This is a genomic window from Lachnoclostridium sp. An118 (genome assembly GCF_002160985.1).
GTDB lineage: Bacteria > Bacillota > Clostridia > Lachnospirales > Lachnospiraceae > Claveliimonas > Claveliimonas stercoravium.
In genome coordinates this window covers 1-115343 of the sequence record NZ_NFLQ01000004.1, presented here as the reverse complement: position 1 = coordinate 115343, position 115343 = coordinate 1, and the positions used below count along the sequence as shown (strand labels likewise).

At 45.6% G+C, this 115343-nt stretch carries 123 protein-coding genes, 7 tRNA genes, 1 rRNA gene and 3 pseudogenes (1 of these 134 running past the window's edge); 52 read left to right on the top strand and 82 right to left on the bottom strand.

Translation table 11 applies throughout. The features are described from left to right. The 7 genes from B5E62_RS05030 to B5E62_RS05000 form a co-directional block, all read left to right on the top strand. Positions 1–493 carry the 3' portion of a VaFE repeat-containing surface-anchored protein gene (locus B5E62_RS05030; RefSeq protein WP_143468804.1) on the top strand. It extends 3524 nt beyond the left edge of the window, so the window shows 493 of its 4017 coding nt (coding positions 3525–4017); its start codon lies off the left edge, out of view; the stop codon is at positions 491–493. A gap of 71 nt (positions 494–564) precedes the next feature. Then, a complete protein-coding gene (locus tag B5E62_RS05025) occupies positions 565–927 on the top strand; it encodes a hypothetical protein (protein WP_087173538.1) in 363 nt (120 codons plus the stop codon). Between the two features lie 62 nt (positions 928–989). Then, the gene (locus B5E62_RS05020) at positions 990–1268 is read left to right on the top strand and encodes a hypothetical protein (RefSeq protein ID WP_087173537.1); all 279 of its coding nucleotides are present in this window, start codon (positions 990–992) and stop codon (positions 1266–1268) included. 163 nt (positions 1269–1431) lie between these two features. Next, positions 1432–1839, top strand: coding sequence for a DUF3268 family zinc-finger domain-containing protein (locus B5E62_RS05015; protein WP_087173536.1), 408 nt, complete (start codon positions 1432–1434; stop codon positions 1837–1839). Between the two features lie 15 nt (positions 1840–1854). After that, the gene (locus tag B5E62_RS05010; RefSeq protein WP_087173535.1) at positions 1855–2436 is read left to right on the top strand and encodes a sigma-70 family RNA polymerase sigma factor; all 582 of its coding nucleotides are present in this window, start codon (positions 1855–1857) and stop codon (positions 2434–2436) included. Between the two features lie 23 nt (positions 2437–2459). Then, a complete protein-coding gene (locus tag B5E62_RS05005; RefSeq protein WP_087173534.1) occupies positions 2460–3143 on the top strand; it encodes a hypothetical protein in 684 nt (227 codons plus the stop codon). Between the two features lie 19 nt (positions 3144–3162). After that, positions 3163–3600 (top strand): hypothetical protein, encoded by a 438-nt coding sequence (locus B5E62_RS05000; RefSeq protein WP_087173533.1) that lies wholly within the window; start codon positions 3163–3165, stop codon positions 3598–3600. A 77-nt stretch (positions 3601–3677) separates the two neighbouring features. On the opposite strand, the gene B5E62_RS04995 is transcribed toward B5E62_RS05000, so the two are convergent. The 4 genes from B5E62_RS04995 to B5E62_RS17630 form a co-directional block, all read right to left on the bottom strand. Next, on the bottom strand, positions 3678–4496 hold the full coding sequence (locus B5E62_RS04995) for a hypothetical protein (RefSeq protein WP_087173532.1): 819 nt from the start codon (positions 4494–4496) through the stop codon (positions 3678–3680). An 89-nt stretch (positions 4497–4585) separates the two neighbouring features. Beyond that, positions 4586–5002, bottom strand: coding sequence for a winged helix-turn-helix domain-containing protein (locus tag B5E62_RS04990; protein ID WP_087173531.1), 417 nt, complete (start codon positions 5000–5002; stop codon positions 4586–4588). A gap of 37 nt (positions 5003–5039) precedes the next feature. Next, positions 5040–6572 (bottom strand): ABC-F family ATP-binding cassette domain-containing protein, encoded by a 1533-nt coding sequence (locus tag B5E62_RS04985; RefSeq protein ID WP_087173530.1) that lies wholly within the window; start codon positions 6570–6572, stop codon positions 5040–5042. Positions 6573–7034: 462 nt separating this feature from the next. Next, a complete protein-coding gene (locus tag B5E62_RS17630; protein ID WP_242957716.1) occupies positions 7035–7148 on the bottom strand; it encodes a winged helix-turn-helix domain-containing protein in 114 nt (37 codons plus the stop codon). Between B5E62_RS17630 and B5E62_RS17225 the strand changes: the two genes are divergently transcribed. The 3 genes from B5E62_RS17225 to B5E62_RS04965 all read left to right on the top strand — a co-directional run bounded on the left by B5E62_RS17225 (position 7126) and on the right by B5E62_RS04965 (position 8300). Next, positions 7126–7377 carry an antirestriction protein ArdA gene (locus B5E62_RS17225; RefSeq protein ID WP_334293344.1) on the top strand — a complete coding sequence of 84 codons (252 nt, stop codon included), beginning with the start codon at positions 7126–7128 and terminating at the stop codon, positions 7375–7377. The two genes, B5E62_RS17630 and B5E62_RS17225, sit on opposite strands and share 23 nt — an antisense overlap. 167 nt (positions 7378–7544) lie before the next feature. After that, entirely contained in the window at positions 7545–7952 is a 408-nt protein-coding gene (locus B5E62_RS04970; protein WP_087173527.1) for a helix-turn-helix domain-containing protein, read from the top strand. A gap of 15 nt (positions 7953–7967) precedes the next feature. Continuing rightward, positions 7968–8300 (top strand): hypothetical protein, encoded by a 333-nt coding sequence (locus B5E62_RS04965; RefSeq protein WP_087173526.1) that lies wholly within the window; start codon positions 7968–7970, stop codon positions 8298–8300. 69 nt (positions 8301–8369) lie between these two features. Here B5E62_RS04965 and B5E62_RS04960 read toward each other — a convergent pair whose 3' ends face one another. From B5E62_RS04960 to B5E62_RS04820, 29 genes and pseudogenes are all read right to left on the bottom strand, one after another. Beyond that, positions 8370–8984 carry a winged helix-turn-helix domain-containing protein gene (locus B5E62_RS04960; protein ID WP_242957715.1) on the bottom strand — a complete coding sequence of 205 codons (615 nt, stop codon included), beginning with the start codon at positions 8982–8984 and terminating at the stop codon, positions 8370–8372. 179 nt (positions 8985–9163) lie between these two features. Next, entirely contained in the window at positions 9164–9427 is a 264-nt protein-coding gene (locus tag B5E62_RS04955; RefSeq protein WP_087173525.1) for a hypothetical protein, read from the bottom strand. A gap of 243 nt (positions 9428–9670) precedes the next feature. Beyond that, the gene (locus B5E62_RS04950) at positions 9671–12163 is read right to left on the bottom strand and encodes an ABC transporter permease (protein ID WP_087173524.1); all 2493 of its coding nucleotides are present in this window, start codon (positions 12161–12163) and stop codon (positions 9671–9673) included. Then, the gene (locus B5E62_RS04945) at positions 12160–12834 is read right to left on the bottom strand and encodes an ABC transporter ATP-binding protein (protein WP_087173523.1); all 675 of its coding nucleotides are present in this window, start codon (positions 12832–12834) and stop codon (positions 12160–12162) included. Before B5E62_RS04945 ends, B5E62_RS04950 begins: the two co-directional genes overlap by 4 nt. Positions 12835–12895: 61 nt before the next feature. Next, entirely contained in the window at positions 12896–14029 is a 1134-nt protein-coding gene (locus B5E62_RS04940; protein WP_242957714.1) for a HAMP domain-containing sensor histidine kinase, read from the bottom strand. After that, positions 14017–14688, bottom strand: a complete 672-nt coding sequence (locus tag B5E62_RS04935; RefSeq protein ID WP_087173522.1) for a response regulator transcription factor — start codon at positions 14686–14688, stop codon at positions 14017–14019. Before B5E62_RS04935 ends, B5E62_RS04940 begins: the two co-directional genes overlap by 13 nt. Positions 14689–15232: 544 nt before the next feature. Next, positions 15233–16006, bottom strand: a complete 774-nt coding sequence (locus tag B5E62_RS04930) for a response regulator (RefSeq protein WP_087173521.1) — start codon at positions 16004–16006, stop codon at positions 15233–15235. 321 nt (positions 16007–16327) lie between these two features. Beyond that, entirely contained in the window at positions 16328–18295 is a 1968-nt protein-coding gene (locus B5E62_RS04925; RefSeq protein ID WP_087173520.1) for an ABC transporter permease, read from the bottom strand. After that, positions 18282–19049, bottom strand: coding sequence for an ABC transporter ATP-binding protein (locus B5E62_RS04920; protein WP_087173519.1), 768 nt, complete (start codon positions 19047–19049; stop codon positions 18282–18284). The genes B5E62_RS04925 and B5E62_RS04920 overlap by 14 nt, the downstream gene beginning before the upstream one ends. A 101-nt stretch (positions 19050–19150) precedes the next feature. Continuing rightward, positions 19151–20164 (bottom strand): sensor histidine kinase, encoded by a 1014-nt coding sequence (locus tag B5E62_RS04915; RefSeq protein ID WP_087173518.1) that lies wholly within the window; start codon positions 20162–20164, stop codon positions 19151–19153. Then, complete coding sequence (locus B5E62_RS04910; RefSeq protein WP_087173517.1) at positions 20161–20829, bottom strand: response regulator transcription factor; 669 nt, start codon at positions 20827–20829, stop codon at positions 20161–20163. Before B5E62_RS04910 ends, B5E62_RS04915 begins: the two co-directional genes overlap by 4 nt. 120 nt (positions 20830–20949) lie before the next feature. Then, positions 20950–23364, bottom strand: coding sequence for an ABC transporter permease (locus tag B5E62_RS04905; protein WP_087173516.1), 2415 nt, complete (start codon positions 23362–23364; stop codon positions 20950–20952). Positions 23365–23412: 48 nt separating this feature from the next. Next, a complete protein-coding gene (locus B5E62_RS04900; protein WP_087173515.1) occupies positions 23413–25821 on the bottom strand; it encodes an ABC transporter permease in 2409 nt (802 codons plus the stop codon). A gap of 13 nt (positions 25822–25834) precedes the next feature. Beyond that, on the bottom strand, positions 25835–26500 hold the full coding sequence (locus B5E62_RS04895) for an ABC transporter ATP-binding protein (protein ID WP_087173514.1): 666 nt from the start codon (positions 26498–26500) through the stop codon (positions 25835–25837). Between the two features lie 127 nt (positions 26501–26627). After that, entirely contained in the window at positions 26628–27659 is a 1032-nt protein-coding gene (locus B5E62_RS04890; RefSeq protein WP_087173513.1) for a sensor histidine kinase, read from the bottom strand. Continuing rightward, positions 27656–28345 (bottom strand): response regulator transcription factor, encoded by a 690-nt coding sequence (locus tag B5E62_RS04885; protein ID WP_087173512.1) that lies wholly within the window; start codon positions 28343–28345, stop codon positions 27656–27658. The genes B5E62_RS04890 and B5E62_RS04885 overlap by 4 nt, the downstream gene beginning before the upstream one ends. 151 nt (positions 28346–28496) lie before the next feature. Beyond that, positions 28497–28683 (bottom strand): annotated as a pseudogene (locus B5E62_RS04880) (cysteine-rich KTR domain-containing protein). Positions 28684–29020: 337 nt separating this feature from the next. Then, a complete protein-coding gene (locus tag B5E62_RS04875) occupies positions 29021–29950 on the bottom strand; it encodes a glycosyltransferase family A protein (RefSeq protein ID WP_087173511.1) in 930 nt (309 codons plus the stop codon). A 251-nt stretch (positions 29951–30201) separates the two neighbouring features. Next, positions 30202–31575, bottom strand: a complete 1374-nt coding sequence (locus tag B5E62_RS04870; RefSeq protein WP_087173510.1) for an MATE family efflux transporter — start codon at positions 31573–31575, stop codon at positions 30202–30204. Between the two features lie 37 nt (positions 31576–31612). Further along, complete coding sequence (locus tag B5E62_RS04865; RefSeq protein ID WP_087173509.1) at positions 31613–32248, bottom strand: YdeI/OmpD-associated family protein; 636 nt, start codon at positions 32246–32248, stop codon at positions 31613–31615. 134 nt (positions 32249–32382) lie between these two features. After that, complete coding sequence (locus tag B5E62_RS04860) at positions 32383–33297, bottom strand: helix-turn-helix transcriptional regulator (RefSeq protein ID WP_162610257.1); 915 nt, start codon at positions 33295–33297, stop codon at positions 32383–32385. Positions 33298–33514: 217 nt separating this feature from the next. Beyond that, complete coding sequence (locus B5E62_RS04855) at positions 33515–33928, bottom strand: winged helix-turn-helix domain-containing protein (protein WP_087173507.1); 414 nt, start codon at positions 33926–33928, stop codon at positions 33515–33517. Positions 33929–33980: 52 nt separating this feature from the next. Continuing rightward, a complete protein-coding gene (locus B5E62_RS04850; protein WP_087173506.1) occupies positions 33981–35711 on the bottom strand; it encodes an ABC transporter ATP-binding protein in 1731 nt (576 codons plus the stop codon). Then, a complete protein-coding gene (locus B5E62_RS04845) occupies positions 35708–37462 on the bottom strand; it encodes an ABC transporter ATP-binding protein (protein WP_087173505.1) in 1755 nt (584 codons plus the stop codon). Before B5E62_RS04845 ends, B5E62_RS04850 begins: the two co-directional genes overlap by 4 nt. A 1-nt stretch (position 37463) precedes the next feature. Continuing rightward, entirely contained in the window at positions 37464–38834 is a 1371-nt protein-coding gene (locus B5E62_RS04840; RefSeq protein ID WP_087173659.1) for an MATE family efflux transporter, read from the bottom strand. Positions 38835–38940: 106 nt separating this feature from the next. Continuing rightward, positions 38941–39882, bottom strand: a complete 942-nt coding sequence (locus B5E62_RS04835; protein WP_087173504.1) for a helix-turn-helix domain-containing protein — start codon at positions 39880–39882, stop codon at positions 38941–38943. A 34-nt stretch (positions 39883–39916) separates the two neighbouring features. Then, positions 39917–41380: an ABC transporter ATP-binding protein gene (locus tag B5E62_RS04830; RefSeq protein WP_087173503.1), complete on the bottom strand. Its 1464-nt coding sequence runs from the start codon at positions 41378–41380 to the stop codon at positions 39917–39919. Then, complete coding sequence (locus tag B5E62_RS04825; RefSeq protein ID WP_087173502.1) at positions 41377–42111, bottom strand: energy-coupling factor transporter transmembrane component T; 735 nt, start codon at positions 42109–42111, stop codon at positions 41377–41379. The genes B5E62_RS04830 and B5E62_RS04825 overlap by 4 nt, the downstream gene beginning before the upstream one ends. Next, entirely contained in the window at positions 42112–42702 is a 591-nt protein-coding gene (locus B5E62_RS04820) for an MptD family putative ECF transporter S component (protein ID WP_087173658.1), read from the bottom strand. 605 nt (positions 42703–43307) lie between these two features. Here B5E62_RS04820 and B5E62_RS04815 point away from each other — a divergent pair. The 7 genes from B5E62_RS04815 (at position 43308) to B5E62_RS04780 (ending at position 51734) form a co-directional block, all read left to right on the top strand. Continuing rightward, a complete protein-coding gene (locus tag B5E62_RS04815; RefSeq protein ID WP_087173501.1) occupies positions 43308–44057 on the top strand; it encodes an ABC transporter ATP-binding protein in 750 nt (249 codons plus the stop codon). Between the two features lie 14 nt (positions 44058–44071). Then, positions 44072–46045 (top strand): ABC transporter permease, encoded by a 1974-nt coding sequence (locus tag B5E62_RS04810; protein WP_087173500.1) that lies wholly within the window; start codon positions 44072–44074, stop codon positions 46043–46045. 117 nt (positions 46046–46162) lie between these two features. Continuing rightward, the gene (locus tag B5E62_RS04805; protein ID WP_162610256.1) at positions 46163–47725 is read left to right on the top strand and encodes a sensor histidine kinase; all 1563 of its coding nucleotides are present in this window, start codon (positions 46163–46165) and stop codon (positions 47723–47725) included. Next, complete coding sequence (locus tag B5E62_RS04800; protein WP_330398000.1) at positions 47703–48305, top strand: response regulator transcription factor; 603 nt, start codon at positions 47703–47705, stop codon at positions 48303–48305. Before B5E62_RS04805 ends, B5E62_RS04800 begins: the two co-directional genes overlap by 23 nt. A gap of 393 nt (positions 48306–48698) precedes the next feature. After that, the gene (locus B5E62_RS04790) at positions 48699–49463 is read left to right on the top strand and encodes a single-stranded DNA-binding protein (RefSeq protein WP_087173497.1); all 765 of its coding nucleotides are present in this window, start codon (positions 48699–48701) and stop codon (positions 49461–49463) included. A 171-nt stretch (positions 49464–49634) separates the two neighbouring features. Beyond that, entirely contained in the window at positions 49635–50390 is a 756-nt protein-coding gene (locus B5E62_RS04785; protein ID WP_242957713.1) for a hypothetical protein, read from the top strand. A 15-nt stretch (positions 50391–50405) separates the two neighbouring features. Continuing rightward, the gene (locus B5E62_RS04780; protein WP_242957712.1) at positions 50406–51734 is read left to right on the top strand and encodes an AAA family ATPase; all 1329 of its coding nucleotides are present in this window, start codon (positions 50406–50408) and stop codon (positions 51732–51734) included. A gap of 43 nt (positions 51735–51777) precedes the next feature. Here B5E62_RS04780 and B5E62_RS04775 read toward each other — a convergent pair whose 3' ends face one another. Then, positions 51778–52026 carry a helix-turn-helix domain-containing protein gene (locus tag B5E62_RS04775; RefSeq protein ID WP_087173495.1) on the bottom strand — a complete coding sequence of 83 codons (249 nt, stop codon included), beginning with the start codon at positions 52024–52026 and terminating at the stop codon, positions 51778–51780. A 138-nt stretch (positions 52027–52164) separates the two neighbouring features. On the opposite strand from B5E62_RS04775, the gene B5E62_RS04770 reads away from it, so the two are divergent. The 14 genes from B5E62_RS04770 (at position 52165) to B5E62_RS04705 (ending at position 62722) form a co-directional block, all read left to right on the top strand. Further along, a complete protein-coding gene (locus B5E62_RS04770) occupies positions 52165–52434 on the top strand; it encodes a hypothetical protein (protein ID WP_087173494.1) in 270 nt (89 codons plus the stop codon). A gap of 703 nt (positions 52435–53137) precedes the next feature. Continuing rightward, positions 53138–54973: a group II intron reverse transcriptase/maturase gene (gene ltrA, locus B5E62_RS04765; protein WP_442911349.1), complete on the top strand. Its 1836-nt coding sequence runs from the start codon at positions 53138–53140 to the stop codon at positions 54971–54973. Between the two features lie 94 nt (positions 54974–55067). Then, positions 55068–55601 carry a hypothetical protein gene (locus B5E62_RS04760; RefSeq protein WP_330397999.1) on the top strand — a complete coding sequence of 178 codons (534 nt, stop codon included), beginning with the start codon at positions 55068–55070 and terminating at the stop codon, positions 55599–55601. Between the two features lie 19 nt (positions 55602–55620). Continuing rightward, a complete protein-coding gene (locus B5E62_RS04755) occupies positions 55621–55872 on the top strand; it encodes a helix-turn-helix transcriptional regulator (RefSeq protein ID WP_087173491.1) in 252 nt (83 codons plus the stop codon). Between the two features lie 34 nt (positions 55873–55906). Further along, complete coding sequence (locus tag B5E62_RS04750) at positions 55907–57994, top strand: nitric oxide reductase activation protein NorD (RefSeq protein ID WP_087173657.1); 2088 nt, start codon at positions 55907–55909, stop codon at positions 57992–57994. A gap of 32 nt (positions 57995–58026) precedes the next feature. Beyond that, positions 58027–58719: a hypothetical protein gene (locus B5E62_RS04745; protein ID WP_087173490.1), complete on the top strand. Its 693-nt coding sequence runs from the start codon at positions 58027–58029 to the stop codon at positions 58717–58719. 88 nt (positions 58720–58807) lie between these two features. Next, complete coding sequence (locus B5E62_RS04740) at positions 58808–59332, top strand: AbrB/MazE/SpoVT family DNA-binding domain-containing protein (RefSeq protein ID WP_162610255.1); 525 nt, start codon at positions 58808–58810, stop codon at positions 59330–59332. 17 nt (positions 59333–59349) lie between these two features. Then, positions 59350–59892, top strand: coding sequence for an RNA polymerase sigma factor (locus tag B5E62_RS04735; protein WP_162610254.1), 543 nt, complete (start codon positions 59350–59352; stop codon positions 59890–59892). A gap of 19 nt (positions 59893–59911) precedes the next feature. After that, complete coding sequence (locus B5E62_RS04730; RefSeq protein WP_242957710.1) at positions 59912–60181, top strand: hypothetical protein; 270 nt, start codon at positions 59912–59914, stop codon at positions 60179–60181. Continuing rightward, positions 60178–60747 (top strand): hypothetical protein, encoded by a 570-nt coding sequence (locus tag B5E62_RS04725; protein ID WP_087173487.1) that lies wholly within the window; start codon positions 60178–60180, stop codon positions 60745–60747. The genes B5E62_RS04730 and B5E62_RS04725 overlap by 4 nt, the downstream gene beginning before the upstream one ends. Then, a complete protein-coding gene (locus B5E62_RS04720) occupies positions 60744–61298 on the top strand; it encodes a hypothetical protein (protein WP_087173486.1) in 555 nt (184 codons plus the stop codon). Before B5E62_RS04725 ends, B5E62_RS04720 begins: the two co-directional genes overlap by 4 nt. Further along, complete coding sequence (locus B5E62_RS04715; RefSeq protein ID WP_087173485.1) at positions 61298–61876, top strand: hypothetical protein; 579 nt, start codon at positions 61298–61300, stop codon at positions 61874–61876. The genes B5E62_RS04720 and B5E62_RS04715 overlap by 1 nt, the downstream gene beginning before the upstream one ends. Before the next feature lie 18 nt (positions 61877–61894). Then, positions 61895–62122: a hypothetical protein gene (locus B5E62_RS04710; protein WP_087173484.1), complete on the top strand. Its 228-nt coding sequence runs from the start codon at positions 61895–61897 to the stop codon at positions 62120–62122. A gap of 66 nt (positions 62123–62188) precedes the next feature. Then, positions 62189–62722, top strand: a complete 534-nt coding sequence (locus tag B5E62_RS04705) for a Fic family protein (RefSeq protein WP_330397998.1) — start codon at positions 62189–62191, stop codon at positions 62720–62722. Positions 62723–62849: 127 nt separating this feature from the next. On the opposite strand, the gene B5E62_RS04700 is transcribed toward B5E62_RS04705, so the two are convergent. From B5E62_RS04700 to B5E62_RS04685, 4 genes are all read right to left on the bottom strand, one after another. Further along, positions 62850–63377: a histidine phosphatase family protein gene (locus tag B5E62_RS04700; protein ID WP_087173483.1), complete on the bottom strand. Its 528-nt coding sequence runs from the start codon at positions 63375–63377 to the stop codon at positions 62850–62852. An 86-nt stretch (positions 63378–63463) separates the two neighbouring features. Then, complete coding sequence (locus tag B5E62_RS04695) at positions 63464–64045, bottom strand: SOS response-associated peptidase (RefSeq protein ID WP_087173482.1); 582 nt, start codon at positions 64043–64045, stop codon at positions 63464–63466. A 25-nt stretch (positions 64046–64070) separates the two neighbouring features. Next, a complete protein-coding gene (locus B5E62_RS04690; protein ID WP_087173481.1) occupies positions 64071–64388 on the bottom strand; it encodes a hypothetical protein in 318 nt (105 codons plus the stop codon). Positions 64389–64401: 13 nt separating this feature from the next. Further along, positions 64402–65715: a DNA polymerase Y family protein gene (locus tag B5E62_RS04685; RefSeq protein WP_206414297.1), complete on the bottom strand. Its 1314-nt coding sequence runs from the start codon at positions 65713–65715 to the stop codon at positions 64402–64404. A gap of 379 nt (positions 65716–66094) precedes the next feature. On the opposite strand from B5E62_RS04685, the gene ligA reads away from it, so the two are divergent. The 12 genes from ligA (at position 66095) to B5E62_RS16740 (ending at position 73994) form a co-directional block, all read left to right on the top strand. After that, positions 66095–68092: an NAD-dependent DNA ligase LigA gene (ligA, locus tag B5E62_RS04680; protein ID WP_164488599.1), complete on the top strand. Its 1998-nt coding sequence runs from the start codon at positions 66095–66097 to the stop codon at positions 68090–68092. Between the two features lie 8 nt (positions 68093–68100). Beyond that, complete coding sequence (locus B5E62_RS04675) at positions 68101–68529, top strand: hypothetical protein (protein WP_087173479.1); 429 nt, start codon at positions 68101–68103, stop codon at positions 68527–68529. Positions 68530–68662: 133 nt separating this feature from the next. Next, complete coding sequence (locus B5E62_RS04670) at positions 68663–69358, top strand: DUF2786 domain-containing protein (RefSeq protein ID WP_087173478.1); 696 nt, start codon at positions 68663–68665, stop codon at positions 69356–69358. Between the two features lie 41 nt (positions 69359–69399). Continuing rightward, a complete protein-coding gene (locus B5E62_RS04665; protein WP_330397997.1) occupies positions 69400–69636 on the top strand; it encodes a DUF4314 domain-containing protein in 237 nt (78 codons plus the stop codon). A gap of 119 nt (positions 69637–69755) precedes the next feature. Next, on the top strand, positions 69756–70445 hold the full coding sequence (locus tag B5E62_RS04660) for a DUF3990 domain-containing protein (RefSeq protein WP_206414296.1): 690 nt from the start codon (positions 69756–69758) through the stop codon (positions 70443–70445). A 2-nt stretch (positions 70446–70447) separates the two neighbouring features. Further along, positions 70448–70696 carry a hypothetical protein gene (locus B5E62_RS04655; protein WP_087173475.1) on the top strand — a complete coding sequence of 83 codons (249 nt, stop codon included), beginning with the start codon at positions 70448–70450 and terminating at the stop codon, positions 70694–70696. 79 nt (positions 70697–70775) lie between these two features. Then, a complete protein-coding gene (locus B5E62_RS04650) occupies positions 70776–71330 on the top strand; it encodes a hypothetical protein (RefSeq protein WP_087173474.1) in 555 nt (184 codons plus the stop codon). 13 nt (positions 71331–71343) lie between these two features. Further along, positions 71344–71823: an NADAR family protein gene (locus B5E62_RS04645; protein ID WP_087173473.1), complete on the top strand. Its 480-nt coding sequence runs from the start codon at positions 71344–71346 to the stop codon at positions 71821–71823. Between the two features lie 15 nt (positions 71824–71838). Next, on the top strand, positions 71839–72285 hold the full coding sequence (locus B5E62_RS04640) for an LPD11 domain-containing protein (RefSeq protein WP_087173472.1): 447 nt from the start codon (positions 71839–71841) through the stop codon (positions 72283–72285). 60 nt (positions 72286–72345) lie between these two features. After that, positions 72346–73071 carry a YodL domain-containing protein gene (locus B5E62_RS04635; RefSeq protein ID WP_087173471.1) on the top strand — a complete coding sequence of 242 codons (726 nt, stop codon included), beginning with the start codon at positions 72346–72348 and terminating at the stop codon, positions 73069–73071. A gap of 20 nt (positions 73072–73091) precedes the next feature. Then, on the top strand, positions 73092–73727 hold the full coding sequence (locus tag B5E62_RS04630) for a macro domain-containing protein (protein ID WP_162610253.1): 636 nt from the start codon (positions 73092–73094) through the stop codon (positions 73725–73727). A gap of 33 nt (positions 73728–73760) precedes the next feature. Continuing rightward, positions 73761–73994, top strand: a complete 234-nt coding sequence (locus B5E62_RS16740; RefSeq protein ID WP_143468803.1) for a hypothetical protein — start codon at positions 73761–73763, stop codon at positions 73992–73994. A 48-nt stretch (positions 73995–74042) separates the two neighbouring features. Here B5E62_RS16740 and B5E62_RS04625 read toward each other — a convergent pair whose 3' ends face one another. The 6 genes from B5E62_RS04625 to B5E62_RS04600 all read right to left on the bottom strand — a co-directional run bounded on the left by B5E62_RS04625 (position 74043) and on the right by B5E62_RS04600 (position 78146). Beyond that, positions 74043–74888 (bottom strand): nucleotidyl transferase AbiEii/AbiGii toxin family protein, encoded by an 846-nt coding sequence (locus tag B5E62_RS04625; RefSeq protein WP_087173469.1) that lies wholly within the window; start codon positions 74886–74888, stop codon positions 74043–74045. Further along, positions 74885–75478 carry a type IV toxin-antitoxin system AbiEi family antitoxin domain-containing protein gene (locus B5E62_RS04620; protein ID WP_087173468.1) on the bottom strand — a complete coding sequence of 198 codons (594 nt, stop codon included), beginning with the start codon at positions 75476–75478 and terminating at the stop codon, positions 74885–74887. The genes B5E62_RS04625 and B5E62_RS04620 overlap by 4 nt, the downstream gene beginning before the upstream one ends. Positions 75479–75571: 93 nt before the next feature. Continuing rightward, positions 75572–76408 carry a tyrosine-type recombinase/integrase gene (locus B5E62_RS04615; protein WP_087173467.1) on the bottom strand — a complete coding sequence of 279 codons (837 nt, stop codon included), beginning with the start codon at positions 76406–76408 and terminating at the stop codon, positions 75572–75574. Between the two features lie 307 nt (positions 76409–76715). Then, positions 76716–77021 carry a hypothetical protein gene (locus B5E62_RS04610; RefSeq protein ID WP_087173466.1) on the bottom strand — a complete coding sequence of 102 codons (306 nt, stop codon included), beginning with the start codon at positions 77019–77021 and terminating at the stop codon, positions 76716–76718. 19 nt (positions 77022–77040) lie between these two features. Beyond that, positions 77041–77271: a DUF5348 domain-containing protein gene (locus B5E62_RS04605; protein ID WP_087173465.1), complete on the bottom strand. Its 231-nt coding sequence runs from the start codon at positions 77269–77271 to the stop codon at positions 77041–77043. Between the two features lie 260 nt (positions 77272–77531). After that, the gene (locus tag B5E62_RS04600; protein WP_087173464.1) at positions 77532–78146 is read right to left on the bottom strand and encodes a methyltransferase family protein; all 615 of its coding nucleotides are present in this window, start codon (positions 78144–78146) and stop codon (positions 77532–77534) included. Between the two features lie 672 nt (positions 78147–78818). Here B5E62_RS04600 and B5E62_RS04595 point away from each other — a divergent pair. Further along, positions 78819–79664 (top strand): hypothetical protein, encoded by an 846-nt coding sequence (locus B5E62_RS04595; RefSeq protein WP_087173463.1) that lies wholly within the window; start codon positions 78819–78821, stop codon positions 79662–79664. Positions 79665–79745: 81 nt separating this feature from the next. Here the strand turns inward: B5E62_RS04595 and B5E62_RS04590 are convergent, their stop codons facing one another. From B5E62_RS04590 to B5E62_RS04530, 13 genes and pseudogenes are all read right to left on the bottom strand, one after another. Then, positions 79746–80075: a winged helix-turn-helix domain-containing protein gene (locus B5E62_RS04590; protein ID WP_162610252.1), complete on the bottom strand. Its 330-nt coding sequence runs from the start codon at positions 80073–80075 to the stop codon at positions 79746–79748. Positions 80076–80139: 64 nt separating this feature from the next. Further along, a complete protein-coding gene (locus B5E62_RS04585; RefSeq protein WP_087173461.1) occupies positions 80140–80535 on the bottom strand; it encodes a metal-dependent transcriptional regulator in 396 nt (131 codons plus the stop codon). A 113-nt stretch (positions 80536–80648) separates the two neighbouring features. Beyond that, positions 80649–82118 carry an ABC transporter ATP-binding protein gene (locus B5E62_RS04580; protein ID WP_087173460.1) on the bottom strand — a complete coding sequence of 490 codons (1470 nt, stop codon included), beginning with the start codon at positions 82116–82118 and terminating at the stop codon, positions 80649–80651. Positions 82119–82132: 14 nt separating this feature from the next. Next, positions 82133–82858 carry an energy-coupling factor transporter transmembrane component T gene (locus B5E62_RS04575; protein ID WP_087173459.1) on the bottom strand — a complete coding sequence of 242 codons (726 nt, stop codon included), beginning with the start codon at positions 82856–82858 and terminating at the stop codon, positions 82133–82135. After that, positions 82858–83442: an MptD family putative ECF transporter S component gene (locus B5E62_RS04570; RefSeq protein ID WP_087173458.1), complete on the bottom strand. Its 585-nt coding sequence runs from the start codon at positions 83440–83442 to the stop codon at positions 82858–82860. Before B5E62_RS04570 ends, B5E62_RS04575 begins: the two co-directional genes overlap by 1 nt. 52 nt (positions 83443–83494) lie before the next feature. Beyond that, a complete protein-coding gene (locus B5E62_RS04565; protein ID WP_087173457.1) occupies positions 83495–85237 on the bottom strand; it encodes an ABC transporter ATP-binding protein in 1743 nt (580 codons plus the stop codon). Beyond that, on the bottom strand, positions 85234–86988 hold the full coding sequence (locus B5E62_RS04560; RefSeq protein ID WP_087173456.1) for an ABC transporter ATP-binding protein: 1755 nt from the start codon (positions 86986–86988) through the stop codon (positions 85234–85236). The genes B5E62_RS04565 and B5E62_RS04560 overlap by 4 nt, the downstream gene beginning before the upstream one ends. A gap of 143 nt (positions 86989–87131) precedes the next feature. Further along, positions 87132–87752: a TetR/AcrR family transcriptional regulator gene (locus B5E62_RS04555; protein WP_087173455.1), complete on the bottom strand. Its 621-nt coding sequence runs from the start codon at positions 87750–87752 to the stop codon at positions 87132–87134. 158 nt (positions 87753–87910) lie between these two features. Then, positions 87911–88062: pseudogene (locus B5E62_RS17625) on the bottom strand (TnpV protein); the annotation flags it as partial. 137 nt (positions 88063–88199) lie between these two features. Continuing rightward, positions 88200–88541: a YxeA family protein gene (locus B5E62_RS04545; protein ID WP_087173454.1), complete on the bottom strand. Its 342-nt coding sequence runs from the start codon at positions 88539–88541 to the stop codon at positions 88200–88202. Between the two features lie 102 nt (positions 88542–88643). Next, positions 88644–89438, bottom strand: coding sequence for an ABC transporter permease (locus B5E62_RS04540; RefSeq protein WP_087173654.1), 795 nt, complete (start codon positions 89436–89438; stop codon positions 88644–88646). A 12-nt stretch (positions 89439–89450) separates the two neighbouring features. After that, positions 89451–90236 carry an ABC transporter permease gene (locus tag B5E62_RS04535; protein ID WP_087173453.1) on the bottom strand — a complete coding sequence of 262 codons (786 nt, stop codon included), beginning with the start codon at positions 90234–90236 and terminating at the stop codon, positions 89451–89453. Further along, positions 90229–91152 carry an ABC transporter ATP-binding protein gene (locus tag B5E62_RS04530; protein WP_087173452.1) on the bottom strand — a complete coding sequence of 308 codons (924 nt, stop codon included), beginning with the start codon at positions 91150–91152 and terminating at the stop codon, positions 90229–90231. Before B5E62_RS04530 ends, B5E62_RS04535 begins: the two co-directional genes overlap by 8 nt. 159 nt (positions 91153–91311) lie before the next feature. On the opposite strand from B5E62_RS04530, the gene B5E62_RS04525 reads away from it, so the two are divergent. Next, on the top strand, positions 91312–92007 hold the full coding sequence (locus tag B5E62_RS04525) for a response regulator transcription factor (RefSeq protein ID WP_087173451.1): 696 nt from the start codon (positions 91312–91314) through the stop codon (positions 92005–92007). Then, positions 92004–93368, top strand: coding sequence for a sensor histidine kinase (locus B5E62_RS04520; protein ID WP_087173450.1), 1365 nt, complete (start codon positions 92004–92006; stop codon positions 93366–93368). Before B5E62_RS04525 ends, B5E62_RS04520 begins: the two co-directional genes overlap by 4 nt. A 53-nt stretch (positions 93369–93421) precedes the next feature. On the opposite strand, the pseudogene B5E62_RS17215 reads toward B5E62_RS04520, so the two are convergent. From B5E62_RS17215 to B5E62_RS04480, 7 genes and pseudogenes are all read right to left on the bottom strand, one after another. Next, positions 93422–93592, bottom strand: a pseudogene (locus B5E62_RS17215) (cysteine-rich KTR domain-containing protein); the annotation flags it as partial. A 10-nt stretch (positions 93593–93602) separates the two neighbouring features. Beyond that, on the bottom strand, positions 93603–94346 hold the full coding sequence (locus B5E62_RS04510; RefSeq protein WP_087173449.1) for a CPBP family intramembrane glutamic endopeptidase: 744 nt from the start codon (positions 94344–94346) through the stop codon (positions 93603–93605). Beyond that, positions 94343–94915: a TetR/AcrR family transcriptional regulator gene (locus B5E62_RS04505; protein WP_087173448.1), complete on the bottom strand. Its 573-nt coding sequence runs from the start codon at positions 94913–94915 to the stop codon at positions 94343–94345. The genes B5E62_RS04510 and B5E62_RS04505 overlap by 4 nt, the downstream gene beginning before the upstream one ends. A 425-nt stretch (positions 94916–95340) precedes the next feature. After that, entirely contained in the window at positions 95341–95529 is a 189-nt protein-coding gene (locus B5E62_RS04500) for a helix-turn-helix domain-containing protein (protein ID WP_087173447.1), read from the bottom strand. A gap of 1 nt (position 95530) precedes the next feature. After that, entirely contained in the window at positions 95531–95971 is a 441-nt protein-coding gene (locus B5E62_RS04495) for a sigma factor-like helix-turn-helix DNA-binding protein (protein WP_087173446.1), read from the bottom strand. Between the two features lie 875 nt (positions 95972–96846). Next, positions 96847–97248 (bottom strand): hypothetical protein, encoded by a 402-nt coding sequence (locus B5E62_RS04485; protein WP_143468802.1) that lies wholly within the window; start codon positions 97246–97248, stop codon positions 96847–96849. 5 nt (positions 97249–97253) lie between these two features. Continuing rightward, positions 97254–98186: a ParM/StbA family protein gene (locus B5E62_RS04480; RefSeq protein WP_087173444.1), complete on the bottom strand. Its 933-nt coding sequence runs from the start codon at positions 98184–98186 to the stop codon at positions 97254–97256. Positions 98187–98353: 167 nt separating this feature from the next. Here B5E62_RS04480 and B5E62_RS04475 point away from each other — a divergent pair, with 167 nt between their 5' ends. Beyond that, entirely contained in the window at positions 98354–98539 is a 186-nt protein-coding gene (locus B5E62_RS04475) for a DUF4177 domain-containing protein (RefSeq protein WP_204876404.1), read from the top strand. Between the two features lie 37 nt (positions 98540–98576). After that, positions 98577–98894, top strand: a complete 318-nt coding sequence (locus tag B5E62_RS16735) for a hypothetical protein (RefSeq protein ID WP_143468801.1) — start codon at positions 98577–98579, stop codon at positions 98892–98894. A gap of 91 nt (positions 98895–98985) precedes the next feature. Here B5E62_RS16735 and B5E62_RS04470 read toward each other — a convergent pair whose 3' ends face one another. From B5E62_RS04470 to B5E62_RS04425, 10 genes are all read right to left on the bottom strand, one after another. Beyond that, positions 98986–99183 carry a hypothetical protein gene (locus tag B5E62_RS04470; RefSeq protein WP_087173443.1) on the bottom strand — a complete coding sequence of 66 codons (198 nt, stop codon included), beginning with the start codon at positions 99181–99183 and terminating at the stop codon, positions 98986–98988. 16 nt (positions 99184–99199) lie between these two features. Further along, positions 99200–100192: a phosphoadenosine phosphosulfate reductase family protein gene (locus B5E62_RS04465; protein WP_242957708.1), complete on the bottom strand. Its 993-nt coding sequence runs from the start codon at positions 100190–100192 to the stop codon at positions 99200–99202. Between the two features lie 93 nt (positions 100193–100285). Next, a complete protein-coding gene (locus B5E62_RS04460) occupies positions 100286–100714 on the bottom strand; it encodes a hypothetical protein (RefSeq protein ID WP_087173441.1) in 429 nt (142 codons plus the stop codon). 85 nt (positions 100715–100799) lie between these two features. Beyond that, positions 100800–101573 carry a class B sortase gene (gene srtB / locus B5E62_RS04455; RefSeq protein WP_087173440.1) on the bottom strand — a complete coding sequence of 258 codons (774 nt, stop codon included), beginning with the start codon at positions 101571–101573 and terminating at the stop codon, positions 100800–100802. Continuing rightward, positions 101570–102787, bottom strand: coding sequence for a CHC2 zinc finger domain-containing protein (locus B5E62_RS04450; RefSeq protein WP_087173439.1), 1218 nt, complete (start codon positions 102785–102787; stop codon positions 101570–101572). Before B5E62_RS04450 ends, srtB begins: the two co-directional genes overlap by 4 nt. Before the next feature lie 31 nt (positions 102788–102818). After that, positions 102819–103799, bottom strand: a complete 981-nt coding sequence (locus tag B5E62_RS04445; protein ID WP_087173652.1) for a hypothetical protein — start codon at positions 103797–103799, stop codon at positions 102819–102821. A gap of 84 nt (positions 103800–103883) precedes the next feature. Beyond that, positions 103884–106118 (bottom strand): SF1B family DNA helicase RecD2, encoded by a 2235-nt coding sequence (gene recD2, locus B5E62_RS04440; RefSeq protein ID WP_087173438.1) that lies wholly within the window; start codon positions 106116–106118, stop codon positions 103884–103886. Beyond that, positions 106081–106497: a DUF7768 domain-containing protein gene (locus tag B5E62_RS04435; protein WP_087173437.1), complete on the bottom strand. Its 417-nt coding sequence runs from the start codon at positions 106495–106497 to the stop codon at positions 106081–106083. The genes recD2 and B5E62_RS04435 overlap by 38 nt, the downstream gene beginning before the upstream one ends. Then, positions 106497–107528 (bottom strand): YqaJ viral recombinase family nuclease, encoded by a 1032-nt coding sequence (locus B5E62_RS04430; RefSeq protein ID WP_087173436.1) that lies wholly within the window; start codon positions 107526–107528, stop codon positions 106497–106499. Before B5E62_RS04430 ends, B5E62_RS04435 begins: the two co-directional genes overlap by 1 nt. A gap of 13 nt (positions 107529–107541) precedes the next feature. Then, positions 107542–108681 carry a transposase gene (locus B5E62_RS04425; protein ID WP_087173435.1) on the bottom strand — a complete coding sequence of 380 codons (1140 nt, stop codon included), beginning with the start codon at positions 108679–108681 and terminating at the stop codon, positions 107542–107544. 784 nt (positions 108682–109465) lie between these two features. On the opposite strand from B5E62_RS04425, the gene B5E62_RS04420 reads away from it, so the two are divergent. Continuing rightward, positions 109466–109636: a helix-turn-helix domain-containing protein gene (locus B5E62_RS04420; RefSeq protein ID WP_330397996.1), complete on the top strand. Its 171-nt coding sequence runs from the start codon at positions 109466–109468 to the stop codon at positions 109634–109636. Between the two features lie 96 nt (positions 109637–109732). Continuing rightward, on the top strand, positions 109733–111241 hold the full coding sequence (locus B5E62_RS04415) for a tyrosine-type recombinase/integrase (protein ID WP_087173433.1): 1509 nt from the start codon (positions 109733–109735) through the stop codon (positions 111239–111241). A gap of 42 nt (positions 111242–111283) precedes the next feature. Here the strand turns inward: B5E62_RS04415 and B5E62_RS04410 are convergent. The 6 genes from B5E62_RS04410 to B5E62_RS04385 all read right to left on the bottom strand — a co-directional run bounded on the left by B5E62_RS04410 (position 111284) and on the right by B5E62_RS04385 (position 112249). Then, a tRNA-Leu gene (locus tag B5E62_RS04410) sits at positions 111284–111369 on the bottom strand. A gap of 225 nt (positions 111370–111594) precedes the next feature. Continuing rightward, positions 111595–111667: transfer RNA gene (locus B5E62_RS04405), tRNA-Val, on the bottom strand. Between the two features lie 102 nt (positions 111668–111769). Then, positions 111770–111843 (bottom strand) — tRNA-Asp (locus B5E62_RS04400). 62 nt (positions 111844–111905) lie between these two features. Continuing rightward, positions 111906–111979: transfer RNA gene (locus B5E62_RS04395), tRNA-Ile, on the bottom strand. A gap of 26 nt (positions 111980–112005) precedes the next feature. Then, a tRNA-Thr gene (locus B5E62_RS04390) sits at positions 112006–112078 on the bottom strand. A gap of 99 nt (positions 112079–112177) precedes the next feature. Beyond that, positions 112178–112249 (bottom strand) — tRNA-Glu (locus tag B5E62_RS04385). Positions 112250–112519: 270 nt separating this feature from the next. On the opposite strand from B5E62_RS04385, the gene B5E62_RS04380 reads away from it, so the two are divergent. Together B5E62_RS04380 and B5E62_RS04375 are read left to right on the top strand one after the other, a co-directional pair. After that, on the top strand, positions 112520–113611 hold the full coding sequence (locus B5E62_RS04380) for a CdaR family transcriptional regulator (RefSeq protein WP_087173432.1): 1092 nt from the start codon (positions 112520–112522) through the stop codon (positions 113609–113611). 95 nt (positions 113612–113706) lie between these two features. After that, positions 113707–114834 carry a glycerate kinase family protein gene (locus tag B5E62_RS04375; protein WP_087173431.1) on the top strand — a complete coding sequence of 376 codons (1128 nt, stop codon included), beginning with the start codon at positions 113707–113709 and terminating at the stop codon, positions 114832–114834. Between the two features lie 88 nt (positions 114835–114922). Here B5E62_RS04375 and B5E62_RS04370 read toward each other — a convergent pair. Both B5E62_RS04370 and B5E62_RS04365 read right to left on the bottom strand, forming a co-directional pair. Next, positions 114923–114995: transfer RNA gene (locus tag B5E62_RS04370), tRNA-Asn, on the bottom strand. Between the two features lie 178 nt (positions 114996–115173). Continuing rightward, positions 115174–115343 (bottom strand): 23S ribosomal RNA (locus B5E62_RS04365); the annotation flags it as partial.

Below are 115343 nucleotides of genomic sequence, written 5' to 3'. Positions count from 1 at the left end.
GACCATCAAAGATACCGTTTCCTATGAAAACCTGATCCCCGGAGCATCCTATCTCGTAAAAGGCGTGCTGATGGATCAGGAGACCGGGGAGGAACTGCTGCTTGACGGCAATCCGGTCACAGCGGAAACCACCTTTACCCCGGAGGAGCGAAGCGGATCTGTGGATGTCCTCTTTACGCTGGATGGCAGCTCCCTTGCCGGGAAATCCCTGGTTGTTTTTGAAACCCTCTACTATGTGGCGGAGGACGGGACACCCCATGAGATCTGCTCTCACCGGGAGATCGACGATGAGGGTCAGACCGTACATCTAAGTGAAAATCCTCCGGAAGTGCCGGAAGAGCCGAAGGAGACCCCTTCCGTATCGAATCCGGTCAAGACCGGGGATGACGCCCCCATCCTTCTTTACCTCGGCATCGGGGCAGGCGCTCTTGTCCTTGCCGGAGCGCTGACTATCCTGTATCTGCGCAAGCGGAAACACCAGGACAACCAGTAACTGACAACTCTGTTTTTGACAGGCGGTTTCCCAGACCAGGGAGCCGCCTGCCTCTATGGAAGGTGACAGATATGGAACGAATCCACTGCATGGCAGATGCCAAACACATCCGGCGTTTCCTGGACTGCTGTGAAGGGAATTGGCATCAGTGCGTATATGTACGCTGCGCCTCCTGCCAGACTCCCGGATACTGCCGGCAATCCGACTTCTTATACCATCCGGATACGGAGGGGAAGCCCTGCGTCCTTTCCATGAAGGATGCCCGGCTGCTTTTCGCCCGACTGCCAGAGCCTACAGAGTGCGCCGGTGCGATGACGAAAGAACAGTTTTCCTCCCTGTACCGCCCTTTCCTAGAAAAAGAAAAGGTTCTTGACAGTCCCTGCCTGCCGGAAGCGCTGCTGCGTCTCCAGGAGGCGGCCTGTTATGACTGGTAAAGTTGCGTTTTACGGAGCTTCAACGTATAGAATTAATAAGAAAATGAAAGGAGGAACTTGTTATGAGTCACCTGATCACAGCTATTGTCTGGATTGACAAGGCATTTACCACCCTGATCTTTCTCCCGATCCTCTACATCCTGTACCGGAAGTTCCGTACTGCCAAGACCTGGACGCCCCGCGCCCTGCAGCTGTACCTGGTCTGCAAGGTGCTGGTGATCCTGTTCCTGGTGCGTATCTTCTGCGCCGGTTTCATCTTCACGCCAGTCAATTACGGAAGGTTTACGGACAGCGGTCTGTTTCCGCTGATCAAGGCCATCTTTTACTCTGACCTGCCGTAAAAATGGTGAAACATGCCATTTGGTCCGAATCTGGGACCAGTTTCGGCGTTCATCCTATGGGCATCTGTCACCTTTATCCTTACACTATAAGTAAGCAATACGTAGAAAACGATAAACGTATGTTGTACTTATACCATACGCATGAAATCGAGGTGAACAGACTATGAAACAGAAAAAATCTATCCGATGCCCCTACTGTGGCAGCACTGCTATCCTACGGGACGCTTCCTTCGTCTATGGCGACCGCTCCTATGGCGGCAAGGTTTATGTTTGCAGCGACTATCCCACATGTAATGCCTATGTGGGCGTCCACCCTGGCACACGGATTCCCAAAGGCACGCTGGCGGATCCGGCACTCCGGAAAAAGCGGATGCTGGCTCATCATGTGTTCGACCAGATCTGGCAGCGGGGAATTTTAAGCCGGGCAGATGCTTACCGCTGGATGGCGGACAAGTTCTGCCTCTCCGATGAGCAGGCACATATCGGACAATTTGGAAGTTATATGTGTGACCAGGTAATCCTGGAATCCCGGAAACTCCTGGCAAACTACTGCCTTCAGGCGGCAGGCTGAAAGGAGGGGAAAACGATGACCACACCTATGACACCCAATCAAAAACAGTTGGCAGAGGAACACATGGACCTGGTTCCAAGGATGGTAGCTGTGTTGACAAAAAGATTTCCACTGTGCAATGACCAGTGGCAGGAACTATGCCAGGTCGGATACCTCGCACTGTGCCGGGCAGCCGTATCCTGCAAGGAGGGCTATTCCTTTTCCCCGTATGCCCATGCTGCGATCTGCAATGCCATTTATGATTTCTGGCGGCGTGATATCCGGGAAAAAAAACACCTCTGCTCCCTGCTGGAAGATCAACCGGAACCATCAAGCGTGGAACCCGGCTGGTATTCGCCTGAAGAGCAGACACTTCCGGAGAGCTTCCTCCATTCCTTAAAGGCTACGGAGGCAGGCGCTTATCTGGAGACACTAAAAGCTACCCAGTGCAGCACCATCCAGAAAGGCATCGAAGCCATCTGCTACCAGCTTGAAGGCTATTCGAGCAAGGAATTGTCCACCCATTACCGGGTGCCTGCCAACCACATCCGGGCATGGCAGAGCAAGGCCCGCAGATTCTTAGCCCAGGACGCCACACTTTATGCCCTATTATCCTGAAATAATATGAGGAGGAACTTACTATGCTTACGCTCTATACTGCTGTCGGTATTTTGAAATTTGAACGAACAAACGGGAAGCCGGTTCCCTATATCATCAACAACCAGAAAGAATACGGGATGTCCAAAGATGAAATCCTCGTATGGAGCAGTCTGGCGTTCCAGATTCTCACTTACCCTGAATTGGAACAGTTTGTAGAAAAGACCTGTGCGGACTCTGGGCAGTGCATCTCCATGCCTCTATCCCACTATCTGAACCGGCTGCTCCTGCGGGGACTTTTAGTAAAAGGGATGGGAGTCAGCGCAGTGGATGCCCTGTACCGTCTCATTGGGACGCTGACCATCACCCCCATAGAAGACCGGTTCCTTCCACGTCTTGGAAGTGCATTGCTGCTCTACCTTCACAAAAAGGTACGTCTGAAAGACTTCCCTGAGCTTCTTCGCAAAGCAAAATGCACGCCTACTGAACAGAAAGTCCTTAAACTGGCAGGAAAGGCACCGCTGTCCACAGTAGAACTATTGCTTAGTATAGAGCGGGGCATCTTGATTCAGAAGGAAGAGGATATCCTGGATAAACTCTATACAGCGCCAGAGGATACCTGCAGCACTCTTACAGATACGGTACAGATCACACACACCCAGTATCCTATTCTGCAGGCAGTCAGCAGCCTGTATTTAAACCAGCAGATCCTGTTCCAAAAAATATAGATCCGAAAGGAGATCCCTTATGCCAAAACCGTTATTTACCCGGCTGGCTGCCATCTGCGCAGTCGGCCTTTTTTGTGTCCTGTTTGGATGCGTCTATGCCCTGACACAGAAAGATACCATCCTTCTCACCATGAGCCTTCTCCTGGGGGTATGCTGCATCATCCGCTTTCTGCTTTTGTACCATGCCATCCAAAAAGAAGCGTATCTCATCCTAGAGGGCGTCTGCCTGAAGCGGGAAAAATCTCCCCTCACCAGAAGCCAGAAGATCCTGATACGCACTGCGGAAGGGAAGGAATACCGCTTCCGGCTGGAGAAGCAGACCCGGCTTTTAGTTGGCCACTACTACCGGTTCTATTTTAAAAAGGAAGGCTATCTGGAGAATACAGCCGGGGACCTGCCGTCCACGCCAGCGCTGATCGGTTACGAAGAACTGACGGAAGTATCTGCAGAAGAATAAAAAATGTCCTGTACAACTGGAATCAATCAGGTGTACAGGACACTTTCTCGTCAGAAACGAAATCGTCTCTTATCTTTTCACAAGATGTATAAATTAATTGCTCGTATAATGTGTCTCAGAGGATCGGGTTCATCCTCAATCTTATCATCTAACTTTTTTTCAAAATTCTTGCAAAATTTTATGTGTGCCTCATAATAATCATCTGACAATTTTCCACCTTCTGTAATAACCAATATTAAATATTCCACAAAATCTCGAAAATGATCTGTAATCCCTAAAATCAAATTAAATAATGACTCCAGTTTAATACACGTATTTGGCACCACTTGTATATCAGTCGCTAACCCCTTTTGCCATTGTTTGTCATCTCCAACAGGAGCATTATAAAATTGATAATTTCCTTTTCTATCAAATGAATATCTTGCAAAATCAAAATGAGCATCTACACGTTTGAACTCTTCAACTAATTCTACCACTTCTGATAATGCCATTTTTTCTGTAGAATTCATATTTAATTCGCTTAATCTTTCTCGTAATGCATCTAAATAATCCTTAATATTATGATTTTGCTTCATTTTAGTCTCCGTATTAGTTATCAAACTTATCGCATAGATACTACTTTTCAGCCATAATTCCACTCCATGCCACACACTAAATAAAACAGGGAACACCATTGTATCTGCCATATTTTGAGGGTTATGGCTATATATAATAGAATATAAGGCTATGATGGCATTTGCCATGTATGCTTTCCCCATTTCAAAATTATCACTAATTCCTTGAAATGGATTTTCTTTATTATTACCTCCCATAGAATCATCGAAACGCCAGTTAAGAAAAGCATATCCATTTGGGTTGTTATAATCTATATCTTTCTCTCCATAAAATATCTGCATACGCAATATCTCCTCAAATTGTAATCCTTTGCTATTCATAATATCAAAAATACACCCTAATTACTATACTATTAGAAAATCCCAGGGGCTCACTCCCCTGGGACATCTACAAACTTGTATCCGACTCCCCACACGGTCTGGATATATTCTTTCTTTGTAACCTTTCTCAGCTTTTGGCGGATATTCCCGATGATACAGAACACCGCACTGCTTACATCCACCGGCTCTTCCTTCCAGACTGCCTGGTAGATCTGCTCTTTCGTGAAGACTCTCCCTGGCTGACTGGCAAGATAAACAAGTGTCTGAAATTCATAAGTCTCTGTAAGAGGAAGAGCGCTCCCCTCGTAAGAAACCTGATGTTGGATCGGATCAATACAAAGTCCGGAATAGTTAATCACTTCCTTCTTCTCTTTTACAGTTTGTATGGCATCAAATTCTGCCAGAAGCCGTTCTGTTACTTTTCCAGATGATTCCGTAATACGTAGGATGATTTCGATCTGCTCCATCGCTCTGCCACCTGCCAATTATTATCATATTTATGAATTAATTTCTTTCAACGTTAATTACTTTCTGAGTCCAGTCGCGGTAAAAATCTTCCTCATGTGATACAATTAATACAGTTCCAGCAAAATCCATAAGTGCTGTTTTCAATGCTTCCTTTGCTTGTACATCCAGATGATTTGTAGGTTCATCCAAAATTAGAAAATTACAAGGTGTTAAAGTCAGCAGGCACATTTTTACTTTTGCCTGTTCTCCTCCACTTAATGTTTCAACAGGCTGCATTGCGTGTTTGCTTGATATTCCACAACGTGCTAACTGTTTACGGACATCTTTGATTACCATATCGGGATGAGCATTGGAAACAATTTGTATTGGTGTCTTTTCTGGTTCATCCCATAATAAATCCTGTTCAAAATATCCAATCGTAACCTGATCGGAGAATTTAAACTCCCCTTGCATTAACGGGATTTTCCCGATTAAGGTTTTTAACAAGGTTGATTTTCCAATTCCATTGAATCCTGTAATAACAACTTTTTGCCCTCCCATAATACTAAATTCTATATCTGACAATACAGGATAATGATAGCCAACCGCCAAATGCTTCACAAGAAGATGTTCCGTATTCGTCAAGGGCAAAACAGGAAAATGGAAATAGGGGATAATCTCTTTTTGATCTATCGCCTCCAGTTTCTCCATACGATCGAGCTGCTTTTGCCGTCCCCTTGCCATTTTTGCTTTTCTTCCCGCTATATTCTTTCGTATAAATTCTTCTGTCTTTTTAATTTTCTTTTGCTGGGCCGCATATTGTCTTACATAATCTTCCCGAAGCAAGGTTTTCTTCCGCAAAAATTCAGAATATGTGCCATAGTATTTCGTAATCGCATTGTTGTCTATATCACAAATGCGGTTCGCTACCTTATCCAGAAAGCTAAAATCATGGGAAACAACTAAAAAAGCGTTTTCTAAATTAGATAGATATTCTGCCAGCCATGATATATGCTCTTTATCTAAAAAGTTAGTCGGCTCATCTAATAATAATACATCTGGTTTTTCAAGTAATAACTTTGCTAAAATCACCTTGGCTCGTTGGCCTCCACTCATTTCCGCAATGGATCGTTCAAGACCAATGGCAAGCAACCCTAATCCATTTGCGACACGTTCTATCGTAGTATCAATAGAATAAAAGTCATGTGTTTCAAGCTGCTCCTGATAACGAGCGGCAAGCTCCATGCTTCTTAAATCTCCCTCAGCAGCCTTTTCATATAACTGTATCGTCTGCGCCTCCATCTCAAACAACTTTGCAAACGCTGATTTCAAAAAATCTTTCATCGTCACTGTACGGTCGATTTCTGCGTATTGGTCTAAGTACCCAATCGTAATATCCGGCTGCCAGATAATCCGTCCATGATCAGGTATAATCTTTTCTGTACAGATTTTAATTAAAGTGCTTTTCCCTGTCCCGTTCTGTCCAACAATACCAATGTGTTCTCCTTTATTCAATGTAAAACTGGCATTTCTATAAAGCGTATTTTCTCCAAAAGAATGTGATAATCCTTCAACTTCTAATAAACTCATTTCTTTGATTCCTTTCTACATAAAAAAATAAAAAGGCAGAAAGTCATGATACAAATGGTATCCGCCTTCTGCCTTTAATATGGTAATCCAAAATAACAAAAGGCTACAGACAAAACATTGCCTATAGCCTTATACACATCATAGCTACACGGAAAGCCAATTTCTAAAAATGGATATAGTATTCCCTTGGCTTTCCGATGAAATCTAACTGCGTTATTTATACGCTATACTCTGTACAATGTTTCATCGGAATGGATTGTACAGAGTTGATTTTCTTTTTTCTCCGATCAGTCAAATGAAAATTCATGGTTTATCTCCTTCTCAAGAGGTGTCATCTCAGTTCCAAATAATACTATGAGGAACATTTTTTGTCAATCTCTAACTTTAACTATCTACAGACTTATGAATATTACTTTCCGACATTAGAGCAATCCATAAATCATATATGAAACCCCCAGGGGATCACTCCCCTGGGACATCCACAAATTTGTATCCAGCTCCCCACACCGTCTGGATGTATTCTTTCTTTGTAACCTTCCGCAGTTTCCTGCGGATGCTAGATATGATACAGAACACCGCAATAACGAGATTACCGCTACCATTGCAAAACTATATCGACTATGAAGCATATGGCAGGGACTTGTCCATAGAGAGACGTTCATTGAAACAAGCCGAGGGATATGCGAGATACCATATTAGAGCTGGCAGATCAGCGACAGGCAAGGTCGCTACTGACAGCTTTTTGTATTTTATGGGGCAGTCAGAAGCAGGCTGTCCTCTATCCAAAGAGATTTACAAGCGGTAAAAATTTCGTTGCTTACACGTTCAAGCAACGCTATAATGAACCTCGAAACGCCGTAATAATGGTATGTCAAAGAATTTTTACAAGAAAAAATCGCCTTTTAAAAAGTTTTTTGATAGACATTGTACTTTGAATATGGATAATAGGCACTGAAAGGAGCAATCGCAAATATGGAAATAGGAAAGAAATTAAAAGACGCTAGATTACATTCCGGTCTGACACAGGAAAAGGTAGCAGAAGAACTCAATGTGTCCCGTCAAACCATTTCAAATTGGGAGAATGAAAAATCTTATCCAGATATTATCAGCGTCATTGGATTAAGTAACTTATATTCCATAAGTCTGGACGATTTGCTGAAAGGAGATGAAAAAATGATGAAACATCTGGAAGAAAGTACAAATGTTGTAAAGAGTAATCAAAAATTGATAGGGGCAATCCTTATCAATATCGTACTTGTTGCAGTTGTGATAACTTTGAGTATGTTTATCCCAAACAATCGAATTTACCTTGTCGGTATTTTCTGCTTAATGGTTATCAGTGCGTCTGCGTTGCTGTATCAAATCATTCAAAAAATTTAAGGAGGACTATTGATTATGGAATGGCATACTATTGTATCTGTTATGTTTGGAGCTATCATAGTTGTGGGAGTTGTTTCCTTTCTATACCAACTTTATAGTCTTGTTGTAATTGACGCAAAGACAAGAGGGATAAAGCACCCCCGTTTCTGGGGATTGTTCACAACATTAGGAAACAACACTGGTAACGGACTGCTGGTATATCTGATTAGAAGAAGAAATTGCCCTGTTGTCAATATTACAGAAAAAGACAAGTTGGAAATTTCCAAAAAGAAAAAGGCAACAGGTATTGGGCTTTCCTTTATTTGTCTGGGAACGATTGGCATACTTATCTGCCAAATGGTGTTATAAAACAAGTAAAAAGCGATATTTTTTGTCAAATTATTATTCATATACATTTCTCGCAAATATCCCAGGGGATCACTCCCCTGGGATATCTACAAACTTGTATCCAGTTCCCCACACCGTCTGGATGTATTCTTTTGCTGTAACCTTCCGCAGCTTCCTACGGATGCTGGATATGATGCAACACACCGCATTATCCGTATCCGCTGGCTCTTGTTTCCAGACATTCTGATAAATCTGCTCTTTCGTGAACACTTTTCCCGGATCATAGGCAAGATAGGCCAACACCTGAAATTCATACGTTGTCATCTGCAGCAATTTCCCCTGATAGGAAATCTGATATTGAATCGGATCAATAGAAAGGCCAGAAAACTGAAGAATAATTCCTGCTTCGGACGCAGGCTGTCGAATATTAAATTCTGTTAATAGTTGTTCTGTTACTTTTCCAGACGAGGTTGTAGTCCGGAGAATAATCTCAACTTTATCCATTATACTACCACATTTCAATCTCTCGTAATACTTATCACTCTCTGCGACCTGCCGGGCGAAAGCCGAAGCAATATGCAGTTGGATTACAGGGTATAGTGCATATTCATGGCCGCTTGTCCCCGTTGCCGGGGACGGGCTTTTTCTTTTGCCGTCATCCGGCAGGTAGTCATATTTATTACTGCTCAAAGTCAGATTATCCAATCGCAAAGGGCAAAACCAGTATCCTGCGTACCAATTAGGAAAATGGTTGCGTATGTAGATACCTCAACCAATAACGGCTGTATAGTATTTGCTTCCGAAACGGTCAGATTATCAAAGAAATTATGCAAAATCAAATTGTGGGAACATGATAGCATAGCTTTCAGTAAAAGCAGCTTTTTCTATTCTACAAGTGACATTTGGCTGACAGGCAAATCTATTTTATCTTCTAAACCTACCGTTTCAATTAGACCCCGATGATCGTCGGGAGCAAGTTTAGAAGAAAGTTCTTTGGCCCATGTCGCCATGTGTTCATAAGGAGTTATCGTTCGGTGTAGTAGAGTTGTTTCTGATGATACGATAAATGTATCTTGTGGCATTGACATTTGTTTTAATATGTTTTTTGCTGTCATAGGACAGCAGACAATTCCTATAATGTTTCCCATATCATTCTCCTTTGATAGATGCAGTTGTTGTCGATGCAATGACTTTTTTTCCTACCGCAGTGCAGTTGAAGTGGACAAAATAATTTTTTACTTATCTTAAAGCTAAAATGTCACAGAATTGTCCCAGCGTCTGCTTTTTTCGACAGGAAACCAACTTAAATTGCTTCAATTTTGTAGCAATTCAAAGTAATCCTCATAAAGCAGTCAGGAGAAATAGGGAAAACAGAGTGGTTCCAAGTTCTTCTATTCCACCGTTTCAATCGAATCCACAATGCTCATCTTGGAAATCTTCCGTAAAGGAATCGCTGTTGCCAGCAGACAGGCTCCTATTGCCAAAAGCGCAGCTTCAAGCATAGGCAATATAGGGATTGCGACAAGCTGGAGGGTATCGCTGGTAGCTGCCTCAATGAAAATCGTACAAATATATCCTAAAACACTGCCGATCACAGAAGCAATGATCCCGTAATATGCGCCTTCCCAAAGGAAAGTTTTATAGAGGCTACCGGCGCTCATGCCAATCGCCCGTTGCATACCAATTTCCGTTACTCTGGTGTGGATATTTGTGTAAACGGTATTGATGATATTGAGAATACCAATCAGGCCGACAAAAAGGATCAGGCCCCATGCCAGCATTTGAATTTGAGCAAAACTCTCTTTTAACTGCTGGTCCGTTTCTTCATACGATAAGAAAGTTGTTCCCGGCGACTGCTTACAAAATTCCTCAACAAAGATGTCGAAGGTTTCCCGGTCTGCGCCCTCATTCAGCGTGGGCAATAACTCGGAATAGGTGTTTTTTCCTGTTAGCTGTTCGTAAATGCTGTCACTAACGATCACCTGAACGCCATTTGTAAAACCGTCGTTTCCGATACCAAGATAGCCTGCATAGCCATCCAGTGTTTCTATTACTTCTAAATCTGTACCTGCAACACGGATAGTCGTACCAGCTCCAATACTTGTAAATTCCAACACTTCATCGCCATAACTGATCGGAATTGGATTGCGTACTACACAGGCATTTCCCGATTTCAGTTGTTCCATCTGATCTTCGGACAATTTTGCACCCATGAAATGATCCCAATATTCATCATTAAGGCCGACAACCTGAAAAGTCTCGCCGGGATTTAATGAAAAGCCAATGTCAACGCCATCAGGCTGCCCCGCCTCATTCTGTTCGTACAGGGAGAATTGAATAGCGGCCACACTTTGAACAGCTTCGTTGTTTTGCAGCTCAATCAAAGCGTCCTCGGAAAATCCAACCGTTTCATTCGTAATCTGATAATCTCCCAGGTGATTTTCCTGGAGGGTGCTGGCTGCATTCAGGATCGTTGTAAACCCCTGCAAAGCGATAAATACGGTAATACTCATGATGAGGGACAAGACGGTGATTGCTGTCCGCCCTCTATTTCTTTTCAGATTCAGCCGCGCATAATAGGATTCAAAGCAATGGATTTTTTTAGCTTTCCGTTTTCTGCGGTGAATTTTCAGGTTCGTTCCAGACATTGCCGTGATCGGGGATACTTTTGCGGCAGACCGGGCGGCTGGCAATGCGGCAAACATTGCAAAGGCCAAAGTAACCGCACCGCTGATAACCAACGAAAGCCCCTTCAGAGAACTGTTTTCTGCAATCAACGCCTGAAGTTCCGAAGTATTTTGAACTAAAAAGAGTTCCGGGGAAACCAGCCCGGTCGCCGCTGCCAAAATCCCGCTGGCGCTGAAAGAACCAAGGAGCATACCAACAGGAATACCGACCACACATAGCAAAATGACTTCAATCACAACGATTTGATAAAGCTGGCCTTTTTCTCCGCCAATCGCCCGGAGCGTTCCGTAACCTTTTATCCGCTTGGATACAGAGATTTTCAAAATATTGTAGATCACAAGCCCCGCAGCCAGCAGGATCAGAAAGGCGACTAATACCCCTGCAGCGGCCATAAACGAAAAGCCAGTATCATTTGCGTCCTCGGAGTCCGCAGTATAGGAGATCCCCATTGCGTTTAGATACACAATATTGTAGCTGGTATCCAGTTCGTGGATTTGAAGCTGTTTTTCGATACTGTTTACAACAGATTGGAAATTCGCCTTGTCCGCGGTTCGTATATCCACATTATAGTAGATATGGGATTGCGGAAGGATTTGCTGGGCGGTTCCTTCACCGGCAACCCCTGTGACCGTACCGTTTGTATATCCCAGATAATTGCTTTCAAGGATGCCTGTTAAGACAAACTCTGCCGTGTACGAATAGCTGTCGGCAATATTATGGCGAAGTATTTTTTTTAGAGAAAGATGGATTGTATCGCCAATCTCGCCATCAAAACCTAAATATTGCAGGACATCTTCCGGCAGAGCAATTTCCATCGGTCCCTGTGGCAGTCTGCCCTCCTTTATTCTGGTGTTGGACGGGTAAATTTCAGCATTATCATCCAAATATTCCGTCAGCCCTAAAGTAAGGGAGGGCGAAAGCTCCAGACTGCCCAGATAAATAGAGGCTCCTACATAAGAGAGCCGTTCATCCTGCTGCATCGCATGGAGCTGATCGGCGTCCATTTGCAAAAATGTCGCATAGCGGCTCCCTCCAAGCGCGATTGCCTGTTGCTCCCGCATGGCCGTCAGGACACCGAGAGACTGCCCGACAACGGTTGTCATCATCGTGGACAGCATAACCGCAATGAGGATCAGAACAGAAGTTACTCTTTGTGCAAACAGTTCTTTGATTACCAATGCCCGATAGGATTTCATCTTACTGTCACCTCCGAGAGAATGCCGTCTACAATCTGGAACTGGCGGTCTGCCATCCGTGCAATGCGGATGTCATGGGTAATGACAACAAGCGCCTTCCCCATCTTTTTCCACACACCCTGAAGCAGTTCCATAACCTCGCCGCCGCTTTTGCTGTCCAAATTCCCGGTAGGTTCATCCGCAAAGATCACATCCGGCTTTGCAATCAAAGCGCGGGCAATCGCCACTCGCTGCTGCTGGCCGCCGGATAGTTCATGGGGCAGATGGTCCAGACGCCCTTGAATACCAAGCAGTTCGGTGAGCTGCTTTAAGTACGCCTCGTCCGGCTGCTGCTTATCCAGCAAAAGGGGCATGATAATATTCTCTTTTGCGGTCAGAACGGGAAGCAGGTTGAATTGCTGAAAAATAAACCCGATCCGCCTGCGGCGAAAGGCGGACAGCTCTTTGTCGCTGTAACTGTAAATGTCTTTTCCGTCATAGGTCAGGCTGCCGGATGTGGGTCTGTCCAAACCGGAAAGCAGGTGGAGCAGCGTGCTTTTGCCGCTGCCGGACGGTCCCATAATCGAGATAAAATCACTGGAAACGATGTCCAGATTCGCATGATCCAAAGCCACAACCCGGTTTTCGCCGCTGCCATAGACTTTAGATAAATCTTTTGCTTCAATATTCATAAAAACACTCTCCTTAACTTGTGGTGTAAGGAGAGTGTAGAATAGAAATCTCAAAAATCGCTCAAGGTTTGAAAGATAATTGAAAAACAGCGGTGGCCGTTGCTCCAACCGGGGTCTGATTTTCCAAAATCAAATTGCCCCCATGTTTTTCACATAAAAGCTGGCTGTTGTAAAGGCCCATCCCAAAATGTGAGGAATTGCTGCTTGCGGTTTCAAAAGGTTTTGGCCCATTCTCAATCAATGCAGGCGGGTATCCCGGCCCATCATCTGATATTTTCAAAAGCAGATGTCCGTTTTCTAAAACAACTTCAATAGACAGCTCGCTTTTTGCAAACCGGGCCGCATTCCCAATGAGGTTTTCTGCGACCGTGAGAAAAATGCCGTGATCTAAAACCACTTCTCCAGCCGATGGAATTGACAGGGAATATTTTTTCGTGCCGGCTAATAACCGTGCGGTTTCCTGTAATTCACTTTGTAAAACGGAGAGCGCAATCGCTTTTGGATGGACGGAAAGCTGCTCCAGCCTTTGAACACTGCTCATCGCCTCTACATATTGTTCGATCCGTAGCGTATAGCTTTCCAGCCGGTCTATGGTCTGTTCATCCTGAATGCCCTGCCGCATCAGTTTTACCGTCCCTTTCAAAACGGTGATTGGATTTCGTAGGTCGTGAGAAAATGCGGCATTGAGCCGTTTCCGTTCTTCCGCCTGCTGCCACAATTCCTGATTATTGCGCTTTAGCTGTACTCTCATTTTTTCAAAGGCAATACAAAGCTGGCCCATCTCATCCATACCATCTGGTGAAATCGTAAAGTCTAAATCCTGATTCATAATCCTTTCGGCACTTGCCTGTAATTTATGTATAGGTTTTTTGAGCTTACAGCGGTAAAATACCGTACTGGAAAGAATCATTGCCATGCTAGAATATAGAATCGTCAAAATGTATTGTATGCTTTCCACAATATTTGCGAGTTGTTGTTCCTCCGCAGTCGGAATAGGGGCAGGCGTGATAATTCTGTTGCCTGACTCATCATAGGTAATGTAAACGCCGGTGGGGGCGATACTTTCGCGTATATCGACACAAATTGAGATAGTCAGCCATGTCAAAAGAAACGCGGATAAAAGGCTGGTGGCAATTATAAACACAAAGGCTCTGTGAAGTCCCAAATTTTTGAATTTTGTTTTTAACCGTTCCACCGATACCCGCACCCCCAAACTGTTTCAATATAATTGTGTAATGTATGTGCCGCAAATTTAGCCCGTATTTTCCGAACATGCTCCATAATCGTATCGCTGTTTCCGTCTCCATCCAGTCCCCATACAAGTTCATAGATCCGTTCCCGGTCAAAGACCTGTCCGGCATTGAGGGAAAGAAGCTCGACGATTTCAAACTCCCTCCTGGACAATGGAATGCTCTGACTGTTGATTGCCGCTGTTCGGGCAGAGTAATCTAATGCCAATTCACCAAAAAAGCGAACTGTAGAATTACTTTGGCGGCGTTGCTCCCGCCGCAGGTGCGCAGCAACCCGCGCACCTAATTCATCCAGGTCAAAGGGTTTTACAATGTAATCATCTGCCCCGGCCTGAAAGCCAATGATTTTATCGCTGGACTCAATGCGGGCGGTCAAAAACAAAATGGGGCAAGTGATATAATCCCGTATTTTTTGGCATACAGTCAGCCCATCTACATCCGGCATATTGATGTCCAGCAAAATCAAATCAGGACCGTTAGCAGCCTTTTGGAGCGCTTCCTGGCCGTTATATGCAGTCAGAATTTCGTACTGTGCTTGAAAATAGCTCTTTATCATATCGACAATACCGCGTTCATCATCAACAATCAATATTTTTGATCTCATGGTTTATCACCTCTTTTCCATTATACCATATCACTTAATTCTCAAGAAATACTCAATATAATCACCCTTTCTAACAAATAGCTTACGAGAGACCGATTTAACTCTCAGGCTTTAACTCCTCGATGGTATATCGTCTTTTTTGCAATAAAAGCGGAAGCAATGTACAAAACAATTCCCAGAACTGCAATAATACAGCTGCAAAAAGAACTCTTATGATACTTGTGAACCAGCCACGATAGTGCCTGTCCACAAGCAGATGGAGACCGGTTGACGGTCAGACTTTTTTGGCAGAAAACTCCCTGGCGAATTATGTCGAAACGCTCTTTGCTTCATGGCGGCTCCCTCCATGGGCCGCCGATCCCTCCAGCGTCAGGGCATCATTCTCATAAGGGCATAGAGGACGGCGGCCTTGATTTTATCAAAGCCGCCGTAATGTAATCAGGCATGGGAAAATAGCTGCTGAACGACGGTATTTTTTCTTCGCCGTCGTCCAGCAGGTAGATACCAAATCCATAATAAAAATTTGTTTGTAAACAGTCACCGATTATTCAAGAAAGAATAGGATACGCCGTATTAACTCCGGAATATTAACTGGGGATATAAAATAATCATTCACTCCTTCGTATCTATATTGGTACTCGGTTTTAAGGTCGTCATCAGCGGTTACAATAAAGAATGGTAATAGGTTATCTGATTTCCTATCTGCAAAGTTGATAATGCCAGATAATTGTCGGATTGCAAAGAAAAGGTCAAGAGCTGTACCGTCGCTAAAATTTATGTCGGAAAGGATCAATTCTATTTCTGTATCTTCTGCAAGACGTTTTTCCGCATCGAAAAGGTTTGTAACTAACACAAGGTTAAAGCCTTTTTGTAGCATTGCTGCCCGGAATACTCCGGCATTGCCTTCATCTGCACAAACGTACAACAGCTTATGATACGTAGGCGGAATTATATCCGTAGTTGCCTTGTAAGCATATTCCACCAACTTATCTTGCAATAACATCCCTTTCATTTTATCCATGCAAAGCGTCGCACCTCGGCGCATGGCTTCCTGTTCGTAGTCGTCTTTGTCATGGCAGGACGCCAGTATAAAAGGTATCTCCTTATCTGCGGCCCGCACCTCGTCCAGAAAGTCCATGCCGGAACCGTCCGGCAGGTCGAGATCACAGCAGATCACCAGCGGCATTTCCTCTTGTATAGCAGCTCGCGCTTCTTTCAGCGTACAAGCCGTTTTCACCGAGTAGCCCCGGTGCTGTAAGTATTTTTGCAGACACCATGTATAGGTGTCGCTGTCATCGATCAGCAGTATCTTTTTCATGTGTCCTCACCCCCAATATTGATTTACCACAAGCATAAGCTACAAATGTTACACAAATCTCCGAGGTGCCTTTGATTTCGACAGAAAAACAGGCTGAATTGTTACAACGCTCGGACATTTAAAAAATTTCTTTGAGAAATGGTGGAAAAAGCAGGGCAGCACACTCCGCCCCGCTAAATCAATGCGTTTATCCCATCTCCCGCATTTGTTCAATCAGAGATTATTTATCTTAACGCTAAAAAGTCACAGAATTGTCCCAGCGCCTGCTTTTTCGACAGGAAACCAACTTGAATTGCTTCAATTTTGTAGCAATTCAAATTTTCATCGCATTTCAGGCCGAAGATTAACCCGTTTGAACAAAAACATCGTTGCGCAAAAATAGGTCAGGTATATAGCGCAGAACAGCAGGATCGTTACCACGCCATAGAACAACACAAGCCCTTCCTGCAAAATTGCTTCCCCGAAAATGAATTGTGTCCCCACAATCAGCAGGATGGTAAGGACGATTGGAAAAAACAGCGGGATTAGGAACACAGTGGACAGTTCCCTGTGAATCAAAGAAATCTGCCTGCGCCCCGACACCCCCAGCCGGTCAATCACCGCGTAATTCTTCCGGTTTTGGTCTATGGCGGAAAGCTGTTCAAAAGCCAGGACCGCACAGGAAAGAATGATAAAAATAATGCTCAGATACAGGCCGCAGAAAGAGATGGTGGTGAATCCGGTCAGAGAATTTGCAACACCCCATGCCTTTACTGTGACCCCCATCGTTACCCGGTCCGGCAGTTCCTGTCCGGGCTGAATGTCCGGCTGCCACTCGCCGCTGTTCAGAAATTGCTTCAGCTCATTTTTCAGCTCCGGGTATCCGCCATCCGCCAATTTCATTGCCAGACGGATTTTCTCCCCGGATAGCTGGAAAGCCACTTCGTCCGGCAGAACCAGGACATATCCCTTGGTTCCAGCCATTTGATACTGTTCCATCGGTTCAGTCCGGATCGGCGTTTCCGCAGGAGTCAAAGTCCGGCCGTTCAGTGTAATTTCCGGCTGCTGTTCCAGCCCCTGACGGATGCCGTCCATGTAGTTCCATGTATCACAGTGAACCAGGAACTCGTTACTGTTCATAGGAACAGGCGAAAGCCCCAGAATCTCCCGCAGGTGGTTGTAGTCGGACAAGGACAAGGCTTCAATCGCTTTATGGGGAACCGTATACAGGTAATAGGTTACGCTGTCCTCTACCTCGCAGTGTTCTGCTACAAAGGAGCGGACGGAATCCAAACTTCCCTTGGTTAAGGGCGCGTCAATGGCTACTCCGGCATCATAGGGGTAATACGCCTCCATGTTGGCCTTATAGCCCGCACCCATTGTCAATCCCACAAACATGGTCGCAAGGGAAACAGTCAGCAGGATTGCTACAACAGCCATTGTCCGCCCGGAAGACTGGATGCGCCTGCCGATCTGCCCCAGAAAAAACAGATTTTCTTCTCGGTACTTTCGGCGCGGATTCCGCTTTGCCAGTTGGTAAAGTAAAATCGGGATTTTCCGGTGCATCTCATAAACACCCGTAAGGATCAGCAGGCAGCCCCCGCCCCAATACAGTATTGCCTCATTCGTTTGAATGTGCAGTCCTTTTCCCAGCAGGATCACGCCCGCAACCATTGCGGCAAGGGAGAGCAGACAGGCCAGTACGCTCCGATGCAAAGGCCGGAACCCGGTTTCTTCATTCTTCCGGCTGTCGTAAAGCAGGTCAATCACTTTCCTGCGCCGGATGACCTTTGCCGCGCGCAGCATCCCAAATCCATACATCAGAATGAAAAAGAAAAGGGCCATTCCCCATGCGCGGAGGGAAAATAGGATCTGATAATGATGCGGCACCTCAAAAATATTCTGAACCACCTGATTCAGAAACCCGGACAGTCCGGTTCCCAGAAGGGAACCCAGCAGAAAGGCAGCTCCGCCAATGATGCCGTTTTCCACCAGGAACAGATTTCGGACGGTTTTCACTTCCATGCCCATCAGCTCATAGGCGGCGAACTCCTTCCTGCGCTGGCCCAGCATAAACCGGATGGCATAACCAACGACGAACGAGGACAGCAATGCAACCAGCACCGATAAAATCAAAATACCAGAGGTGAGTATGGACATATTCTCGGCCATGGCAAGAATGTCCGGGGAGAACCCCAACGCCAGGAAAGAATACATCAATGCTGCCGTTAAAGTGAGCGTTACAAAGTAGATGATATAATCCCGCAGGCTCCTGCGGATATTCCGATAAGCCAGTTTAAAGTACATCATTCACGCCCCCTCCCATCATGGTGAGGACATCTAAAATCTTGTTAAAGAAAGTCCTTCGGGAATCGCCGCCTTTGCGGATTTCCGTGAAGATCGCACCGTCCCGCAGAAAGAGGATACGGTTTGCATAGCTTGCGGAAAAGGCATCATGCGTTACCATCAAAATGGTTGCTCCCAGGGTTTCGTTGATACTCTGTATCGTGGACAGAAGCATTTGAGACGAATGGCTGTCCAGTGCGCCGGTGGGTTCGTCCGCCAAAATCAGCTTAGGATTGTTGATGATGGCTCTGGCGCAGGCGCACCGCTGCTTCTGGCCGCCGGACACCTGATAGGGGTATTTGTCCAGAATATCCGTGATGTTCAGCTTCCCGACCATTTCCCGTACCCGGTTGTCAATCTCGCCAGCGGGGACCTTATTGATGGTCAGCGCCAGGGCGATATTTTCGGAGATGGTCAGGGTGTCCAGCAAATTGAAATCCTGAAACACAAAGCCCAGGTTTTCCCGGCGGAACCGTGCGATCTGCTTTTCATTGATTTCGGTCACATCGGTTCCGTCCAGATAAATATGCCCCGCGCTGACGGTATCAATGGTGGAAATACAGTTGAGCAGGGTAGTCTTGCCGGAGCCGGACGCGCCCATGATCCCCACAAATTCCCCTTCCTCAACGGAAAAGCTGATGTCCTGAATGGCCTTTGTGATATTCCCACCATTTCCATAATATTTCTGGATATGTTCCAGCTTCAATACTTCTTTCATAACTATCACCTCTGCTCTCTATTGTAAAATAGTGCGGGCGTCGTTTGTATCAAGTTTTCTTACAAAGTTCTAACAAAAATGTAAGAAGTGCAGGACTGTTATCAGCCCTGCACTTCATGGATCAGACAGTTGATGTGAAACGCCAGGGAAATGGAAGTGCCTTGCTCTGACGATTCCACAGTAATGCCGATGTCCAGCTTGTCACAGAGCCGTTTGCACAGGTACAAGCCAATGCCTGTGGACTGCTGGACCATGCGCCCGTTCTGCCCAGTAAAGCCCTTTTCAAAGATGCGCGGCAGATCAGTGGATGAAATTCCAATCCCATTGTCCCCTACTACAAGAAGCACCCGATCCTGCTGTCTGCGGGTGGAAAAGCGGAGAACCGGCTGCCCGGAGCGATACTTGACTGCGTTGGCAATCAACTGGTTCAGAATGAACCGCACCCATTTTTCATCGGAATAAACTGTATCCTCCATTTCCTCTACTTCCAGCCGTACCCCGCTCTGAAGTAGCAGATATTTGTTATCCGCAATCGCCTGATGCACCACTTGGGACAAGGACATTTCCCGGACGGAATAATCCTTCTCGGTGTGTTCGCTGCGGGCATAGTAGAGCGCCTGTTCGGTAAAGCGGTTGGTCTTTTCCAGTTCCAGAAGCAATTCTTTTGTCCAGTCCGTCCGGTGATTTTCGCATAACAACTTCATGGCGGTAATGGGCGTCTTGATCTCATGAATCCACTGCTCAATGTACTCCTTGTATTCCAGGCGCTCCCGCCGGACCTCTCCAATTTGCTCCAGCATGGATTTTCCGGCCATTTTCAAAAGCTGGTAGTACACCTGATCCTCCGCCTGCTCTGGCAGCTCCATCACTTCGGAAATGAGATAGCGTTCCGAAAGCTGCCCCGCCATATCCAAAAGCTTCTGCATCTGCCGTTTCCGCGTCCAGTAGGTGAGAAACAGTCCCGCCAGCAGGACCAACGCCCACACCACCAAAATCAGCAGCACCGCCGAGAAGGAATTGCCGCACACCAGCAGGAACACGGTGATGGCCGCCATACAGACCAGGTTGGTCAGCAAAAATGGGATTCGGTTTTTCCAATATCGCCTGCTGTTCATATCGTGTACCCCTGCCGGTGCTTGGTTTTGATAAAATCGGTCAGGCCAATGCCCGCCAGCTTCTCCCGGATACGATTGATGTTGACACTCAGGGCATTATCGTCCACATAGAGCTGGTTATCCCACAAAAATTCCACCAAATCTCCACGGGCGCAGATTTTCCCCGCATTTTTGAACAGATAATATAGGATTTTCAGTTCATTCTTAGTCAGCTCCACGCTCTGCCCATGATAGTCCAGACTACTGGATTCCAAACGCAGCACCGCACCCCCGCAGGCCATTTGCTCGCTCTGCTTGACTGGATACGCCCGCCTGAGCAGGGAGGCAATTTTCGCCAGGAGAATTGCCGTGTTATAAGGTTTTGTAATGAAAGCATCGCCGCCCAGCATAATGCTGTTGAGTTCATCCATATCCGTATTGCAGCTTGTCACGAAGATAATCGGCACCTCAGAGAAGGTGCGGATCTGAGTACAGAGGGAAAAGCCGCTGGTTCCCGGCAGCTTGATGTCCAGCAAAATCAAGTGGGGCTGTTCGACTTTAATCTGGTCGATCACATCGGAAAGTTCCTCCGGTGCCACCGTTTCATACCCGTTACTTTGCAGAAGGGTGTTCAGTTCATTCCGTATCAACGGTTCATCTTCAACAATCAATATTTTCTGGTTCATTCTGTTCCTCCAAGTAAATGGTTTCCTTTAGCGTCGATTATAACATAAAACAAAAACAGCGTCTTTAAACTCCAATCAAAACAGCCGGGACAAGAATTTTCCTGTCCCGGCTGGCGGCTGTTATTCCACAAGCCGCATCTGTTCAATGAGGGAATGTTGCTCCTGTTTCCGGATGGTCCAGATGGAGAGCAGCAGCTCCAGGATCACCAGGACGCCGATATAGAGCAGCATCTGCCCAACGGGGAACTGATAAGTCAGTACCTGCCCCATCATCACTTCTCCCATCCAGCGGCAAATCCCAACTGCCACAGGGGTTCCTACCGCCAGAGCGATGCAGCTACTAAAAAGGACATAGAACATCCCTTCCGCTGTCAGCACCTGATAAAGCTGCCGTTTGGTCATGCCCACCGCGCGCATCATGCAGAGTTCCCGGCGGCGGGAAAGCTGGTTGGACAGGGTCATGTTGACCAGATTGACTACGCCAAAGAGGAAAATCATCCAGGACAGTCCCTGAAACCCGCCGAAAATCAGGTTCTGCTGGAAGGTCCAGAAGTCCAATCCCTCGGCATAAGTATAAAGTCCCATGCCGGAAGGAGCGTTGGCTGCAGCGGATTCCAAGGCCGCTGTCACGGAATCCTCCTTGCCTGGGTCTGCGGAGATCACCCATGTGTAATCGAAATTTTCCACGCCGGAAATCATTTCTCTGGCAAGCCCTTCCGTAATCATAACGGCAGCAGAATCCAGGGCGTATGCTCCGTTATCCGATCCGGTCTGGTCAAAGGTTCCTACCATTGTGACGGTCATGGTTTTTTCTTCTGTTTCCAGTTCAATTTCTTCCCCTAATTGAATAAAATTTTGGTCATCCGGATTGTTGGCAAAAAGATCCCCAACTAGGATTTCCCTGTCATTCTCCGGCATCCGCCCGGAGGTCAAATGCTGCTCCACAAAGTCCCAATCTCCTTCCAAAGACAGCCCCTCCTTGGTAATGATGTCGCACATTCCGCCGCCTTCGGTAGTTTCCGCTTTGAAGTTGCAGCCGCCCACCGCACGGCGCAGAGTCCGTACCTGCTCCACACCGTCGATGCTCAAAAGTTCCTGCCTGAAATCCTCGGTGAAGGGAGAATCCCTCATCTGTTCACAAGAATCGAGTTCCGTGTCATCCAGATAAAGCCGGAAGTGCCCATAGGGAAACTGAATATCCGTGTGCTGCTCCGGGGAATAGGAACTGAATATCGAAGCCGATACCACCAGAAGCAGCCCGCCAAAGGTCAGGGATACCAGCACACCGATGGCCCGTTTCCGGTCACGCCCCAGGTTCCGGGCCGCCATCGCCAGCGGGGTAAACCGGCGGGGCTTTCGGGATTTTCCTGCGGCTTTCGGGCAATCGGTCAGGCGCAAAGCCTCCATCGGAGAAGTGTTGGCGGCGATTTTTACGGGCTTTCTAACGGAAATACTCACCATGCCGTAGCTTACCAGCGCCGTTACCAACGCAACAGCCAGATCTGTCTCCAGAGAAAAGCCGCTGACAAACAGGTTGGTAGCCAGTAAGGTTCCTGTGGAAATTCCGACCAGAATCCCAATAGGGATACCTATCAGGGAAAGGAACCGGCTTTCCCGGCGTACTAACTGCTGAATCTGCCGCTTGGTAGCCCCCAGTGTCCGAAGCTGGCCGTAATTCTGGATTTTTTCCAGAATCGAAATGTGGAAAATGCTGCGGATCACCATACTGCCGCCCAGCATCACTACCAGAACCACCGCTGTCAGCTGGAGTATATTTTCCGGCTGAATTGTGCGGCTGACAGAGAAGTAGGTAGAGCTGTACGACACAGAACGCAGCCCCAGCCGATCCCGGATTTCTGTTCCCAGTCTTTTCAGATCGTCAGCATAGTAGCTGTCGGCTCCCTTGATATGGACATAGGCATTGTAGCCGCTGGGGTCATAGCCGGGCTGTTCCTCCAAAAAAGATTGGGACACCATCACGCTGTACGCCTCCACGCCTGTATCCGGTGTGGACAGGATGGCGCTGACGGTAAACGAATACTCTTTCCCCTTGAATGGAACGGTGATCTGGTCGCCCACACCGCTGCCGAGAAAGAATTTTTCCAGGTAAGCGGAACTGACTGCCGCTTCATCCACGGTTTGAGGATAGGTTCCCTCCTCAATCTGCACCTGCATCCGTCCAGCATAAAGGACATCCTCGTCCCCATAGGACATAGAAAGAAGTCCACCAGTGTCGTTGTTATTATCCGTGCCCAGAGAGTATTGCAGTCCAGCCCGTTCAATTTCCGGCTGCTGGCGCAGGCTATGCAGATTTTCCTCCGTGACTCCTGAATAAATAATTTCATAGGTATCCTCGGCCATTTTCCTCTGCATGGTCCCGGTGGAGAAGATGGACGTTCCCACAACAGACATCAGAAACGCCGCCAGAGCGATGGTGAGAATCAGCAGGATATTCCGCCGCTTTTCGCTGGACAGGCTGCGCTTCGCAAGTCGCTTTACGACTTTGGTTGTGTTATTCTCAAAAGGTAAAGCCAATGTTATTCATCTCCTTTTTCCCTCAAAGGGGACGGTTTCATTCTATCGCTATCTTACGGTGTCATTGGAAGGATAAGATAATCTCTTTCGTTGCTGATACAGCGCCAATGTTGTAATAAGAATCGTACAACCCAAAATGATTATGGCAAAAATAGCTGTTGTAGCAACAGGAAAATGATAGTTTAAGTAGCTCATTGTTTCCCTTTGCAGGAAATTACACAGGAACATACCGATTCCTCCGCCAGCAAGAATAGAAATAATTAAGCCAGATATTGAAATAACCAATCCTTCCTCCTGAACCATGGCAGAAAGTTGCTTGTAAGTCATCCCGACAGAACGAAATAAAGAAAATTCTTTTCGCCGAGCAATAATTCCAGTCAAAATAGTATTGGACAAGTTCAGAACCGCAAAACATCCCAATAGCGCAATCGCTGTCAGCAATACTGCCTGAAATCCGATTAGGAAATTTTTTGCTTCCGACACTGCTGCTGAAAGCGTATCTATCTGGACACCTGCGTTTCCTTGAAGAATTTGCCGTAGTTCCGTTTCTGCTTGAGTTTCCATTTCGTCTGATACTCGAATTTGATATTCATAAACGGTACTGCAATTTACAAGATTCTGCATAGTTTCAACAGGCAACAAGAGCATATCTGTTTTTTGCATATCCTGATCGGAAATTCGGCTGGAGTCCAAAATTCCCATAATCGTAAATGTGGCTTGCTGACTCGTGTTCCCATTAAATACTTTCAAAGAAAGAGTTTGACCAATTTGCGGTTCTGTATGGAATGTTTCCATAAAGTCATCCGGTCGCCCTACAATAATACCATTCTGTTTCACAAGTTCCTGATAACTAAAATGTTCCGAATCCATGGAAACGGATTGATAAAATGACAAATCACTTGCTTCAAATCCAACCATTGCCGCATCTGACTCCATTGCGCTTGATTCAACAGCAACGGGAAGATTATGAATTTCTCGAATTGTTTCCAAACCGGAAATAGTCATCAATTCGTCTTTTAAGGAATTTGTTAACGGGTTGTTGACCTGTACTTTTTCGAGAGGTTGATTTATCAATTCCTCATTGCTGATGCGGACAAGGAACTGCCCGTTTGGAAAGCCTTGCTGTGCCATATCTTCCGCACGGATTGATGATAATACAGAAGAACATCCAATCAGCAAAATTCCTGTCAATACCAGTGAAGCAACCGTTAGAATATTTTTCTTTCTGTGCCGCCTGATCTGTTTTACCGCCAACGAATGAGGGGAAACCCTATGAATTTTGCTGCTCGACCGGAAGTTTTTTATAACTGCGTCGTATTTCATCGCTTCAACAGGAGAAATAGATGCTGCAATCTTTGCGGGCTTCCGTACTGAAAAACGGACAGCTAAAAACGTTAATAGCAGAGCAAAAGGCCAAATCCACAGGATACAGAAAGGCCGAAAGCCGCTGGGAATTAAAATGTAGCCGATGAGTGTCCCTAAAACCACACCAATCGGCGCGGAGCCTATCCATAAATAGGATCCCTCTTTCAGAACCATAGACTTAATTTGTTTTGTAGTCATACCAATCGTTCGGAATTGGCCGAAACTGTGAATCTCATTCAGGATAGATACATGAAAAATAGAGTGTATCACAAGGATACTGGCTATCAGAATCACAGCAATAACTACGGCGGCAACCCCTATCATATAAAACGAAGGATTTCGGAGCGAAAGGTACGCCGAATTGACAAGAGGGGTTTTTTCAATTCCTGCGTCTTTTGTAATCTCAAGTGCTGCCTGCTCCATCTCTTTTGTGCCAAGATTGTCGGCTCCATTGATGCGGAACATAATTGTTGGCGTATGTGTTTCCCAACCTCCAGATGCAAGCCAATTTTGTTCTGAAACAATACCTGCATATAGTATTCGGTTTGTGCCGCTTGCAGTAGTTTGAAGGAAACCTGAAATCGTGTATTCTGTTGGAGAATCTTCGTTTTCCAGTGTAATCAAAACGGTATCTCCAATTCCTGCGTTCAAATTTAAGGCATCCAAATAATCTTTTTCAATCAGAATTTCATTTTCTTTTATGGGCAGATCTCCCTCAGTGATCGTGAGACCATTCAGAGAAAGTGTTGCTTGATCCGAATATGACAGATTGATTCGATTTTCCCCTTCTATCCCCACACCCATAGGGACGGTTATGCCTAAAGATTCTATACGTTCATCTTGTCTGATTCGTTCATACTCTGTTTGCCTGATGCCAGACAGCATTGCATGGTAAGAGCCTGTTAGAGAGTTAGAATCATTTTGATTTACTTCAATAATTCCAGCAGATATAAACAAGACAACCGTCATCAGCACCGCTGAAAGCAAGATAGCAAACTTCGACAAGTTTTTTTGCAAACGCTTTCGTTTCAAATGGGCGATTGCCAATTTTTTTGTGATAGCGCAGCTATCATTTTCAAATGGTAGTGTCATACTGTCTCCCTCCTTACGCCTTGATTTTTCCGTCCTCAATACGCACGATCCGGTCGGCAAGCTGGGCGATCTCGCTGTTGTGGGTAATCATTACAAGCGTCTGGTTGAACTCCCGGCTAGTACGCTGGAGCAGGCCCAGCACATCGGCGCTAGTCTTGCTGTCCAGGTTTCCGGTGGGTTCATCGGCCAGAACAATGGCTGGTTTTGACACCAGGGCACGGGCAATCGCCACGCGCTGCTGCTGGCCTCCTGAAAGGTTGTTGGGCATATTCTGGAGTTTGTCCTGAAGGCCCAGCATCTTCACAACTTCGTCCATGAATTTCTTGTCCACGGTGTCGCCATCCATTTCCACAGGCAGGACGATGTTCTCATACACATTCAGGATCGGCACCAGATTGTAATTCTGGAACACGAAGCCGATGTTGCGGCGGCGGAAGATGGTGAGCTGCTCATCGTTCATCTTCGCCAGCTCCTTATCCCGCACCACCACGCTGCCGGAAGTGGGGGTGTCCAGACCGCCCATCATGTGCAGCAGCGTAGATTTACCGGAGCCGGATGTACCGACCACTGCCACAAATTCGCCTTCCTCCACGGAAAAGGTCACGCCATCCAGGGCACGGGTAATGTTCGGCTCAGTGCCGTAATATTTTTTTAGATCAGTTGTCTGCAAGATACTCATAGGAATACCGCCTTTCTATATTTCGATATGAATACAGTCTAAAGTTGAATTGTTGCAGAAATGTCCTAAAATCCATATTGTGATATTTTTTTGAAAAAAGCGGCAGCCCGTACAGGCCGCCGCTTGATTATTCTCGTGGCAGGAATACCGAAAAGGTGGAACCCTTCCCAACCTCGGAAGTCACCAGAATGTAGCCGCCCTGCATGGTGATGATCTCACGGGCCAGATACAGGCCAATGCCGATCCCATCCACCTCATGCACCGCTTCTTCCCGGTAGAACCGTTTGAAAATGGCACCCTGTTCCTGCTCCGGGATACCCCGGCCTGTGTCGGCAACATCAATTTTCCAGTACATTTCCCAATCCTGAACGGACACATGGATGTTACCGCCAGCAGGCGTGTACTTCACCGCATTGTCAAGCAGATTAAACAGGGCCTCGGAAGTCCAGCGGCTGTCGTGGGAAATGGTTAATCCTTCCGGGCAATCCACAGTCAGTTCAATGCCTTTTTTCTCCATCGGGGCCAGAATCCCATTGATGGCATTCACCAGAGTTTCCTCTATGGAAGCATCTTTTTTCTCCAGCGTAATCACGCCGGCCTCCAACCGGGAAGTTTTCACCATTGCCTGGATCAGAAAGTCCAGCTTGTCAAGCTGGCTGCCGGTTGCCTCCAAAAACTCCTGCCGCTGTTCCTCTGAGATCGGACGGGTCAGCATGGTTTCATTGAGCATCTTCAGGTTGGCAATGGGCGTCTTGGTCTGGTGGGAAATGTCCGATAACAGAGATTGCAGATCGGCTTTTTCCTTTGCGACCGTGTTCCGGTCTTTCTGCATGATGTTGTAGAGCCGTTCCAGGCGGTGGCTGATCCGCGCCAGCAGCGTTTCCGCTTCATAGTCCATTTCTGGCCGTGCGGTGCTGTCCATCATGTCATCCAGCGTCCGGCATAGGCTGTCGGTGAACAGGGTCAGCTTCCGTTGAAAGTAGTGCAGGAAGATCCCGCCCCATACCAGAAACACAGCGGTCAGTAGCCCGCCGTACAAAACCACCCGCAGGTTTTTCGTAACCAGAAACAAGCCCAGCAGCATCAGGAAAGAGGTGGTCAGCAGGCCAACCGTAATGAGCCGCAGAAACTTTTTGACAGATAAATTTTCCAGCTTCATGCCTGCTCACCGCCGATCCACTGATAGCCCATGCCGTAGGCCGTCTTGATATACTTATGTTCGTCTGTTTCGATTTTCTTGCGGATACGGCTGATGATGGTGGTCAGGGTATGCTCGTCCACGAAATCTCCATCAATGTCCCACAGCTTCTCTAAAATCTGCCGCTTGGTCAGGATAATCCGGGGGTTTTTCACGAACAGAAACAGGGTGCGGTATTCCTTCGGAGTGAAGTCTAGCGGCTCCCCGCCAAGGGATGCCCGCTGCTCGGAAAAGTCGATTTTCAGAAATCCATCATCAAACAGATCGTGCCGGGGCGCGCGCAACTCCAGATTGGCAAAGACCGCCGCCACCTTTTTGCACAGCACCGTCACGGAAAAGGGCTTTGTCACATAGTCAGCGCCGCCTGCTTCATAACCTTTCAGCATATCGCTTTCCTTGTCATTGGCGGTGATAAAAATGATATAGGTATGCTGGCCGCGCCCCCGGATTTCTTCACAGAGGTCAAGACCGCTGCCATCCGGCAGATTGATGTCCAGAAGCGCAATATCAAACTCGATTGCTTTCAAATGGGAAACAGCATCCTTGTAATTATAGGCTGCTGTGACTTCATATCCATCAGACGCCAGGTTATATCCCAGAGTCCGGTTCAGGAGAATATCGTCCTCCACAATCAGTATCTTTCTCATATACTCACTCCCTCCATGTCATTATACTATCTTTTAGTATAATGGGAAATGTTGCAGAAATGTCCTAAAATAAAAAAGGGGCACGTTTTGTTCCGATATAAAGTATTTACTATTTTATCATATCTTACCGCAAGTGGGATTGCCTTGTGTGTTATCGGCTCTGCGTCTTAGCGTCTGGCTCTTTGATAACTGATATATTTAGTTTATAGGCATTGACTAAAGTTCTTGTTTACATTTAGGACAGTAAAGAGGATTTTTTTTAGTTCGGTATCCTCTCTGATTTTAAGTCGCGTTTTGTTACTACATATTGGGCATAATATCCATTGTTCTTCCTGCAGCTAATGCAGCTAATGCACCTCTGTCTGTATTCTTTATTGTCATACTTCCGCCTGTGTTTTCAGATTTCAATTTCATTGTGGTAGCCGGGGATGGACCGGTTGAATATGCCTCGCGTCTACGCAGTTAAGCCGCTGAAAGGCCGCCGCAACGAACTTCTGACAAACGGTTGACGGGGTGGCAATAGGATTTATCCAATCTCCGCCAAAACAGGCTTTGAAATGCGTAGGGAAACCCATAAGAAAACACCGGACACGGCGGCCTGCTGGCCATGTGTCCGGTGTTTTCTCATAGGCTGTCATTTAGGACGGCTCGAAGATATGTTGCTTATCGGAACATTTAATTGATGAATTGATGATTGGATACAATGCGAACAGCAGCAGCCATCCCTCCATCACCATATGATGGGCTTTTGATAAAATCTTTAGATGCTTGGCTTAAAATTTGTTTTTCTTTCAAGGTATGGCATATTTCATTTTCCCATCCATCCAGTCTGAACATGGATATGGTTTCAATTCCCAATATGGCATCTTCTATATGTGCCTGATAAGATTGATTATGTTTTCTTATTATAAAACGCATTAGTTCAAGCCGTTTTGACATACTCTTGACATTCGATGAAGCAGGCGCAGTGCGATAATCAATTAATGGTTCAGGGACAATCCCGATATGTGCATTCGGTATTGTTTCCAACATACTTAAAAAGAAATCCCAATCTTCAAAACCAGAACGCATAGATTCATCATATCCACCACTTTTTTCCCATACTTCACGCCGAAGAATATGCGTTGCTGGACAACAATTACGTGAAAGAAATTTGTTTACATTTCCTCCACTTGGACAAATTACGGAATCAAGCACACCGAAGGTATTCATCCATGATGAAGCCGCTACCATTGAAGCATTTTCGTGCAACAACTTACAAACTTGCTCAATATATGAGGGCTTAACTTTATCGTCTCCATCAAGTACAAGTACCAATGGTGTTTCTGACTTACGAATCCCAGTATTTCTCGCCGCTGATACACCGCTATTTGGCTGCTGTATCACAACAATCGGAATAGGAATAGTAGTGTCTGTCTTAATTGCATTCAATATGTCCAAAGAAGTTTTATCTGTCGAGCCATCGTCCACAATAATAATTTTTGATGGCAGTACAGTCTGTTCGCATAATGAACGGACTGCTTCGAGAATCATATCTCCTTGATTAAAACTTGTAATAACTGCTTCAACATCTTTAGCTATACAACACTCAGCTCTATTGTCCATTATACTGCTCTCCATTATTTTCCTTTTCTCTCGTCTATTATACTACGACTCTATAAACTTGAAAATAGATGAATTGTCAACTTGTTGGACGGCAACCTCCTGCTGCGCAAGGTGTTTCCGGGTGGCAAGTACACAAAGGGAGTAGCTGGCGGTAGCCAGCGCAGGGGGAAAGACTGCTGAACGACGGCTTTTTTTCTTTGCCGTCGTCCGGCAGCTTTTTAAGACTTTCTTCCAATATTAACTACTATCTGTCAATTATCTGTATTCCATACAGAGTGAAAAATTTTATACGCGACAGGAGAAAAGATTGCACAGCACAATCCCTCACCAACAGCAAAAGCCAGCCAAATAGCGTCTAAACCAAATGCTTTCCCTAAAATCCATGCTGCCGGAATTGCTAAAACAAGGACGCGGAAAGAGGTAATTAGCAGAGAGGGAATATATCTTCCAACACTCTGAAAGGCTACCATAATAATCGTATTTGCACCGATGAAGATAAAAGAAAACGATATGGAACGGAAAGCAATTTGGGCGATCTCTTCCATTTCTGTACTGGTTGCAAATAGTCCTACAATTTGATTGAAAAAAACATGAAATGCAAGCAGCCCTATCATCAATAACGCAGTTGACGCAATCAATAGGTATTTCAAGCACCTTAAAAATCGGTCTTTGTTCTTTGCTCCAAAGTTATAGGATAATACAGGCAATCCACCCAATGACATACCAGCGACGAGCAAAAATAGCAGTTGCTGCAATTTATAGCCTATTCCATACACGGCAATCGCTGTCGCACTATACATTGACAAAATGCCATTAAACAAAACGCCTGCAATAGATGTAAAAAATTCTTGTGAAAACACAGGCAGCCCTAATTGAATAATTTCCCCAATCGTTTTTCTATTTAGCTTGTTATGCCGTATGGATATTTCAACATTTTCTGTTTTGGTAAAAAGTATTCTTGTCAAATACAGCATGGCTAAGATTTGTCCGATTACAGTGGCAATCGCAGCGCCGGTCACTCCCAATTTGGGGAAAAATCCAATTCCGAATATAAACAACGGGTCAAGGACTATATTGGTAACTACTCCAATCATTTGAGAAATCAAAGGGTCTTTCATATTGCCGGTTCCCTGTATGATACGGCTGCAAGTTGCTTCAATCAGGACACCAAAAGAAAAGGTCATGATAATCCGCATATAGATTGTGCCGTAGCGAATGATATCCGTGTCGTTTGTAAACATAGAGAAATACAGCTTCGAGAAAAAAATACCGACGATCATAAAGAAAATCGCATTGATAATCGCTAAACAAAATCCATTTGTCGCCACGGAATTTGTCTGTTCTTTATCTCGTTCCCCTAAATGCTTTGAAACCAAAATGCTTGTTCCCATAGCGACGCACAAGGAAAAAGCAGTAATACACGTTTGAACGGGAAATACATAGGATAATGCAGAAAGGGCTTTCTCGCTATCTTCAATCCTGCTGATGTAAATGCTGTCCACAATATTGTATAATGCCTGGACAAGCATACCGAACATAGGCGGTACACACATCCCAACCAGCAACTTTGCTAAAGGGCCAGTACCTAACCGTTCTGTTTTACTTTGTGATATTTCTTGGCTCATTTTAACCTCCTTAATTGCGTAAAAGTATCTGTCAGTTTCAGACTTTTATAAAGGGTGGGCCGTTTTCCAATGGATTTGTGCCAATATCTTTATAATTAAGCAACCGTCCGTTATCATTCCATTCACCATACATTTTGTTTTCTCTTGTGCAGGTAAGGAATTTCTCTAAGCGGCGTTTGAAAATTTCAGGCTCCTTTCTTTTTAGACGACTCTGGATTGTATCTATCCGCACCCGCTGATAAAGAGATGGAAATGAAACAAAATTTTTATAAACAGCGGGGTCAGATTTTAATGCAAGCATAATCGTTGGATGAATTGTAAACTGGGAGACGTCCATATCTTCCGGCAGAAATTTTCGGCCCTCGTTAGTCATAAGGCCCAGATATTCAAGTCTGCGGACACGCTCCTTATTAAGTTCTGTCCAGTTTCCATTTTTCAGCCTGCGGGACAGGCGTTGGATCAATGTACCATCCGGCGTTTTTTTCCTTGTGCTGTCAATCCAGCCAAAACATAATGCTTCCTCTACAACATCCAAATACAGCAGGGTGTTTGCCTTTTCCCGCATACTCACAACTACCCAACAGCATTTTTCGGATAGCCCGTTAGATACAAACCATTGGCGCAGCTCTTGGCGGCTGCTTATTTTAAGAATTTCGTCTTGTTTTACTTCCATTGTGTTCCTTTCCCAAAATCAGCCATAAATAGAAAAAATTAACCCTGTCGGCATTTATGGCTCCCTTCTCTGAAAAGATACCATACGAATACTGACAGGGTATGTCACCAAAAGATTTAATTTTTCACCTGCTTTTATGTTCCTGCGTCCATTTTCTTGTAAGCTGCTTTGTGCCTTTCCCGCAGCTCTTTTTTTACACAATCAGGCGCTATCACTGTAACCTGATCTCCGAAAAACATCAGACAATGATAAAGCCATTCTTCGTCAACGTGCTTCATGGATAACCGTATCTTGTTATCAGAAATACGGGAGATGTCTTTATCCCCAAATAAATCATATATATACGGTGCTGCTTGAATGGAAAAATCTAAGGTCAAGTCTATCTGATTTTCGGCCGCTGTATTCGTGTAAATAGGAGGCAGGGTATAAGGACGATCTTCAAACTTTTCTTGCAGTACATTCAATTCCCGTATTCTGCTTACCTTGAACATTCGATAATCATTTCTTAAATGGCAAAAGCCATACAGATACCATGTTCTATATCGGAAAGTCAGCTTTCGCGGCTCAACAATCCTTTTTTGTTCTTCTCCGCGAACATTTGTATATATAAATTCAATCCGATCCTTTTCAATGATTGCTTTCCTGATTTTCTCAAAAAGTGCTGGATCAGAAAGCCACCCTGTTAGATTGATGTCTAACCATTCATCTTTCGATTGGCTTTGATTAAACGCATACAGAGCAGCGAACTTTTGCTTTATAGAATTTATATCTACACCGGGTATGCTGTCGATTGATTGTAACACGGAAAATAAATTTTGCTGTTCCTCTTTTAGTAGCAAAGTCTTATCCACAGAAAAGCCATCCATCAAAAATATACCGCCATTTTTCCCGGTTGATGTATATAGAGGAATACCTATTTGCGATAATAAGTCTATGTCCCGGTAAATAGTCCTGACAGACACTTCAAAATGAGAAGCCAATTCTATTGATGTGGTTTTTCGCTTTTCTAACAATATCAGCAATATTTCCAATAATCGTGCATTTTTCATTATCGTAGCCTCTTTCATTATCGCCTTTTGGTTGCCTCTATTATATTCTATTCTTCTCAAGAGTACAATCACTGTGCAGTTCCCATTCTGATACAAAACAATGAACAAAATTGAAATTGTGCCTCAATAACCACATAATGCAATATGATAAACACTACGACTTTTCTCAGACTAAAAATCCAATATAAATATAAAACTGCACAAAAATTCCAGGGGATCACTCCCCTGGGATATCTACAAACTTGTATCCAGTTCCCCACACCGTCTGGATGTATTCTTTTGTTGTAACCTTCCGCAGCTTCCTACGGATGCCGGATATGATGCAACACACCGCATTATCCGTATCCGCTGGCTCCTGTTTCCAGACATTCTGATAAATCTGCTCTTTCGTGAACACTTTTCCCGGATCGTAGGCAAGATAGGCCAACACCTGAAATTCATACGTTGTCATCTGCAGCAATTTCCCCTGATAGGAAATCTGATGCTGAACCAGGTCAATAGAAAGACCAGAATACTGAAGAACTGCTTTTTTCTCAGTTATAGTTCGCTCGATATCAAATTCTGCTAATAGCTGTTCTGTTACTTTTCCAGAGGAGGTTGTAGTCCGGAGAATAATCTCAACTTTATCCATTATACTACTCATTACAAGGCTATTCGTAGTTTTTCATTTTTCGTTTTCATAGTTAAGTCAGTTTCCAACCGATTGCTTTTTGCCGAATTGCGATAAAATCAGAGTAAATTCCCGACTGTGCAAGCAATTCTTTGTGCGTACCAGTCTGAACGATCTTTCCCTTGTCCAGCACAATAATCTGATCGGCACCACGAATCGTTTTCAAGCGGTGTGCAATCATAATTACTGTCTTTTCTTTTGTTAATGCCTCAATCGCCATTTGAAGCTGTCGCTCATTTTCTGGATCAATGCTGGAAGTCGCTTCATCGAGGATAATCACAGGCGCATTTTTCAAAATAGCTCTGGCAATCGAGATTCTCTGACGCTCTCCACCAGATAAAGTAGAGCCGCCCTCACCAATGATTGTTTCATATCCATTGGGTAAAGACATAATAAAATCGTGGCAACAAGCCGCTTTCGCAGCCGCTTCTACTTCCTCCATTGTAGCGTCTGGTTTTCCGAAGCGAATATTATTGATAACAGAATCCTGAAACAAATAAACATTTTGAAAGACCATGCTTATATTCGCCAGCAAACTATCCAGAGTATAATCACGGATGTCAATTCCGCCTAACTTAATGCTGCCGTGGTTCACATCCCAAAATCGGGAAATCAAGTGGCATAGGGTTGACTTTCCGCTGCCGGATGGCCCTACAATCGCTGTAAAACTTTTGGCTGGAATACGGAACGATATATGTTGTAAGGTTTCGCTCTTGTCATAGGAAAAGGAAACATCAGAGAGAGTAATATCTGTATTTTTTACCGAGATTTCTTTTCCGTTAAAATCCATACGCGGCGTGTTATCAAGGGCTTCTACTTGCTCCATAGCGACATCCATCAGGCCCAATGCTGCAACCATATTTCCAGCCGAGAGCAGAGAAGCATATACCATAAACGCAGCAACAATCATTAACAAACAGTCTGCTAAAGCCATTGTGCCAGAAAAATAAAAACTGATTGCCAATGCGATAATTGCTATATCAAACACATAAAGAATCATTTCCTGAAACATGGTAAAAGGGATAATCGCATATTCCAGATTCAGGTTTTCCTTTGTACTGTTTTCAACAGAACGCATAATATTAGAATTACGGCCCTTTAGCCCAAAGGATTTAATAACACTGATTCCGCCTAAAAACTCCATTGTATTTTTTACAAGGTCTGTCTGCGCTTTTTGTTTTTGAGGGGCATTTTTACCTACACGCTTATTATAGAGAGAAGTAGCAAACAAGAAACATACAATCCCAATAAGCATTACCAGACCAATCCGCACATCAAAAAATAGTAATGCAGCAGATACAATAACAGCCTGAATAAAGCCGCCAAACATCAGAATCAAGGAACGGGGAGCCGTATTTTCAATATCTCCCATAACAGAAGTAAGTACAGCGGTAATGTTCCCCATGCTTGTTTTATTAAAATAGCCCATAGGTACATATTTCATCAAATCTGCAATATGTGTTCTTTTTTCAGCGCACATATAGTACCCCGCTTCTGTCATGCCCTGATTACTGAAAAAGCCAGTGGCAGCTTTTCCTAAAATGCTAATCAGCATAATGCCAGAAATTACGAAAACAGGATGGCTAACGATCTGGTTTCCTAAAATCGTTTGAAGCGCAATCATAATAGCTCCGAATTGCAGCGATTCAAAAACAGCATTTAATATACTTGCGATAAGAGCCTTTGCCAACACGCCTTTTTTGGAACCAGAGAAAGCCCATATTTTTCTTAATGTCCGAATCATAATACCGCCTCCTTTTCATCTGCGGCTTCCTGATTGGCCGCCCACATCTTGCGGTACAAGTCACAATTTTTTAAGAGATAAGAATGTTGACCTTGAGCCGCGATTTTACCATTTTCAACAACTACAATATTGTCTGCGTCCGTAATTGTAGACAACCGATGTGCAATAACAAGCAAGGTTTTTCCTGTAATCAACTTTGCAATCGCTTCCTGCATAATTGCTTCATTCTCAACGTCAGCGTAGGCGGTCGCCTCATCGAGAATAATAATCGGCGCATTTTTCATCATAGCGCGGGCAATCGCAATTCTTTGGCGCTCTCCGCCAGAAAGCTGGCCGCCGCTTTCTCCAACCTTTGTATCGTAACCAGCGGGCAGCTCACGGATAAATTCATCACATCCTGCCGCTTTCGCCATTTGTTCGACTTGCTGATCTGTGGCTTTGGGATTTCCCATTCGGATATTTTCGCGGATGGTATCGTCAAAGAGGAAATTGTCTTGCGAAACGTAAGCAATAAGATTTGTCAACTGCTCCGCAGGAATATTTCGCAGATCAATATTCCCTAACTTAATAGAACCGTCCGTAACATCCCAATAACCTGCAATCAGTTTGGCAATCGTCGATTTCCCGCTGCCCGACGCTCCGACTAACGCGGTTACTGTTCCTGGCATAATGTTCAAATCAATTCCATGTAAAACTTCTGTATTTGCATTATAATGGAACCGAACATTTTCCAAAGAGATTGCGGTATCTGTTATCTTGATTTCCTGTGCTGGACGTATCAGCTCCGGCGCGTCCAATATTGTGCGGACTTCCCCGGCAATCGTACCTAACATAGCGAAATTATCCGTATAATCTACAACGGCCAATAACGGTTTTATAATTCCCAATGATAGAATCATAATCATAACAAAGGCAGACGCAGAAAGAGAACCCTGCAAGTAGAAAAGCACGCCAAAGGGAAGAACCGTAGCGAGAACCGTAGGCATAACCGCACGGCTACTTGCCATATATTTTTGTGTGTCGTGCATCCAATTTACATAAAATGCGGCGTTTTCATTTACAGCGTCAGTAAATTTTTGATAAGATGTAGCCGACTGATTAAAGGCTTTTATAACTTCAATTCCATTGACATATTCAACAAGTGTTGTATTTAATTTCTTTGTAATTCGTATCTGTTCTTTATACTTCTCTGCAAATCCTTTCATACATCCCATCTGTAAAGCAAAACCTATGGGAAGAACAATTAAAGAAATTAAGGCCATACGCCAATCCAACAAAAACAGATAGATTAAAATAGCGACAGGAACCAAAAGGTTTGCTGTCATTTCCGGGAACATATGGGCTAAAATTGGCTCCATACTGTCGATACGATCAACAAAGGATGTTTTCAAACTTCCCAGAGTATTATTTTGAAAATATCCCATAGGGACGCGCTGCCATTTTTCTACCATAGCTTTTCTTAAAGCCTCCAATGTAGAAAATGTAGCTTTGTGCGACAGAGAAGTTGATAGGTTTAAAAAGCATACCTTTAGGAAATATCCTGCAAGTGCCAATAATATCCACGGTAAAATTTTCTGCACAGATGTTTGGCCCTGAATCAGTTCTGTTATAATCTGACCAGCGCAAATATAGGGAACAATACTACAAGCCACGCCTAAAATGCTGGTAAGTACAGAAAATAGATAGCCTTGACGATTAGGGCGTATAAATTCATCCAATGCCTGCATAAAGGATTGTTTTTTCTGTTCCATTTCAGCACACCTCCTTTTTCAATAGGGACATTCTGCGAAATTCAATAACCGCAATTCCGGCGCAGATAATAAAAATAATGACATCCACTACTGCGGGAGCCGCCCAAACACCTCTGATACCCATATCAGCAATCATAGGCAAAATCATGACACAGGGGATAAAAAGAACAATCTGCCGAAGAAGCGACATGATACTGGCTTTTTTCGCCCGTCCCAATGCCTGCAACAGCGTGATAATTACAATCATGGAGCCTTGCAAAATATAAGAACTAAAGAAGATGCGGAAATTTGCTACTCCCTGATCTACAATCGTCGGGTCAGTAATAAACAAAGACATAACAGCTTTCGGCGCAAGTTCAATGGGAATATAGAACAGGAGTGAAACTAACGTCGCGCCAATCATAAAAACTTTTGCGAGTGTTTTTACCCGGTCATATTGTTTTGCTCCATAATTTGTCCCGGCGGCGGGCTGGAATCCCTGGCTGATTCCCCAAACAGGAATAAAGGCAAAAGACTGAATACGCAGGGCAACACCTAGTAAGGTTTGCCATGTATCACCGCCATAGTTAGCAGCTACGTTATAGAGAACTGTTTGCTGAAGCAAGGTTGTAACCTGCATTAACATAGCAGAAATTCCCACGCCGACAATCTCTGGCACCAGAGTACGCTCAAACCGGATTTTACAGATACGGACATTTTTGCTCTTTTTCACGAAATACCAAAGTGTGATTGCCGCCTGAACGAATTGGGAGAAGATTGTTGCGTAAGCTGCCGCTTCAATTCCCATTCCCAATGGATTCAGCAGGGAAATCAAAATAGGGTCAAGGACAATATTCAAAACTGCGCCGATTCCCATAATTGTCATGGCGCGTTTCAATAAGCCCTCGCCGCGCATTACCATATTAGCCGCCTGTGAAAAGTTTACAAATACAGAGCCTAAAAAGACAATTCTAAGATACTTTACTGCAAGGGACAGAGTTTCCCTGGAAGCGCCGGAAAGAAGCAAGATTTGACGGGTAAATACCGTTCCGATCACAGTAATAATCAGGGAGCAGACAACAATCATCATAATCAAGTTACCCATGATTTTGTCAACGGTGGCTTGGTCTTTTTTTCCAATAGCCCGTGATAATACCGAAGCGGAGCCGACGCCTACCATAATCGCAAGCCCGTTGTTAATCAAAGTAAACGGGTAGGAAACAGATACCGCGCCTACACCGGCTGTACTTACCATTTGTCCTACAAATACTCCATCCATAAAAGAGTACAGCCCAACTACCAACATACCGATTACCGCAGGAACACAAAGGGAAATCATAAGAGGTATTGGGCGTTCTGTCAGCAACTTTGTTCTACTGTCAGAAGTTTTCATTTTGAACACCTCGCAATCAAAAAAATAAGTGATAGATTAGCTCTTTCTAACCTACCACTTATTGTACTGGTATTTATTTTTTTCATCCACTCTCTACGGCTCAAACCTACTCCCGATGGCTTTTGAATTTACGATAATCAATCGGCGTCATTCCCGTGGCCTCCTTAAATGCTTCTGAAAATTTACTGCAATTTGTATAACCCACTTTAGCCGCAATCGCAGCTACGGTTTCGCCGGTTTCCGCCAGCAAATGACCTGCCATATCCATACGGTAAGAACGCATGAAAGAATAGATTGCCGTTCCATACACTCCCTTAAAACAGCGTTTCAGGCTGGAAACAGGTATTTCAAACCGTTTGGACAATTCCTCCATCGTATAATGCTGTTCTGGAGAAGCGGTAATAAAATCGCGTATTTCTTTCACAATTTCAACCTGCTGTTTCACAAAGTAGGGCCTCTCGATCTGTTCTTTGGGGCGTTCCATGTTTTTTAACTGAAACAGGATTTCCAATACTTTGATCTTGTAGTATTCGCCGCTGCTATCCCACGGTACTTGCTCAATTTCCTCGAAAATATGATGGATGATTTCATTTCCTTTTGTAATAAAGGGCTGCCCCTCTGAAAGAAACTTATCCCTGATGGTATAAACATCAATATTTACACCCTTTATAAAGTCTGCCAACGCCTGATTTGCTTCTTTCATGTGAATACGCAGGCTGATTCCGTGGTAATGTCCCATTGGAAAGTGGAGGGTAAATTTACGTCCTGCCCGAATATCAATCACATAGTTTCCTGATTCCAGATAAACGTATTTATCCTTGGAAATTTCCCATTCTACACGGCCCTCCCTGCAAAAATCCAGCCAAAGAATATCAGCGTCCTCACTTTTAACCGTAGGACACTCCTGCATATGAAAATCAGAATGAAGCAGATAAATACCGGGGAACACCCGAAAAGCCGTAGAAATCCCGTCGCCGGTTTCATTTTCCATACGGCTCACTTCGCAAGTATCTGATTTATAATACGGCTTTTTTTTCGTTTCACCCATTCCGTCACCTTACTTTCTAACTTATTTTCTATCACTAATATAAGTGGAAAAAATCTAACAGCTTTCCCATTTCAGCAGTATCAAGGCTGTATTGCTCTGCGATTGTTCCGTCCTCTATACGGATAATATTGTCACAGGTCTTTAGAATAAATTCCGGGTCATGTGTTACGATCAGCAGTGTTTTTCCTTGTTGTTTAAGCTGCTGCATAAGTTCCGCCACCTGCTCCATATGCCGGAAGTCTAAGCCACTTGTAGGCTCATCTAATAGAAGCATTTTCTTATCAGAAAAAATAGCACCGGCTATGGCTACCCGTTGTTTTTGCCCGCCAGATAATGACATAGGATGCCTTTCACGAAACGAAATGAGGTCAAGACGTTCCATAACCTGTTCTACTTTATTTGTGTCTGTATTATCAGCCCCCAAAACAATTTCATCGAACACACTCTCTGTAAATAACTGGTGGTTGACATCCTGCATAACAAGATAACAGTTTTTCGCCCATTTACGCAAAGAGTACGATTTTCCATTGTCCTGCACTTCCCCGGAACATCTTTTTTCTAAACCGCACAGACAGCGGAGAAAGGTACTCTTTCCCGCGCCATTTTTACCAATGACTGCAATCGCTGTCCCTTTTGTAAAATTTACCGCAGGAATATGTAACGATTGCTGTTCCCCTTTATATGCAAAATCCATCTGCTTTAATTGATAGAAGCCGGAACCAGAGGATTTTTCTATATGCAATTCATAAATCTGTTTTAGGCTGGCGGGCCGCAGCCCTAAATTTTCTACTTCCCTTTGGGAGAGTCCTAAAAAATCAGCCGTTGTCCATTCACGGCGTATCTCACCGTTTTGCATATAAATAATGCGGTCAGCCAATTCCATAAGATAATAGAGCCGGTGTTCTGCGATAATGACAGTCTTTCCAGCAGATTTCCAGCATGAAATGATATGCTTTAAGTCCTCAATCGCCGCTACATCCAAATTGGAAGATGGTTCGTCCAAAACAAAAATTTCAGGTTCTCCGGCAGATACAGACGCACAGGCGATTTTTTGTTTTTCACCACCTGATAAATGAAAAATATTCCGGTCGATCAGATTTTCAATCTGAAACAAAGAAACCGTCTGATGGATTCGCTCACGGATTTCATCTTCTGGAAGTCCCTGATTTTCACAACTAAACGCAATCTCGCTGGTGGTATCAACATTAAAAAACTGGCTGCGGGGATTCTGAAAGACAGAACCGATTTTCCGGCTCAAAATATGTAATGGCTGCTCCCGGATTTCCTTACCATCCACCTTGACAATTCCATTTAATTCTCCCTCATAATACCACGGAATAAGCCCGTTTATCAATCGGGTCAACGTAGTCTTTCCACAGCCGGATTCTCCGCAGAGAAGTATGACTTCTCCCTGCCGGATGGAAAGACTGATATTTTTCAGGTTCCCTTTTTCCTCACTTCCATTGTAAGTAAAGGTCACATTTTCAAGTTGAATCATATCATACCCCCTACATGAAGCACAAAGCATATCCAGCAGGCAATACATAACAGAAAACACAACAGATCAGAAAGATGAAAACCGATCTTACAAATATTTGTACGTTTTGTATCTCCGCTTAGTCCTCTTGTCAGTGCAGAAATCGACAATTCTTCCCCGATTTTTACAACTGACATTAAAAGGGGAACCATACGGTACTCCAACATTTCCATAGGATTACGCAAAGAATTGATTCCTCTCATGTGCATAGCGTCCTTGATTGCTGCGCTTTCCTCTTTAATGGTCGGAAAGAAACGGAACATAACTGACATAGGAATCGTAATTTTACCGGAAATATGCATACGTTCCATAGCTGCATTAAACTCGCTGACTTTTGTTGTACTTACCACAAAATATCCAGTAATCAGGCTCGGCATCATTCGGTAAATAATGCCAGCGGTTGCTCCAATCAGAATACTTATCATTCCACTTGTTACAGGCATAACGAAAGAAATCATACTATATGCGGCGGCATAAGCTAATAGATAAGAAGCAGCATCTTTTACACGACCAGACAAAAACAGCAGGGCAAATGGAACCAACGCCAGCACAGGATGAATGACGGTCATGATTCCACCAACCCTGCCACTTGTCATAATGGTGCATACTGTGGCTACAAGAGCCAATTTTGTGCGTGGGTCAAGTGTAAAGCGTACTGTATTTTCGTTGCCTGAAATCAGACCAGCAGACACTTAAACGATACCTGCCCGGACAAAATGCTTTTTCAGAACAGCTTTTCCCAATGCGGCTCCGATCAATCCGCCGATGAAGCAGGCCGCCAGTAAAACAAGGAACATCCAGCCAGGTGTATAGGCGCGAAGCGTATCAACATATTCCTGTCCATAACCAGACACTAAATCTGCGAAATAGGATTCCCTCGTCAGATAAAGCGGTATGTAATTGCCAATAAACCAAATGCTGTAAACAGCGTAGGCTAATGTCGTATTCTTTTTGCTGGTATAGTTCCCGGCTTTCAAAATGAAATCAGCCGCAAGGCCGAAGATCAGCGCGGTAAATATTGTAAAATATCCCATGCCAAATACAAACATGAGAATCCCACAGATAATCGCTGTAATTGTTACCATACCAAATTTTTTGATTTTGGTTAAGTAGAGCATGAAAGGAATCCCGGTAATGATTGGGCCATAGAATGTCATAGCCAGCAGGAAAACTGGAATAAACCCTAACATAGCGCAAGCCAAAAAGACTACAAAGTAGATTGCAGTAAAAATACCTATGGTAATCAGGTCTTTTGCCTGCAATTTAGAAGATTGTTGATTCATAAATTGTTCCTCCGTTTCTTGGTTAGAAGATGCTAACCTATTTTCTTTAGAAAAGGGATACGGAAAAATTTTGTACCCCTTTTCGATTTTTAAGTATATCAATCTCAAAAATTTTCTTCCACTCTCAATAGCTCAAATATACTCCCGTTGGTTCATAAATTATAAGAACACACTTTACAAAAATAGCACTGGGAAGAATTATAAAATGAAACTAAAACGCATATCACATCATTCCCAGCGAATCCTATGAACAATAGAATGTAATGGGGTGATATGATATGCCGAATGTGAAAGATTGCCCTGGATTTGAAACCTTCGGTGCAGATGTTCAATTTCTTCATTCTTTCTTTTGTTCCTCCCTTTCCCGTTATCCCCTTACTGCGTTAGTTCTTTCCTCTCGCCCTTGCTTATGTATAGTTATCCTTTTGGTTAATGACTTCTCTTTGTTCATAAACCCCCCTCTTTTTCTAACATAAATTTATTTTATATCAGTAACATACTGAAAGGCATGAGTAATTCGCACAAACATGAATGCGTGAATTACTCATGCCTTTTCCTTCGAGGACTATTATACTGAATTTGTACCACGAAAGGAGCGAATGTATATGAGTACGCTATTACAAGTTATGGATGTAACCAAAGTTTATAAGAACCAGCCAAAGCCCGGCCTTGACCATGTTTCTTTTGAAGTTGAGAAGGGCGAGTTTTTGGGCATCATGGGGGCCTCCGGGTCTGGTAAAACGACCCTTCTGAATGTTCTTTCTACAATCGACATTCCGACCAGCGGGCATATTGTTATGGGGAAAACTCATATTGAAAAACTCGGTCAAGGACAGGCCGCTGATTTCCGAAAAAATAACTTAGGCTTCATTTTCCAGGAATATTTTCTTTTGGATAGCTTGACTGTGAGAGAAAACATTGCCGTCCCGCTGACTTTGCTGCACAAACCGGCAAAAGAGATTGACAAAAAGGTGAAAGAGCTGGTCGAACTGTTTGGAATTGACTCCCAGCTAAAAAAGTATCCCAGCGAATTGTCTGGCGGCCAGCGGCAGCGTGTGGCGGCGGCTCGCGCAATGGTAAAACGTCCACCGCTAATCTTTGCGGACGAACCCACCGGCGCACTGGATTCCAGTTCTGCCACTGAACTGTTGACAGCATTAACAGAAGTCAACCATACTTTGGGAACCACAATTCTCATGGTAACCCACGATCCCTATGCTGCCAGCTATACGGATCGCATCCTTTACTTCAAAGATGGGCATATCATCTCTGAACTGCAACGCCACAATGCTGAACGGCGGCGTTTCTATGAAGCTATCATGCAGGAATCGGCCCGCCAGGACGAGAAGCGGTAACTGGGGGTGATTATATGAATTTAGCAACAATAGCATTAAAAAATCTGAAACGGAACTTTTCTTTTTATTCTCTGTATCTTGTTTCTGTTTCTTTCGTTTTGATGATTTATTTCTGCTTTACCTCTTTTTCCATGAACGAGGTTATCATGGAAAAAATCTCGTCGGATGGCCGTGTAGAAATGATGTGCAGCGTAGTTGCGGTATTTATCATGGCGTTTGTTGTGTTCTATATGTTCTACTCAAACAACTTCTTCATGCGCCGCCGGATGAAAGAATTGGGCATTTATGCTCTGCTTGGATACCGAAAGGGGGATATGCTTCGCCTGCTGACCATAGAAAATATCTTTGTTTGCCTTGGCGGAATGTTCGCTGGCATTTTAGCTGGTAGCTTGTTGCACATTGGTATAACGGCAGGAATTGTTGCTTTACTTGGATTGACGATTGATATGGGGGCAATTCCGTTTATCAATCCACAGGCTGTCAGCTCAATCTTCCTGTTTATCCTTGCTGTACTGCTTACCCTTACACTTTCCAATGCAGGATTGCTTCTAAAATCAACCCTTTTGGACTTGGTTCGTCTGGAGAAAAAAGTGGAGAAGCCAGTTCGTCCCAATATCGTTTTATCCGTTATTGGAATTATTGCTCTCCTTGGTGGGTATGCCTTGGCACTGGATATGGTTCGGGGTGCTCAGTCTGTTTGGACAACGATTGGTTTTTATCCTATTGCATTGCTGACGCTGGTACTGGTAGTAGTTGGCACAGTGTTAACCATCTATTCTTTCGTACCTTTCGTATGTCAGTGCATCAAAAATCGTCACAGCGTTCTGTACCGGGAAAACACGATTATTGTTGCTCCCAAATTTATGCACCGTATCCGCTCCAATGCAAAGTCACTGATTCTTTTGATTCTGCTGGTTGCAGGAACGCTTTCCGTTTTTGGCGCAACCACGCTTTCAGTTTGGTATCCTTACAGAGCCGTGGAACGAATTATTCCTTCCGCTATCGAATACCGGGTTGAGGACGAACAACTGAACAAGCAGGCACTGGAAGCACTGGCTGAAGGACTAAACGGGCAGGAATATCAGGTACAAGAAACCAACTTGCTAAAAATCACAGCCTCGTCAGATCGGCTTCCTGATGAATACAGCATTAGCAGTGAAGGAGTACGCACACCTGGATTTGAGTGTATGAGGCTGAGCGACTACGATACTTTACTGAATAGTCAGGGAAAAGAAAGTTCCATTTCTGAGCTTAGTGATACGGAATGTGTTTTGGTGAAATACCGGCCAGACCCTGAAAACTCTGATGTTGGTGCTGTTTATCATCTGGATATTGGAAATGGTGTTTCAACTGATGTAACCGTTGTTCAGACCACTTTGGATAACCCGATTGGATTCGCAAATAGTGTTGCCACGCTTCTTGTTTCCGACCAACTTTATCAGAATATCGAAAGCGGACAGCCGGAGAAAATCACTGTTGTGAGCATCAACGGCGGAATGACCCGTTCCGATGGAACTGCCTATACGATTTTGAAAAATACTATGCCGGACAACATCTATCTTGCAAGTGCCTGGCAACGACAGACAGAAATCATTCAGCTTAACAGCTCTACCTATCTGTTGATTGCATTTGCCACGATTATCTTTCTAATTGCAACTGGCAGTATCCTCTACTTTCAAAATCTGTCTGCTGTCACCTATGATCGGGATGATTACAATATCCTTCAACGCATGGGATATAATAAAAATATGATAAAGCGATGTGTCCGCCGTCAGATTCAGATTTACTTTGTGATTCCTTATGTGATAGGTATGCTGCACAGCATTTTTGCCATTATATGTTACAAATCAGCATTGATGGATGATGTGCTGGGTCAGGCAGGCGAGGTTATTCTGCCTATTGCCTTGGCCGTTGGAATTTTTTCCATCGTTTACTTTATCTACTATGAAGTGACGAAATACTCCTGCTATAAAGCAGCCATGAACTAAATTTACCGCAGGCGGCTGGTTTCTCCACAGAGGCCAGCCGCCTGCGGCTACTCCACTTGCTTCACTTGCAGATTTAGTCCGTGTCGAGTAGAATAAATGCAGATGGGAGGTGCCGCCGTGAAACGAAAATATATGGTAAGACAAGGTTTGATGATACTCAATCAGCTATTTCTTATCGTGTTTCTTTGTGTAATGAATACTGTCGGAGCTAAAATACCAGCGGAAAATACCGTTCACATTGTACTTCTGACACTTCTATTTTTTGACGGATACTACATATCCGGTAAAAACCTAAAAGGAAATCCTGTCCTATCACAATTTGCAATTCTCCTTGTAGTATTTGGATGGCATTTTGGACTATCTCTATTTTCTGCCTACCCCCTTGCAGATGCGGCATCCATTGTTATTCTACCAATTTGCCTGTATCAACTGGTGAACTTCGTGCAGGCGTTTCTTTTTCAAGGAGCAAATTACAAGGGAAGAAAACTATTTCTGTCCGGGATAGCTGCAATCTGCTTTACAGCAACTATCAGCTTTTTCTTTGACAGGGTATGGTTTTATGCCCTCTACAACATTCAGTTTATAGTTTCCTTTGGTTGGTGTATTGCTATATCTGCAATTCATCATAAACGAGTATGGTTTGTTTTAAGGAGCCAAAGAAAGCAGATCCTATTTTCTGTAATCTTTGTTTTGCTGCCATTTATTTGCTACACGGCAGTTTTTTACAAAAAAGAAAATTATGTTGAACAGATGGGGCTATACCTGATTGTCGTACTTACATTTGTCAGTATCCACAGTATCATTTTTCGGGCGAAGCCACAGAAGCCTTTTTTTGCATTAAGCCGCCCTATAACAGTCTTTTTTCTTTTTGTGTGCATTGCCAGCTTCGTACTGATCGTATGGTTGTTTGGTTTGCCCATTTTAACGGCGGTTACGTTGCTTTACTTGCTCGTTTTCTGTGGACTGATTTATCGCCTGCTACTGTTTTGGAAAGCAAGCAAATCGGATAATTATGCCTCAGATGCAGTTCCTTCTTTTTACGAATATACCGTAGCACAGCTCAAACATGAAGAAGCGTTGAGAAAGGAATTTACCAATTATCTGCATGATGATATTTTACAGGACATTCTCTCGATGAAAAACCTGTTGCACAAAGCCGGGCAGCCTGAAGTTCAGCGACTGCTAGATGATACGCTGCGAAAACTAACATCTTCCATACGTTCTCAAATGCAGGCATATCATCCGAAATTGTTAAAGAATTTGACCTTCAAGGAAAATTTGCAAAGCGTTCTTGACTCCATCACTAACGACAGTAACACCACCATTACTTTAGAATGTAAGGACGATATTTTTCTGGTAGAGCCATATACCATGTTGATCTGCCGATTTGCGAGGGAATTGACCGTAAACGCCCTCAAACACTCTCATGCAACAAGGATTGAAGTAAAACTGCAACAAGAGCATGACATGATTGCCCTGCAAGTATCCGATAATGGTGATGGATTTTCAGTAACGGCGGACAATCCATCCCCTCATCATGGGCTATCTTCTATCAATGAACAGGTGACTTTTCTGAATGGGCAAATAACAATCAAAGCAAATCCAGAAGGTGGGACAAATGTTGACATCCGCATACCCATGAAAGGAGATGAATCCTATGCGAGTTTTGTTGGTCGATGACCATGCACTCTTTGCTCAAAGTCTGGCGATTGTATTATCAGACTTTCCATCTATCGAACAATTTTCAAATGTCAAATCCGTTGATGAAATAGGGGCAACGATTGAACGGGACAAGCCGGATATTCTGCTGATGGACATCAATCTCGGAAAACTGTCCGAAGAAGATGGTTTGCTCCTGGCACAGAACCTTTTGCAAAAGTATCCCCGCCAGAAAATTGTTATCTTGTCGGGCTACGACCTTCCAGTTTATCGCAAAGAAGCTAAGAAGCTGGGAGCAAAAGGTTTTATCAACAAGGATATTGAACCAGAAGAACTTCTGCACATTCTGGAAGCAATAAATAATGGTTCCATCTACTTTGAAAAAGATGGAGTCTATGTAGAGGAGCTGACAGAAACCGAAAAGCAGGTTCTGCGTATGCTGGCGAATGGCATTAAGAGGAAGGAAATTGCCGAGCAGCTTTTTATGAGTGAGAGAACCGTTTCTAATCACTTGCAGCATATATTTGAAAAATTAGAAGTTTCCTCTGCAGTAGAGGCTGTCACAAAATCTATCCAGTTGGGATATATCCCTCCACTTTAATTAGCCTCAACATAAAACAGCCTGCATCTACAGGCCGTCCTTGTTGATGGTATTCTGTTCAGTCTTTTCGCCGGATCACGGGAACCTGTTTTACCTTTTTGCCTTCTGTCCGCTCTTCCAGAGCAAATACCTTATTGCTGGCAAGCTCAGAAACCTGCTATAAATAGTTTTATTCCATTTGACACCTACTATATCTTGTGCTACTATAATCTTGTATTTGAGTTCTTGTGTTATCCCGATATGGGAGTCTGGGCCATTCACCCAGGACACATGCTGTTTAAGTTGGAAAATCGTGTCATTATAATGCCGTTTTTTACGGCACTGTAATGGCACTTTTTTTATTTTCACTATTATTTATTTTTTACGCCCAAAGAGGCAGAAAGGAGAATTTCTATGTCAGCAATCATTATTTTACCAGGGAGACCAACAACGGATCCTCAGATCATGCAGGCAAAGAATGGCAACACTACCTACACGACTCTGGACATTGCCTGCCCCCAGCGGGGACAGGATGGAAAGGCTGAGACCGTATTCTATTCCTGCTACTTCAATTCTTTTCTGGCGGACCGTCTGATCAAGGCAGGTGTCAAAAAAGGCACCGGATTGATCATGCAGGGGGATTTGGAACTGCATCCCTTTATCCATCAGAAAGGGAAAAACCAGGGACATCCAAATGCCGGTCCCAGTGTCATCGTCAAAGACTGGCAGTTTGCGCCATCTACAAAAACAGATGACAGCGGAGCCAATCCCGGCGGGCCTGGCGGTATGCCGCAAAATGGCAATGGACAGGGTGCTTATCAGAACAACTATGGTCCACAGGGCGGTTATCAGACCTCTGGACCGCAAAATGGTTACCAGCAGTCCGGTCAGATGCAGGGCGGCAGCTATCCTTCTTCCGGAAGGCAGCCGCAGAACGGCTACCAGCCGGCACAGCCAAACGGTTATAGCCAGCAGGGTGCCGGAAACAACTACGGCCCGCCGCAGCAGAATGGATATCAGCAGCCGAATCCCATGGCAGGACAGAGCGCCCCGCCGCAGCAGAACAACGGATATATGCCTCCAAACGGGGCCTCCGGCGGTATGCAGGGCGGAAATCCGGGAGACGGTTTTACCCATGTGCCGGAACAACAGGCAGGGGAGCTTCCCTTTGCCGCATAAAAAGATCTAAAACAAACGTGTAAGAATTGCAGGCGGAGTTTCCTTCGCAGGGCGCAATTCTTTTTTTATGTCCGGTTTCCGATAGAAGGACGGTTCTTTTGAACTGTTTCTTTTAAGGAAATCGGGCATCCTTTATTTTTCTGAAAGAGAGGTATTATAAGAATGAAATCTATGAAAAACATAAGAAAAGCCTTGCAGATCACGGTTCTCCTGTTGTTTGCCGCAGCATTTCTGATCCCAAAGGACAGCCGGTCCTATTTGATGACAGGCATTGCGGCGGCCGGGGTCGTAATATCCCTGGCAATGCTGCTGTTTCCTGTCCTCACATCAGGACTCCGGAAATTGCGGATTTCCACAGGGAGAAAAACACCTGCTCCTGACCGGAATCCGGACCTGGAAACCATCCTGCTGAGGCAGATCAGCTACCAGATCACCGATTACCTGCAGTCTGCCTATCCGGATGCCACCTGGGAGTTTGCCGAGGAGATGAAGCTGCCCCGGCTGCTAAACGGGCAGCCCACCCGGATCTCTACCAGAAATACCGGAGAGTATAACTTTGCGGAAGTGTCCATGAACCAATACGGCAGCCTGCATCTTCAGATGCTGACCGTCTCTGCGTTAAAGCGGAAAGGGGACAGATCCGCTTCCCCGGATACACCAAAGGTTGATCCTACGTCCTGGTACTCCCTGATTGGGAAACCATTCCTTGTGGAAATGATCGGGAATTTGCAGGCAAAAGGACACCAGAAGCTGTTCATTGGAGAACAGGGGGATGTTTATATCCTCAACGGGAAGGAGCCGGAGGTAAAAGGCAAGCTGGAGCATTTCCCGCCGAAAGCCTACTGGCCTGCACTCCTGCAGGTATTTGCCGATGATGAACTGGAAGCAGCAGAAACGGAAAACGCAGTAGAGATTACCTGGGCATAAGGAGGAAAAGCAACAATGGCAAGTGGAAAATTAATGGAGGGCTGGACCTTCCAGCGCACGCTCCCGGAACCTTTCAAAGACTATACGGATAACGCCGTGTTTAAGAATATCGCATCCAAATACTGTACCCAGCCGCAAAAGAGAAGCACGCTCCATGCGGCGACGCTGCAGGCCGTCCTGACCTACATGGAACTGGAGGATCCCATGAGCGGGAAGCCAGCAGAGGAACTGGGAGCAATCGGGAGCCAGACCAATACCTATACGCTGGCAGAATATCCCAGCCGTACCGGGAAACTTCATGTGGTTGTTTATAACCCGGCAAACGGAAAATTTACCGCCGGGAAATACACCATGCCGCCGGATACGGAAAACACTCCGGAGAAATATGTATTCAAAGATTCCCAGAACACAGGGACAGCACTGCTCTTCGCCCTGATGCCTACCCTTCTTTCGGACGAGGAGTTCAATGAGAAATACCAGCAGTTAAAGCAAGACCGTGCAGCCGGTTATCCGGACATGGACGAAACGGCAAAAACAGCGGCGGTCCTTTGTGACAATGCTTACCGCCGGATCCGATACAGCGATACGCTCCCAACAGGAGGGATCCGCACGGATATTGCACCCAATGGTGTCATACCACTGTTAAAACCCTTGGCTCTTCAGACCGGCGCCTATGCGCCTACGGAGATCATCCACGGGGCGTTCCAGGTACTGAAACCCGGCAACACCTTTAAGAAGATAGCGGAAGTCATAGCGAAAGCGGATTTCATGGGGAAGTATATCTTATCCCCGGGCCGTGTACTGACGCCGGAGGAGGAACTGACGGTTCCGGTACTGCCGGACTGGTATATCATTCCACAGGAAGTCAAGCGCATCTGTGAACACGCAAAAATCACCACGGATACGGTGCAGCCCATGCGAAATTTTCTTCTGCGGGGTCCTGCCGGGACAGGGAAAACAGAAGGCGCCAAAGCGATTGCGGCCGGTCTCCATCTTCCCTACCGGTGCCTGACCTGCTCCGCCAATACAGAGGTCTTCGACCTACTGGGGCAGATCCTTCCGGATGTAGACGGGAAACGTACCGCCCTGGAGCGGCAATATCCGTCTTTCCAGGATATCATGCTGGATCCGGCAGGCGCCTATGAGAAGCTGACCGGGACTTATGATGAAAATGTCAGTGAGGATGAGGTCTACAAGCAGCTCATCGACACCATTTTTGATGAGATGCACGAATACTATGCCTCCAAAACCAGCCAGCAGCATTTCCGCTATGTGGATACGCCTCTGGTGGAAGCAATACGCAACGGATATTTGACAGAAATCCAGGAGCGTGCGACACGTTGATTAGTGAAAAGCTAGTCCACTGTTGTTATAAGTATGAGGAATATTACAAAGATATATCCTCGAAAAATTCATCAAAGGAATCTACTTTATAAACTTCCTTTAGTGCAAGTAAAACGGTTACACGTATGTTATGCCGTCCTAATTCCATCTGTGAGATAATTTCACGGCTCATTGTTGAAATACCAAGAACTTGTAGCTTAGTGGCTACCTCTTCTTGTGATAAATTCGCACGAAGCCGCAATGCTTTTAAATTATGACCTATTGATATATCTTGATTTATGACCTTTGACATGAACAAATCTCCTTTTTATCGAAATTTTTAGTGGAATAAAATCATTCCATAGTTGATTTTACAGATATAAAGATGTAAAATCGGAATGAAATCATTCCATAAAAAAATTATTATTCTGCGATATAGAGAGGTTTAATCATGAAAGAGGAAATAAGTGAAAACACACGTAAATGCATTGAGTTATATGAAAAGCTATGTCCTGAAATGCAAAATGCTATGCTATGGATAATAAGCAACCTCGCAGATGTAGACGAAATGTGTCAAGGTAAAAAATTGACAGATGAAAAATGGACAGAATATATGAACCATGCCGTTGAACAACAAGATATGTTGGCAATAGCGCTATTGGAATACAAAAGAATCTACGATGATGTAAAACGACAGGAGAACTGTCAAGATGAAGAGTGAAATGATTGGGTAACGCCTTGAAGCGCTCTCCTTAATACTACGATATGCAGTTAACCCTCGCAACAGGGTGGCTGTATAAAGCTCGTGGAAGTCGGCAGAGAGATACCGTAAGTGGCAGTTAGCTACTCGAAAGCGTGCCAGCGGTGGCATGTGTATCCTATATGCCGGAGGTCCCTAAAATGCGCATGGTGAGAATGTATCAGTAAGATACGGACGAACTTTCGATTTACAAGTCTAAAGGAGTTGGCTGATAGAAATGTCAGTGACACAGTACGTGTCGCATACGAGGGTTAGTAAGAAGGCTCTTTATGAAACCCCTTATATCGTTAAAGGCGATATCGTGTATGCAGGCTTAGAGAAAGCACCTAAACTCATATATTGTGGATAATCTTGACGGAACGTGGGAAACCGGGAACATGGAGCCAGTTGCAGGCTATGAAGTGTTACTTAGGAAAACAAAACTGTATAACTAAGTTTTATTCCGGTGAAAGTAGTGCCATGACCGAAGAAGTTCCTGTAATGGGAATGGAGGAATAGGCACAAGCCTTAGTTTAATTAAATTACTTCTTCAAAAATTTCAAATACAATGCAATTCAAGGGTTCTGGTGTGACTAATAAAAACCATACTCCGAGGAGGTGGTTGACCTTGAGGCAACCAAAACCTGTCAAACGCCAAAAAGCCAGGAATGCGGAATATTACGATATGCAGAAAACTCAAGATATTCTATACAAGCAAAGTCTTAACGGACAAAACTTTTATCACCTAATGGATCTTGTCATAAGTGATGAAAATATACAGCTCGCTTATAGGAATATCAAGAAGAACTCTGGAAGCAATACCGCAGGAACTGACAAGAAAACAATGAAGGATTTAGAAAAACTGACGGTCGAGCAAATTATCATACTAATCAGAAACAAACTGAAATGGTATAAACCGCAGTCAGTAAAAAGAGTCGAAATACCAAAATCCAATGGAAAAATGCGTCCGTTGGGAATCCCCACTATCACAGACAGACTCATACAGCAATGCTTTTTACAGATATTAGAGCCAATATGTGAAGCAAAGTTTCATGAACGAAGCTACGGATTCAGACCGCTACGAAGTGCCAATAATGCTATGGCAGCCTACTACAAACTTATACAGCAAGGCAATTTACACTATGTAGTAGACGTGGACATCAAAGGATTCTTTGATAATATCTCTCATGGAAAGTTACTAAAACAACTTTGGTACTTAGGAATAAGAGATAAGAAAGTAATATCCATAATATCCGCCATGTTGAAAGCCGAAGTTGCTGGTATAGGCTTTCCCAAAAAGGGAACTCCACAAGGAGGAATTATCTCTCCGCTACTAGCAAACGTAGTGCTTAATGAACTAGACTGGTGGGTATCAGACCAATGGCAAACCTTTCAGACAAAGAAGCAATACTCTACACCAGTGCGGAAAAATGGCACTCTCAATCAAGCCAGCAAACTTGCCGCAATGAAAACAACCAATCTAAAAGAAGGATGGATTGTTCGATATGCGGATGACTTCAAAATTGTTTGCAGAAGCTATACGGACGCCCAAAAATGGTATTTTGCAGTAAAACAGTGGTTGAAAGAAAGACTAGGACTAGATATCAGTGAAGAAAAATCCAAAATTGTTAATCTCAAACGCAATTATTCAGAATTTCTAGGGCTGAAAATAAAAGCAGTCCGCAAAGGCTATGACTCCCGTAGGAAAGCAAAAGTCCCCAAATTTGTTGTTGAATCACATATATGTGATAAATCCCTAAAGCGAATAGCTGAAACGGCACACGACAGAATAAAGGATATCCATTCAGCGGGAAATGGCGAGCAATTACTAAAAGCAACTGGCAGATACAATGCGTTTGTCATAGGTATGCACAACTACTACCAAATGGCAACACATGTAGCCGCAGATGTTAATCGAATAGACTACTATGCAATGAGAACTCTTGAAAAGCGTACCCATTGTAAACTAAAAAGGTTCGCAAAAAAGGAAAATGACAATCATCACCAGTACATACTGGACAGATATGGTAGAAGCAAACGCTTAAAAGAATGGAGAGGACAACCGATTGTTCCTATAAGTTTTGTACAAACCAAAGCTCCTTCTATGAAAAGGGTAAATGTAAATCAATACACCCCCGAAGGACGCACAGCAGTACACAAAAACTTAAATGGGATAAATCTGGATGTCCTTTACTATATGATGCGGAATCCTATCCCCAATAAAAGCATGGAATACAATGATAATCGTCTAAGCCTATATTGTGGACAGGGTGGAAAATGTGCAATAACTGGAACGGATTTACTAATCTTTGATATGCACTGTCATCATATAATCCCCTCTTCTATGGGTGGAACGGATAAATATGAGAATCTCCTGTTGATAACAAAGGATGCTCATACACTCTTACACGCCCAAAAAGAAGAAACCATAAACAAGCTATTGCAAAAACTAAACCTGAACAGTAATCAAAAGAAGAAGATCAATTACTGGCGAACCAAAATGGGATTGATGGGTATTTAGGAATGTTAAATGTATGGATTTGAAATGAGAAGAAACTAAGGTGGAACGCCGTATGAGGGGAAACTCTCACGTACGGTGTGGGGCAGGGGAAAAGGTGGCGATTACATCAAAACCTTACCTATTGCCATCGACGGTCATTGCAAATCCCGGCGTACTGGTAGGGCTAAATTCCCTGCTGGACCGGTGCAACAGTGTGTATCTCCCCAACGGAGAGACGATACAGCGGCATCCGGATACTGTGATTATTGTAACAACAAACAATGATTACGCCGGCTGTAAGCCCTTAAACCAGTCTGTCATCTCACGAATGAACCTGGTCCTTGACCTGGATGAACCGGATGAGGAGACCCTGGTAGAGCGGGTGCTTGGCATCACCGGCTGTAAAGAGAAAAAGACCGTCCAGGCAATGGCACGGGTTGTCCAGTCCATCTCCGAATATTGTCGGGAGAACCTGATTACAGATGGATGCTGCGGTGTCCGGGAGCTGATTTCCTGGGTGCAGTCCTATATGGTCTGCGGCAATCTCCGGGAGTCCGCCCATTACACCATCCTGCCTTCCGCTACGGCAGATGCGAACAGCCGCACGGAGGTAGAGGAAAGCTGTCTGGATCCTGTCCTGCCGGCTTAAATAGAAAGAAGGCGGTCCAATGGGTAAATCAACTCTCACAGAACCAGAAATGTATGCACTTCTTGCAAAAAACCTGTCCTACTTACGCAAATCCCAGGGCGGGCTTTCCCAAAAAGCGGTGGCACGCTTCTTACACCTGCCGCCAAAAACCATTATGAATTACGAAAACTGCAGGTCCACTCCGCTTGCCTACGCTGTCCTCAGACTGGCAGAGTATTACGGCTGCTCCGTGGAAGACCTGCTGACAAAAAATCTCACAGAAAGGAAATAGAAAATTGAACAGCAACCAGAAAAAATTAAAACAAATGATCCGGGAAGAGGAATCTTCCATTCCCGACCAGGAATTTTTTACATCCTCTGCCTTCCATCGTTATCTTACTTCCCAGGCACGGGCCGCTACCGGGCGTTACTGCTATGGGCTGCAGGCACTGATCTCCTGGGATGAATCCGAGGATGCGGCACTGGCTTACACAGACTCTTACAAGATCTACCTGAATGCGGCAAACCATGTTACCCAGAGCTTTCCGTCCCGCTTCCTGCGGGCATTAAGCCTGGTAGGGATGACCGGGCATGAGACGGCACATCTTTTGTTTACGGATTTTACCACCCGGAACCTCTACCTGACAAATCTGGGGAATGGCACTTTTTACCCGGAAAATCCTTCCGTAGAGCTGTCCGCTTATCAGAAAAGCCAGACGGAGATCCTGGACGCACTGGAGGAAAAAGACAAGGCCGTATCTCTGACCTTACAGACCTGTGCGGCTTCTCTCCAGAACATCCTGGAAGACATCTATATTGAAGCAAGGATGTGCGCTGCCTTTCCCGGCAGCTTCCGCAAGGGCATCCAGCTCAATAACCTGCGGATGGTAGAACAGATCCCGGATCTCCACGAACAGCTCAGCAAGAACTATCAGCCGTTTACGATTGCGACCAACCTGCTTCTGGCCTATTGCCGGTCCGGCACCATCAGTAACCGCTTCCACAGCAGCAGCGAATATCTGGATGTGCTGACTGACGGCATGGAATATATCGACACGGCACTGGACGCCCCCTCGATCAAAGAGCGGCTGACTGCGACCAACTGCCTGCTTGTCCTGTTCTGGGACTTTATCAAACCGCTGGTAGAAGAAATGCGGGAAAGACTGGAACACCAGGATGAACTGGAAGCAACAAAAGAACTTCAGGAGCTTCTGGACCAGCAGATTGCAGGCGGCACGCCCATTCCTTTGGGAAAAGACGGAGCGGAGGTAAAAAATATCCCTGCCGCCAAAGGAGGCGCAGGCACCGATCCGCAAGACGCAGATTTCTTTTCTTCCAAAGGCCGTGAGGAACAATTAAAGAAAACTGAAAAAGTGATGGCGGAAGAAGGCGGGCGGCTGGCTCTTGCCAAGACCAGCGCTATTTTGGACGGCAATGACCCGGGCGTAACCTATGCGCCTCAGTATGCCGGCACCGGCTATGAGGATGCAGCAGCGGATATTGCCCGTGTCTTAAAGGAAGCCGCAACAGAAAAAGCGCAGGCGGACTATGAACAGCAGCTATCAGAAGAATTGCAGAAAGCGGCAAATGATATCCATTACGGAAACGCCCATGCCGGTATCCATGTGACCATTCATCGGATACAGGACATCCCAAATCGGCTGATCCGGCAATATGAAGAAATCTCGCCGCCCCTTCTTCGGGCATCCAAACGCCTGCAGAGTACCATCCTGCCCCTCTTAAAAGAGGAGGCGGAAGGCGGGAAACAGAAGAACCTGCTGTATGGACGGCGGCTGGATATGCGCTCCTTCCATCACCAGGACGGTTCTTTCTTCATAAGGACCCGGCTCCCCGCCGATGAACAGCGGCTGGCAGTGGGGCTTCTGATTGATGAAAGCGGCTCTATGGGGTGGGGTGACCGCATCACCCATGCCAGAAAGACAGCCATTGTCCTTTATGACTTCTGTATCAGCCTGGGCATCCCGGTAACCATCTACGGTCATTCCACGGATTCCCGTGGGGTAGCCCTCTATTCCTATGCGGAGTTTGATTCTGTAGATGAGAAGGACCGCTACCGGCTGATGGATATGAAAGACCGCAGCGGCAACCGGGACGGCGCTGCGCTCCGCTTTGTTGCAGAGCATCTGGCGCAAAGACCGGAAAAGCGGAAACTTCTGATCCTGATCTCGGACGGTCAGCCCGCAGATGACGGTTATTACGGCACGGAGGCGGAAGCAGATCTCCGGGGGATCAAGCAGGAATACGCCAGACAGAATATCATCCTGTTTGCGGCAGCGATCGGAGAGGACAAGGATGCCATCCAGCGCATCTACCAGGAAGGGTTCCTGGACATTACCCGTCTGGACGACCTTCCAAAGAATCTTACGATTCTTGTCAAACAGTATCTCAGATAATCCCAGTTTAAGAAAAAAAGAGGTGATAAACCATGAACCAGTCTTATCAGAACAAGGCTTCGGACCAGATCTGTAAGATCCAGAATGACAAAAAACTGATCTCCTTCCATGACCGGCTGCGGGCAGCGCCCAATACCAGCTACGCCCAGCTCCACGCCAAAGGGGAGTTTTCAGAAAATAACCACAAGGTTCATTCTCTGATCGGCGTTTCTATCCAGGATTATTCCAACGGCACCGGGGAGCGCAACATCATCACCCGGTTCCACCTGGCCCCGGAGCAGATCCAGTTTTTCCTGACCCGCATTACCGCAGGCTTCCAGGAATTTGAGTGGAGTATCAGCAAAATCTTTGGGGAACCCGATCAGTACGGGTACTCCACCGCACAGCAGTTTTCCATTTCCCGGCACAGCCGGACATCCGACGGCAGGGAGATGAAGAACCCGTGGCGGCTCCAGATCGTCAATGGGCGGGGGATCAAGGTTAAAAACAGGAACGGTGGCTCCTATATGCAGTCCGGCAGCTTCCAGATGGAAAAAAACGCCTTCATCCAGCTTGCGGATATAGACCTCTACCTGCTGTTAAAACGGGTGGATTCCTATATTTCAGAGTGGGAACACTGCATCGCACAGCCACTAATCACAAGTGGAAAAGAACTGCTTGTAAACCAGCAGACCCAGCGCCAGCAGGTACAGCAGCAATTTCAGCAATATCCATACGCCGCATAAACAGATGCGGAAGAACACAGTCAGGAAAAGAAGCGGAACCCCCGCTTCTTTTTCTGTTCTGTCACCAGGAATAGAAAGGACGATTGATATGAGTATTGCATTGATCCGAAACATGGACACCCAGGGCCGCATCATCATCCCTGCGGATATCCGGAAAGAAACGGGCATCCAAAGCGGCAGCACCCTGGAAATCGCAACAGAGGGAGCCACCATCCGCATCCGGAAATGCAGGTCCCCGTTCCCCGGGTGTAAAGAACTCCCGGAGTTTCTGGAGCCTCTGCATCGGAAGATCCGCTGTGGGGCTGCCATCTGCAATGCAGAATACATTCTGGCTTCCACCGGATGTTTTTTGCCGGAGGGCGCCATGATCACACCGGAGCTACGCTCCCTTGTGCTGAAACAGGAAGAACAGATTTTTCATGCCGATATGCCAACACCGGTTCCGGACAGCCGCCGGACGGTTTCTGCCCTGTTCCCGGTGTGCCTTGCTCCAGCTTCCAAAGAAGCTGCGCTGCTGCTGATTCCGGAGACAGGAAGACCCCTGACCGCTACGGAACAGGAGTGCGCACGGCTTGTGGCAAACATGATCACCAGAAAATACAAAGAAAGATAAAGAAAGGACAAATACCTATGAAAGCATTACATCCATTAACAGAAGAACAGCGGATTTTCGCAGAAGAGCATCACGATTTTATCTATCAGTACCTGAACAGGCGGCATCTGAGCATTGAAGAATACTACGATACTGTAGTCTTTGGCTATCTGGAGGCCGTACAGGACTATCTGGAAAAGCCGGAGCTTAAACAATACCAGTTCTCCACCATTGCCCGGATCGCCATGAGAAATGCGCTTGCACGGGAATGGGAAAAGCAGAGCCGCCCCATGCGGAAAGCCTTTCTGGAAGAATATGAGGATGACACCACCTCTCTGGATGAGTTCCTTCCCAGCCGGCAGGAACGTCTGGCAGAGGCAATGGATGACCGGAGCCGCCTGCTGGCGCTTCTGGCTTATCTGACGCCGAAGGAACGCCAGGTGGTACATCTGCAGGCAAACGGCTACACCTACCATGAAATTGCTGAGATATGTAAGATCTCATCCCACGGGGTAAACAGCCGTTTCTGCCGCCTCCGCAGGAAAGTGCGGAGTCTGGATGGACTGGAAGGTTCCTTATGAATGACTGGCAGACCTATATATGAAGGAGTGTGATACGGATATGAAAAATGAGAAGATCACGGCAATCCCTGAAAGGAAAAAGGATACCTACCTGACAGCTATCCTCAGCCTGCCCCTGCGTGTGCATGAGCGGGCCTGGCTCTTTACCTGCGGGCGGTCCATTTCCACCTCTCTGGTGAAACAGATCCTGGAAGTATCTCAGGACGGTGTGGTATTTGAGACAGAAAACACAGTCTATCATGTAACCTACGCCCACCGTCCGGCTGAAATCGAGGTGATGTGTGCTTGAGTGATATTTATACCCTGGGAAGCAGCCTGCAAAGGCTGCTCTCCACCCTGAAGATCAACCGGGAACGGGTGCCCTTGGAGACATTAAAGAGCGTGTACCGTGTTCCCTATGAGAAACTGAAAGCGCAGATCCGGGAAAACGTCCAGGAATTTGTCCTCCTGGTCGCCTGCCACCATCTCCTCATCAATCCGGATTATTCAGCGGAAGAGCAGACGGCTGTGGTACAGGCTGTGATTGAGCACTCCCGGATACCAAAGGAAATCAGCAAAAGCCTGACCAGGGACTACGATGTGGCGAAGATCCACCAGATGGCTATGAAACTGCGGGAAGAGATCGAAGCGGCGCTCTGGCCTTATATTAACCGGGAAACCTGCCTGGTGGCAGACCTTGAGGAGCTTGAAAAAACACCGGTCATCTACAATACCCTGACCAGACAGATCTATCAGGACGGGGTATGGATTGACCAGCCGCTGGACCTTTGGGGAAAATTATTGATTTACAGCAGACAGGAGGATGCTGCGCTGCCAGGTGCAGCCCTCCTTCAGAAAGGAGAACAAACAATATGATATTAGAAAGAAATGAAACACCAGAAGAACTCGCTTTCGCACTAACCTTTCCGCAAATACGGGAGGCCCATGAAATATACAAAAAGCACTGCTTTTTTCAGGATTTTATCGAACATTGCGAAGAGCGGCGCCAGGAAAGGACCGGGCGCTGCAACCTTCCCTATCAGACACTGGAACAGGAAACCGATATTCTATGCACAGCCTATGAGCTGTATGAGAAACATGAGGACAGCAATGTTTCCTATAATGTGATGTTGGAAAGTGTGATCGATGCAATCGAGGAGCAGATTGCAAACGGTAAACTACTCCCCCATACAGAACCGACGCCCCGTGTGGTGCTGGTCATCGAGGACGGCATTGTTACCGCCTCTTATACAAATACTCCCTCTATTCAGGCAGAAGTCATCAAACTGGATAAAGAATATGATTCTTCCGAAGAGCGGGAGGCAGCTTACGCAGCCTTAGATCACGATCCGGAACTGTGTAAATGTGAGTGCCATATTAGCTGGCCCGGATATGAGGATGAAACAGAAAGCGGGGAGATGGAATAATGGCGAATATATGCTGCGATGATGTATGCTTTTTCTCAGATGACAATGCAGAAGGGATTGAATCTCTCTGGAAGGACCTGGAAACCGCTATTACTCCCGGTTATAAAGATGACCTGGGGAGTATCCGGCACCTGTTTCTCCATGCGGGGATCGCCACAGACGAAATCAGTCTGCGTGGCACTATTATAGATATGGATAAAAATGATACCCGTATCCTTCTCTCTTTGGATACCGCATGGCGTCCGCTCCATGATGCGTATACAGCGATTGCGAACACATATGGCGTTTCCTTTGTCATGCGGAGCATGGAGCCAGGCTGCGGCATTTTCTATAATACGGATGATACCGGGAATACCTTTCCGGACCGATACTGTGTAACCGGTGAGACCTCGATTGACACCCCCTGCGGGATCCCTCTGGAGGAAAAGGTTGATTATGGGACTGCTTTTCCATCAGAAAATGCCCTGATGGAGACCTTCCATGATCTTGGCTACCCGGAAGAAACTCTGGAGGCACTGGCTGGTACTTTGGATGAACAGGGTGTCTATATCCACTCCTATATCAACCCCTACCAGTAAAAGAAAGGATGTGCCGAAATGACAATTTATGTTTTACACGGGTATGCTGACGGTCTGATTGACCCCATAGCCAATACGGACTATGAGAAAGTATATGAAGCAATGAAAACAGCTTATGAAAATGCCCTGGACGGGGTAACGCAGGAGGATTCCGACCGAGAATACAGCTTTCTGGAGGGATGGTCCGCAACTGCTGTTGTCCACGGCGAATGGAAGGAATGGCAGATTGCCCGGCTTGAAGTGTAATGCACAGTTGCACAGGCAGCACTCCGACCGGCTCCTGTCAGTGGCGATTATTACCGGGCCAAAGACGTGGAGAAAACCAACGGCCACTTCCTGATGTTCAACAAGATGATCGACACCCTGGATGAACCTTTGAGCGAGGAACTCATTAAGGCGTTCCACTTTGAACTGAAAAGCGGCGTGTTTGAAAACCGCGCCAACGGTTATGCTATCAGGGATTATAAAAAGCGTCCCAATATGGTAGGCATGTACGAAACCGCCCTTCCCAAAGAGGTGCCGGAAAAAATGCGGGAGCTTCTCGCCTGGTATCACGAGATCCCAGACAAAACGCTTTCCGTCATGGCCCAGTTCCATGCCCGGTATGAAGCGCTGCACCCCTTCCAGGACGGCAACGGCAGAACCGGCAGGCTGGTCCTGTTCCGGGAGTGCTTAAAAGCTGACCTGGTGCCGGTGGTTATTGAGGACAAGTACCGGACCAGATACATCGAAGGGCTGAAGGAATACCTGGAAACCGGAAAAACCGCACTTCTGGAAGAACTGTTTACGGAAGAACAGAAAGAATACGCTAAAAAAGTGGACTATTTTCTTGGCGAAGATATGTAAATTGAGTTGGAGCCGCCCTCACGGACGGCTCCTTTTTGTTTACAGCCTTAAAAAGCAAGCTCAAGAAATAGTTATATAATACCTTGTTTGAACACAAGCTCTTATGTTTCCAGACAACATGGGATTTTTATAACTCATATTCTTCTAATTTACCATTTTCTAATGTATAATTAAAAAATTCTTCATTTGTCATATCTATAAAATATGTCCTGATAATACGACATACCCCTCCATGACTAATTAAAAGGACATTTTTCCCTTGATATTCTTTCTTAATCTTGTCAATGATACCATATACTCTATATGCTACCTGCATCATAGATTCACCGTCAGGATATCTATATGCAAAATTCCTCTTATTGTTTAGAAATTGAGGATTTTTTCGGTCAACACCTTCGTATATCCCGTAATTTTGTTCAATAAGTAATTCTTCTATGCATATAGGAATATTATTTTTCCCAGCAAGGATCTTACTTGTTTCTACTGCTCTTCTTAAAGGAGAAGTTACAATAATGTCAATATCTTCAGGCAGGATAAAAGCCAATTCTTTTGCTTGTTCTATGCCCTTTTCTGTCAACTCTACATCAGTAATTCCACACACTTTATTTTGTGCATTCCATACAGTTTGACCGTGACGTGCAACATATAACTTCATAGTTCCAAACTTACCTCCTCAACAACTTCCAATTTGTTGATATTTCAATTATACTAAATTATTCTCTATAACACCATGCCAACTTATTAAAACAACCTCATCTGTTCATACTCCGCACGCTGTTCCAGCAGCACCGGGGTCTTATGCAGCAAAGATTCTGTCGCCTGATCATCCAGCACCCAGTCTTTCAGCTCCTCCGGCTCCAGGATCAGCGGCATCCGGTTATGGACCGGTGCCACGGAAGAGTTTGCGTCTGTGGTCAGGATCACGAACCTCTCCTGACCTTCATACCAATTATAACATCCTGCCATAAACAGAACCGGTGTTTCTTTCCGCTCAAAGATAAACTTCTCCTTGCTCTTATTCCACTCATAAAATCCCCTGGCGGGAATGATACAGCGCCGGTGCTGTACGCTATCCTGGAAGGTTCTGCGTTCCAGGGCGCTCTCTGCCCTTGCATTGATCAGCAGCTTTCCTTTCTCAAACCCTGGAAAACCCCACCGCATCTGTTCTGCAGCCAGATGATTTCCCTCTCCCTTCAGGATCATGGCATTTTGCGAAGGGAATACATCTCCGGTGCGTTCCATCTTCAGCCTTCTGTCCAGATCCCGTACCAGTTTTTCAATCTCCCTGGCGGTTTCATCATCCACATAATACCGTCCACACATAGTTTTTCTCCTTTCACCTGCAGCACTACATGCCTTCCCAACTGATCTTCCAGCAGCTTGTCTCCAGATAATAGTAGAGGCGGAACCGGTATTCCTGATTTTCCACAACTGTACTGCACCGGTACTCCTGGATGGGAATGCCACAGTAGAATTTTTTGTCCTGTGTCAGCACACGGATCTGGCTGATCGTATGGAGCAGACCTTCTTCATCCTGATACTTGACCAGTTTCGGCATGACAGCTCCGGTACTCGTAAACCAGACACCACAGGCAATCTCCTCTAAATCTCTTTTTAATTCTCCTTCATCGGGATTCTGCGTATTGATGCCGATCCCCATACTCATCCTTCATCACCTCTTAGTTTACCCCAATCTTTTTATAATCAACAGTCCTTTTTTCCCGGCTGATCCCGCCAGACATATGGTCGATGGGGCTTCCAATAAATGCTGCCCGCTTTACCGAATCAATCCCGTATCTTCCCCGTATCCGGTCTATGGTAGCGTCCATCCGCTCCAGCTTCTCATAGTCTGTATCATCAAACATATCCAACTGGCGCATGTTGAACCCATCCTTTACCCGGCTGGTGTGGATCCCCAGATGCCGGATGGCTGTCCCATCCCATAATTGGTCAAAAAGCTGACAAGCGCAGCGATGGATCTCAATGGTTATGTTCGTAGCGTTCTGCAGGGTCATCTGATGGCTGGCATAGGAAAGGTCGTGGGATTTGATTCCCACAGCGATCACTTCCGCCCGCACCTTTGCTGCCCGCAGCCTGGTTCCCACGGTCTCAGCCAACGCCAGCAGTACCAGTTTCGCCGTAGACGCATCCGTTACGTCAAAGGCAATAGTAGTGGAGTTCCCATATCCTTTATTGGCCGGGGCTTCCGACTGTACCACAGATACATCCATACCATTGGCAAACGCCCAGATGACCTCCCCATGCTTTTTCAAATGGATCTTCAGCAGATGCGGGTCCGCATGAGCCAGCTCCCCTATGGTATAGATCCCCAGGCTAAACAGCTTTTTTGCCGTAGCCCTGCCTACAAAGAACAGGTCGCTGACCGGAAGCGGCCACATCTTATCCCGGAGTTCTTCCCGCCAAAGGGTATGCACCCGATCCGGTTTCTGGAAATCTGATGCCATCTTCGCCAACAGCTTGTTCTCAGAGATCCCGATATTGACCGTAAAGCCCAGCGTATCCCGGATCTGGTCCTTCATTTTCACAGCCGCTGTCAGGGGATCCCCCCAGAGCCCTTCCGTACCAGTCATATCCACAAAGGCTTCATCAATGGAATACTGCTCCACAGCCGGAGAATACTGGCGGAGGATATCCATAAATGCTTTCGAGCATTTCTCATACAGCCCATAATTGGGAGGAACCAGAAGAAGCCCCGGACACTTCTGCCTTGCCTCAACAATGGTCTCCCCGGTTTTGATCTGATACTTCTTTGCCGGGATAGACTTTGCCAGGATGATCCCGTGCCGCATCGCCATATCGCCGCCCACCGCTGAAACCATGTTTCGCAGATCCTCCTTTCCGCCTAAGTGGTGGAGGCGGTAGACGGCTTCCCAGGAAAGAAACGCAGAATTGACATCAATATGGAAAATTACCGTTCTTCCATGTCTCAAACGTGTGTTCGCCTCCTTTTTTTCTTCTATTATGGAGAACATATGTTCTTTCGTCAAGAGGATTTTTCTGTCAAAAGCTGCCCGTCTCCCCAGCGGTTTTACATTCATATACTATATATAGTGCTAAATCACTTCTTTGCATTTGACACGCTCTATATATAGTGTTATACTCATTTTGTACCATATATTTTGTGTCTATCCGGAAAGGATTTATCACACGCTGTTTAGGTTTGTAATCAGTCAGAGGGATACTCTGCCATCAGGGCAGTACCTTCTGGCTTTTTTTATTTTGCAGAAAACTGCACGCTGTCAGAGAATGAGCATTTTGCGTCATTCTCTTTTTTTATGCCTGAACATGGGAAAGGAGGGTTGTTTTTCAATGCTCCGGATGGACATGGTAACAGAAAGGAGAAACAGAACCATGAATGAAGGAACCAAAATCAAAGAACTGGTCCAGACACTGAATCATCACCGGCACGCATACTATAACCTGAACGCACCGGAGATCTCCGATGCGGAGTATGACCAGATGTATGACCAACTGAAAAAGCTGGAGGAGGAAACAGGGATCATTTACTCTAATTCCCCCACCCAGACGGTAGGCTACCCGCCGGTCAGTGAACTGAAAAAAGTGCCGCACCCGCATCCGCTTTTATCTCTGGACAAAACAAAGCAGGTAACGGATCTGTGCCGTTTCTGCGGCAGCCACGCAGCCTTGCTCATGCTGAAGCTGGACGGGCTGACTGTAAAACTCACTTATGAAAACGGCAGGCTCACAGAGGCAGCCACCAGAGGAGACGGTGAGACCAGTGAAGAGATCACCCACAACATTCCCACCTTTGAGAATGTACCGCTCACAGTTTCCTATAAAAAGCGGCTGGTTGTCACCGGAGAAGCCTTCATCCGGCGGAAAGATTTTGAACGGATGAACGAAACCCTGCGGGACCGGAACGGGGAGCCCTATAAGAATACCCGGAACCTGGCAGCCGGATCGGTGCGAAGCCTGGATCCTGAAAACTGCAAGGGCCGCTGCGTTACCTTCCTCCCGTTCAACGTATTGGAAGGACTGGATGAGGGAGAAAACAGCAACAGCCGGGAAGAACGCCTGTACCAGTTATCCAAACTGGGCTTTGGCTCCTGCCCCTACATTCCCCTGAATCCAGAGCAGATTTCCCCGGAATACCTGGATCTGCGAATCCAGGATCTGAAAGAGAAAGCAGAAGAACTGGATCTTCCCATTGACGGAATGGTACTGATTTTCGATGACCTGGCATATTCCGCAAGCTGCGGAAGGACCGGACATCATTACAAGGACGGACTCGCCTACAAATTCGAGGATGAAACCTACGAAACCATCCTCCGGAGTATCGAATGGACGCCTTCCCGCTTCGGGGAACTTGCGCCTGTGGCAGTCTTTGACACCGTAGAGATTGACGGCTGCTCTGTATCCAGAGCAACGCTCCATAATCTCACCTTTATCCGGGAACTGGAACTGGTTCCTGGGTGCCGGATTCTGGTCTCAAAGCGCAATATGATCATCCCTCATGTAGAGGATAACCTGGACCGGGGACACTACCAGGATGCGGCCCCGTCTGTCTGCCCGTGCTGCGGCGCTCCTGCAGAAGTTCATCGGAAGATTGCAGAAAAAGGACGGATCATTGAAACTGTACACTGCAGCAATCTATCCTGTGAAAGCCAGCAGTTGAAAAAATTTGTCCATTTCGTCAGCAAAAAAGCGATGAATATTGAAGGGTTAAAGGAAGCTACGCTGGAGAAGTTCCTGGCTCTGGGATATCTTCAGACCTTCCAGGATATCTACCATCTGGATACACACCGGGAGGAGATCATCCATCTGGATGGATTCGGGGAGAAGTCCTTTGACCGGCTCTGGAACTCCATAGAAGCCAGCCGGCACACCTCTTTTGTCCGTTATCTTGTCAGCATGGATATTCCCATGGTGGGCCGCACGAAAAGCCGGGTGCTGGATGATGTATTCTCCGGCAATCTGGATGCCTTCAAAGCGGCTGCTGTGGATGGCTATGATTTCACGCAGTTAGAGGATTTTGGCGCCACCCTGAACCGGAACATCCATGACTGGTTTGCGGATGAAGAAAACCTGGCGCTGTGGGATACGTTACAGAATGAATTTACATTTGAAGAAAGAAAGGAAGAAACCACTATGACAAAAGACAATGTATTTGCAGGAAAAACAATCGTAGCAACCGGAAAGCTGGAAAACTTTACCCGCTCAGAGATCAACGACCAGATCCTGGCGCTTGGCGCAAAGCCGGGCAGCTCGGTATCCAAAAAGACCGACTACCTGATCTGCGGGGAAAAAGCCGGCAGTAAGCTGGCCAAAGCCCAGGCTCTTGGCGTCACGATCCTGTCGGAAGCAGAGTTTTTAGCAATGATTGCGTAGGAGAGGCTATGAGTATAATTACAAACGTATTTCATATTTATGGCTTCCTAATTACAGAGGAAGCAGCCACAGCGATACAAAGCTATGCAAAAGAAAAATGGGAAAAGAACAATCCGAAATTATTCCAGGCTTTCTCGGCTGAAGATGATATTTCTCTATTTCAGGAATATCTGGTCGATACTTACGAAGGATTCCATTACGGAAATGCTGAATATATGTCCGTGTGGAGCCTCAAGGATCACGAAGAACTGGATCTGGATCCTGGCGATTCCTTCTATATCCTTGAACTGAAGAATTTCCCGGAACTTTATTCTTCTGCTTATGCTTCCTATGAAGATATTTTAGATGAATTTCAGGAGAAACTTGCCGGAATCCTTCCCCCTGATCTTCCCTTGGATTCTTACCTGGTGGAGATTATGGGCGAAATATGGGGATAAAAGCCATTGCTTTAAGTATGAAGGAGAGACACCTGTCAGGTGATTACTCCCGGTAACATTACAAAAGAAAAAATGCTTTTGAAAAAGGAACTGCCTGGCGGTTCCTTTCTCATTATAAAAAGGAGAATGAACAATGAATATCAAAGATCGAATTGCAAAACTACTGGCATTATCGGAAAGCCCGAATGAACATGAAGCGAAAGCAGCCCTTTTAAAAGCCCGTGAACTCATGGCTACTCATAAACTGCGTCCGGAAGAGGTATTGGATGCAAAGAAGCAGAAAGTGATCCGAAAAACGGTCCGGGCCAGTTGTACGAAAATGACAAACAAATGGGCGGTAGAGCTTTCTGCCGTGATTGCCCCGCATTATTGCTGTAAGGCATATTACAGCCGGATAAAGCGTACAAAAACGGCAACCATCGGATTTATCGGTCTGGAAGATGATTATGAAGTGTGTTCCCGCATCTTTCTGTACGCTTATGATTATATCCTGGCACACTGCCAGGAGCTTCGCAGAAAATACAAAAAAAGATATAACGGAACACAGCTACGGGAACTCTGCAATGCTTATGGTGCAGGTTTTGCCTCTAGTCTTTATGATGCCTTCCAGAAACAAAACAGCCAGCACGAAGAAGGATGGGGGCTTGTCCTTACTGTTCCCCAGGAAGTAGATAAAGCAGCAGCTTCCCTTCGCAATGGCGGGGTCTATGCGAATTTGAATCCTGGAAACTTCCGCCGCTTTTCTGTGCAAGGCTATGAAGACGGCATAAATTTCCATCCGGAGACTTCACTGGAACAAGCCGAAAATCCAACCTCTCTCTCTGGCTGATGCCAGTACAGAGATTATGAACAAAAAGGAGGATGAATACAATGGGAATAAGCCAGGAAAATCTTGTTAAACTCAGGAGTACCTTCCCACCGGGAACCCGTGTAAAACTGCTCCATATGGATGATCCCTACACCAAAATCCCGGAAGGGACCCTTGGTACAGTCAGGCATGTCGATGACATCGGCACTATCCATGTTTCCTGGGACGGTTACGGTTGCCTTGGTGTAGTATACGTGGAAGACGCCTGCCAGGTCATCCCTTCCGGCAGCAATGATTGATTTTTACTGTCGGAGCTTATAGGACGGTTTCAGAAATGATGTGCCAATCCCACAGATAATTCCGTTGGAATACAAATTCATTTCTGGTATAATAAGGGCAAATGGAGGCAATGATGAGTATGAGTATACAATCAGATGTGGAAATCTTATCTGTACAGGCTCTTGAGCAATATGCCAAACAGCACAACCTGCCTACCGCAGAAGCTGTCAGCCTTTTTTATAAGCACCAGGTATTTGAAAAAATCCTAATACAGCATGAATATCTTCACCAGCTCGACTTAGAAGAGACATTAAATTATGTAGAAGAAATTATTGCTGAAAATGCTCCGGAACTGGTGATTTACCACGGTTCCAATTTTGCATTTGATACGATTGACCTGGAAAAATCCCATAACCGTCGTGACTTTGGTCGGGGATTTTACTGTACCGTCCTGGAAAGCCAGGCAGAGGAATGGGCCAGACGGCTGTATCTGCGCTCCCACAAAGGCGGCAGATACGTTTACCGTTACCTGTTCCGGCAGACAGAGGACCTGAAGATCAAACACTTTACCGCTCTGGATCAGGAATGGCTGGAGTTTATCAAGGAAAACCGCACGAAAGGCGGCATCCAGCACTCTTACGATGTGGTGGTAGGCCCGGTTGCGGATGACAACACCATGGAGACTGTACAGTTATACCTGTCAGGCATTTTAAAATCAGAGGAAGCGGTGGAACGTCTTCGCTACAATAAGGTCAACAACCAGGTATCTTTCCATACGCCCCTCGCCCTGAAGCATCTGACACTGGAATCCCGAAGGGAGGTTGTGTAGATATGAATGGCATCTACTATTTTAACGGAAAAGATATTACTATGAATATGTGTATCCAGATCCGGGACGTGATCGACATCATCAAAGAAAAGAGTCATCTCTCTTTCCCAGATGCAGCACTTGCTTTCTACCAGTCCCAGACGTATCAAGCTCTGCAGAATACAGAGAATACGCTTTGGGCGGAATCAGCGGGCTATATCGCAGACCGGTTCTACGAAGAACAGGAACAAAAAGAATTACAGACAAACTGAATACTAATGCACGATGTTTAAGAAGGGAACTACCTATGTGATAGGCGGTTCCTTTTTTGTATGCAGAAAGGAGTAACAAATGCACGCATTACACAAAATACTGGTTTATATTCCAGAAGCAGTTTCAGATCCAAAGAATTACACTCGCCAGGAATTAATTAATGAGATCCGGCTCTATGCAGAAATGAATACGGATGATTTTTATCTCACAGTCTTTGATCAGCGTACAACAGAGACTGCAGGAAGATGGGAAAACCTGTATCCAGTAAATGTACTGTTTGCAAAAGATGACGTAGCAAAGTTTCTTCAAGAGCTTACTATAACAAAAGAACTACAGCATCAAGAGATTCAACAAAATCTTCTCTATTTAAAAGAAATGATTGGAACCGATCTGGAGGAGATTATTCTGGAAATTGAAAAGCTCAAGAGGAAATCTGATCGGACAGAAAAAATTGATTCTATGGCTGATTATTTCTTATATCAAATTGCTGCACTACTAAACGGTACATATATACTAAATTCTTATTTTTACAACGTAGCTGATTGTACAGCAAGACTCTATCAAGATGACCTGACAGAAGTGGAAAATGCGCCTGATGACTGGGCGCTTGTCTTATTTGACTGTCATAATTAAGGAGAAAAATACCATGCATCAAATTCAGAAAAATATAAGTACTATTTCTTCATTTACCGGGGAATACGCATTTCTCAGCAATTTTTATCCGGCTCCTGTCACCTACATGGGGCAGACCTATGCCAACAGTGAAGCCGCTTTCCAGGCGCAGAAGACCTGCTGTGCAAAAGAACAGCAGCAATTCTCTATTTACCGCCTGCACAATCCGGCAGAAGCCAAAAAGCGGGGAAAGAAACTCACGCTGCGCCCGGACTGGAATAAAGTCAGGATCTCTATCATGTATGAGATCTGCATGTGCAAGTTCCTGCAGAACCCGAATCTCAGGGATGCCCTGCTTGCCACAGGAGACTGTCTCCTTGTGGAAGGCAATACCTGGGGCGATTACTTCTGGGGCATGGTCAACGGCCACGGAGAGAACCAGTTAGGGCTTATCCTGATGGATATACGTGGGAAGCTGAGATGGAGCTTGGAAATGGAAAATGAAATTGCATGAAGGGGTGAATGAACAATGGAAGAAAAGAAACCGATGACCTTAATCATGAAATTCATCGGCATTGATGATTTTAGCTGTCCAACTTATCAAGATCAGCACGGACGGTTCTGGAAAGACCTTAACCTGGGGAAATCCGAAACTCCGGACTTGTATTCTACTACAAGGAATGACCTGGATGGGGAACCAGTATCCCCCATCCGTCAGGAGTATACCTTTGAGTCAGAACCCTTCCGAAGAAACCCGTATGAGTTCCAGTATATGATGCTAAGCCGCCTGCAGAGTGACTGCGAATATTTTCTCGGCTACGGGAACCGGAGCGTTACCATCTTATCCGGGAATGATCCGCAGCATCATATGAACCGCATGAAAGAATTGTGGAAGGAGCTTCCTATTGACGGGAAGCCGGAATGGCTGACCTGGAAGCAGCTCCTGAACTATGAAAAAGCCATATGCAACGAATAACTATCATAATTAGGAAGGATCTTCCCACGGGGAGGTCCTTCTTTTTCAAGGAGGATACTTATGAGAATTACGATTTACCAGATCATCCCGGAACTGGATCAGGAAAGGCTGATGTTTCTGCCGCTTTCCTGCTTTCAGAAAGCCGGTTATCAAACGCCGCCTGCCGGGATTTATGAATCTGTATTCTGTGGAGAGACAGAAGCTGCTACATTGGAAGAAATCTACCGGATTTTTAACCGCACGGACGAAGCAGATACCAAATATCTGGAAAAGATCGGTTTTACCGGACATTCCCTGTCTGTTTCTGACATCCTGGAAGTGCAGGATGCACCGGGAGACAGCCGTTTCTACTTCTGTGATACCTTTGGCTTTCCTCAGATATCCTTTCAGAAAGAACATGCCATGCTGCCTGTCCAGAACCATAATTATATTCCTTATGAGCAGATCATCCGGTCCAAATCAGGTCATCTGGCATATCTGGATGACAGCGGACTTTCTATTCATCCCTGTATCCAGGTCCAGCTTCAGCGCTGCAAATACAGCCAGTGCCAGCTTGGATACCGGCTCCGTTATCTGTATAACGACAGTTGGAAGCAGCGGGAATTTCTGGAGCGTCCTGCGGTTCTATTTTTTGAGGATACGCATGGACTGCCTCCGAAAGCTCTATGGTACAAACCCCCGGCATCTCCGGTACGGATTCCCCGATACCCGGCACACAGCCCGGAAAATCTGAAACTGTTGGAAGAATGGTGCCAGAACCAAAATATAACATATGAATATCTTTAAGAAAGATGGGAGGAAAATCTATGATCAAAGAAAGAAAAGGAAATCTGCTCCAGGAAGATACGCCGATGATCGCCCACCAGGTCAACTGCCAGGGCGTCATGGGAGCCGGTATCGCCAGACAGATCCGGAAAAATCTCTTAACTGCAGGTCAGTATCGGGAATACCAGCAGCTCTGTAAAAAGAACAGGGAAGCCCTTCTTGGTGCCTGTTATTTGACGCAGAAGAAGGATACGCTGCGCTATGTGGCTCATCTGTTTGCCGAAAATGTTCCCACCGGAAAAGGGCTGGATACAGAATATAGCGCATTAAGGCAGAGCCTGACCAGTATGATGTTCCTGGCTGCGCAAGAAGGAGTATCCCAGATCGCCATCCCCGGCTATCTGGGCTGCGGGCTTGCAGGCGGTGACTGGGAGGTAGTTTACAGCGAGATTCTTGTTCCCCTGTTCTCTAAATCCTGTTTTACCCTTACTATCCTGTACCTGCCGGGCAGCATCCGGCGGCTCTGGGAAGAATTTGGAGAGATTCCTATGGACCCGGAGACAGAATGTATCGAACAGTCCTGGCATGGATTTCCGTCTGGAACACACCGGGAAAAAATCTGGCACTGGTTTGAAGAGACCTTTCAGATCAGCGTAGCGGAAGATCTTATGTATTAAGTGAACTATGATAAAACTATGAGGTGATCGAATATGAAAGAAAAGATAAAATGCAGTGAATGTGAATTTTGCAGGTCACTCCGGCCTCGCAATAACAGCCGTGCAGAATTTACCTGTAAGCATCCGGATCAAATGTATATACTGGATTATTTTCATGAACACAGAATTGTAAAACACCCTGGTTTTTTAGGCTTCGGGAAACCCTGGTCTGATGAGGTTCCGATAAAGACCTCTCCGGCCTGGTGTCCAAAGAAGAAAAAGGAATAACAAATGACTCGGAGCCGCCCTCACGGACGGCTCCCTAAATTCTACAATTTACTCTTTATTTCCCAACCGAATCAGTTTATGCGCTGCCTCCATGACCGTATTCCACTCCAGATTGGCTGCATAAGAAAATTTCTTTTGATAGGCGTTCCAAAGTTTCCGCATGACCGGACTTTCCTCAATCTCATCCAGTCTTTCTTCTGCGTCTGCAAGAGAGGATTCCGTTCCCCGCTTAGCGGCAGTCGCCAACAGCGCTTCCCGAAAGAGTACGGAATCCAGGGTATCCCCATGAAGCTGAAGCAGGATAAATACGTCATAAAAATCCCTCATGCGGGTATTGGCGGTAGCCCTGGTAAGGATTGTTTCCAGCTTTTCCGCCAGTACGGTTTCCAAATTATACGCCCAAATATCAATCGAGCGGTCTTCCAGCATCAGTTTGAAGCTGTACCGGACCTCTCTTGGCGTGATTGCGTCTCCTGTGGAAATATCTATCTTCAAAGGTGTTACTACTCCATCAAAGAGCGCAGTCATGCTGACCCGTATTCCCGGATACTCCGCCTCATCCATGATCTCTGAGATACTTTTCAGTTGGAATCTCACACCGTCATCAATAGGGACTGAGCATACGGCCGCAACCAGATTTTCTATGTTTTCCACAGTTACATCGGTTCCCTTTATTGTAGCGTCTAAATCCATCGTTGATCTGGCGTCCACCCCAACGATTGCAGCCACCAGCATACCGCCTTTTAAAATAAACTTATCCCTGTACTCCGACAGGGCAATCCGCTCTAAAAAACGCTCCATCATATAATTCCGCATCAGAATCTGCGCATCGGCGGAATTTTTCTTTGCCAGATTACGGATCAGATCTTTTAACTGTTTTGCCGTATTTATCATAAAAGTACCTCCAAATATTGCCGTAAGATTTTTTCTACCCGGAAGACCCCCGCATATTGCATCAGCCTCCGAAGGTTCTTGTCTTTCCGCCGGGCATAAGCCTTCAACGCTTCCTGATATGTCTGTATCTCAATACGGTTCCGACTGCGGAGCAGATCGCAGATGGTCCGCTCCATATCATAAATTGGCACAGGATGTCCAAAAGGTGTCTGTGCCGTTGTCAATCCGACCCCATGCAGTTCCGGCTTAATCGTGTAAACCTGAACCCCCTCCGCCTTCAAACTGGCCGGATTGTAGCCTGTTTTCAACGTGACAGTATACGCCATCGGCTCCCGGTCCGTCAGGTCATGGAAAAACAATGCTGTTTCATGGGAAAATACAGCCTGGCCAAAACGCAGATGAATCAGATACATGGCGTCTATCCAGGAATCTTTCGATACATAAATCCCATGTGCTGCCCGCTCCATTTTACGGTCCTTCACATATTCATAAAAAACCGGTTTAGAAATCCCGGCCTCTACAACCTGGGCAGTCCGCAGAATCCCGTCCTGTTTCTCCACCATTTGATCTAGCTGTTGAAAAAGTTTCATCTTGCCACATCCTTTCATACTAATATCATAATCAATATTAGTATAAAAGTAAAGTGAAACAGCACTGCACATTAGATAAATAAAAAGAAGTGTTTACAGCAGGTTTGATTTCTCCTTCATCTGCTTGCGGCTCGTATTGGTATAGATCAGCGTTGTCCGCTCACTGGCATGTCCGGCCTGGTTTGCGACTTCCGCAACCGTATATCCCATCTCCAGGGCATGGGAACAGAAATAATGCCGGAGCTTATGCGGCGTGATCCGGTCAGAACACTGGTTAAAAAACCGGTTGACACTGCTGCGGTCCAGTTTCCCGCCGTTCCTGCTGACAAACAGATACGTTGAGTCGGAGTTCCTTTCCTTCAGATATTCCCGGACCGCATGGAGGATCTTGTCATTGATAAACACGATCCGCTGCTTATTGCCCTTCCCTGTTACCAAAAGTTCCCGTGCCTGAAAATCAAGATCTGTCAGGCCGATGCTAATGCACTCGCTGACACGCAGGCCAGCATATGCAAGGATCACGGCGATTGCATAGTTTCTCTTCCCAGTCTCTACCAACACCTTCTGGAGAAACGCCTCCACATCTTTCTTTTCTATCTCTGCCGGGCTTGCAATCTCCTGTTGGAATTTCAGCCGGTCCCCTGCAGTGATCACCAATTCCTGCTGAACCCCTGCCAGGACCAGATATTCATTAAAGTTGGAGAGGGAAGACAGCTTCGTATCAATGCTTTTAAACTTCAGCTTTTTGATATTCTGCTGGTAGGACCGGAAATCCAGAATATTCGTGTGGTAGAGCTGTACCAGTTCCTGCCCGAAAGTATCCTTGTACCACTGACAGTATTCGTCAACATGCCGGCAATAAGTTTGAATCGTATTCTCAGCCAGCCCCTGTTCCTTCAGATAGGTCCTGTAATCATCCAATAATGTCATGCTTGTCATTCCTTTCTGCGATTATGTTGCGCTCACTTTTCCGTAGGATATGTGCAATTATGCTGCGTTCAAATAGGAGTTCTTCTGTCTATCATGCCTCTAACACAACATAATTGCTATTATGTTGTGTTCAGGAATTGGCACACTTCTGACACACTTCCTATATATAATCTATACGTTGCATGACATAGAAACGCAAAACGGACAGCAGATTATTTCCGCTGTCCAATCTGGATCGTTGCTGGGGTGCAGGTGCTGATCACCCTTTTGAAAATTCGTTTTCCCTGTTTTGCTTTTCCAAAAGAAATCATCCGCCATCTTCTCCTTTTCTGACAGCCGCCAGGATTTTCTGGCTCTGCTGTACAAACACCTGTTTTTCCGGTTCTTTTTCATAAATCTTCCAGAGCCGCTGATGCAGAGTTTCCAGATCCCGGATATCTCCTTCTGCATTATTTGCCAGCATCCGGAGAAACGGGAAGATCATTGTATGCCGGATATTCTTTCCAGCCAATACAGCTTTCTTTTCCTGTCCATATACCTCATACAAACACCCCAGGATAATATCCGGATCTGTCGTAAACCGGATCTCCGGTTTCACCCATTCCTTCTTCATGTCCATCCTCCTGTCGTGATTATTCGTACCAGTCTGCCCGGACTGTCAACCCATCCAGCCTGACTTTTGGCACTCCCACAAGATACCAGTCATCATTCATTTCAATCCGGACCGGCACCCAGTCTCCATCCATCTCCACATCAAAACAGTCCCCGCAATGCAGGCCACCGTAATAGCTGCCATTTCCAAAATAGATATCATACCTCCCAGACTCCCGGTCATAACATAAAACACCTTTTTTCTTTACCATAGTAACTTCCTCCTGTAATTTTACTTTTCATAAATACAATAGAGTTCGATTTCTTGAGAATGGACAAGTTACACTGATGTTTTGTATTCTGAATAATCAAAATACTTTTTGCAGCTCTGTTACTTATTTCATACGTAGGAGGCTCACAAATAGCAACAGCAGGTAGAAAAGTTCAGAATAAAAAAAGCAGGAAACCGTTCTATGATTTCCTGCTCGGTGGAGCCGCCGGTGGGCGGCTGGTATTCAGTTTTCTGTGCAATTTAATAAATTCCAGGAATGAGTCTATATTTTGTTTCTTTACAATAGCGTTCAAATTCATCGTGAAATTGATTTTTAAGCGCCGTTTCTTCAATACTAATTCTAATACTGTAACAAATCAGGCAAACGATCATTACTGAGATAGCCCCCGGAATAGACCGATAAGCTAATGAAACACCTAACAAACTTACCATACTACCAGTATAAGCCGGATTGCGTACGAAATGATATAAGCCTGTTTTAACTAAGTGCTGATCGCTTGTTGTCTGGACTTGGAGAGTGAATGCCTTTTTTAAAGTAAGAACAGCAGTACAACGGATAAAAACGCCTAATATAATAAACACCACTCCGATATAATAGCAAAAATGCGGCAATAACCAGCTACGTATAAAATCCGGTACACTTTGGCTACGGAAAAAAGCTCCTGCTATTACTCCCCAACACCAGCCAATTATAATAAGCCATACGGTTCCGCTATCTGCGGATTTTCGTTTTTCTTTTCCTCTACCTTTTGATGAAAATAACCATATTGCCAGTTCAGACAAAACTAATATGGCAATGGCATAAAACACAATATAATATTCTGTGATACTTGAAAATTTACTTGGGTCACCCATCTAAGTATACTTCCTTTCGCTGCGATTTTATTTCATTATAATCCTTGTACCTTATAAATAAAAGACATAATCGTAAACTTGCTGGACGGGAACAGCTTGCAACGCAAGATGTTTCCGGTCGGCAAGTCCACAAAGGGGTAAGCTGGCGGCAGACAGCACAGGGGAAGTGTAGCTTCCCCTGTGCTGATTGGAACAGATTGAAAATCTGCGGAAATCATCTGCTCCCTGCAAGGGGCTTCCGGCAGGACGCAACGCACCGGCTCGACCGGTGTATAGTTGCGCCCTCTTTCAGAGGGGCAGTCCACGGGCTGCGGCTCTGGAAGCAATTATGACCGTTCCCGGTCTGGCTTCAGGTCAAGTTTGTCAAGTATAAAAACACTAAATTTATAGTAGAGATTTTTGTTGCTTTCCACTACATATAGTAGTATACTAAATCTGTAATCAGTAATTGTGTTTATCCGGAAAAGGATATGCTGTTTAGGTTTGTAAGTGCAGTCAGAGGGATATTCTGCCAACAGGGCAGTACCTTCTGGCTTTTTATTATTTTGCAGAAAACTGCACGCTGTCAGAGAATGAGCATTTTGTGTCATTCTCTTTTTTTGTGCCTGAAAGCGGGGAAGGAGGAGCAGAGAGACCTTTCCGGAAGAACATGCCAAAAGAAAGGAGAAAAGAATGGATTTAAAATTTAGTATTGTATTATTTGAAAATGAAGGTTACGCAACAGTCAGGGGAGATAAAGGCGTACAGGATATTCTGGCATCCAAAGCTGATGCCGGATATATCAAGGATGGCACCTATCCCATAATTTTCAGCTTGCACCCATATTGTTGGAAATGGTGGATCAGCCCAAAGCAGGAGAAAATCAACTTCTCTATGTTCTCTGCCGATTCCTGGCTTGACAGACCGTTACAGAAGAACAAGCCTATCCAGCAAAGATTAATCTCCGCGCTGGAAGATTGGCAGAAGAAATACTTACGGGCAAATGAGACGATCAAGTTGATCAGCAGTGGTAAGCATATCCTGTATCACTGTGACGTGGAAACCGTATGCGGAGATGCAGAAATCTACTGTTTTGATTCTGTCATCAATACGATGGAGGATCATGCTCAGGCAGAGATCATCACAGGTAACTCTTTCATTAAGGATGTTCAGGGAAACGCTCAGATCCAGTGCCTAGATGACCGTGCTATGATCTCTAATCTGGGCGAAAATGCAGTTGTCCATGAGATGAAAGATATTTCACTTATTCGTTATGCATACAGGGATAGCCAGATCCATACCCTGCAGGACAACTCCCGTATTCTGAGCTTGAATGGAAATACACGGGTTGGGACAATGAATGGTCATGCAATCGTTGACCTGGCATCGGGCCAGTCAGTCATTGAAAAGGTTTCGTGTGGCTGCGCTGTCCTGGGATTATCCCATGACGTTCAAATTAAAAAGTTAGAAGCCGGAGCGGCTGTCATCCCTCTTCGCAAAGTTGACTACTATCGCTCGGATCTCCCATTCTCAGACTAAAAACAAGGCTAACTATTTTGTGAAAGAATTTGGGGACGCTGTTTAAACGCAGCGTCCCCTGTTGATTGATACGAATATTTTCTAATTGATTTCAAACCGATACCCCACACCATGTACCGTATAAAGATATCCCGGATCCTGTGATCTCCTTGCCAATTTTTTCCGCAGACTGCCAATCAAGCAATAGATATTGTTATATGTTTTTTTCCATACATCTGTTTCTCCATAGAGAATACCGCATATCTGCTCATAAGTATAAACCCGCCCTGGATGTCGGGCCATAACTGCAAGGACATCAAATTCTCTGGCTGTCAGCATCACCTCTTTTCCCTCCACCACAACCTTACGCTGGAGCATATCCAGAAAGAATCCCGGATATCGGATCTGTTGTGGCTCCATGTAGATTTTCACACCCTCCAAAGCCTGGAGCTTTCTTTGGATACAGCAAATCTCCGGCAGCCGCTCCTCTGGAAATTCAATCACCATTTGTCTCTTCAGAGTGTCCCAGCTCCTTCCATCTCTTCAGTTTCTGGAAGCTCTGCTCACTGATGTCATGCTCGATCCTGCAGGCTTCCTGTTCCGCAGTAGCATCCTCCACACCTGCCTCCATCAGCCAGTTTTTAAAATAGCAGTGCCGTTCATAGATTGCCTCAGCCGCCTCCCGGCCTTTTTCAGTTAAGCGAAGGAAATGATCCTCGTCTTTAATCAGAAAACCGCCTTGCTCCAAAATGGAAACTGCATGGCACACGCTGGGCTTTGACACCTCCATGTGCCGGGCCACATCTACGGAGCGTACCATACCGAGTTTCTTTTGGAGAACAAGGATGGTTTCCAGGTAGTCCTCCCCGGACGGAGTTATTACGGGCTTCATAAACTCTTTGTTCTCCTTTGTCTGCTTTTGTTGCAATTCTTCCCATGCTTCACGAATAATCAAAGAAAACATCTTAGTGCGCCCCCTTTCGTGTCCTTGCTTGTCTGAACTTCCTAAATCGTGGAAAAGAAGTTATGCAGGCGCTGGCGATTATCGGCAGTCCATCCGCCGCTCCATTTGATTTTTCCATGCTCTATGAACATGAAATAATTGCAACATTGAGCAATCAGTTCTGGATCATGCGTTATAATGAAAAGTGTTTTTCCCATCTTGCTCAATGCTATTAGGTTTGTAGCAACTTCGATCATGTGGTGATAATCCAGCCCACTTGTCGGCTCGTCAAAAACAAGCACTTCCTTATCAGACGCAATCGCACTGCCAATGGCCACACGTTGTTTCTGTCCGCCCGAAAGGGACATAGGGTGTAGATTTCTGAATTGCAACAGTTTTAGATTTGATAAGATTTTCTCTGCCTGTTGTTTGTCTGCACCCTCGTCCTCTCCAGGCAAACTAAGTAAAATTTCATCCTCCACGCTTTCGGTAAATAGCTGGTGGTTGACATCCTGCATGACCATGTAGCATTTATGAATACGCTGTTTTGCATTTAAGTTATCGCCACCAATCTGCAAGACACCAGTTGCCGATTTTTCTAATCCACACAAGCATTTGGCAAAAGTGGTTTTTCCGGCTCCATTATCCCCCAGCACTCCTACGATAGCGCCCCGTGGTATAGAGAGCTGAGGTATATTTATAGTTTCGTTTCGTCCATAGGAAAAACGAAAATCGGTTAAACTAATAGTTTCGTCATTCATCGGAGTTACAGGTATCTCTGATGTAAAAGTCGGATGCAGAGAACGTAGTCCCATTTTCTGAAGCTGGGCTTCTGACAGATTTCCAAAATCCACAGCGGACACATCTTTGGCAATCCGACCCTCTTTCAAATAGACAACCCGATCTGCCACCCCCATAAGATAGTACAGGCGATGTTCTGCTACGATAATCGTTTTGCCCATTGCTTTCCATTTCGCCACAACTTCTCTCAGATCGGCAATCGTAGCCACATCGAGGTTTGAGGATGGCTCATCCAGCACAATGATTTCTGGCTCCATCGCAGAAACGGATGCACAGGCAATCTTTTGTTTTTCACCGCCTGACAATGCGAACAGACTACGATCCAATAGTTTGTGGATTTTTAATTCGCCGGACACCTGACCGATCCTTTTATAAATTTCTTCTTTAGGCAAGCCAATATTTTCGCAGCCAAACGCAATTTCGCCCGTTGTGTCCACTGTAAAAAACTGTGACCGGGGATTTTGAAATACGGAACCAACAATTTTTGAGAGTTCGTATAAGGGCGTCTTAGCTGTATTTTTCCCATTTATAAGGACTTCTCCTGAAAGCTGCCCATCGTAGTATTCTGGCGCAAGACCGTTAATCAATCTGGTGAGTGTCGTTTTGCCACAGCCAGACTCTCCGCAAAGCAACACGACCTGTCCATCAGGTATTGTGAAATTCAGGTTATAGACACCGCTTTCCCTTTCGGTGCTTTGATAGGTAAAAGTGACATTTTGAAATTCAATCAAGAACACACACCTCCCTACAAAAGCGCCCATATTAGCAAGGCCGCCGACAATATAGCGATAATAGCATCGTAAAAAGTAAATCCGATATTTGCAATTGTTGTCCTATGTTTTAGACCGCCCAGCCCCCTTGTCAATGCCGCAGCGGATAGTTCATCACCGATTTTTACAACAGACATCATCAGAGGGATAATGCGGTATTCAAGGATTGCAGTGGGAGCTTGCCAAAATTTTTTCGTGCCAAATTGGATACCGCGCATACGCATTGCATCTGTAATAGCGGCCGACTCCTCTCCGAGTGTGGGAATAAACCGAAACACAACAGATATAGGAATAATGAACGCCTCCGGAATATGCCATTTTTCCATAGCGGCAACAAATTCATCAGTCTTTGTAGACTCAATGATGTAATACCCCAGCATGAAGATAGGGAAAAGCCGGATAACCATTGCGATGAGCAGAACGGAAATCATATTCAAAATGTCCGGCAGCACATACATACCTTGCGTGAGCTTTGCTACCAGCGCCAGAGCGAACAGCCCTCCATAAATGAGGGCCGTCCGCACCTGACGGTTTATAAGCAGTAAGGTCAATGGGATTATCGCCACAACAGCATCCATCGCAAGGTTCTCATATACAAAGAACATCAGCGTTGTTACAAATGCCATGAACAGGATTTTTGTGCGCGGGTCAAGATAAAACCCTTTCCGTTTTGGTGGTTGATAAGCCTCGTACTTTTCCATTAGACAATGCCCGCTCTCTCAAAGTGCTTTTTCAACATCTTGTGCCCCAGCAGAGAACCCAACAGTGCGCCTACAAAGATAATTGCAATCGCGGCAATTCCCATCCAAGACGGCATATAGCGGGCCAGTTCGCTTGCGTACTGTGCGCCCATAGACTGCTCAATTCCAGCCATGTATGTATCTGCCATTACCCACATAGGGGCCTGACAACCAATCATTCCGCAGGAAAACAGCCAGAAACCAATGACATCAATTTTGAAGCTCTTGTACTTTCCGGCCCGCAAGACCAAATCGGCAATAATACCGAAAACCACATAGCCGACAATAGCAGTCCAGGTATATCCCATCAGGAACCAGAACACGCCGCAGATAATGGACATAATCGTAACCATGCCGAATTTGTCCGTTTTGGTTAGAAACAGCATGAACGGGATGCCGGAGATCAACGGGATCAGGATGTAGAGAAACGGATACAGTACCGGGATTGCGTTGAGCATTCCAACGACAAAGAAAATGACAATGTAGATAGCCGTGTAGATACCCACGTTGATAAGGTCTTTTGCCTTTAATTTTTTCGATTCCATTATGAAATCCTCCTTTGAATTTTTATTTGAACCGCAGTTGCGGCGCAAAACTTTAATTGTTTATACCAAGTTTCCAGCCGATGGCTTGTTTTCTGCCGCTGACAAAGTCAGCATAAATGCCTTTCTGCTGTATCAGATCATCGTGCTTGCCCTGCTGCACAATATGACCGCCGCTAACCACAAGGATCTGGTCGGCGTTTCGTACCGTTTTGAGGCGGTGGGCAATCATAATAATAGTCTTGTCTTTGGTCAATTCTTCGATTGCTGCCTGCAAGCGATCCTCATTTTCTGGATCGACATTTGCGGTAGCTTCATCAAAAATGACAATAGGGGCATCTTTCAGCATGGCGCGGGCGATAGAAAGGCGCTGTTTTTCACCGCCAGAGAGTGATGCGCCGCCCTCACCGATTAAAGTATTGTATCCATCGGGCAGGGCAGAAATAAAATCATCACAACACGCCTTTCGGGCTGCTTCAACAACTTCTTCATGGGTGGCGTCTGGCTTTCCAAATTTGATATTGTTTTCAATCGTATCTGCGAAAAGATACACATTTTGAAAAACCATGCTGATGTTCGACATCAGTTCTGAAAGTGTATAGGCTCTCACATCCTGCCCACCTATCATTACTCGTCCGCTGTTTACATCCCAAAATCGCGCAATCAAATTGCAGATTGTTGTTTTTCCAGAACCAGATGGGCCGACAATGGCGGTCATAGTACGGTCTGGAATCGTGAAATTCACTCCATCCAGAATTGTCCGCTTCTCATAGGCAAAGTGAACATTTTGAAATTTGATGGTATGGGAAACGGGAGCTTTATCAACATTCCCTTCACCCATAACCGGCACTTCATCCAACTCATTTGCTCTGTCAATAGAAACTTCCGTCAGACGAAGTGTTGCCATACCACTCCCAGCACTTTTCAGTTCTCCAAAAATCATAAAAGAGGCAACAATCATCATCAGACAGTACGCCAACGGCATTGTGTCTTGAAGAAAGAAGTAAGCAGATAAGAGCATTATTGCAACACTAAACAGATCAAGGATAACCTGCTGGAACCAGAGATACGGGGACATGGATTTTTCCATGCTGGCATTTTCCTTACAGCTATTATCAATCGCCTGCTCCATACGCTTATTTTTGTCGCGGTTTAGGTTGAACGCTTTTACAACGCTCATGCCCTGAATTGTCTCCAGTGCGGCAGACACCAATGTTTCCTGGGCCGCCTGACGCAATGGAGCATTACGGCGTGTGCGCTTCTCCATCATGGAAGTGACCCACAAAAACAGGAGCATCGCAGCAACCACTAACAGACCGATCCGCCAGTCAAACAACAAAATAACAATCGCAAAAACAATAGCATTGATAAATCCGCCAAGAGTAGTAACCAGCACCACGGGAGCCGTTGTTTCAACATCGCTTAATATCGTCGTTGCAACTGCGGTTATATTACCGAGGCTGTTCTGATTGAAATAGCCCATCGGGACAACTTTCAGCTTGTCTCCAATCTGAATACGCTTCCCGGCAGCCATAAAGTAGCCCGCATGAACACGTTGTAATTGAGAGTAGTATTGTGTAATGATTTTCCCGACAATGCTGACAAGCATTAGTCCTACGGCTCCAATGGCCGTATTTTGTCCGACATTACCCGTCACAAGTGCTGCAAGAACAACAAAGATCGCATAAAGTTGAAGCGCATGGAAAATAGCGTTCAACAGACCCAACCCGATTGATTTTTTGATGTTCTTTTGTTCTTCATTTGCGAACATCCAAATCTTTTTGAATACGCTTATCATACTTTCTCACCATCCTTTGCTCCAATGTGCGCCTGCCACATTTCCTTATAAAGTGGCGACTTCTTCAGCAGTTCATCGTGAGTGCCCATGTCAGAAATACAGCCATCTTTCATAACAACAATCGTATCCGAGTCTGTAATGGTAGAGAGACGATGGGCAATAATAATCAGTGTCTTGCCTGCAACCAGCTTGCTCACGGCCTGTTGGACAACAGCTTCATTTTCGGGGTCGATGTAGGCAGTCGCTTCATCCAGAATAACAATCGGTGCGTTTTTTAACATGGCGCGGGCGATAGCAATGCGTTGACGTTCCCCGCCTGAAAGATGCCCTCCGGCTCCACCAACATTTGTGTCATAGCCATTTTCAAGACTTCGGATAAAAGCATCACACCCCGCAGCTTTTGCAGCCTCCTCAACCTCTGCGTCAGATGCAGAAAGGCGGCCCATACGGATGTTCTCCCGGATAGTATCATCGAATAAATAATTATCCTGTGACACATAAGCAATCTGATCCGCAAGCTGCTTTTGAGGAATTGTCCGCAAGTCTTTTCCGTCAAGAGTAATAGAACCCGAACCTACATCCCAAAAACCAGCAATTAGCTTTGTGATGGTAGACTTGCCGGAACCGGATGGCCCCACAAGGGCGGTGACAGTTCCCGGCTTGATGGTAAGGTTAATATGCTTAATCGCGTTGTCTCCGTCATCGTTGTAAGAGAATGAAACATCATTTAGCTGGATTTCCTGTCTATGCAAGGGTACTGTCTGCGTAGGCCGTACCAGTTCAGGACTATCCAGTAAGGCAGCAATCTCATTTACAACAGTGCCAACCATGCCGAGACTATCTGCAAAATTTGATGCGGCAATCAGTGGTCCGACAATGCCAAGGGACAGGATGATAATGGTAATCAGATTTGCGGCCGTAATACTTCCGGCAGCATAGAACAAAACGCCTGCGGGAAGTACGGTAATCAGAACGGCAGGACAGATGGCATTGTACGCCGCCATTGCCCATTGGCAGCTTTTCATCCATTTATAGAAATAATCGGCGTTGTCACGGACAGCATCCGAATACTTTCCATAAGAAGCGGCGCTTTGATTAAATGCCTTGATAACCTCAATACCATTCACATACTCGACAACAGCATTGTTCATTCGCTGATTGATTTTTACCGATCCCTCATACTGCTGCGGATAGGTTTTCAAAATCGTTGCCATAAATGCCATGCCTACCGGGATCGTGATAAGAGAGATCAATGCCATACGCCAATCAAGCACGAACAGGTAAATGACAATGAAAATCGGCACCAATACATTTGCTGACATTTCCGGCAGCAGATGAGCCAATGGGGTCTCCAGTCCTTCCACACGGTCAACCAGCGTATCTTTCAACTGTCCCGATGGTGTATTGAGAAGTGTTCCCATCGGCATACGGGAAAGTTTATCAACGATTTGCTTTCGTATATCCCGAAGCGCAAGGAAAGTTGCCGTATGGGAAACGCTTGTTGAAAGAATAGCGAACGTAGATTTCGCCAGATAACCCACCATAGCAACAATTCCCCAAAGAATATAGAACGAGAAATCTCGTTCTGTGCCGATCAGCCCAATTAGCATTTGAGCCGCAGCATAATACGGAACAAGGCCCGAAGCAACGCCCAGTACGGAAAGAAAAATTGACAGGATGTATCTGCCTTTGTACTGGCCTGCAAAGCGCAATAGACTTGAAGCTGTGCTTTGCTCATTTTTGTTCTCCATGTGACTACCTCCTTAAAAATGAAGTTAGGTTTTGCTAACCATATATTAAAAAAATATAGCAGCCAGACATAAGATAACAAAGTATGCTAACAAGTTGTGCAAACTAAGTTATCATTCGCTCAAAAAAATGGACCTTTGAAAAATCAAAGGCCATGCGCCTCACGCCAGCCAGCCGTGAAAAACTTTGCTAAAGTATTCGTACATTGCAGAGCTTCTTCCTCTGTATAATCGTGTAGCACAGTTTCAAAGATGCAGGAATAGTAAGAGTGATATAACATATGCATCTCTTTGACTGTCAATTTATGAAAAGAAATATTCTTTTGTTCCAACACTTCATATAGTTTTAGCGAGTCCTCAACTTCTTTCTCTACCATCCAGTCGGTAAAGTCAACATATTTCGTCCCATCAGAACAGCGGAGAAGAAGTTTGAAAGCGTCAAAATTCTTAAAGATATACCGAATGAACTCAGCCATTGTATCAATCGACACAGACCAAAGTTGACTGATATTTTCAACGGATACGAAATCAAAGCATTTATCACCGGCTGCATCATATCTCTCTTTCAGCCCTTTGATAGCCGGATCGACCAAAGCGGCAAATAACGCTTCTTTATCTTCAAAATGTCGGTAAAATGCCCCTGTTGTAATACCTGCTCCCTTGCAAAGCTCGCGTAGATTTGTACGCTCATAGCCATTTTTCAGAAAAAGTGTCCGTCCACTCTCCATAATTCTTTCGTGAGTAATTTCGTATGTTCCAACTGCCACAATCTCGCCTCCCTTCGTATTGTGATAACAGCGTATGCTAACTTAGTTATCATTATACTCCTGCAAAATGATTTGTCAAGGCCAAAATCTGGAGGTGAGAAAAATCAAGAGCCGGATTTGTTGCCCTTCACAACATTCCGGCTCTTGTAAAGCGATTTTTATGCGTAAATCAACTCTTGAAAAATAGTTTCCTCCGCCTGCGCTCTCAGCATGTTCATCAGCCCACCCAACGCATGGGGTCACGGGCTTTCAGTTCCTCGGTGACGCCCGCCGCCTCCATCATGCGGGGCAGCATGGCATCCATGCGCTTTTATTGAGTAAGTAGCTAATCTTTTTCTCAAAAGCCTTGCTTTTCCACTCGTGGTATGTAAGCTATGACTCACACAAGGCACTGGCACAGAGGTTATGACCGTGGAGGCTGCCGAGCCGGAAATAGGGGCTGCTGCACTATTCGCTGTAATACTGCTGAACCTCTGCGGGTAACTCCTCATATTCTACTTCCGCCCATGTTACAACACCTCGGATAAAGTTGACTTTCAGGCAAAGAAACGCTTGATCGGTCAAAACACGGCTCGTTTCAAATACTACGTCCTTTTCATTTCCATTCTCGTCGTAAGCCGCCAACGTGTATTTATAATTCATTGCCCCATGTGGTGCAATCTCCTGTACCCATCTATTATCAATTTGCGTATAATAATCTTCATTCTTGGTCGCCAGAAATGCTAAACCCATACAGAGAACCACCAATATTGCTGCAACAATGCCTATAACGGCTTTTTGGGACTTCATTTAAAAATTCCTCCTATATGTTTTCTTTTTTACTTCCGACTTTGAAAGTGGAAAAACAGGGGCAATAATGCCACACACGATAATTATTCTTTTCGTAACAGGCTACCTAGTACCGTGATGTCTTTTGTGAACCCTTTTACCAGAACTATTATTCTTTTTCTTGATAGCCTTTCCCTCACGATTTCTTGGCGTTGACACAAGGATAGATGTTACAACCAGCATAAAAAAGATAGATGCTATACTCAAGAAAATACTTCCTGTGGGATCACCACTTCCATCCTGATAACCAATTAGAGTGAGGCCCGCTGTAATTGGATAAAGGTCGCGTAACCCGTGGCCGGATGCCATCATGCCAACAAAACCGTAAAAGAAAACAAAACCAACCCCAGGCATAAAGCTACCGCTTCTCTGTGCAGTAAAGGTAATAATGGGCATAACCGCAATATAGGAAATCAAATTGATCCCGATCATTTGAAGCAACACATTTACTGCAACACCTACGGAAAATCCGGGGAAGCTGCTTGCAAAGAAAACCAAAATTGTAAATCCAAACTCAATAACAGACAGTGCTATCGCCATGCAGCCAACAGCAATCAGTTTTCCAATCAGCATTTTACGGAAAGAAACAGGAATTGTAAGGATATTCTTTAAGGTATCATCCGTTCGCTCACGGTCAATGATATAACCGGCAATCAATGTAATCGTTGCTGGATATATCAGCACCAAATTGTTCCAAATCACACTGGAAGAAAAGTTTATCAGTGTGTGGCTTGCTCCATCAGAGGCCGTTGCCATAAATCGGGAAAGCAGCACGACGGTAAGCATTGTCGCCACTCCAATCCAGATTACGGAATACCGCTTCATTTTATAAAACTCTGTTTTTATGATATTTACCATTTTCTTCACACCTCAACTTTCCCGCTTATTATAAATTCTAACAATCGCCAGACAAGACAGCGCTCCTATAATAACGACAGTTAACACAACAAGCCACAGGGGAAGAAAATAGGGTTCCATCACCGAATAGGCAGGTGTTCCGGGATCAACAAACTGGGAAGCCTGCCAGCGATAAATAATTGGCGCTGGCATGATACTTGTCAGAAGCCGCATCATAGGATCTGTGGTCGCAAACATCCCTCCATACGCAAGCATAAAGTCAAACATCGTATAGAAAAAAGTTAAGATGACCGAAAAAATATAAGAACGATTAAACCCAACAATCGCAATGACAACCGGCAGAATACTTGTTGTATAAAGTAATGTGGTGATAATTGCAATACCGAAGTTCTCTCCAATGTTCGTCAGCTCACTTCCAGCAATCAGCCCACCAACCATCGAAGAAAGCATTGTAGCAACAGCAAAAATCAGACCTAAAATGTAAAGTAAAGTAATTTTTGCCGTGGCAATTTTAATTGGGGAAACGGGGATCGTGCGTAAGTTTTTCAAAGTGTCATTATCACGCTCCATGAAAAACAACATAGCTGCAATGATCCCTAAAACGGCAGGAAGCATAATCGGCATCCCCATAGTTGCCAGCAGGCCAAAAACCGCTTCAAAACCGGTAAAGTTTCCCACACTTCCGGCCAGCACAAGAGCTGTAAACGGAATTGGGAACAAAAGCGCGGCGAAAACCACAAATGATACAAAGTGTTTTCGCTTTAACTTCCGCATTTCGCATTGGATCAGTTTAAGCAATCCCCTCACCCCCTGTAATTCTCTTGAAGTAATCCTCCAAAGTATCCTCGCAGAGATGGGCTTCCTGAACATCAATGCCAGCCTCCATAAAAGAACGGTTTATCTTTGTCACCGGGAGGGCCGTGTTGTAGAGATATAGATTATTGGCATCCGCAAGCTGAATATTCTTGCTGCGGAATGTTGCAGCAATAATCTGTGCTGCCTTTTGTGCGTCCGACACACAGAAATGGATATATTTGGTGTTTTTAGCCTCCAATTCTTTCAGGCTTTCTTCTTCAAGCAAATTCCCGTGGTCGATAATTCCTACGTCATCCGCCAGCAGCGAGATTTCAGAAAGAATGTGGCTGGAAATTAAAATGGTTTTTCCTCTGGCGTCGCACAATTCACGGATAAAATCGCGTACTTCTGCAATACCGATGGGGTCAAGTCCGTTGATCGGTTCATCCAATATCAACAGCTCAGGATCATGCATAACGGCCAGAGCAATCGCCAACCGCTGTTTCATGCCGAGAGAATATTGAGAAAACAACTTCTTATCCCGATAAGGCAGGTTGACAAGTTCCAAAGCACCTTTGATGTACTTGGGATTTTTTAAGCCCCGTAGCTCGGCAAAAATTTTCAGGTTTTCCGTCCCTGTTAAATTGGGGTAAAAGCCCGGTGACTCAATCAGGCAACCAATGCGAGACAGGATTTTCTTTTCATTGCCCTGAAAAGTTTTTCCGAATATTGTTACCTCGCCAGAAGTGGGGGCTGTCAGTCCCAGCAGCATCCGCATAGTCGTGGTCTTACCGGCCCCATTGCGCCCCAGCAGTCCATAGATACGGCCCTTTTTCACATGAATATTCAGATGAGAAACGCTGGCCTGATTGCCGTATCTTTTCGTCAGATCACGCGTTTCAATAATGTAATCACTCATAATAGCTTACGCCTCCTTTTTGTTTTCGTAATCAGCATAACACACCAACTTTGAGATGACTTTGAGCCAACTTTGAGTTTACTTTGAGATTTCATGGGCAGAATAGGCAATCTAATCATCTCGCGGTATAATAAGAATAGAATAAATAGGAGGTGCCTTATGAACGATAGAATGATTCTTGTAGTGGACGATGAAGCCGAACTATTAGAAATGGTGAAGTCCATTTTTGAAAGGGCAGGATTTACACAGGTGTTGACGGCGGCCTCTGGTGAAGCTGCATTGAAAATGTGTAAAGAAAAACAGCCAGATATGATAATCCTTGATGTTATGATGCCAGGTATGGACGGATTTGCGACATTAAGGGAACTCCGAAAGACAAGTAAAGTCCCTGTCCTAATGCTGACAGCTCGCGGCGAAGCAGAGGACAAGTTCGCGGGCTTTGAAAATGGTGCAGACGATTATCTTCTGAAACCGTTTTTACCAAAAGAATTGCTGTTCAGGGTACAGGCCATATTAAAACGGGTCTACCCAGAAAAAGAGCGCAAGGTGTTTTTTGATGTTGCAACCGTTGATCTGGAAAAAGCAATGGTGCAGCGTAATGGAGAAAGCATCTCATTGACAGCCAAAGAGTTCCAGCTTTTTGAAAAGTTATACGAAAACGCAGGTCGAATCGTTACCACCGGTTCTTTATGTCAGGCTATTTGTGGTGACTTCTGGCAAGGATATGAAAGGACGTTGGCAACCCATATCCGGCATTTGAGGGAAAAAATTGAAGAAAATCCCTCAAAGCCAGTTGCTCTCGTGACGATTAAAGGAATAGGGTATCGTCTGAACATAAAGGGGGAGCAAACATGAACGCATCAGAACGCTTTTTTCGCCGGTATATATTTTCCACAGTTGGAATTGTAATCCTTTTTCTGACGGTTAATGTTGCTTTAGTAGCCTCCTACTTTGTGATAGCTTATTTCGGCAATGTGGCAACATCCAATTTCCCCCTTGAGGATTTTTCTAATCATGTCATTGTAGAAAACGGACAATTTACTGGAGATGCACAGGCAACAGAAATGCTCAATAAGGCAGACGCATGGGCCATGATATTAGATGAAGATGGAACCGTCGTTTGGGAAGAAAATCTGCCGGAAGAATTACCACGCCACTATAATGCCACAGATATTGCAATGTTCAGTCGGTGGTATCTCGATGATTATCCAGTTAATATCTGGAAGCGTCAGGATGGGCTTCTTGTTATCGGCTTATCTCCAGGGAGTGTCGTGAACTATTATTTATCTTTTAGGGCGCAATATGTCCAGCCTTTTTTATTTGGATTAGTCGCAGTATTTTTTATCAATATTTTGTTGATGGTATATCTGTTTATTCGCAATGCTCACCGAGTAGAAAAAGCAATGGGGCCAATTTTAGATGGTATTCGCCACCTTTCTGCTGGAAAACCTGTTCATTTGGAGGAAGCTGGAGAATTAGCAGAAATCAATGCCGGCTTAAATAAGGCTGGCGAATATTTACTAAAAAAGGACAACACCCGTGCGGACTGGATCAGGGGAATTTCCCATGATATACGGACACCGCTTTCTATGATTTTAGGGTATGCAAGCGAAATCAAGGAAACCCCTGAACTGCCAGACCAAACCAGAAAACAAGCCAGAATAATTCTTAGCCAAAGCGAAAAGCTGAAAAATTTAGTATCTGATTTGAACCTGACGACAAAGCTGGAATACTCCATACAGGCAATTCACATGCAGAGTATTGATGTTGTAGAGCTGGCAAGGCAGGTGATAAGCAAAATACTGAATGACGGCATACCGGAACAATTCGAAATGGAATTTTACGAGAAACAGCCGGGGAGAAACATACAACTTAGTGGGGACAATTTATTGTTGCAGCGGATGCTGGAAAACTTAATTCGCAACAGTATTGTCCATAATCCAACAGGATGTAAAATTGAATTATCCGTTGGCATCCATGAGAATAGCTGTGTTTTCGTTGTTTCTGATAATGGGCATGGCATGAGCGAGCCTCAACTGAACGCACTGAACAGCAACGAAGATATTTCCAGTTCACAAAAAAGTGAAGGCGATACTGAGCATGGATGGGGTTTGAAAATTGCGCGTCAGATTGTAAAGGCACATCAGGGGACAATCCGATTTTTTGATACGGTTCCACATGGATTAAGTGTTACGATTGAACTACCAATAGAATAATGCAATAAAAAGAAGCCGATAACCACAAGTGAGATTGCCTTGTGTGTTATCGGCTCTGCGTCTGGCTCTTTGATAACTGTGATATTGAATTGTTTTACAGTGATTAGTGTTTCTCGCTTACATTTTGGACAAAAAAGAGGAAAGTTTTTAAGTTCTGTATCTCCACGGATTTTTAGCCTTGTCTTATTCCCACAGATAGGACAGTAAACCCATTCTGAAATCATACTTGTCATATCATTTATCTACCTTCCAACTTGTTTGGGGCAGCGTTTTTGTAATGATTAAAGTATAGCCAACGGTTAAGACAACCATAATAAGAGCATGGGTAATCTGCTTTTCAACTGTAAATCCTTCTTCTTTTGCAAAAGTATTGAGAGTGTTAATAGCCGAGTGGGTAATAATACAGGGAAGTAGGCTTCCGCCACGAGAAAAAATTGTTACAAACAAGAAACCTACTGCAATCGCAATGCATATTTGAAACAAATTGTTTACCAAATCTATACCGCTTCCATTAAATATATTCACCAAATGCCCTATGCCAAAGGTTAGGCTTGAAATAATAATAGCAGTTCTCATGTTGTCTTTGGCAATCGCTTTGAATAAGAAACCTCTGAAAATCAATTCCTCGATCAATCCCACGCAAAGCATACATACAACTCGGCAGATAGTTCCAGAAAGAACATAATTGTTTGCAAAACCGTTCCAAAGATTTCCCGTTGCTAAAATAATAAGCGGTACATAGTAAAGGAAACACCGAGCAGACACAGAGGGTTTACAAAGTCCATATCGTTCCAATAAATTATTTTTCCAAACAAAAGCCAAGAGGATAACAGTCTGTAAAGCACAAAAAATAGCACTCGCAGAATATTCAACTCCTATTTTATCGTTTAGTGGGTTAGCTAAAGATTGCAGAACACAATAAATCACAATCCATATGATTGTAAAGGTCAGTTCACTTTTTTCATATAGCTTTCTCATTTCGTTTCCTCCTGTGCCGCTAATACCGCACCGTTATAAGCATTTTCTATATGTTTCCTTATGATTTCTTCATCATACTCTAATGAATTGTTTGCAATAATACTTGCATAACCATGAGCAAATAAAAAAACTGTCAAAAAGATTTCTTTTACATGCTCTATGCTTCCTCCGATTGCTCCTTGCATTGCCAAAAGAACAGGCATAAGTTCCTCAGCATCTATCATTTCAAGTAAAGTCTTTCCATTAAAAAAGTTGGATTGAAAAAGGAAGCGGAACAAATGCGGTTCTTCAACTGCAAAACGGATATAATTTAGTCCAATTCCAAGCATAATTCCTTTCTGCGGATTTTCAATATTCATCAGATATTCAGAATGATAGCAATCTGCTTTTGTATAGGCAGCTTTCTTCAATTCCTCAATCGTAGAAAAGTGATACATAACAGGCTGTGTAGAACAATGCAATTTTTTTGCAACTGTCCTTGCGTTAATATTTTCTGCACCTGTTTCATGAGCAACCTCAAAAGCAGCGTCAATGACCATTTCTTTTGTAATCTTTGCTTTCGGTGGCATAATTGCGTCCTTCCTTAAACATAACTCATGTTATATAACAAATATTATATAACGAAATTGTGGCTTTGTCAATGGACTTTAAGAAAAACAAAGGCGATGTTAAATATGAAAGAGTGCCCCTCCTGCCTACGCAATTAGGGGAATAAAAACCCATGAAAATCAAGGTTTTCCCGCCACAGTCAGCGGGTAGGCGAGATAGATTATCCAATCCCCGCCCAAGAGGGGGCTAAATGCGTAGAAAAAACCATACGAAAGCGCCGGTCGCGGCGGCCTGCTGGCCCTGCGTCCGGCGCTTTCTTACTTGCCGCTATACGGCGGTCAGGTTATCGGGCCGTGTCCAACAGACGCGCCAGCTTCTTCAGCCCGCACCGAAGAACCGCCAAAAAATATAGACCGGGCAGCTTACGCCGCCCGGTCTCTCTTAATTATTCCACATGCCGGAAATACCGGATGCACTTCATCAGCTCTACCGCCAGCTCCTGGTACAGATCTTCGTCGAACCTTCCATTTACCAGTGCATTTTTGATCAGCATTGGACGATACATTTCAAAAATTTCTGCTCTTGCTTCCATGTCTCCGGCTTTCGCCCGGTATAATAATTCGTCAAAACTCATCCTATTTATCCCCCATTTCTTTCCGTATTTTTCGGATAGCATAATAGTAGATGCTCTTGCACCGTTCTGAGGTCAGCCCTGTTATCTTGCTCATGTCATCAAAGCTGCGTTCCTCGAACACATGCAGGTAAATCAGGTTTCTTTCTTCTTCTCTGAGCAGCAAAAGCAACTGAACCAGCTTGCGGTCCTCCAACTCTCCCCAGTCCGGAAAAATCCCCATAGCTTCTTTCAAAAGTGTCTTTTCCCTCTCCAGGTTCTCCTGCATTTCTTCTAAAGAAATCCGTTCTTCAATTTCAGCGATTTCTTCCATCAGGAAAGAATTGTTTTCTGTCCGGATTTTTTTATTCAGATAGCTGCTCCTGCGGCCTTTGATAAATTCCATTAAATATGCGGTAAAATATGATTTTGTCCGTTCTCCACTGTAAGTACGTTTTTCATTCATCTTATGTTCCTCCTGAATTTCGTTTGTAGTTTCAAAGAAATTCAAGAAGCTGGCGGAGAACGGCATCGGATCATACAGCTACTCCGACACCGATATAAAAAAATAAGACCAAAATCTGCTTTCTGCAGTCTGGTCTTGATCAAACACAGTCTATTTTGACACGCAATATATGTGTCGGTTGATAACTCATATAGTGCAGGTACAGGCGTCAAAAGGGCCTTGTGGGTGTCAGCAATTTTTTTAACTTTTTCCCGGCTACTTTCTTACCCATCCAAAATACGCATCCTATCTTTTAGACATTCCCCCTCGTTCCTGCATTACATTGTTTTCCACCACGCATTACCATAAATGGAATGTGCTTATCTGGCTGCGGTACAATATACGCAGAAAATGAGGTGATATGGATGTATATTCAACGATTAGGGGATGCTGTAAAAGATGCCCGGACACGCAGGAATCTGTCTCAAAACACACTGAAAGAACGAACCTATGTATCCCTGCGCACAATTTCTGATAAAAAACTACAAGGCAAACCCGTGGCTTGACAGTCTCTGTTCGCTTGCGTCCTATTTGAGTCTTTCTGTCGATGCGGTTGTCAATAACCGAAAAGAATATAACGGCAGTTCCACGCTGCAGCAAGTTCCGAAAGAATGAAGTACCTGTTCCCAGGAAGAATAGGAGATTGCGCCGCAAACGCTGCGAGGTCTGCTGAAAGGACTACATACCCGAACAGAAACCCCACATAACCACCTCGGCTTATATTATACGTCCTATTTCTGTGAGGTTTCTGTATAAAATCTATGAGTTTTCTGTGCAAATTCTAAAAATTCTGTGAAAACAGGCGGGAAAACTTTTTTCATTCTCCCGCCTTTCCGCTACATATTCCGGAATGCTGCCATGGCATCCGCAACATCCCGCATTGTTTGTTCATCAATCGGAGGTTCTTCCTCGTTCAAATCCTCAATCACGACTTCTTTCGGCTTTTTTTCTGGCTCCGGCTGTGGTTTCTGGCCAGGCAAAGTTACAAAGTCTGAAGCAGGAACCTCACCTATGATCCGGTCCATTTCCTGCCGCACCAGGAGGCGCACCATCGCCCGGATGCTTTCCTGGGATACCTCTGCTTCTCCTCCAGACTTCTTCCCCATATACTGCAGAACTGCTTCCGCAATCAGGGCCGCCTTTTTCTCCGTCCCGTTCAGGATCTCTACGACTTCCAGATGCTCTGGATTTTTCTTATCAAATCCTATCGTAAATACATATGGATTTTTCTTTCCCACGATCATCACTTCCCTGCCAAAGAACTGCGGTACAGGATGCCATACCCTTTCGCATTTGCGAAAATATCATCAATAAACCGATACTTGATCAGCCGGTTGGAACTTTCCAGAAAACGCCGGAGCAAAATAGCTCCGCCTCCAATAAATATAGTATAGGTAGATTTCGTATCAATGCCCCGCTCCCGGACACTGCTGAGCAGGTCAGTCACAAAATTCCGGGCCATTTCTTCCACCGTATGTACCACCATATCCGGATAATATTCCGTCTTGCCTTCTAGGATACTGTCAATGTCTGTTTCCTCCAGGAGCATATCATGATCCCCATTGACGCTGGAAATGATGTCGTTATACATGGTGATGACACCCTTTTCCATGGAATCACAATAGTCCAGACAGGGGGCACCATTCCGCATCAGCAGAAAATCGGAAGTGAATCCGCCAATATCAATTCCCACCGCCTTGGGGATCTGCCGGATTTTTTCTCCCTCTGTCATCATGGCAGCATACGCCTGGGGATATACAGCTACGTCCCGGATACAGGTATGATAGGTTTTTCCGTTATACACCAGATCCTGCATCTTTCCGTCTCCCAGGAAATACTCCCGATACCGCTCCGCCAGCTCTGCGTAATGCTTAGGCGGTACACCAATCGGCAGCGATACCTGCACCACATCTTCTTCCGTTACCTGGCCGGTACGCTCCAGCTCCTTTGCAATGGCAAATCTCGTCAGGACGGAAAAGCGTTCGTCCTGTGTTTTGTCCCTCTGATATGGAATCCGCTTGCCGCTCAAAACATAATACTTCCCGTCAGCCTGAAGAAAATCCTCACGGCCTGCAGGTTTACGGTCTGTAGAAGATAGCCCCGTGGTAAAAAGAAAATGGGTGGTCTTCATGTTCCGATTCCCGTGATCCACGGGGATAGTCAGTTTTTTTATCATAATGCGTCACTCCTTATATTGTTTTCTACTTATTCCATACGTATGAGGTATGTAAATAGCAACTCTGGAGAGAAAACTTTTGAGATTTTTTATTTAAGATAGTATTCGAGATGTATCTTTGGTAAAATGTAGGCAACAACAAATTAGAAGTTGAAAGGAGATTGGAAGTGAAAAGATATGAGTATATGACCGTAGATTTAAGCGCAGAGCCTTCGTTTAATGTTCATGTTAAGTTAGACAGATATATTGCTAAGCTGAACGAATATGGTAAGCAAGGGTGGAGATTGATTTCTGGAACTGATGATTGGAAATATTCAATTTTTGAGCGAGAAATTGAGGATAAGGAAGAATGATAAACCGTAATTATCTGAATGAAAAGGGGACTTGCCTATGACAACTTTTATTTGTTTTGTAATTGCAATGGCAATTATTTATATTATGAGATTATTTACAGGTGGTTTCAATGCTACTGAATTATTATCTTTTATATTGATGATTGTTCTGCTTGGCTCTCATGTGTATTTATCAACAAGAAAAAAAGCAATTTGGGGAATTGTAATACCGGTAATTATCGTTGCTTCATTCTATCCAGTATACAAATTGATAAACCCTGTTGGAACAATACTTGTTATACTAATAGGACTATATGCAATCTCTTTGGGGTGTTGTCTGTATATTTGGTATAAGGCAAGAAAAACCAATGACTAATAATCCGTTGAAATCAGGAACTATTACAAAACAAACAAATCCTAATTGCTCTATCAAGGCAGGCGCCGGTTTCCCGGTGCCTGCGCTTCATTTACCGCTCCACATAAGTCACGGTATTCTGTCTGAAACCATTCTCTTTGCAAAATTCTCTGTATAATTCGTCCAATTCCGTCATGTTGTAAGCATCCAATTCTGTCTCATCTTCTTGTCCATCGGTGTTGATAAATCCAATCCGATAAGTACCTCCTCCGGTTGTCACAATCCCTTTCCCTGCTTCTCTGATCGTCATATCTGCCCTCCATTCTTCAGGCCGCTTTTGCCTGATTATTTTCATCAAATTCCAGACACATCTGACCGACGGACTCCCAGGTTTCGTAGGGTACGCCCAGATATTCCAGTACGCTTCGCATCCCCAGTCCGCCTTCCTCCGTCGGTTTCATACAGAACTCATACTGCTTTGGATAGGCAGTCTGCATCCGCTGGAAACGGTTCGGCTCCTTTTCTTCCGTCACACCAAATCCGCAGAACATACAACCGGTTCTTTGTTCCCCGCTCAGATGGTAAATTCCCTGCGCATCCTTTGTGATTTCTCCGTATACCGGGCAGATAGAGAACTCATAGGCCGGTCCCTTTTCCGGGATGATCTTTTCTCCCATATGCTCATAAGCAAACCGGAGTACATCCTGTTTCGTCCAGGGGCCCAGGGGCTGGCTTTTGATCATTCTGCCGTCATATACATTGCAGCCGTTCTTTGCATATTGATGTGCCCGGCGGAAGGATTCATCCTGTGTGATTCCCACAAAAGGCTGTCTGCCAGTCTTTTTCACATACTGATTAAAGGGTTTCTCTTTCATAATCAGACAGCACTTTTCCGAAATATCATAGGGCCCGTAAATGTATTTCTGCCACTTCTTTGGCAGCATCCCAAATTTTCCCCTCTCATCACCATTCAGCAAGTAATTCCGGTAGCGGGGCGATAGCTTCCCATGCCGGAGCTTCCGGATCTTGCTTGCGTTTTCTTTACTGATGAGGGGATACCCTTCCTTGAGTATCACCTGCCGAAAATTCATGGCAGGCCGGATCTCCTCATATGTACCATAGGCTTGAAAGGAACGTGCAAACCGGATGATCTCCGGGAACTCCAGTCCGGTATTGCAGAATACCGCCGGGATTTCACTTCCCAGTGTCATCCTCACCAGCGCCAGCAGCACGGTGGAATCCAAGCCGCCGCTGAAGCTGACATAGACCTGTCCATCCCAATAATCATACCATTCCATGATCCGCCGCTTGGCCAACATCAGTTTACCCTCATAAGGAAGATATTTCCGCTGTATATAATATCCTTTGTTCAACTTTAAATCTTTTTCCTGTATATACATTTTTCTTCTCCTTTACGCTGCATTTTTTTCATACATTTCCGGGAACACATCCTTCGCCTTTTCCGGTAACAGGCGGCAGAACAGCTCCTCGTACCGTTTATATGCCTGATCGTTAAGCGGTGCCTTCAGAGATGTAAGGCTCCAGACCAGCATTTCCTCTTCCTCCGTATCGTATTTTCCAGGGGTAAAGCCATTGCCGTTATAAACAGGTTTTGGTGGTTTGCCGATTTCCTGCAGTTTCCCTTTCGACTCAGCCTGTTGGATCATTTTAATCTTTTTCTGCACAAACCCTAAGATAATCTCATCCAACATCCCCTCACCTTGATAATACCAGGCACGCCGGAAGATTAACTGGAGTGCTTTTATCCGTTCTTCCGCAAGTGCATCGTTTTCTTTCCACGCAATTTTCGCCAGTGCCTTGGCATATTCAAATTCCAACATATCTGTTCCCTCCTAAAATAAAAAAGACCGGCAGGGAAATCTTTCTTTCCCATACCGGCGCAGCCTTCTGTTACGATTCAGTTTTTCAATTTTCTATTTCCCCTGCCAATTTTCCATGTACAATATAACGGTAGTCCCTCCTGGAACTGACACAGGTGGAAAGTGTTACCACCCGACTGGCTTCCCCTAAAACCACATCTACATGATATCCTGCATAGGAACGTATTTTCTCCAGAAAATTCTGGAAATCATCCGCTCTCGGGAACGCATAGGTGTAAGCTTCACTACCCACATACCCGGCATAACAGGAGAAAATCTGATATTCCAACACTTTTCCCGGAACATACAGGTAAAAATAAGGGTTCTCCTCCCATAAAGCCTGATCCTGGTAATTGGAAAGTGTTCCAAACATACTTCCGTTTTTCATATTGTGGCCATAGATGATGGTATTTTGGTCCGTGAAATCCGGTTGATTATGGCAGTCTGCGAAGATGCTGCCGCTGCTGTTGTACTCCCCGGTAAACAGATGATGCAGATAATACGCATTATCGTTTCCCTGCACCACCGGATAGCTGACCGAAAGACCGGGAATATCAATCCAGGCAATCACATCCGGATTCACCGCCTGAAGCCCTGCGAAATCAATCTGAAGGTATCCCGATGGCTCTGCCTCCGGTTCGTCTGTCTCATCTTCCGGCGTATCTTCTGGTTCTTTCACAAAAGCGGAGAGTTCCTCATAGGTATCTTCTCCCTCCTGATATTCTCCATAGATGCCACGCAGCTTCCACACTGAAAAAATCAGCACTCCTATGGAAAGAAGGATTCCCGCCAGTAACAGCAGCCTTTCTTTCTTTTTCATCTTTTTGTTCCAACTCCTTTCTCATCTGGCAAAGGGGCTGATTCCTCAGCCCTCTTTGCGTAGTAATAGTCATCAATCCCCTTGATCTTTCCGGCCCAGTCTCCATCTGAATCCTGATCCCAGACCATCCGGGTAACCGGCAAGGATAACTCCCGGCAAATCCCGTAGACTTTTCCACAAGCGTTCTGGATAATCCGCCGCTTTTCCACTTTGTACGGGCATGTGTCCTGTTCCCCCTGCACCTGGCACTGGGAGCATTTATGATACTGCCTGTCACAGCCTGTCTTCAGCTTTTTATCCATATCGTAAGTTTCCACCAGACGCTTCATTTTCCTGTGCTGCAGTTCTTCCAGTACAGGCCGGATGCTCCGGTACATGTTGACTCCGGCTGCACAGACAAAGGTATTCCCAGACAGATAATGGGCGATGGAGCCTTTCAGCCCGCCCTCCGTCAGATATACGGTCTCCGCATCCGGATCGCCAATCACATGGACCGGACTTCCGGAAGAAGTACCGTTTTGATATCCTGCACTGGAAAACCACAGGTATTTATTATTATCCCTCGGATGGTCCAGACGGATCTGACATGCCTGGATACTTCCATCCACGGATTCCACCGGAACCAGAAAACCGGAATTTTTTGTTTTAAAGTTCATGGTCCATCGTCCCGTATCATCCTGATAGAAACCAGGAATGCCTTGCAGTTCACATCCTCTTTCCAGCAGGCTTTCAGCGAGCTTATGCAGACCGTAAAGAGGGACGCTCTTGTATCTACGCTCTTTGATCTGCTCCATGGTAAGGCCCCGCTTCAGCAAGTTTTCCTTATGGATCTCATACAAAGGAAATAAATCCAGCATTTCCTTATACGTGCGGTGCCGTACTTCAAGAGGCGCCAGTTTTGACTGTTCCGGCTCAGCCTGCTCTTTCTTTTTCGCCTGCTGTGCCTCCCGGTATTCCCCTTTGTTCAGAGCCTCCCGGATTTCCTGGTTTGCTTCCCGGTATGTCAGGTTGTGCAGATCCGCATAAAGCTGGAGCATCCCGCCAGATCTGTCGCAGCGGTTGCAGCGAAAGACATTTTTTGCGGGATTGATATTTAGCCTTCCTTTGGTATCACCGCAGAAGGGGCAGTCATAATAATTTCCCCGCCGCTTGTGAAGCCGCAGGAGATGAACCACATCCAGAATATCATAGTCAAAGTCCGGTCCATCATACATTTACCGCTTTCCTCCTTTCCCTCCCGCCGGATTATCCGGCGAGCGGAAGAGCCTGATTTAATAAAACTCTGGCTGCCGCAGGGATCAGGTTATTATGCCCCCGGTAGTTGGTCGCAAAGTAATCCAGGCTGGAAGGGCTTTCCACAGCCACCTGCCCCATGCTCATACCGCCATATTTCCCTCTGCCGCCGATGATGACGGACTTTGCCTGTTCATACGACATCTGTTTTACCAATTCTTCCACCGGGAGAGAAGCATCCAGAGGGCTGCTCTGGGATGCTGTGTGGCTGGGTGCCGCTGTATTCTGCGGCATCCCCATGACATTTCCCTGGCTTTTTGCCTGATGATAAAATCGGTCCATCATGTTCTGGTCTGCATAGGCAGGATTCTCAGCTCCCGGATAGGAAGGAATCGTCTGATTTCCAGGAAAAGGAGTTTCTTTGTTTCCATTTCCCTGTGCGGGAGTCATCCCCTGCATGGGCGGCGTGGCTGCTGCACCATAAGTTGGAGGAACCATGCCTGCCTGCGGATCATTCCACTGCGGATCAGGTTTTTGATACTGCAGCGGTACGGGTATCCCCGCATCCACCTGGTTCGGGTCATTGCTTTCTCCCACATCGGCAAACTGGACGCCAAATCCGGCGTCAGACAGTGCCCTTCCTACGGCAGCCGTTTCCGCCATCTCAAGGAATTTATCCCCAAACTTCGGATCGTCTGTCCGAAACTTCATGGAAAAAGCATTAGCCACGTAATTCTCCGACGCATCCGTATGGTTCAGATAGATCTTTGCCTCTGCCAGCGCCATATTTTCATTAAAGTGGACGATATGGCTTTCGATCCGTCCCGTCGGATAGACCAGGCGGAACCAGAGTTTCCGGTATTTCACATCCAGATACAACTGGTCCGGCTGCCCCTCCTGGGAGATCGTCCTGGCAAGTTCCAGCGGTTCAAATCCCTCGACTCTGTTCAGGTTTCCCACTGCCTTCGATTTTTTGTATAATAATTCGTTCATGTTCTGCTCCTTTCTCAGAAATGCAGACCATCCTTTCATAAAAGGAATAGCCTGCTTTTTCCTCTGATTGCAAAAAATTCATTTTCACACCGCAAGTTTCAACTGCTCCGGTTCCTGCTCCCTGAGATATTGATGGTAAAAACGGACGATCCGCTCCCCCAGGATGGTATTACGCCTCCCGGAGTCATCGTTATGTACCGCCTGGCAGACAGCCCTCCAGTCTCCTACGAGATAGACCGTTTTCTTTGCCCTGGTGATACCGGTGTACAGGATGTTCCGCTTCAGCATCACCCGGAACGCAAACAGCCAGGGGATAATAACAACCTCGCATTCTGAGCCCTGGGCTTTATGGATAGTAATGGCATTGGCATGTTCAATCATTTCCATCTGCTCCGGCTCATATTCCACCGTGCGCCCGTCAGGAAATGCAACCACTGTGATTACCGTTCCCTCCGGATTGGTATAAAAAGCCTGTATCGTCCCCAAATCGCCGTTGCTGGCCATCAGGGTATTCTTATTCTGCATGACCTTATCCCCTTCCCGGAATGTCTGGCTCCCAACCGTCACTTCCTTTTTCCCCGCATCCGGCGGGTTCACCATATCCTCAACGGACTGGTTCAGTGCTTTGGAACCATTGACGGTTTTATTCTTATAGGGTGTCAGGATCTGTACGCCATCCAGCCCGTATCGTCCGATCTCTTTCTGATAAAGCCGCCGGACTGTCTCTGCGGTCTCCTCTGCAGTCGCACAGGAAATAAAAAAGAAGTCCTCCCCGAACTGGAAATCGGTCCGGTTCTCCTGCATCTTTTTCGCATTGAGATAAATGCTGCTGGACGCTCCCTGTCGGAAGACGGCCTCCAGCCGGGTCACCGGGATCAATCCGCAGGAAATCAACTGGCGGAAAACATCACCGGCTCCCACCGAAGGAAGCTGGTCCACATCCCCGACCAAAAGAATCCGGGCCTCTGGCTTTACCCGACGGAAGAACTCAAATCCGAGGTGCATATCCACCATAGATACCTCATCCAGATTCAGGAAGTCCGCTGAAAGATACTCCCAGTCCGGCTGAAAATCCGATGACTCCCCTAAAAGCCCCAAAGCCATATGGATCGTAGAAGCCTCCTCATATCCCGTACTTTCCGCCATCCGGCGTGCAGCCCGCCCGGTAGGGGCCATAAGCTGCACTTTGGTACGGCAAATCTGGTCGTGGATATACAGGATGACCTTTAAAACCGTCGTTTTTCCTGTTCCCGGACCGCCGGTAATAATGCTGATCCTGTTTTGGAACACCATGCGCACTGCCTGTTCCTGCTGTTTGGACAACGTAAGGGAGAGTACGCTTTGCGCTTCTTTAAGTTTCTCTTCAATGTCCAGTTCCTGTATTGGTTCCAAAAGCCGCCTTGCAATCATAGCTGCAGTCTGGGTTTCTTCCTCATACAGCCTGGCCACATAGACTCTTTCCTCATCCATCACAATGCTTCCCTGCATGACCAGACGGTAAAGGATCTGCTGGATCTCTGCTTCTGTTACCTGCTGTCCGTAAACATTATCATTCAGCAGTTCAAGGGAACGCCGGACCAGTTCTTCTCTGTGCAGGAAGATATGCCCTTCTTCCTTCATAGCAGACTCCATAATATGCGCCAGGCAGCCGGAAATCCGCATGGGATCATTAAGCCGGTGGCAGAGCTGCCTTCCAATCTCGTCTACCGTTAAAAAGCCAAAACCTTTGACGGCACAGAGCATATAAGGGCGCTTCCGAATAACCTCAACGGATTCATCATGGAATTTCTGCAGGATCAGGTTTACCTTGTGGGGTGTCACCTTATAGGGTGCCAAAAACGTCATCAGTTCCCGGAACACCTTGTTCTTCCCAAAGGAATCCACAATGACCTCCAACTTTTTTCTTGAAATCCCCCGGATTTTTAACAGTTCTTCCGGATGGTTTTCCATGATTTCCAGTGTCTGAAGCCCAAACTCACGGTAGATGGCTTCCGCCACTTTAGGGCCGACACCTTTGACCACCCCACAGGAGAGGTATCCAATGATCCCCTCCCGTGTTCTCGGCACAACTTCCATAAAATTTTCTACCTGAAGCTGCATCCCATAGCTGGTGTTTTCCCACTTTCCTTCCATCTCTACTTCGATCTGGTCGGTCAGCGGAAGGTCAAATCCCACTGCCGTAAAACCGATCATTTTCCTCGTCTGGAGGAATTTATCCCTGGCTGCCAGCGGTACAGAGGTATCCTGTGTTGTAAAGAGGGCAACGGTATAACCGCTCCCCTCATTCAGAAATATTTTTTTCTGGAATCTGCACCGCATCCTTTACCTCCTCCCATTCATGAACAGCTCTTAACTGGAAAGGGGTTCTCTCACTGTCATACCAGTACACTTCCTTCCCATGCTCAAATGCAAAGCGGATTTCCCCCATCATTCCCGACGTGATCCGCCTGCCACAGATAATCAATACCCCGCAAATTTCCATAAGCTGCTTCCCAATAGAAAGTGCCAGTTCCCGTTCCTCCGGAATCTGGTCATTCAGCATAAGAGGCAGATAAGCATGAGACGCAAATGTCCGGCAATGATATAACTTGGACATCCTCCCCATATAAAAACGAGCCATCTCCATATTATGAATCTGCTGTTTTTCGCATTTATCAGACAGCGGAGAACAGATATACGCTCGCTTTCCATTTAACATCAGGCTACCTCCTTCTTTAACCGGAAGACCCTGTTCTCGGTTTCCGTTGTATATTCCTCGAAAATATCCGGGTGCTGCACTTTCAGCTTTTCCAGATTCTCTTTTCCGATCATTGTCCTGCGTGTGGGGCTAAAGGTAATCCTGTAACGGTTTGTACCGTCCTCCAGCAATGCCTTGCACCCCTGGCCCATCTGTTCTACAAAGGGAACAATGATCGCCTTCTGTTCAGAGTCAATCTCTTTTTTCCGCTTCTCAAGCTGGGATTTTTCCTCGGAAAGAGAAAGGTATCGCTCCAAGCTGCGGGCTTCCAGTCCGGAAATGCTGATCTCCGGGATAGTCTTATCCGCATACCCGCTGTAACGGCGGATACTGGCAAGTACCAAATCCGGCTTCCCACTCAACGGCGGCTCCACCTTTTTCTCCACATACTCCTTCCAGAAGTATTCTTCCTGCTCGATGATGTTCTCTTCTTCCAGAAGATCCCGGTCCAGCGGATAATACACAAAATCTTTTTCGCTGTTCCCCCACAGGCAGGCGATGAACGCATGATGGATATTCATGACCGCCATATAGTGACGGACCTGGTAGACATAGTGGTCCGGGATATTTCCATCCGCCCACTTGTCCTTCGCATTATAATTGCAGGTTTTGCACTCCAGGATGGCAAAAGTTCCGTCCGGCATACACACAAAAAAATCCACATCCGCCAGCATAAACGGATACAGGGGATGCCGGAACATGATCCGCACCGGAAATACTTCCAACCCAGTCTTTTTAGAAAAGATCTCCGCCACCAGGTCCTCCAGCCGGTGCCCGACTTCCAGGGCTACCCAGTTGCTTTCTTCTTCGATCACAGGCTCTACGCCAATCTTGTCATTGTACAGGTCACGGCTGGTAGCAAACGGGGAGATCCCCATGATCGCTGCCACATCGCTGCCTCCGATTCCCAGACGGCGGTAGGAAAGCCACTCCTCCCTGGTAAGATGACTGATATCAACAACCTGTTCCGGTGTGTAATTCAAATTCAGCATATGTTATCCCTCCCTAGCAATTCACTGCTGCGCATACGTCATAGTCCTTCCAGTCCATCACCAATGCCTTTGTGATATCTTCTTCCATACGCAGAATACGGCACCCGGAAAATCCCTCACAAGCTGCGAAGAAGGGTGCCTCATTCATGGCATAGTAAAGGTCATGGGCGCTGCAGGGTCCTTCTCCGTTCTGGGCCACATACATTTCCACTACCTCATTACGGATCGACGCTTTAATCTTCAGCTTTTTCATCATCAGGTGCAGACAGTTGGCTGGATTGTGGATCTCAATGTCCAAAAGTGCTGCCAGGCGCTTCGTGGCATCCTGATATCTCGCATACACTTCCTTCAGATTTTCCCGGTAATCCAGGATCGTACTATGGTTCCTGTGTGCCAGAGTGATCGGGCTCCCCAGGCTGAGCGTATGGCTGTTGCCGTCTGTCAGCAGCATAGGATACAGGTTCACCCCGCTGGCCGCCACATCAGAGGTGGTCAGGCGCAGGACCGGAGTAAGAAATTCTTTACTGATCCCGTACCTGTCCAGTGCGTCCCTGTAGGTATCCAGAAGTTCCTGGTTCCCGGCAAGCGTCCACATGGCGCTCATTACAGAGTGGTCGTAGGTTCCAGAGCCTTCCAGATAAGCGCTCCCCTTGAAATTCTTGTGCAGATACTCGCTTGTCGTCTCAAAGATCGCCTTCATATCCAGCACACTGTAATCATGGGCGTCCCCTCCATGGACAGCGGAAACCTTTCCATCCGCAATCTTGATGAGGCTTTCCCCTTTTGCCACTTTCAGACAACAGTTCACTACCTTTGCATAGGTCCCTACATCCAGCTTGCGAAGACCCTCTCCGCTGATGCCGGCACGGCCTAAGATTGTCTGGATCGCACAGTTCCGGACCGGATACGCCTCCCCCCGTACCTTCAGTACAAGGCGGGTGTGTTTTTCCGTGTCCTTCAGGATCTCCTCCATCTCTGCATCACCATTCTCCAGGTTGTCCGCCTCTTTCTCCAACGGGACCAGCCGAAGAGACCGGGTCGGCTTACGGATCCACTGTGAGGACTGAATCCTCCGGCTCAGAAATGCAAGCATCTCCTCCGCCGTAGCAAAGGTCTTTTCAAAACCGTCTGCATACACCATTGTTTCATTCATGTTTTCTTCCACCTTTCTTTAAAATATTTATCCATAAACAGCCGAAGCTGATTGTGGCAGGCCACACACTTACACAACATCCGAAAAAGACCTTGCCTTTCCGGATAAACAGCAATAAAAAAGGATGCACAGAGAAACGTCCTGTTTTCTCCATCCATCCTTTTAAAATCTGGTTTTCCACCTATAAAACAAAAAAAGTGCCACACAGCCATTACTGGCATACGGTGACACTACACTACAAACATAAACAACTTATGCTGGGAAAAGCTCCTGCCTTTCCTCTCCGTGTCCGGGATTTCACAAAATCCCAAAACACTTCTCCCCACAGGGGAACGCATAAAAAAGAACTATATCAGTATACTAGCACACGATATAGTTGCTGTCAATTTGTTTTGCACTATATCTGGTATTTGAATATAGAAGTCCCTCGTATTGCATTTCTTTTCCGGCAGAAGTAAACACTTTGTCTCAAACCAAACATGTCTACTCACATTTTGCAATTTCTTAATTATTCTCTCTGTTATCCATACAAATGGCAAAAACCATGATGTTCTTTGAAAACTTCATAGCTCCCGGAAGAGAGATACGGGTACTGGCAGATAGTGACGCATATGCGCACCTGTCGGTTTGAAGATTACACAGTAACGCCGGATACGTGGCTTAGAAAGGCATAGGAACTGGCTTCCAGGGTGAGAGTAACAGAGTGACTATTATTTAGCAGGGAGGTATCTATACGAAAAAAAGTGAAACATATGCATCCGTTTTCAAAAATTACCCGGATGTAGTGACTGTAGAGCAAATGAGTGAAATGTTAGGAATCAGCACGAAAACCGCCTATAAACTGCTGAAAGAGAATAAAATCAAACACTTTATGATCGGGCGGATCTATAAAATTCCCAAATATTACATTCTGACTTATCTGGAAATTCTTGACCAGACAAATAGTAACAAGTAATTTCTGCCACAGGTACTGCCAATTTTGTGCCAGCATGGTATAATATCCATGCCAATACGTGAAGTTGACTGTTACCCTGTAAAGGAGGTTTGAATTATGGTAGCAGGTCATCTTCGAGAGCAGAATGGCATTTACCAAATGATATTATGTTACAAGGACACGAACAACAAGCGGTGCAGTAAATCAATCAGCACCGGGCTTCCGGTAAAAGGAAATAAAAAGAAGGCGGAAGCTCTTCTGGCACAGACGAGAAAAGAGTTTATCCCTCCAATCTGGAATAAGGATACACACGTACATGTGTTTCTCGTGGAGTGGATACAATATGCTCCTCTTGAGGCAGCCGAATTTTCCCAGTACAAACACCATATCAACCGATGGATTGTGCCTTATTTCAAAGAGCATATCAACAGCATCGGGGAACTGTCCGTTCAAGAACTGGAACAGTATTTTTCCTCACTCAGAAAAGCGGACAATCCACAGATTGCTGGTACGCAACATTTAATCTCTACCAGTCATCACATTTTATTAATGGCCTTCAGCCATGCAGTTAGTAGTGGCTGGATTGAAAAAAATCCTTTGGTTTCGATCAATCCGGAGACAGGGAAAGGTGAGATTCTGTTTGCAGATTTCATTTTGAAATGGCTTGCAGTCATCAAGTATAAGGTGCAAATAACAACATATGCAGGATACCGCAGTAATGTAGAGAAAAGGATAGAACCCTATTTTCGTGAAAAAGGATACACGTTAAATGAGCTTTCAGACAATCCAGAGTTTATTCAGGACTATTATACTTATGAGCTGGAAGAACGGCATGTAAAGCCAAATACGGTCATCAGACGCCATGCTAACATCCATAAGTGTCTTGACTATGCTGTACAATTAAAATTGCTGAAAGATAATCCCGCAGACCGGGTGCAAAGACCAGAAGAGAACACTTATGAGGCTCAATACTATACAAACGAAGAAATGGTACAGCTTTTTAAAGCTGCTCATGGGGATCCGCTTGAAATCTGCATATTTCTTGCCGCATTTTATGGTATGCGTCGCAGCGAAGCAGTTGGAGTGAAGTGGTCAAGAATTGATATGGTAAACAAGACCATTACTGTAAACCATGTTGTAACTGATATCTATATCGACGGGCATTGTGAGCGTGTCATCAAAGACAAGACAAAATCAAAATCAAGTACGCGCAAGCTACCATTAGTCCCGCCGTTTGAAGCTGTACTGAAGTACGTATATCAAAAGCAGCATTATCAACAATATGTATGCGGTGATGCTTATTGTAAGGAATATCTGGATTACATCAATAAGACAGAAACCGGAGAACTTATAAAGCCAGGCTATGTGACAGATCACTTCCAGTTACTACTGAAAAAGAATGGTCTGCGCCGTATCCGCTTTCATGATCTCCGCCATAGCTGTGCATCATTATTGTATTCATATGGCGTTGACCTCAAGGCTATCCAGCATTGGTTAGGACACAGTACGATCTCAACGACTGCAAATATTTATACACACTTTGATTACGACCAGAAGATAAACACAGCAAATGCAATGATCCAATCCCTGCCCGCAAGTGTTTTTCCGGGCATTGGTGTGAACTAAAAGAAAAAAGACTAAAACCTTTTGTTTTAGTCTTTTACAAAATGCCGGTGGCCGGACTCGAACCGGCACGGAAATTACTCTCCGAAGGATTTTAAGTCCTTTGCGTCTGCCAATTCCGCCACACCGGCAAATATGTGTACACCCAACCCGCTGTAAACAGCTACAAACACCTCAAAATTTGGAGGGATGTTTTGGAGGGATGCAAGCACATTTGCTAAATATGAAATTTTAAAATCCTTGATTTTTCAAGGAAAATCTGCCAGAACTTAACAATCCATCCATTGGATTTTAAGTCCTGTGCGTCTGCCAGTTCCGCCACTGCGGCATATCTCATATGGAATTCATGAGATGAATGGGGCCTATAGGGCTCGAACCTATGACCCTCTGCTTGTAAGGCAGATGCTCTCCCAGCTGAGCTAAGACCCCAAATGAAACAACCTCTCTGCTAAGACTGCGAAAAATCCCGCAGGCCAGCAGGCTGCAGCTTAACACCAGCCTCGAAAAAAACCCGGCAAGTGCCTAAGCTAACGACCCAGAAGAGACTCGAACTCTCGACCTCCGCCGTGACAGGGCGGCGCTCTAACCAACTGAGCCACTGGGCCAAATGTTATTGTAATATATTGTGAGCACGCAGTGCCTTTATCTCAGGCACTTCTGTACTCGATGGACCTTCGGGGACTCGAACCCAGGACCGACCGGTTATGAGCCGGTTGCTCTAACCAACTGAGCTAAAGGTCCAAAATAGCAGTCCCATTAAGGACTAAAGCCGATGATCGGACTCGAACCGATAACCTGCTGATTACAAATCAGCTGCTCTGCCAATTGAGCCACATCGGCGCACTATGAGCACTTAATGCCTGTCTTTTAGGCACTCACGTGCGATGCCTGCCGACGCCCTTAGTGAGCATATAACGCAACCTCAGTAGTCGGCACAAGTGACTCCGACGGGAATCGAACCCGTGTTACCGCCGTGAAAGGGCGATGTCTTAACCTCTTGACCACGGAGCCATAGGAAGTCACCTTCAAAAACACACAAACCAACTCATCAAGTGACCGTTTTATATGATATCATACCCTCTCTCTATTTGCAAGATTTTTTTTCATTTTCTTTGAAGGATTTTCCTGAACGTCCCGCACTGCTTTTTCCGTCTTCCTGCGTTGACATTCCCCGCAGATATGGTTATAACTAATTTAGATCAAAAATCCCAGGCAGAGGATTTCTCCCTCGTATTTCAACGCCAAATGAAGTATAGACAGGGGTAAAAAGGAGTACACGACATGATACACAGGAAGACCGCACAGCAGATCGCGGACACCGTCAAGGAGGTCTGCGGCTACGATATCAATTTTATCAATGACAGGGGGCTTGTCATCGCCAGCACAGACCCGGCGCGGATCGGCACTGTCCACGAGGGCGGACGGCAGGTCATCGCCCGGGGCGAGACTCTGGAGGTGGACCAGGATGGCCTCCTCCCCGGCACCAAGAAGGGAGTGAACATCCCGGTCTTTCGCAGCGGCGTTCTGGCAGCGGTCATCGGCATCAGCGGAGAGCCTGAGAAGGTCCGCGCCTTCGCCCACCTGGCGGAGCGGATCACCCTCCTCATCCTCCGGGAGCAGGAGATCGGCGCCAGAGCCCGCTCTCTTGCCGAAAAGAAAAACTATCTCCTGGACCTTCTTCTGGAGGAGGACCGGCAGATAGCTTCTGACAGCCTTCCTGAGCTTCTCGAGGAGCTGAAGCAGTTCCATATAGATCCCTCCTCCCCCAAGCGGATGCTGCTGCTCAAGCTCCGGTACCCGGAAAAAGAGAGCCTCTCCGGCCTGGAAAGCGATGCCTCCCGGCTGCTGGACGAGCTGCCTGGCTGTCTCTACAGTTATCAGTACCCCTCCTCCTTCCGTGCCCTCATCAATGACAGGGACCTGGAGCTGTTCCGTGAAAAGCTGGATCAGTTTCACGCTGCCCATCCCTTCGCCCTGCTGGCGGGAGCCGGCTCCTCCGTCCCCCTCGAGGACCTGCCCCGCTCCCTTTCCACAGCCCGCATCGCGCTGGAAGCGCTCGGAAAAGAGAAAATATTTTCCCTCTTTGATGACCTGACGCTGGAGGTCCTGCTGTCCGGCATCAGCCGGGAAAACCAGAAGCTCTTCCTGGAAAAAGTCCTGTCCCCTCTCTCTGATGAGGACCTGCGGCTTCTGGAAACCTATTTTGAGAAGGACCAATCCCTTGCTGCTACCTGCCAGGCCCTCTTCCTCCACAAAAATACAGTACAGTACAGGCTGAACCGCATCCACCGGCTTTGCGGTCTCAATCCCCGCAGTTTTCGGGACGCTGCAGTCCTCTATCTGTCTTTAAAGGTCAGGCATTGTTACACATAACATATTTCATCATATTATTGTCATAAATTCCATTTCTATAACAAAGGAAAGATGATAAACTAAGAGTAACAAATTAATTTGAGGAGGAAGTTCTAATGAAAGTTGTTGCTGCAATAGACTCATTCAAGGGAAGCCTCTCTTCCATGGAAGCCGGAAACGCGGCCAGAGAAGGCATACTCCTGGCGAAGCCGGACGCACAGATCGTCGTAAAGCCTCTGGCAGACGGGGGCGAAGGAACTACAGACGCACTCATCGAGGGGATGAACGGAGAAAAGGTGGAGATGACCGCCACCGGCCCACTGGGCAGGCCTGTAGACTGCTACTACGGCTATCTGCCTGACAGCCAGACCGCCATCATCGAGATGGCAGCCGCAGCCGGCATCACCCTGGTAACCGATGCTGAGAAAGACCCTCTGCGCGCTTCCACCTACGGTGTGGGAGAGATGATACTGCATGCAGCCAAGAAGGGCTGCCGGAATTTCATCATCGGCATCGGAGGCAGCGCCACCAACGACGGAGGCATCGGCATGCTCAAGGCCCTTGGCTTCTCCTTTGCAGACGCAGACGGCAATGACCCCGGTGAGGGCGGACAGGCCCTGGCAAAAGTGGCTTCTGTCAAAACAGAGGGCCAGAATCCTCTCCTGAAGGAATGTCACTTCCGGATTGCCTGTGATGTGAACAACCCTCTCTGCGGCGAGAACGGCGCTACCTATATCTACGGCCCCCAGAAGGGCGTCACCGAGGAGATGAAGGAGTCACTGGACCAGGGCATGGCCCACTATGCAGAGGCGGTCTCCCGGGACCTTGGCTGTGACTACGCAGAGTACCCGGGCGCAGGGGCTGCAGGCGGACTCGGCTTTGCCTTCCTCTCCTTCCTGGGAGCAGAGCTCTCCCCGGGCATTGACCTGATCCTGGACGCTGTGGGACTGGAGGACGAGCTGAAGGATGCGGACATAGTCATCACCGGCGAGGGCCGTCTGGACCACCAGACAGCTATGGGAAAAGCCCCTGTGGGCGTGGCAAAGCTGGCCCACAGGCACGGCGCAAAGGTCATCGCCATTGCGGGCAGCGTCACAAGAGAGGCCACCGCCTGCAACGATGCCGGCATCGACGCCTTCTTCCCTGTAGTCCGGGGAGTCACCACCCTGGAGGAGGCCATGAGATCAGAGAACGCAAAAGAAAATATCAGACAGACAATGAACCAGGTCTTCCGGCTTTTGTAAGCCGGAGGACCTGGTCCTCTCTGCGATCACTGCATAATATTTTCGGACAAGTAAAACCCGCAGATTTAAAATCTGCGGGCTTTTCAAGCTCCCCCTGTTGGACTCGAACCAACGACAACTCGGTTAACAGCCGAGTGCTCTACCGACTGAGCTAAGGAGGAATATTGAATTAAGGTATCATGTACCTTCAAAACCACATACAAGAAATCTGTCTATCTTCCATCTCTTCCCGAACCGTGCGCTGCACTCACTTAAGGAAGTTCGAGACACTTTGTGTCTCGAACAAGCTTCACACTAAGCTCAGCCTGCGCTCCGCTTGTCTTCTCTAAGTCTTCAGCTTTGGTTATGCCCTCGACCGATTAGTAACAGTCAGCTCCATGTGTTACCACACTTCCACCTCTGCCCTATCTACCTCGTCGTCTTCAAGGGGTCTTACTACTTTCGTAGGGATATCTCATCTTGAGGGGGGCTTCACGCTTAGATGCCTTCAGCGTTTATCCCTTCCCGGC

Excerpts from the sequence above, each read along its gene's own strand:
- B5E62_RS05025 (WP_087173538.1), top strand. The coding sequence starts at position 565 with ATGGAACGAATCCACTGCATGGCAGATGCCAAACACATCCGGCGTTTC.
- B5E62_RS05020 (WP_087173537.1), top strand. The coding sequence starts at position 990 with ATGAGTCACCTGATCACAGCTATTGTCTGGATTGACAAGGCATTTACC.
- B5E62_RS05015 (WP_087173536.1), top strand. The coding sequence starts at position 1,432 with ATGAAACAGAAAAAATCTATCCGATGCCCCTACTGTGGCAGCACTGCT.
- B5E62_RS05010 (WP_087173535.1), top strand. The coding sequence starts at position 1,855 with ATGACCACACCTATGACACCCAATCAAAAACAGTTGGCAGAGGAACAC.
- B5E62_RS05005 (WP_087173534.1), top strand. The coding sequence starts at position 2,460 with ATGCTTACGCTCTATACTGCTGTCGGTATTTTGAAATTTGAACGAACA.
- B5E62_RS05000 (WP_087173533.1), top strand. The coding sequence starts at position 3,163 with ATGCCAAAACCGTTATTTACCCGGCTGGCTGCCATCTGCGCAGTCGGC.
- B5E62_RS04995 (WP_087173532.1), bottom strand. The coding sequence starts at position 4,496 with ATGCAGATATTTTATGGAGAGAAAGATATAGATTATAACAACCCAAAT.
- B5E62_RS04990 (WP_087173531.1), bottom strand. The coding sequence starts at position 5,002 with ATGGAGCAGATCGAAATCATCCTACGTATTACGGAATCATCTGGAAAA.
- B5E62_RS04985 (WP_087173530.1), bottom strand. The coding sequence starts at position 6,572 with ATGAGTTTATTAGAAGTTGAAGGATTATCACATTCTTTTGGAGAAAAT.
- B5E62_RS17225 (WP_334293344.1), top strand. The coding sequence starts at position 7,126 with ATGCTAGATATGATACAGAACACCGCAATAACGAGATTACCGCTACCA.
- B5E62_RS04970 (WP_087173527.1), top strand. The coding sequence starts at position 7,545 with ATGGAAATAGGAAAGAAATTAAAAGACGCTAGATTACATTCCGGTCTG.
- B5E62_RS04965 (WP_087173526.1), top strand. The coding sequence starts at position 7,968 with ATGGAATGGCATACTATTGTATCTGTTATGTTTGGAGCTATCATAGTT.
- B5E62_RS04955 (WP_087173525.1), bottom strand. The coding sequence starts at position 9,427 with ATGGGAAACATTATAGGAATTGTCTGCTGTCCTATGACAGCAAAAAAC.
- B5E62_RS04950 (WP_087173524.1), bottom strand. The coding sequence starts at position 12,163 with ATGAAATCCTATCGGGCATTGGTAATCAAAGAACTGTTTGCACAAAGA.
- B5E62_RS04945 (WP_087173523.1), bottom strand. The coding sequence starts at position 12,834 with ATGAATATTGAAGCAAAAGATTTATCTAAAGTCTATGGCAGCGGCGAA.
- B5E62_RS04935 (WP_087173522.1), bottom strand. The coding sequence starts at position 14,688 with ATGAGATCAAAAATATTGATTGTTGATGATGAACGCGGTATTGTCGAT.
- B5E62_RS04930 (WP_087173521.1), bottom strand. The coding sequence starts at position 16,006 with ATGAAAAAGATACTGCTGATCGATGACAGCGACACCTATACATGGTGT.
- B5E62_RS04925 (WP_087173520.1), bottom strand. The coding sequence starts at position 18,295 with ATGATGTACTTTAAACTGGCTTATCGGAATATCCGCAGGAGCCTGCGG.
- B5E62_RS04920 (WP_087173519.1), bottom strand. The coding sequence starts at position 19,049 with ATGAAAGAAGTATTGAAGCTGGAACATATCCAGAAATATTATGGAAAT.
- B5E62_RS04915 (WP_087173518.1), bottom strand. The coding sequence starts at position 20,164 with ATGAACAGCAGGCGATATTGGAAAAACCGAATCCCATTTTTGCTGACC.
- B5E62_RS04910 (WP_087173517.1), bottom strand. The coding sequence starts at position 20,829 with ATGAACCAGAAAATATTGATTGTTGAAGATGAACCGTTGATACGGAAT.
- B5E62_RS04900 (WP_087173515.1), bottom strand. The coding sequence starts at position 25,821 with ATGACACTACCATTTGAAAATGATAGCTGCGCTATCACAAAAAAATTG.
- B5E62_RS04895 (WP_087173514.1), bottom strand. The coding sequence starts at position 26,500 with ATGAGTATCTTGCAGACAACTGATCTAAAAAAATATTACGGCACTGAG.
- B5E62_RS04890 (WP_087173513.1), bottom strand. The coding sequence starts at position 27,659 with ATGAAGCTGGAAAATTTATCTGTCAAAAAGTTTCTGCGGCTCATTACG.
- B5E62_RS04885 (WP_087173512.1), bottom strand. The coding sequence starts at position 28,345 with ATGAGAAAGATACTGATTGTGGAGGACGATATTCTCCTGAACCGGACT.
- B5E62_RS04875 (WP_087173511.1), bottom strand. The coding sequence starts at position 29,950 with ATGGACAATAGAGCTGAGTGTTGTATAGCTAAAGATGTTGAAGCAGTT.
- B5E62_RS04870 (WP_087173510.1), bottom strand. The coding sequence starts at position 31,575 with ATGAGCCAAGAAATATCACAAAGTAAAACAGAACGGTTAGGTACTGGC.
- B5E62_RS04865 (WP_087173509.1), bottom strand. The coding sequence starts at position 32,248 with ATGGAAGTAAAACAAGACGAAATTCTTAAAATAAGCAGCCGCCAAGAG.
- B5E62_RS04860 (WP_162610257.1), bottom strand. The coding sequence starts at position 33,297 with ATGAAAAATGCACGATTATTGGAAATATTGCTGATATTGTTAGAAAAG.
- B5E62_RS04855 (WP_087173507.1), bottom strand. The coding sequence starts at position 33,928 with ATGGATAAAGTTGAGATTATTCTCCGGACTACAACCTCCTCTGGAAAA.
- B5E62_RS04850 (WP_087173506.1), bottom strand. The coding sequence starts at position 35,711 with ATGATTCGGACATTAAGAAAAATATGGGCTTTCTCTGGTTCCAAAAAA.
- B5E62_RS04845 (WP_087173505.1), bottom strand. The coding sequence starts at position 37,462 with ATGGAACAGAAAAAACAATCCTTTATGCAGGCATTGGATGAATTTATA.
- B5E62_RS04840 (WP_087173659.1), bottom strand. The coding sequence starts at position 38,834 with ATGAAAACTTCTGACAGTAGAACAAAGTTGCTGACAGAACGCCCAATA.
- B5E62_RS04835 (WP_087173504.1), bottom strand. The coding sequence starts at position 39,882 with ATGGGTGAAACGAAAAAAAAGCCGTATTATAAATCAGATACTTGCGAA.
- B5E62_RS04830 (WP_087173503.1), bottom strand. The coding sequence starts at position 41,380 with ATGATTCAACTTGAAAATGTGACCTTTACTTACAATGGAAGTGAGGAA.
- B5E62_RS04820 (WP_087173658.1), bottom strand. The coding sequence starts at position 42,702 with ATGAATCAACAATCTTCTAAATTGCAGGCAAAAGACCTGATTACCATA.
- B5E62_RS04815 (WP_087173501.1), top strand. The coding sequence starts at position 43,308 with ATGAGTACGCTATTACAAGTTATGGATGTAACCAAAGTTTATAAGAAC.
- B5E62_RS04810 (WP_087173500.1), top strand. The coding sequence starts at position 44,072 with ATGAATTTAGCAACAATAGCATTAAAAAATCTGAAACGGAACTTTTCT.
- B5E62_RS04800 (WP_330398000.1), top strand. The coding sequence starts at position 47,703 with ATGCGAGTTTTGTTGGTCGATGACCATGCACTCTTTGCTCAAAGTCTG.
- B5E62_RS04790 (WP_087173497.1), top strand. The coding sequence starts at position 48,699 with ATGTCAGCAATCATTATTTTACCAGGGAGACCAACAACGGATCCTCAG.
- B5E62_RS04785 (WP_242957713.1), top strand. The coding sequence starts at position 49,635 with ATGAAAAACATAAGAAAAGCCTTGCAGATCACGGTTCTCCTGTTGTTT.
- B5E62_RS04780 (WP_242957712.1), top strand. The coding sequence starts at position 50,406 with ATGGCAAGTGGAAAATTAATGGAGGGCTGGACCTTCCAGCGCACGCTC.
- B5E62_RS04775 (WP_087173495.1), bottom strand. The coding sequence starts at position 52,026 with ATGTCAAAGGTCATAAATCAAGATATATCAATAGGTCATAATTTAAAA.
- B5E62_RS04770 (WP_087173494.1), top strand. The coding sequence starts at position 52,165 with ATGAAAGAGGAAATAAGTGAAAACACACGTAAATGCATTGAGTTATAT.
- ltrA (WP_442911349.1), top strand. The coding sequence starts at position 53,138 with ATGCAGAAAACTCAAGATATTCTATACAAGCAAAGTCTTAACGGACAA.
- B5E62_RS04755 (WP_087173491.1), top strand. The coding sequence starts at position 55,621 with ATGGGTAAATCAACTCTCACAGAACCAGAAATGTATGCACTTCTTGCA.
- B5E62_RS04750 (WP_087173657.1), top strand. The coding sequence starts at position 55,907 with ATGATCCGGGAAGAGGAATCTTCCATTCCCGACCAGGAATTTTTTACA.
- B5E62_RS04745 (WP_087173490.1), top strand. The coding sequence starts at position 58,027 with ATGAACCAGTCTTATCAGAACAAGGCTTCGGACCAGATCTGTAAGATC.
- B5E62_RS04740 (WP_162610255.1), top strand. The coding sequence starts at position 58,808 with ATGAGTATTGCATTGATCCGAAACATGGACACCCAGGGCCGCATCATC.
- B5E62_RS04735 (WP_162610254.1), top strand. The coding sequence starts at position 59,350 with ATGAAAGCATTACATCCATTAACAGAAGAACAGCGGATTTTCGCAGAA.
- B5E62_RS04730 (WP_242957710.1), top strand. The coding sequence starts at position 59,912 with ATGAAGGAGTGTGATACGGATATGAAAAATGAGAAGATCACGGCAATC.
- B5E62_RS04720 (WP_087173486.1), top strand. The coding sequence starts at position 60,744 with ATGATATTAGAAAGAAATGAAACACCAGAAGAACTCGCTTTCGCACTA.
- B5E62_RS04715 (WP_087173485.1), top strand. The coding sequence starts at position 61,298 with ATGGCGAATATATGCTGCGATGATGTATGCTTTTTCTCAGATGACAAT.
- B5E62_RS04710 (WP_087173484.1), top strand. The coding sequence starts at position 61,895 with ATGACAATTTATGTTTTACACGGGTATGCTGACGGTCTGATTGACCCC.
- B5E62_RS04700 (WP_087173483.1), bottom strand. The coding sequence starts at position 63,377 with ATGAAGTTATATGTTGCACGTCACGGTCAAACTGTATGGAATGCACAA.
- B5E62_RS04695 (WP_087173482.1), bottom strand. The coding sequence starts at position 64,045 with ATGTGTGGACGGTATTATGTGGATGATGAAACCGCCAGGGAGATTGAA.
- B5E62_RS04690 (WP_087173481.1), bottom strand. The coding sequence starts at position 64,388 with ATGAGTATGGGGATCGGCATCAATACGCAGAATCCCGATGAAGGAGAA.
- B5E62_RS04685 (WP_206414297.1), bottom strand. The coding sequence starts at position 65,715 with ATGTTCTCCATAATAGAAGAAAAAAAGGAGGCGAACACACGTTTGAGA.
- ligA (WP_164488599.1), top strand. The coding sequence starts at position 66,095 with ATGAATGAAGGAACCAAAATCAAAGAACTGGTCCAGACACTGAATCAT.
- B5E62_RS04675 (WP_087173479.1), top strand. The coding sequence starts at position 68,101 with ATGAGTATAATTACAAACGTATTTCATATTTATGGCTTCCTAATTACA.
- B5E62_RS04670 (WP_087173478.1), top strand. The coding sequence starts at position 68,663 with ATGAATATCAAAGATCGAATTGCAAAACTACTGGCATTATCGGAAAGC.
- B5E62_RS04665 (WP_330397997.1), top strand. The coding sequence starts at position 69,400 with ATGGGAATAAGCCAGGAAAATCTTGTTAAACTCAGGAGTACCTTCCCA.
- B5E62_RS04660 (WP_206414296.1), top strand. The coding sequence starts at position 69,756 with ATGAGTATACAATCAGATGTGGAAATCTTATCTGTACAGGCTCTTGAG.
- B5E62_RS04655 (WP_087173475.1), top strand. The coding sequence starts at position 70,448 with ATGAATGGCATCTACTATTTTAACGGAAAAGATATTACTATGAATATG.
- B5E62_RS04650 (WP_087173474.1), top strand. The coding sequence starts at position 70,776 with ATGCACGCATTACACAAAATACTGGTTTATATTCCAGAAGCAGTTTCA.
- B5E62_RS04645 (WP_087173473.1), top strand. The coding sequence starts at position 71,344 with ATGCATCAAATTCAGAAAAATATAAGTACTATTTCTTCATTTACCGGG.
- B5E62_RS04640 (WP_087173472.1), top strand. The coding sequence starts at position 71,839 with ATGGAAGAAAAGAAACCGATGACCTTAATCATGAAATTCATCGGCATT.
- B5E62_RS04635 (WP_087173471.1), top strand. The coding sequence starts at position 72,346 with ATGAGAATTACGATTTACCAGATCATCCCGGAACTGGATCAGGAAAGG.
- B5E62_RS04630 (WP_162610253.1), top strand. The coding sequence starts at position 73,092 with ATGATCAAAGAAAGAAAAGGAAATCTGCTCCAGGAAGATACGCCGATG.
- B5E62_RS16740 (WP_143468803.1), top strand. The coding sequence starts at position 73,761 with ATGAAAGAAAAGATAAAATGCAGTGAATGTGAATTTTGCAGGTCACTC.
- B5E62_RS04625 (WP_087173469.1), bottom strand. The coding sequence starts at position 74,888 with ATGATAAATACGGCAAAACAGTTAAAAGATCTGATCCGTAATCTGGCA.
- B5E62_RS04620 (WP_087173468.1), bottom strand. The coding sequence starts at position 75,478 with ATGAAACTTTTTCAACAGCTAGATCAAATGGTGGAGAAACAGGACGGG.
- B5E62_RS04615 (WP_087173467.1), bottom strand. The coding sequence starts at position 76,408 with ATGACATTATTGGATGATTACAGGACCTATCTGAAGGAACAGGGGCTG.
- B5E62_RS04610 (WP_087173466.1), bottom strand. The coding sequence starts at position 77,021 with ATGAAGAAGGAATGGGTGAAACCGGAGATCCGGTTTACGACAGATCCG.
- B5E62_RS04605 (WP_087173465.1), bottom strand. The coding sequence starts at position 77,271 with ATGGTAAAGAAAAAAGGTGTTTTATGTTATGACCGGGAGTCTGGGAGG.
- B5E62_RS04600 (WP_087173464.1), bottom strand. The coding sequence starts at position 78,146 with ATGGGTGACCCAAGTAAATTTTCAAGTATCACAGAATATTATATTGTG.
- B5E62_RS04595 (WP_087173463.1), top strand. The coding sequence starts at position 78,819 with ATGGATTTAAAATTTAGTATTGTATTATTTGAAAATGAAGGTTACGCA.
- B5E62_RS04585 (WP_087173461.1), bottom strand. The coding sequence starts at position 80,535 with ATGAAGCCCGTAATAACTCCGTCCGGGGAGGACTACCTGGAAACCATC.
- B5E62_RS04575 (WP_087173459.1), bottom strand. The coding sequence starts at position 82,858 with ATGGAAAAGTACGAGGCTTATCAACCACCAAAACGGAAAGGGTTTTAT.
- B5E62_RS04570 (WP_087173458.1), bottom strand. The coding sequence starts at position 83,442 with ATGGAATCGAAAAAATTAAAGGCAAAAGACCTTATCAACGTGGGTATC.
- B5E62_RS04565 (WP_087173457.1), bottom strand. The coding sequence starts at position 85,237 with ATGATAAGCGTATTCAAAAAGATTTGGATGTTCGCAAATGAAGAACAA.
- B5E62_RS04560 (WP_087173456.1), bottom strand. The coding sequence starts at position 86,988 with ATGGAGAACAAAAATGAGCAAAGCACAGCTTCAAGTCTATTGCGCTTT.
- B5E62_RS04545 (WP_087173454.1), bottom strand. The coding sequence starts at position 88,541 with ATGAAGTCCCAAAAAGCCGTTATAGGCATTGTTGCAGCAATATTGGTG.
- B5E62_RS04540 (WP_087173654.1), bottom strand. The coding sequence starts at position 89,438 with ATGGTAAATATCATAAAAACAGAGTTTTATAAAATGAAGCGGTATTCC.
- B5E62_RS04530 (WP_087173452.1), bottom strand. The coding sequence starts at position 91,152 with ATGAGTGATTACATTATTGAAACGCGTGATCTGACGAAAAGATACGGC.
- B5E62_RS04525 (WP_087173451.1), top strand. The coding sequence starts at position 91,312 with ATGAACGATAGAATGATTCTTGTAGTGGACGATGAAGCCGAACTATTA.
- B5E62_RS04520 (WP_087173450.1), top strand. The coding sequence starts at position 92,004 with ATGAACGCATCAGAACGCTTTTTTCGCCGGTATATATTTTCCACAGTT.
- B5E62_RS04510 (WP_087173449.1), bottom strand. The coding sequence starts at position 94,346 with ATGAGAAAGCTATATGAAAAAAGTGAACTGACCTTTACAATCATATGG.
- B5E62_RS04505 (WP_087173448.1), bottom strand. The coding sequence starts at position 94,915 with ATGCCACCGAAAGCAAAGATTACAAAAGAAATGGTCATTGACGCTGCT.
- B5E62_RS04500 (WP_087173447.1), bottom strand. The coding sequence starts at position 95,529 with ATGAGTTTTGACGAATTATTATACCGGGCGAAAGCCGGAGACATGGAA.
- B5E62_RS04495 (WP_087173446.1), bottom strand. The coding sequence starts at position 95,971 with ATGAATGAAAAACGTACTTACAGTGGAGAACGGACAAAATCATATTTT.
- B5E62_RS04480 (WP_087173444.1), bottom strand. The coding sequence starts at position 98,186 with ATGATAAAAAAACTGACTATCCCCGTGGATCACGGGAATCGGAACATG.
- B5E62_RS16735 (WP_143468801.1), top strand. The coding sequence starts at position 98,577 with ATGACAACTTTTATTTGTTTTGTAATTGCAATGGCAATTATTTATATT.
- B5E62_RS04470 (WP_087173443.1), bottom strand. The coding sequence starts at position 99,183 with ATGACGATCAGAGAAGCAGGGAAAGGGATTGTGACAACCGGAGGAGGT.
- B5E62_RS04465 (WP_242957708.1), bottom strand. The coding sequence starts at position 100,192 with ATGTTGGCCAAGCGGCGGATCATGGAATGGTATGATTATTGGGATGGA.
- B5E62_RS04460 (WP_087173441.1), bottom strand. The coding sequence starts at position 100,714 with ATGTTGGAATTTGAATATGCCAAGGCACTGGCGAAAATTGCGTGGAAA.
- srtB (WP_087173440.1), bottom strand. The coding sequence starts at position 101,573 with ATGAAAAAGAAAGAAAGGCTGCTGTTACTGGCGGGAATCCTTCTTTCC.
- B5E62_RS04450 (WP_087173439.1), bottom strand. The coding sequence starts at position 102,787 with ATGTATGATGGACCGGACTTTGACTATGATATTCTGGATGTGGTTCAT.
- B5E62_RS04445 (WP_087173652.1), bottom strand. The coding sequence starts at position 103,799 with ATGAACGAATTATTATACAAAAAATCGAAGGCAGTGGGAAACCTGAAC.
- recD2 (WP_087173438.1), bottom strand. The coding sequence starts at position 106,118 with ATGCGGTGCAGATTCCAGAAAAAAATATTTCTGAATGAGGGGAGCGGT.
- B5E62_RS04435 (WP_087173437.1), bottom strand. The coding sequence starts at position 106,497 with ATGTTAAATGGAAAGCGAGCGTATATCTGTTCTCCGCTGTCTGATAAA.
- B5E62_RS04430 (WP_087173436.1), bottom strand. The coding sequence starts at position 107,528 with ATGCTGAATTTGAATTACACACCGGAACAGGTTGTTGATATCAGTCAT.
- B5E62_RS04425 (WP_087173435.1), bottom strand. The coding sequence starts at position 108,681 with ATGAATGAAACAATGGTGTATGCAGACGGTTTTGAAAAGACCTTTGCT.
- B5E62_RS04415 (WP_087173433.1), top strand. The coding sequence starts at position 109,733 with ATGGTAGCAGGTCATCTTCGAGAGCAGAATGGCATTTACCAAATGATA.
- B5E62_RS04380 (WP_087173432.1), top strand. The coding sequence starts at position 112,520 with ATGATACACAGGAAGACCGCACAGCAGATCGCGGACACCGTCAAGGAG.
- B5E62_RS04375 (WP_087173431.1), top strand. The coding sequence starts at position 113,707 with ATGAAAGTTGTTGCTGCAATAGACTCATTCAAGGGAAGCCTCTCTTCC.